Source organism: Bradyrhizobium lablabi (genome assembly GCF_018131005.1).
GTDB lineage: Bacteria > Pseudomonadota > Alphaproteobacteria > Rhizobiales > Xanthobacteraceae > Bradyrhizobium > Bradyrhizobium lablabi_D.
On record NZ_JAFCJK010000003.1, the window covers coordinates 220,618 to 332,238 of the forward strand.

Annotated in this window: 108 protein-coding genes, 1 tRNA gene, 3 pseudogenes and 1 riboswitch (1 of these 113 only partly in view); of the genes and pseudogenes, 67 read left to right on the top strand and 45 right to left on the bottom strand. The window is 63.4% G+C overall.

Annotation, left to right across the window (positions count from 1 at the left end):
* Window positions 1-24 precede the first annotated feature (24 nt).
* Together JQ553_RS10935 and JQ553_RS10940 are read left to right on the top strand one after the other, a co-directional pair.
* The gene (locus tag JQ553_RS10935; RefSeq protein ID WP_212499948.1) at window positions 25-1,620 is read left to right on the top strand and encodes a 4-hydroxyphenylacetate 3-hydroxylase N-terminal domain-containing protein; all 1,596 of its coding nucleotides are present in this window, start codon (window positions 25-27) and stop codon (window positions 1,618-1,620) included.
* A gap of 7 nt (window positions 1,621-1,627) precedes the next feature.
* A complete protein-coding gene (locus JQ553_RS10940) occupies window positions 1,628-2,113 on the top strand; it encodes a flavin reductase family protein (protein ID WP_212499949.1) in 486 nt (161 codons plus the stop codon).
* A 107-nt stretch (window positions 2,114-2,220) separates the two neighbouring features.
* Here the strand turns inward: JQ553_RS10940 and JQ553_RS10945 are convergent, their stop codons facing one another.
* Window positions 2,221-3,468 (bottom strand): vanadium-dependent haloperoxidase, encoded by a 1,248-nt coding sequence (locus tag JQ553_RS10945; RefSeq protein ID WP_249144157.1) that lies wholly within the window; start codon window positions 3,466-3,468, stop codon window positions 2,221-2,223.
* Between the two features lie 196 nt (window positions 3,469-3,664).
* On the opposite strand from JQ553_RS10945, the gene JQ553_RS10950 reads away from it, so the two are divergent.
* Complete coding sequence (locus JQ553_RS10950; protein WP_212499951.1) at window positions 3,665-5,179, top strand: helix-turn-helix domain-containing protein; 1,515 nt, start codon at window positions 3,665-3,667, stop codon at window positions 5,177-5,179.
* On the opposite strand, the gene JQ553_RS10955 is transcribed toward JQ553_RS10950, so the two are convergent.
* Window positions 5,176-6,360 (bottom strand): radical SAM protein, encoded by a 1,185-nt coding sequence (locus JQ553_RS10955; protein WP_212499952.1) that lies wholly within the window; start codon window positions 6,358-6,360, stop codon window positions 5,176-5,178. The two genes, JQ553_RS10950 and JQ553_RS10955, sit on opposite strands and share 4 nt — an antisense overlap.
* Before the next feature lie 224 nt (window positions 6,361-6,584).
* Between JQ553_RS10955 and JQ553_RS10960 the strand changes: the two genes are divergently transcribed.
* From JQ553_RS10960 to JQ553_RS10970, 3 genes are all read left to right on the top strand, one after another.
* Window positions 6,585-6,953 (top strand): hypothetical protein, encoded by a 369-nt coding sequence (locus JQ553_RS10960; protein WP_212499953.1) that lies wholly within the window; start codon window positions 6,585-6,587, stop codon window positions 6,951-6,953.
* Between the two features lie 102 nt (window positions 6,954-7,055).
* The gene (locus tag JQ553_RS34395) at window positions 7,056-7,637 is read left to right on the top strand and encodes a hypothetical protein (protein ID WP_249144159.1); all 582 of its coding nucleotides are present in this window, start codon (window positions 7,056-7,058) and stop codon (window positions 7,635-7,637) included.
* Window positions 7,638-7,870: 233 nt separating this feature from the next.
* Window positions 7,871-8,650: a response regulator transcription factor gene (locus tag JQ553_RS10970; RefSeq protein WP_212499954.1), complete on the top strand. Its 780-nt coding sequence runs from the start codon at window positions 7,871-7,873 to the stop codon at window positions 8,648-8,650.
* Between the two features lie 99 nt (window positions 8,651-8,749).
* Here JQ553_RS10970 and JQ553_RS10975 read toward each other — a convergent pair whose 3' ends face one another.
* From JQ553_RS10975 to JQ553_RS11005, 7 genes are all read right to left on the bottom strand, one after another.
* Window positions 8,750-10,105: an HlyD family type I secretion periplasmic adaptor subunit gene (locus JQ553_RS10975; RefSeq protein ID WP_249144161.1), complete on the bottom strand. Its 1,356-nt coding sequence runs from the start codon at window positions 10,103-10,105 to the stop codon at window positions 8,750-8,752.
* Window positions 10,106-10,185: 80 nt separating this feature from the next.
* Window positions 10,186-11,967: a type I secretion system permease/ATPase gene (locus JQ553_RS10980; protein WP_212499956.1), complete on the bottom strand. Its 1,782-nt coding sequence runs from the start codon at window positions 11,965-11,967 to the stop codon at window positions 10,186-10,188.
* Window positions 11,968-12,108: 141 nt separating this feature from the next.
* Window positions 12,109-12,564, bottom strand: a complete 456-nt coding sequence (locus JQ553_RS10985) for a hypothetical protein (RefSeq protein ID WP_212499957.1) — start codon at window positions 12,562-12,564, stop codon at window positions 12,109-12,111.
* Window positions 12,565-12,810: 246 nt separating this feature from the next.
* Complete coding sequence (locus tag JQ553_RS10990; RefSeq protein WP_249144162.1) at window positions 12,811-13,881, bottom strand: hypothetical protein; 1,071 nt, start codon at window positions 13,879-13,881, stop codon at window positions 12,811-12,813.
* Between the two features lie 613 nt (window positions 13,882-14,494).
* A complete protein-coding gene (locus JQ553_RS10995) occupies window positions 14,495-15,112 on the bottom strand; it encodes a LysE family translocator (RefSeq protein WP_212499959.1) in 618 nt (205 codons plus the stop codon).
* A 211-nt stretch (window positions 15,113-15,323) separates the two neighbouring features.
* Window positions 15,324-15,863: a hypothetical protein gene (locus JQ553_RS11000; protein ID WP_212499960.1), complete on the bottom strand. Its 540-nt coding sequence runs from the start codon at window positions 15,861-15,863 to the stop codon at window positions 15,324-15,326.
* A gap of 7 nt (window positions 15,864-15,870) precedes the next feature.
* On the bottom strand, window positions 15,871-17,313 hold the full coding sequence (locus tag JQ553_RS11005; protein WP_212499961.1) for an LVIVD repeat-containing protein: 1,443 nt from the start codon (window positions 17,311-17,313) through the stop codon (window positions 15,871-15,873).
* 130 nt (window positions 17,314-17,443) lie between these two features.
* Between JQ553_RS11005 and JQ553_RS11010 the strand changes: the two genes are divergently transcribed.
* The 5 genes from JQ553_RS11010 to JQ553_RS11030 all read left to right on the top strand — a co-directional run bounded on the left by JQ553_RS11010 (window position 17,444) and on the right by JQ553_RS11030 (window position 20,918).
* The gene (locus tag JQ553_RS11010; protein WP_212499962.1) at window positions 17,444-18,673 is read left to right on the top strand and encodes an alpha-hydroxy acid oxidase; all 1,230 of its coding nucleotides are present in this window, start codon (window positions 17,444-17,446) and stop codon (window positions 18,671-18,673) included.
* Window positions 18,674-18,759: 86 nt separating this feature from the next.
* Entirely contained in the window at window positions 18,760-19,074 is a 315-nt protein-coding gene (locus JQ553_RS11015) for a helix-turn-helix transcriptional regulator (RefSeq protein WP_212499963.1), read from the top strand.
* Window positions 19,067-19,534, top strand: coding sequence for an SRPBCC family protein (locus tag JQ553_RS11020; RefSeq protein ID WP_212499964.1), 468 nt, complete (start codon window positions 19,067-19,069; stop codon window positions 19,532-19,534). Before JQ553_RS11015 ends, JQ553_RS11020 begins: the two co-directional genes overlap by 8 nt.
* Before the next feature lie 32 nt (window positions 19,535-19,566).
* Window positions 19,567-20,082 carry an SRPBCC family protein gene (locus JQ553_RS11025; protein ID WP_212500361.1) on the top strand — a complete coding sequence of 172 codons (516 nt, stop codon included), beginning with the start codon at window positions 19,567-19,569 and terminating at the stop codon, window positions 20,080-20,082.
* A gap of 263 nt (window positions 20,083-20,345) precedes the next feature.
* Complete coding sequence (locus tag JQ553_RS11030) at window positions 20,346-20,918, top strand: Fic family protein (protein ID WP_212499965.1); 573 nt, start codon at window positions 20,346-20,348, stop codon at window positions 20,916-20,918.
* Window positions 20,919-20,982: 64 nt separating this feature from the next.
* Here JQ553_RS11030 and JQ553_RS11035 read toward each other — a convergent pair whose 3' ends face one another.
* On the bottom strand, window positions 20,983-22,593 hold the full coding sequence (locus JQ553_RS11035; RefSeq protein WP_212499966.1) for an acyl-CoA synthetase: 1,611 nt from the start codon (window positions 22,591-22,593) through the stop codon (window positions 20,983-20,985).
* Window positions 22,594-22,753: 160 nt separating this feature from the next.
* On the opposite strand from JQ553_RS11035, the gene JQ553_RS11040 reads away from it, so the two are divergent.
* Window positions 22,754-23,698, top strand: coding sequence for an MBL fold metallo-hydrolase (locus JQ553_RS11040; RefSeq protein ID WP_212499967.1), 945 nt, complete (start codon window positions 22,754-22,756; stop codon window positions 23,696-23,698).
* A gap of 38 nt (window positions 23,699-23,736) precedes the next feature.
* On the opposite strand, the gene JQ553_RS11045 is transcribed toward JQ553_RS11040, so the two are convergent.
* Window positions 23,737-24,192, bottom strand: coding sequence for a GatB/YqeY domain-containing protein (locus tag JQ553_RS11045; protein ID WP_212499968.1), 456 nt, complete (start codon window positions 24,190-24,192; stop codon window positions 23,737-23,739).
* A 57-nt stretch (window positions 24,193-24,249) separates the two neighbouring features.
* The gene (locus JQ553_RS11050; RefSeq protein WP_212499969.1) at window positions 24,250-24,951 is read right to left on the bottom strand and encodes an alpha/beta fold hydrolase; all 702 of its coding nucleotides are present in this window, start codon (window positions 24,949-24,951) and stop codon (window positions 24,250-24,252) included.
* 160 nt (window positions 24,952-25,111) lie between these two features.
* On the opposite strand from JQ553_RS11050, the gene carA reads away from it, so the two are divergent.
* From carA to JQ553_RS11070, 4 genes are all read left to right on the top strand, one after another.
* On the top strand, window positions 25,112-26,305 hold the full coding sequence (gene carA, locus JQ553_RS11055; protein WP_212499970.1) for a glutamine-hydrolyzing carbamoyl-phosphate synthase small subunit: 1,194 nt from the start codon (window positions 25,112-25,114) through the stop codon (window positions 26,303-26,305).
* Window positions 26,306-26,326: 21 nt separating this feature from the next.
* The gene (locus JQ553_RS11060) at window positions 26,327-26,842 is read left to right on the top strand and encodes a PaaI family thioesterase (protein ID WP_212499971.1); all 516 of its coding nucleotides are present in this window, start codon (window positions 26,327-26,329) and stop codon (window positions 26,840-26,842) included.
* A gap of 69 nt (window positions 26,843-26,911) precedes the next feature.
* Complete coding sequence (locus JQ553_RS11065) at window positions 26,912-27,439, top strand: hypothetical protein (RefSeq protein WP_212499972.1); 528 nt, start codon at window positions 26,912-26,914, stop codon at window positions 27,437-27,439.
* 430 nt (window positions 27,440-27,869) lie between these two features.
* Window positions 27,870-29,333: a DUF1254 domain-containing protein gene (locus JQ553_RS11070; RefSeq protein ID WP_212499973.1), complete on the top strand. Its 1,464-nt coding sequence runs from the start codon at window positions 27,870-27,872 to the stop codon at window positions 29,331-29,333.
* A gap of 250 nt (window positions 29,334-29,583) precedes the next feature.
* Here JQ553_RS11070 and JQ553_RS11075 read toward each other — a convergent pair whose 3' ends face one another.
* The 6 genes and pseudogenes from JQ553_RS11075 to JQ553_RS11100 form a co-directional block, all read right to left on the bottom strand.
* Complete coding sequence (locus tag JQ553_RS11075) at window positions 29,584-31,365, bottom strand: adenylate/guanylate cyclase domain-containing protein (RefSeq protein WP_212499974.1); 1,782 nt, start codon at window positions 31,363-31,365, stop codon at window positions 29,584-29,586.
* A gap of 216 nt (window positions 31,366-31,581) precedes the next feature.
* A complete protein-coding gene (locus tag JQ553_RS11080) occupies window positions 31,582-32,172 on the bottom strand; it encodes a ferric reductase-like transmembrane domain-containing protein (RefSeq protein ID WP_312015121.1) in 591 nt (196 codons plus the stop codon).
* Window positions 32,173-32,231: 59 nt separating this feature from the next.
* On the bottom strand, window positions 32,232-32,720 hold the full coding sequence (locus tag JQ553_RS11085) for a Twin-arginine translocation pathway signal (RefSeq protein ID WP_212499976.1): 489 nt from the start codon (window positions 32,718-32,720) through the stop codon (window positions 32,232-32,234).
* A gap of 462 nt (window positions 32,721-33,182) precedes the next feature.
* Window positions 33,183-34,358, bottom strand: a pseudogene (locus JQ553_RS11090) (TAXI family TRAP transporter solute-binding subunit); the annotation flags it as partial.
* Window positions 34,342-34,839, bottom strand: coding sequence for a hypothetical protein (locus tag JQ553_RS11095; RefSeq protein ID WP_312015122.1), 498 nt, complete (start codon window positions 34,837-34,839; stop codon window positions 34,342-34,344). The pseudogene JQ553_RS11090 and the gene JQ553_RS11095, both read right to left, overlap by 17 nt.
* 878 nt (window positions 34,840-35,717) lie before the next feature.
* Complete coding sequence (locus JQ553_RS11100) at window positions 35,718-36,245, bottom strand: Dps family protein (RefSeq protein WP_212499977.1); 528 nt, start codon at window positions 36,243-36,245, stop codon at window positions 35,718-35,720.
* Between the two features lie 122 nt (window positions 36,246-36,367).
* Between JQ553_RS11100 and JQ553_RS11105 the strand changes: the two genes are divergently transcribed.
* The 5 genes from JQ553_RS11105 (at window position 36,368) to JQ553_RS11125 (ending at window position 42,265) form a co-directional block, all read left to right on the top strand.
* Window positions 36,368-37,057 (top strand): class I SAM-dependent methyltransferase, encoded by a 690-nt coding sequence (locus tag JQ553_RS11105; RefSeq protein ID WP_212499978.1) that lies wholly within the window; start codon window positions 36,368-36,370, stop codon window positions 37,055-37,057.
* Between the two features lie 75 nt (window positions 37,058-37,132).
* Window positions 37,133-37,209: transfer RNA gene (locus tag JQ553_RS11110), tRNA-His, on the top strand.
* A gap of 246 nt (window positions 37,210-37,455) precedes the next feature.
* A complete protein-coding gene (gene carB / locus JQ553_RS11115; RefSeq protein ID WP_212499979.1) occupies window positions 37,456-40,920 on the top strand; it encodes a carbamoyl-phosphate synthase large subunit in 3,465 nt (1,154 codons plus the stop codon).
* 197 nt (window positions 40,921-41,117) lie between these two features.
* On the top strand, window positions 41,118-41,591 hold the full coding sequence (gene greA, locus JQ553_RS11120) for a transcription elongation factor GreA (RefSeq protein ID WP_212499980.1): 474 nt from the start codon (window positions 41,118-41,120) through the stop codon (window positions 41,589-41,591).
* A gap of 272 nt (window positions 41,592-41,863) precedes the next feature.
* Window positions 41,864-42,265 (top strand): DoxX family protein, encoded by a 402-nt coding sequence (locus tag JQ553_RS11125; RefSeq protein ID WP_212499981.1) that lies wholly within the window; start codon window positions 41,864-41,866, stop codon window positions 42,263-42,265.
* Between the two features lie 54 nt (window positions 42,266-42,319).
* On the opposite strand, the gene JQ553_RS11130 is transcribed toward JQ553_RS11125, so the two are convergent.
* A complete protein-coding gene (locus tag JQ553_RS11130) occupies window positions 42,320-42,799 on the bottom strand; it encodes an Lrp/AsnC family transcriptional regulator (RefSeq protein WP_212499982.1) in 480 nt (159 codons plus the stop codon).
* Window positions 42,800-43,079: 280 nt separating this feature from the next.
* On the opposite strand from JQ553_RS11130, the gene trxB reads away from it, so the two are divergent.
* The 3 genes from trxB (at window position 43,080) to JQ553_RS11145 (ending at window position 46,425) form a co-directional block, all read left to right on the top strand.
* Window positions 43,080-44,045: a thioredoxin-disulfide reductase gene (gene trxB / locus JQ553_RS11135; protein ID WP_212499983.1), complete on the top strand. Its 966-nt coding sequence runs from the start codon at window positions 43,080-43,082 to the stop codon at window positions 44,043-44,045.
* 2 nt (window positions 44,046-44,047) lie between these two features.
* A complete protein-coding gene (locus tag JQ553_RS11140; RefSeq protein WP_212499984.1) occupies window positions 44,048-44,971 on the top strand; it encodes a LysR family transcriptional regulator in 924 nt (307 codons plus the stop codon).
* A 494-nt stretch (window positions 44,972-45,465) separates the two neighbouring features.
* Window positions 45,466-46,425 carry a 4-hydroxy-tetrahydrodipicolinate synthase gene (locus JQ553_RS11145; RefSeq protein WP_212499985.1) on the top strand — a complete coding sequence of 320 codons (960 nt, stop codon included), beginning with the start codon at window positions 45,466-45,468 and terminating at the stop codon, window positions 46,423-46,425.
* Here JQ553_RS11145 and JQ553_RS11150 read toward each other — a convergent pair.
* The gene (locus JQ553_RS11150; RefSeq protein WP_312015123.1) at window positions 46,422-48,812 is read right to left on the bottom strand and encodes a heavy metal translocating P-type ATPase; all 2,391 of its coding nucleotides are present in this window, start codon (window positions 48,810-48,812) and stop codon (window positions 46,422-46,424) included. The genes JQ553_RS11145 and JQ553_RS11150 overlap by 4 nt on opposite strands.
* A gap of 53 nt (window positions 48,813-48,865) precedes the next feature.
* Here JQ553_RS11150 and JQ553_RS11155 point away from each other — a divergent pair, with 53 nt between their 5' ends.
* Window positions 48,866-49,141, top strand: a complete 276-nt coding sequence (locus tag JQ553_RS11155; RefSeq protein ID WP_212499986.1) for a metal-sensitive transcriptional regulator — start codon at window positions 48,866-48,868, stop codon at window positions 49,139-49,141.
* 84 nt (window positions 49,142-49,225) lie between these two features.
* Here JQ553_RS11155 and ychF read toward each other — a convergent pair whose 3' ends face one another.
* The 4 genes from ychF to JQ553_RS11175 form a co-directional block, all read right to left on the bottom strand.
* A complete protein-coding gene (gene ychF, locus JQ553_RS11160; RefSeq protein WP_212499987.1) occupies window positions 49,226-50,323 on the bottom strand; it encodes a redox-regulated ATPase YchF in 1,098 nt (365 codons plus the stop codon).
* A 34-nt stretch (window positions 50,324-50,357) separates the two neighbouring features.
* Window positions 50,358-50,963 carry an aminoacyl-tRNA hydrolase gene (pth, locus tag JQ553_RS11165; protein ID WP_212499988.1) on the bottom strand — a complete coding sequence of 202 codons (606 nt, stop codon included), beginning with the start codon at window positions 50,961-50,963 and terminating at the stop codon, window positions 50,358-50,360.
* A gap of 58 nt (window positions 50,964-51,021) precedes the next feature.
* Window positions 51,022-51,753 (bottom strand): 50S ribosomal protein L25/general stress protein Ctc, encoded by a 732-nt coding sequence (locus JQ553_RS11170; protein ID WP_212499989.1) that lies wholly within the window; start codon window positions 51,751-51,753, stop codon window positions 51,022-51,024.
* Window positions 51,754-51,979: 226 nt separating this feature from the next.
* Window positions 51,980-52,249: an accessory factor UbiK family protein gene (locus JQ553_RS11175; protein WP_212499990.1), complete on the bottom strand. Its 270-nt coding sequence runs from the start codon at window positions 52,247-52,249 to the stop codon at window positions 51,980-51,982.
* Between the two features lie 170 nt (window positions 52,250-52,419).
* Here JQ553_RS11175 and JQ553_RS11180 point away from each other — a divergent pair, with 170 nt between their 5' ends.
* From JQ553_RS11180 to JQ553_RS11205, 6 genes are all read left to right on the top strand, one after another.
* Entirely contained in the window at window positions 52,420-53,151 is a 732-nt protein-coding gene (locus JQ553_RS11180) for a dienelactone hydrolase family protein (protein ID WP_212499991.1), read from the top strand.
* 152 nt (window positions 53,152-53,303) lie between these two features.
* Window positions 53,304-54,158, top strand: coding sequence for a prolipoprotein diacylglyceryl transferase (lgt, locus tag JQ553_RS11185; protein ID WP_212499992.1), 855 nt, complete (start codon window positions 53,304-53,306; stop codon window positions 54,156-54,158).
* A gap of 56 nt (window positions 54,159-54,214) precedes the next feature.
* The gene (locus JQ553_RS11190; RefSeq protein WP_212500364.1) at window positions 54,215-55,276 is read left to right on the top strand and encodes a class I SAM-dependent methyltransferase; all 1,062 of its coding nucleotides are present in this window, start codon (window positions 54,215-54,217) and stop codon (window positions 55,274-55,276) included.
* The gene (pgeF, locus tag JQ553_RS11195) at window positions 55,273-56,040 is read left to right on the top strand and encodes a peptidoglycan editing factor PgeF (RefSeq protein WP_212499993.1); all 768 of its coding nucleotides are present in this window, start codon (window positions 55,273-55,275) and stop codon (window positions 56,038-56,040) included. The genes JQ553_RS11190 and pgeF overlap by 4 nt, the downstream gene beginning before the upstream one ends.
* A gap of 165 nt (window positions 56,041-56,205) precedes the next feature.
* Window positions 56,206-56,826 (top strand): hypothetical protein, encoded by a 621-nt coding sequence (locus JQ553_RS11200; RefSeq protein WP_212499994.1) that lies wholly within the window; start codon window positions 56,206-56,208, stop codon window positions 56,824-56,826.
* A gap of 166 nt (window positions 56,827-56,992) precedes the next feature.
* Complete coding sequence (locus JQ553_RS11205) at window positions 56,993-57,946, top strand: ribose-phosphate pyrophosphokinase (protein WP_212499995.1); 954 nt, start codon at window positions 56,993-56,995, stop codon at window positions 57,944-57,946.
* 165 nt (window positions 57,947-58,111) lie between these two features.
* On the opposite strand, the gene JQ553_RS11210 is transcribed toward JQ553_RS11205, so the two are convergent.
* Complete coding sequence (locus tag JQ553_RS11210) at window positions 58,112-58,918, bottom strand: SDR family NAD(P)-dependent oxidoreductase (protein WP_212499996.1); 807 nt, start codon at window positions 58,916-58,918, stop codon at window positions 58,112-58,114.
* Between the two features lie 201 nt (window positions 58,919-59,119).
* The gene (locus JQ553_RS11215) at window positions 59,120-59,686 is read right to left on the bottom strand and encodes a 6,7-dimethyl-8-ribityllumazine synthase (protein WP_212499997.1); all 567 of its coding nucleotides are present in this window, start codon (window positions 59,684-59,686) and stop codon (window positions 59,120-59,122) included.
* Between the two features lie 77 nt (window positions 59,687-59,763).
* Window positions 59,764-59,914: riboswitch (FMN riboswitch) on the bottom strand.
* Between the two features lie 524 nt (window positions 59,915-60,438).
* Here JQ553_RS11215 and JQ553_RS11220 point away from each other — a divergent pair.
* Complete coding sequence (locus JQ553_RS11220) at window positions 60,439-60,939, top strand: YbjN domain-containing protein (protein WP_212499998.1); 501 nt, start codon at window positions 60,439-60,441, stop codon at window positions 60,937-60,939.
* A gap of 189 nt (window positions 60,940-61,128) precedes the next feature.
* Window positions 61,129-61,959 (top strand): pyrroline-5-carboxylate reductase, encoded by an 831-nt coding sequence (proC, locus tag JQ553_RS11225; protein ID WP_312015124.1) that lies wholly within the window; start codon window positions 61,129-61,131, stop codon window positions 61,957-61,959.
* Window positions 61,960-62,103: 144 nt separating this feature from the next.
* On the opposite strand, the gene JQ553_RS11230 is transcribed toward proC, so the two are convergent.
* The 4 genes from JQ553_RS11230 to JQ553_RS11245 all read right to left on the bottom strand — a co-directional run bounded on the left by JQ553_RS11230 (window position 62,104) and on the right by JQ553_RS11245 (window position 65,909).
* Complete coding sequence (locus JQ553_RS11230) at window positions 62,104-62,499, bottom strand: thioesterase family protein (protein WP_212500000.1); 396 nt, start codon at window positions 62,497-62,499, stop codon at window positions 62,104-62,106.
* Window positions 62,500-62,654: 155 nt separating this feature from the next.
* On the bottom strand, window positions 62,655-62,858 hold the full coding sequence (locus JQ553_RS11235) for a tautomerase family protein (protein ID WP_212500001.1): 204 nt from the start codon (window positions 62,856-62,858) through the stop codon (window positions 62,655-62,657).
* Between the two features lie 113 nt (window positions 62,859-62,971).
* Complete coding sequence (gene hisS / locus JQ553_RS11240; protein WP_212500002.1) at window positions 62,972-64,564, bottom strand: histidine--tRNA ligase; 1,593 nt, start codon at window positions 64,562-64,564, stop codon at window positions 62,972-62,974.
* Between the two features lie 265 nt (window positions 64,565-64,829).
* Complete coding sequence (locus tag JQ553_RS11245; RefSeq protein WP_212500003.1) at window positions 64,830-65,909, bottom strand: branched-chain amino acid aminotransferase; 1,080 nt, start codon at window positions 65,907-65,909, stop codon at window positions 64,830-64,832.
* Here JQ553_RS11245 and JQ553_RS11250 point away from each other — a divergent pair.
* Genes JQ553_RS11250 through JQ553_RS11265 form a run of 4 tightly spaced genes read left to right on the top strand, consistent with a single transcriptional unit; the run spans window position 65,890 to window position 68,899 of the window.
* The gene (locus JQ553_RS11250; protein WP_212500004.1) at window positions 65,890-66,189 is read left to right on the top strand and encodes a hypothetical protein; all 300 of its coding nucleotides are present in this window, start codon (window positions 65,890-65,892) and stop codon (window positions 66,187-66,189) included. The two genes, JQ553_RS11245 and JQ553_RS11250, sit on opposite strands and share 20 nt — an antisense overlap.
* Window positions 66,190-66,227: 38 nt before the next feature.
* Window positions 66,228-66,779, top strand: a complete 552-nt coding sequence (locus tag JQ553_RS11255; RefSeq protein WP_212500005.1) for a MarR family winged helix-turn-helix transcriptional regulator — start codon at window positions 66,228-66,230, stop codon at window positions 66,777-66,779.
* Window positions 66,780-66,799: 20 nt separating this feature from the next.
* Window positions 66,800-67,504 (top strand): response regulator transcription factor, encoded by a 705-nt coding sequence (locus JQ553_RS11260; protein WP_249144222.1) that lies wholly within the window; start codon window positions 66,800-66,802, stop codon window positions 67,502-67,504.
* A gap of 9 nt (window positions 67,505-67,513) precedes the next feature.
* The gene (locus JQ553_RS11265; protein ID WP_212500007.1) at window positions 67,514-68,899 is read left to right on the top strand and encodes an ATP-binding protein; all 1,386 of its coding nucleotides are present in this window, start codon (window positions 67,514-67,516) and stop codon (window positions 68,897-68,899) included.
* 32 nt (window positions 68,900-68,931) lie between these two features.
* On the opposite strand, the gene JQ553_RS11270 is transcribed toward JQ553_RS11265, so the two are convergent.
* Both JQ553_RS11270 and JQ553_RS11275 read right to left on the bottom strand, forming a co-directional pair.
* Window positions 68,932-69,468, bottom strand: a complete 537-nt coding sequence (locus JQ553_RS11270) for a DUF3617 family protein (protein ID WP_212500008.1) — start codon at window positions 69,466-69,468, stop codon at window positions 68,932-68,934.
* A gap of 43 nt (window positions 69,469-69,511) precedes the next feature.
* Window positions 69,512-69,802 carry a hypothetical protein gene (locus JQ553_RS11275; protein WP_212500009.1) on the bottom strand — a complete coding sequence of 97 codons (291 nt, stop codon included), beginning with the start codon at window positions 69,800-69,802 and terminating at the stop codon, window positions 69,512-69,514.
* A 166-nt stretch (window positions 69,803-69,968) separates the two neighbouring features.
* Between JQ553_RS11275 and JQ553_RS11280 the strand changes: the two genes are divergently transcribed.
* The 4 genes from JQ553_RS11280 to JQ553_RS11295 all read left to right on the top strand — a co-directional run bounded on the left by JQ553_RS11280 (window position 69,969) and on the right by JQ553_RS11295 (window position 72,817).
* Complete coding sequence (locus JQ553_RS11280; RefSeq protein ID WP_212500010.1) at window positions 69,969-70,433, top strand: hypothetical protein; 465 nt, start codon at window positions 69,969-69,971, stop codon at window positions 70,431-70,433.
* A gap of 117 nt (window positions 70,434-70,550) precedes the next feature.
* Entirely contained in the window at window positions 70,551-71,240 is a 690-nt protein-coding gene (locus JQ553_RS11285; RefSeq protein ID WP_212500011.1) for a ribonuclease T2 family protein, read from the top strand.
* Window positions 71,241-71,480: 240 nt separating this feature from the next.
* Window positions 71,481-72,341, top strand: a complete 861-nt coding sequence (locus JQ553_RS11290; RefSeq protein ID WP_212500012.1) for a 23S rRNA (adenine(2030)-N(6))-methyltransferase RlmJ — start codon at window positions 71,481-71,483, stop codon at window positions 72,339-72,341.
* 260 nt (window positions 72,342-72,601) lie between these two features.
* Window positions 72,602-72,817, top strand: coding sequence for a cold-shock protein (locus JQ553_RS11295; RefSeq protein WP_066502379.1), 216 nt, complete (start codon window positions 72,602-72,604; stop codon window positions 72,815-72,817).
* A gap of 307 nt (window positions 72,818-73,124) precedes the next feature.
* Here the strand turns inward: JQ553_RS11295 and JQ553_RS11300 are convergent, their stop codons facing one another.
* A complete protein-coding gene (locus JQ553_RS11300) occupies window positions 73,125-73,748 on the bottom strand; it encodes an outer membrane protein (protein WP_212500013.1) in 624 nt (207 codons plus the stop codon).
* Window positions 73,749-74,009: 261 nt separating this feature from the next.
* On the opposite strand from JQ553_RS11300, the gene uvrC reads away from it, so the two are divergent.
* The 7 genes from uvrC (at window position 74,010) to JQ553_RS11335 (ending at window position 81,081) form a co-directional block, all read left to right on the top strand.
* Window positions 74,010-76,088, top strand: a complete 2,079-nt coding sequence (uvrC, locus tag JQ553_RS11305) for an excinuclease ABC subunit UvrC (protein WP_212500014.1) — start codon at window positions 74,010-74,012, stop codon at window positions 76,086-76,088.
* Between the two features lie 91 nt (window positions 76,089-76,179).
* The gene (gene pgsA / locus JQ553_RS11310; RefSeq protein ID WP_212500015.1) at window positions 76,180-76,794 is read left to right on the top strand and encodes a CDP-diacylglycerol--glycerol-3-phosphate 3-phosphatidyltransferase; all 615 of its coding nucleotides are present in this window, start codon (window positions 76,180-76,182) and stop codon (window positions 76,792-76,794) included.
* Window positions 76,791-77,042, top strand: coding sequence for a molybdopterin converting factor subunit 1 (moaD, locus tag JQ553_RS11315; protein WP_212500016.1), 252 nt, complete (start codon window positions 76,791-76,793; stop codon window positions 77,040-77,042). The genes pgsA and moaD overlap by 4 nt, the downstream gene beginning before the upstream one ends.
* Before the next feature lie 165 nt (window positions 77,043-77,207).
* Window positions 77,208-77,675 carry a molybdenum cofactor biosynthesis protein MoaE gene (locus JQ553_RS11320; RefSeq protein ID WP_212500017.1) on the top strand — a complete coding sequence of 156 codons (468 nt, stop codon included), beginning with the start codon at window positions 77,208-77,210 and terminating at the stop codon, window positions 77,673-77,675.
* A complete protein-coding gene (gene prmB / locus JQ553_RS11325; protein WP_212500018.1) occupies window positions 77,675-78,634 on the top strand; it encodes a 50S ribosomal protein L3 N(5)-glutamine methyltransferase in 960 nt (319 codons plus the stop codon). The genes JQ553_RS11320 and prmB overlap by 1 nt, the downstream gene beginning before the upstream one ends.
* A 128-nt stretch (window positions 78,635-78,762) precedes the next feature.
* On the top strand, window positions 78,763-80,211 hold the full coding sequence (locus JQ553_RS11330; RefSeq protein ID WP_212500019.1) for an EAL domain-containing protein: 1,449 nt from the start codon (window positions 78,763-78,765) through the stop codon (window positions 80,209-80,211).
* 15 nt (window positions 80,212-80,226) lie between these two features.
* Window positions 80,227-81,081: a TIGR01459 family HAD-type hydrolase gene (locus tag JQ553_RS11335; RefSeq protein WP_212500020.1), complete on the top strand. Its 855-nt coding sequence runs from the start codon at window positions 80,227-80,229 to the stop codon at window positions 81,079-81,081.
* A gap of 74 nt (window positions 81,082-81,155) precedes the next feature.
* Here JQ553_RS11335 and JQ553_RS11340 read toward each other — a convergent pair whose 3' ends face one another.
* The gene (locus JQ553_RS11340) at window positions 81,156-81,551 is read right to left on the bottom strand and encodes a response regulator (RefSeq protein WP_016844467.1); all 396 of its coding nucleotides are present in this window, start codon (window positions 81,549-81,551) and stop codon (window positions 81,156-81,158) included.
* A gap of 224 nt (window positions 81,552-81,775) precedes the next feature.
* Between JQ553_RS11340 and JQ553_RS11345 the strand changes: the two genes are divergently transcribed.
* The 8 genes from JQ553_RS11345 (at window position 81,776) to arfB (ending at window position 91,287) form a co-directional block, all read left to right on the top strand.
* Complete coding sequence (locus JQ553_RS11345) at window positions 81,776-82,747, top strand: bifunctional riboflavin kinase/FAD synthetase (protein ID WP_212500021.1); 972 nt, start codon at window positions 81,776-81,778, stop codon at window positions 82,745-82,747.
* On the top strand, window positions 82,744-83,295 hold the full coding sequence (locus JQ553_RS11350) for a sugar O-acetyltransferase (RefSeq protein ID WP_212500022.1): 552 nt from the start codon (window positions 82,744-82,746) through the stop codon (window positions 83,293-83,295). The genes JQ553_RS11345 and JQ553_RS11350 overlap by 4 nt, the downstream gene beginning before the upstream one ends.
* A 214-nt stretch (window positions 83,296-83,509) precedes the next feature.
* On the top strand, window positions 83,510-86,509 hold the full coding sequence (gene ileS / locus JQ553_RS11355) for an isoleucine--tRNA ligase (protein WP_212500023.1): 3,000 nt from the start codon (window positions 83,510-83,512) through the stop codon (window positions 86,507-86,509).
* Entirely contained in the window at window positions 86,506-87,003 is a 498-nt protein-coding gene (gene lspA, locus JQ553_RS11360) for a signal peptidase II (RefSeq protein ID WP_212500024.1), read from the top strand. Before ileS ends, lspA begins: the two co-directional genes overlap by 4 nt.
* A gap of 102 nt (window positions 87,004-87,105) precedes the next feature.
* Entirely contained in the window at window positions 87,106-87,831 is a 726-nt protein-coding gene (locus tag JQ553_RS11365) for a hypothetical protein (protein ID WP_212500025.1), read from the top strand.
* 154 nt (window positions 87,832-87,985) lie between these two features.
* A complete protein-coding gene (locus JQ553_RS11370; RefSeq protein WP_212500026.1) occupies window positions 87,986-89,377 on the top strand; it encodes a pitrilysin family protein in 1,392 nt (463 codons plus the stop codon).
* Window positions 89,374-90,741, top strand: a complete 1,368-nt coding sequence (locus JQ553_RS11375) for a pitrilysin family protein (RefSeq protein WP_312015125.1) — start codon at window positions 89,374-89,376, stop codon at window positions 90,739-90,741. Before JQ553_RS11370 ends, JQ553_RS11375 begins: the two co-directional genes overlap by 4 nt.
* A 126-nt stretch (window positions 90,742-90,867) precedes the next feature.
* Complete coding sequence (gene arfB / locus JQ553_RS11380) at window positions 90,868-91,287, top strand: alternative ribosome rescue aminoacyl-tRNA hydrolase ArfB (protein WP_212500028.1); 420 nt, start codon at window positions 90,868-90,870, stop codon at window positions 91,285-91,287.
* 50 nt (window positions 91,288-91,337) lie between these two features.
* On the opposite strand, the gene JQ553_RS11385 is transcribed toward arfB, so the two are convergent.
* Window positions 91,338-91,628, bottom strand: a complete 291-nt coding sequence (locus JQ553_RS11385) for a hypothetical protein (RefSeq protein ID WP_212500029.1) — start codon at window positions 91,626-91,628, stop codon at window positions 91,338-91,340.
* Window positions 91,629-92,043: 415 nt separating this feature from the next.
* On the opposite strand from JQ553_RS11385, the gene JQ553_RS11390 reads away from it, so the two are divergent.
* The 4 genes from JQ553_RS11390 to JQ553_RS11405 are packed head-to-tail and all read left to right on the top strand — an operon-like array spanning window position 92,044 to window position 94,957.
* On the top strand, window positions 92,044-92,379 hold the full coding sequence (locus JQ553_RS11390) for a c-type cytochrome (RefSeq protein WP_212500365.1): 336 nt from the start codon (window positions 92,044-92,046) through the stop codon (window positions 92,377-92,379).
* Entirely contained in the window at window positions 92,380-92,775 is a 396-nt protein-coding gene (locus tag JQ553_RS11395; RefSeq protein WP_212500030.1) for a VOC family protein, read from the top strand.
* 33 nt (window positions 92,776-92,808) lie between these two features.
* Entirely contained in the window at window positions 92,809-93,357 is a 549-nt protein-coding gene (locus tag JQ553_RS11400; RefSeq protein ID WP_212500031.1) for a gluconate 2-dehydrogenase subunit 3 family protein, read from the top strand.
* Between the two features lie 31 nt (window positions 93,358-93,388).
* Complete coding sequence (locus tag JQ553_RS11405) at window positions 93,389-94,957, top strand: GMC family oxidoreductase (RefSeq protein ID WP_212500032.1); 1,569 nt, start codon at window positions 93,389-93,391, stop codon at window positions 94,955-94,957.
* A 74-nt stretch (window positions 94,958-95,031) separates the two neighbouring features.
* On the opposite strand, the gene JQ553_RS11410 is transcribed toward JQ553_RS11405, so the two are convergent.
* A complete protein-coding gene (locus tag JQ553_RS11410; protein ID WP_212500033.1) occupies window positions 95,032-95,355 on the bottom strand; it encodes a ribbon-helix-helix domain-containing protein in 324 nt (107 codons plus the stop codon).
* 230 nt (window positions 95,356-95,585) lie between these two features.
* On the opposite strand from JQ553_RS11410, the gene mutL reads away from it, so the two are divergent.
* Window positions 95,586-97,397, top strand: coding sequence for a DNA mismatch repair endonuclease MutL (gene mutL / locus JQ553_RS11415; protein WP_212500366.1), 1,812 nt, complete (start codon window positions 95,586-95,588; stop codon window positions 97,395-97,397).
* A 42-nt stretch (window positions 97,398-97,439) separates the two neighbouring features.
* Here mutL and rsmD read toward each other — a convergent pair whose 3' ends face one another.
* Window positions 97,440-97,994 (bottom strand): 16S rRNA (guanine(966)-N(2))-methyltransferase RsmD, encoded by a 555-nt coding sequence (gene rsmD / locus JQ553_RS11420; protein ID WP_212500034.1) that lies wholly within the window; start codon window positions 97,992-97,994, stop codon window positions 97,440-97,442.
* A 6-nt stretch (window positions 97,995-98,000) separates the two neighbouring features.
* Complete coding sequence (locus tag JQ553_RS11425) at window positions 98,001-99,995, bottom strand: pseudouridine synthase (protein ID WP_212500035.1); 1,995 nt, start codon at window positions 99,993-99,995, stop codon at window positions 98,001-98,003.
* A 140-nt stretch (window positions 99,996-100,135) separates the two neighbouring features.
* Here JQ553_RS11425 and JQ553_RS11430 point away from each other — a divergent pair, with 140 nt between their 5' ends.
* A complete protein-coding gene (locus JQ553_RS11430) occupies window positions 100,136-100,582 on the top strand; it encodes a nucleoside deaminase (protein ID WP_212500036.1) in 447 nt (148 codons plus the stop codon).
* 140 nt (window positions 100,583-100,722) lie between these two features.
* Here JQ553_RS11430 and JQ553_RS11435 read toward each other — a convergent pair whose 3' ends face one another.
* From JQ553_RS11435 to JQ553_RS11450, 4 genes and pseudogenes are all read right to left on the bottom strand, one after another.
* Window positions 100,723-101,628 carry an alpha/beta fold hydrolase gene (locus JQ553_RS11435; RefSeq protein WP_212500037.1) on the bottom strand — a complete coding sequence of 302 codons (906 nt, stop codon included), beginning with the start codon at window positions 101,626-101,628 and terminating at the stop codon, window positions 100,723-100,725.
* Between the two features lie 105 nt (window positions 101,629-101,733).
* Window positions 101,734-103,014 (bottom strand): phosphoribosylamine--glycine ligase, encoded by a 1,281-nt coding sequence (gene purD, locus JQ553_RS11440; protein ID WP_212500038.1) that lies wholly within the window; start codon window positions 103,012-103,014, stop codon window positions 101,734-101,736.
* Between the two features lie 111 nt (window positions 103,015-103,125).
* Complete coding sequence (locus tag JQ553_RS11445; protein ID WP_212500039.1) at window positions 103,126-103,425, bottom strand: transcriptional regulator; 300 nt, start codon at window positions 103,423-103,425, stop codon at window positions 103,126-103,128.
* A 4-nt stretch (window positions 103,426-103,429) separates the two neighbouring features.
* Window positions 103,430-103,585, bottom strand: a pseudogene (locus JQ553_RS11450) (hypothetical protein); the annotation flags it as partial.
* Window positions 103,586-103,750: 165 nt separating this feature from the next.
* Here JQ553_RS11450 and xseA point away from each other — a divergent pair.
* Entirely contained in the window at window positions 103,751-105,361 is a 1,611-nt protein-coding gene (gene xseA / locus JQ553_RS11455; protein WP_212500041.1) for an exodeoxyribonuclease VII large subunit, read from the top strand.
* A gap of 47 nt (window positions 105,362-105,408) precedes the next feature.
* Here xseA and JQ553_RS11460 read toward each other — a convergent pair whose 3' ends face one another.
* The 3 genes from JQ553_RS11460 to petA all read right to left on the bottom strand — a co-directional run bounded on the left by JQ553_RS11460 (window position 105,409) and on the right by petA (window position 108,972).
* Window positions 105,409-106,083: a dienelactone hydrolase family protein gene (locus JQ553_RS11460; RefSeq protein ID WP_212500042.1), complete on the bottom strand. Its 675-nt coding sequence runs from the start codon at window positions 106,081-106,083 to the stop codon at window positions 105,409-105,411.
* Window positions 106,084-106,296: 213 nt separating this feature from the next.
* A complete protein-coding gene (locus JQ553_RS11465) occupies window positions 106,297-108,369 on the bottom strand; it encodes a cytochrome c1 (protein ID WP_212500043.1) in 2,073 nt (690 codons plus the stop codon).
* Window positions 108,370-108,441: 72 nt separating this feature from the next.
* Window positions 108,442-108,972 (bottom strand): ubiquinol-cytochrome c reductase iron-sulfur subunit, encoded by a 531-nt coding sequence (gene petA, locus JQ553_RS11470; protein ID WP_212500044.1) that lies wholly within the window; start codon window positions 108,970-108,972, stop codon window positions 108,442-108,444.
* A gap of 276 nt (window positions 108,973-109,248) precedes the next feature.
* On the opposite strand from petA, the pseudogene JQ553_RS11475 reads away from it, so the two are divergent.
* The 4 genes and pseudogenes from JQ553_RS11475 to hemF form a co-directional block, all read left to right on the top strand.
* A pseudogene (locus JQ553_RS11475) lies at window positions 109,249-109,703 on the top strand (tRNA (cytidine(34)-2'-O)-methyltransferase).
* A gap of 9 nt (window positions 109,704-109,712) precedes the next feature.
* Window positions 109,713-110,345, top strand: coding sequence for a 7-carboxy-7-deazaguanine synthase (gene queE, locus JQ553_RS11480; protein ID WP_212500045.1), 633 nt, complete (start codon window positions 109,713-109,715; stop codon window positions 110,343-110,345).
* 31 nt (window positions 110,346-110,376) lie between these two features.
* Window positions 110,377-110,742, top strand: coding sequence for a 6-carboxytetrahydropterin synthase (locus tag JQ553_RS11485; RefSeq protein ID WP_212500046.1), 366 nt, complete (start codon window positions 110,377-110,379; stop codon window positions 110,740-110,742).
* Between the two features lie 103 nt (window positions 110,743-110,845).
* On the top strand, window positions 110,846-111,621 hold the 5' portion of the coding sequence (gene hemF / locus JQ553_RS11490; RefSeq protein WP_212500047.1) for an oxygen-dependent coproporphyrinogen oxidase. The gene runs 112 nt beyond the window's last position; 776 of the gene's 888 nt are visible here — the first part of the coding sequence; it begins with the start codon at window positions 110,846-110,848; the stop codon falls past the right edge of the window.

Below are 111,621 nucleotides of genomic sequence, written 5' to 3' on the forward strand. Positions count from 1 at the left end.
GAACATTGAGCGGAGGTCACGCTAATGGCAGGCAAGGCGCAGGCGAACGCAGCGGCGGCGATCCCGCCGGAGCACACGGGCAACGTCAAGGTCACGCGCCCGCAGACCGGCGCCGAATATCTGGACTCGCTGCGCGACGATCGCGCCGTCTACATCTATGGTGAGCGGGTCAAGGACGTCACCACGCACCCCGCCTTCCGGAACACCGCGCGCATGGTCGCCCGCCTCTACGACGCGCTCCATGACGAGAAGCGCAAGGACAGGCTGCTGCTGCCGACCGAGACCGGCAATGGCGGCGTGACGCACGCCTTCTTCAAGGCACCGAAAAACGTGGACGAGATGATCGCCGGCCGCGACGCGATCGCCGAATGGGCCAGGATCACCTACGGCTGGATGGGCCGAGCACCGGACTACAAGGCCGCGTTCCTCGCAACGCTGGGAGCGAACTCCGACTTCTACGAGCCATATCAGGAGAATGCGAAGCGCTGGTACAAGTTCAGCCAGGAGCGCGTGCCCTTCATCAACCACGCAATCATCCACCCGCCGGTCGATCGCGACCGTCCGCCAAACGAAGTCGCCGACGTCTGCTGCCATGTCGAGAAGGAGACCGACGCCGGCATCATCGTGTCGGGCGCGAAGGTGGTCGCGACCGGATCGGTGCTGACCAACTACACCTTCGTCGCCCATCACGGCTTGATTCCGCTACAGGACAAGAAGTTCGCGGTTGTGTTCATGGTGCCGACCAATGCGCCCGGCGTGAAATTCATCTGCCGCACGTCCTACGAGATGAGTGCGAGCGTGATGGGCAGCCCGTTCGACTATCCGATCTCGAGCCGGCTGGACGAGAACGACGCCGTGTTCATTCTCGACAAGGTGCTGGTGCCCTGGGAGAACGTCTTCGTCTATGGCGACATCGAGAAGGCGAATAACTTCTTCCCGCGCACCGGCTTCCTGCCGCGCTTCGTCGTGCACGGCTGCACCCGCCTTGCCGTCAAGCTCGACTTCATCAGCGGGCTGTTGCTGAAGGCGACGGAAGCGGCCGGCACCAAGGATTATCGCGGCGTGCAGGCCAATGTCGGCGAGGTCATCGCCTGGCGCAATTTGTTCTGGAGCCTGTCGGATGCGATGGTCCGCGATCCAAGGCCGTGGATCGGCGACTACAAGCTGCCCAACATGGATCCCGGAAACGCCTACCAGATCATCGCCACCATGGCCTACACCAAGGTAAAATACCTGATCGAGCAAACGGTCGCCTCAGGCCTGATCTACCTCAACAGCCATTCCAGCGACTTCAAGAACGGCGAGATCCGCCCCTATCTCGATCGCTATCTGCGCGGTTCCAACGGCTACAAGGCCGAGGAACGCGTCAAGCTGCTCAAACTGCTGTGGGACTGCATCGGCAGCGAATTCGGCGGGCGCCATGAGCTCTACGAGATCAACTATGGCGGTTCGACCGAAGAGATCCGACGTTACTGCCTGTTCGGCGCGCAGGCCTCCGGCAATGCCGACCGCTTCAAGGGCTTTGCCGAGGACTGCATGGCAGAATACGACCTCGACGGCTGGAAGGTGCCTGATCTCACCGACCCCGGCGAGCTGAGCTATCACATGATGCGGAAGTGACGAACAGATGCGCGACGCCTCGATCGATCCCAAGCGTTTCCGGTCGGTCATGGGGACCTTTCCGACCGGGGTCGCGGTCATCGCGACCGAATGGGACGGCGAGCTGTTCGGCGCCACCATCAACTCGCTGACGTCGGTGTCGCTTCAGCCGTGCATGTTGCTGGTCTGCACGAGCGAAGGCAGCGCGACGGGAGCGGCCATCCGAAAGCGGGGTCTGTTCTCGGTCAACATTCTCGGCGCGCATCAATCGGATCTGTCAGCGCGCTTCACGGGAACGCAGAAAAGCCGGTTCGAGGATCTCGCCCTCGCCTTCAGCGTCGAAGGTCTGCCGCTGTTGCGGGGCGCCGCAGCCCAGATGTGCTGCCGCGTCACCACGGTGCACAAGGCGGGTGACCACGAAATCGTCCTGGGTGAGGTCATATCGGGCGACGAGATGGCGTGCAGCCCGCTGGTCTTTCACAAGGGCGCATACGGACGCTTTCAGCGCGCCTGAAGACCACCACCTGAAACTTCATTTCTGTTTTTCGCTCCGAGCAGGTGGCGAGATTGAGCATCTCAACGCCCTCGCCTGGGCGCGCATCGTCGATCGTGCAGCGATGCTCAACGTCCGCCGGAGGCGACGGCCCGTGACGTGGTTGGCTGCATGACGTTCTGCACGACGTACTCACCGATCTGGCGGCCCATGGCGGTGCCCACGGCGGCCGAGGAGCGATAGTGGAAACCGGCCCAGACGCGGGCGTTCGATACCTCCTCACAAAGCGCGTCCAGATCGGTGAAGCGATGGGTGACGCCCGGCGCCGCCGTGCTGGTCATCGCGACCTCGGGGATCGTCCTGGAGCCGAGCACACCTTCGAGCACCGCAGCCCCCGCAGCTGCATTGATGCAATGCGCGCACGGATATTCCGGGTGCATCGGCGTGTTATCGATCGGCTGCCACGTCGCATCTCGCTTGTTCGTGGCATTCTCCTCGATGTCGCCGTTACGGATCGCGGTGATCGGCCGCCAGAATTCGTAGTGGTACTTGGCATCAAATACTGCAACGTAGGCGTCCGTCAGCGCGACGGAGTAGAGCGCCATCAACCGGGCGCTGTCGAGGATATCCATCTTCTGCGCGAGGATAAGCTGGCGCGGGATCTGGTGATAGGCTGCTGGTCCCACCGCCAGCCAGAAGCGCGCGGTCTCGGTCTGCTGCGGCGAGCGCAAGGCGCTGGTCTTGCTGCCATAGGCCTTGATCTCGTTGTAGTCGGCAGCCCATTCCTTGCTGTCGAGAGCAGGAGGCGGGCCTGGACGGAACTGCGACTGACTTGCCAATGCAAATGGCCTCATATTCGGCCACACGGAGGCCACGGCCGCCGGCGTCGGGACCCAGACCCCCGGCTTGGTCTTCGGCCGATACGCGTCGGGTGCCGTCGCCCCATCGGTCACTCGTGCCTGCAAGATTGCTGCGGCGACCGCTTCGCCGAGCCTGACGCCTTCCGTCTTCGCTGTGCTGTCCGCAATCGTTGCGAGATACTTACCCACCGCGGCTTTGATGTCGCTTGCGGCCTCAGGATGCAGCCCGGTGAGCACGGCCGCGGCGGCAGCCGCAGCGGCGGCTTCCTGCGAGGTTTCGGGGGCCGAGTCCTGCTTGAACAGATATGGTTGATAACGCCGCCCAATGGCGTTGACCGCGTCGAACATGGCGACATTGACCATGGCCGCCTCACGCTGGCTCAGCGGCGCCGGTACCGCCGGAGCTATGATAGCCACCGCCTTGGCATCCCAATCGGCGATGACGTTGGCCGATGCCGATGCGATCGGGCACGCGAGCGCAACACCGAGCAGAAGTTTGCGAAGGATTGCCGACATCATGTCCTCCCGGAAGCCCAGAGAGGTACGCGCCGCGCCCGGCGCCGCGATAGCTCTCGAGCATAGCTTGACCTCCGGAACCTGCAGAGCAGGTGCTGGCCCGGCAATCCGAAAGGCGCCCCGATTATCCACTTTGCGCCCCGATCGGCCTCCACTTTGTTCCCCAATCGACCTATGATCACGCCGGAGGCGCATCATGGGCCCTCAACTCCTTCCGCGCGGACTGAAGAAAGCGATCGAATTGCTCGAGGCTGAACCCGCTTATCCGTGGCGGGTTGGCGAACTGGCAGCGCTGTCCGGAATCGCGCCGCGCACGCTGGAAAAACACTTCCACCATTTCCTCGGCCAAGCGCCGCTGGCCTTTTTGCATGACCTCCGGTTTGACCGAGCGCGCCAAGAACTGCTGCGCAGCGCACAACACCCAAGCGTCACCGAGATCGCAACACGTCACGGCTTCACTCATCTCGGCCGCTTCGCGACCCACTACCGACGTCGCTATGGAGAGAGCCCGTCGGCGACGCTGCGGAGGTCGCAGCGGGCCAACGCGGCTTCAACGTCCCAATTGCCGATACTGGGGCCCAGGCTGGAGAGGCCGACCATCGCCGTTCTTCCTTTCGACGTCATCAGTCCGAACGCCAATGCCGCAACAGCCTTCGCCGATGAGATCGCCGTTGCGCTCTGGCGCCTGCACTGGCTCCACGTCGTTGCGACACCGAATGCGCGCTATCGATTGCATGGCAGAGTGCGCGAGGACGCGCATGGCGGCGCGCGGGTCACCGTGCGGCTGCTCGATGTCATGACTCGCCACTATCTATGGGCGGCAGTATGGGAAACCGATATGCGCGATCCCATCAGTTTCGAAGAGCGCGTTGCGCAGGGCGTGGTGCGCGCAATTCAGCCGGCACTGCGCGACGCCGAAGTCGATCGTGCGGCGCATCTCGAACGCGGCGACCTCACCGCATGGGAGCTGACCATGCGTGCGCTCCCGTGCGTAACCGCTGTCGACGCCGCGGCCGAAGGCATGGCGCTCGAATTGCTCGACGAGGCGATGGAGCGCGCCCCGCACGATCCGCTGCCGATTGCGACGGCCGCCTGGTGCCGCGGGCTGCGCGCCGGCCACCACTTCACGGCACGGCCTGAAGCGGAGAAAGCCGCGGCACGCGCTTTGGCCGCTCGTGCGGCAAAGCTCAATACCGGGGACGCGCTGGCAGAGACCATGCTGGCGGCCGGCTATACGCTGGCGCACGACCTCACATCGGCTGCGGTCCATGCAGACCGGGCACTTGCGCTTGATGGCGGTTCGGCCTGGGCGTGGGGCCGAAGCGCGTGGGTCAAGGCGTATCGTGGCCGCGCGAGCGAAGCGCTGGAGGAGTTCCAAATCGCGCGTGCCCTTGCTCCAGCAGATCCGCTGAGCTTTCTCTGGTCGGTTGGCATTGCCTCGACCAAATTCCAGAATGGGCGTTACGATGAATCGATCGGGTGGTTTCAGCGCGCAAAGGCCGAAAACCCCGCCAGCACCTGGACCAATCGTTTTCTCGCCGCGACCTATGTGTTGGCGGGACACGCCGACGAAGGTCGTCTCGCACTGACGACCTTCATGCGCGACTATCCGGGGCTAACCATCAGCGACGTGCGCTCCAGCCTGCCGTGGAACGCTTCTTATCTCGACCGAACCAGCGAAGGTCTTGAACAGGCCGGGATGCCTCCTTAACGCTCCCCAATGAGCGCGTCGCGAACCTTAACGCGTTGCCCGCCTGGCCTGCTGACATAAAGATGGCCCTCCAGGGTGGATTGCATGTTCTCCATCATCGAATAGAGATCGTCGCAATATACCGAAGGATTGTCGTAACCGTTTTCCTTGGAAAAGCGATGCGGAAGATATCCTCCGCCGCAGGCGTTCATGAATTTGCACTGCCGGCACTTCTCGCAAAGATTGATCGAAGCATCGCGCGCCGCTTTCCAGCGAGGCTCGTTCCTGACCTCGTCGATCTCATGATCGAAGATGTTGAATTTGGTCTGCGTGAAGCCGTCGCCGGCGATCCGCAGCACGTCATGGGCCTCCACCGTGCCGTCGGTCATCACGGTGCAAAGTTCGATGGGCTTATGGCCTACGCCCTCGGTCGGTGCATTGTTGCCAAGCAGGGCGGTGATCATGTCGGTAATAATGCGGATATTGACGGTCGGCGCCGCGCGGTTTGCCGCCAGCCACGAACTGAACAGTCCATTGTAGAACGACGCAATGGATGGCGGCGTCTCATCCACCGTCGCATCGGGAATCATGATGTCATAGTAGGAGATTCCACATGCAGCGAAAAACTCGACATACTGCTCCGGAGGATAAGCGGGATTGCAGACAGCCAAGGCACTCACGCCGATGTCGCGTGATACCAGCATGCGGGCAGCGCGTTCGACCGCAGCGTGGGTGCCCGTACCCTGAAACGTGCGACGGTGAATGTCGTGAATATGCGCCGGTCCATCGAGACTGATCGCAACCGAAATGTTGCGCGTCTCGAAGCAATCCAGCCATTCGTCGTCGATCAGCACGCCGTTCGTCGTGACCGAGATTGGTATGTCGCAGCCCGTTCGGGACGAAATGCCCTCGCAGGCCTCGGCAAAACGATGGAAATTCTCAACGCCCCACAGCAAGGGCTCGCCGCCATGCAGAACGATGGGAAAATCGATGAGCGAGAATTTGGCGACGTGTTGCTCGATGCGCTGCAACAATTGATGCAGCACATCGGCGCTCATCAGCTTGGGCTTATCGTAGACGGTCGCGTCGCGAAACCAGTAGCAATAGGAGCAATCAATGTTGCATCGCGTCGCCACCTTGACCAATAGCTGCGTGATCGGCTGATCATGGAAGGCGACAGTATCTGAAACGTCGACCAACATGCCGATACCGCTGTGCGCGTCAGGAAACTGCGACTAGCCTAGTATCCTCGAACAAAGCCACCTCTGCGGAATGCGCCCCCCGGGTAGTATCCGCCTCTGCGGAATGCACCCGCGCCGGGATAGTATCCGCCTCTGCGAAAGCCACCTGCGGCCGGCCCCCTGACAAAACCCCCTCGCCTGAAATAAACTTGGTTAACAACAGGTTGGTCGGGAGCAACTGCGGGTTGATCGGAAACGGCTTCTTCCTTTGGATCCTGTCCGCGCAGATCGTTCAGCAATGCATCGATGCCTGGATGATCGCTCTGAACTATTGCGTCCGGCCCGTGCAGTTGCAGGAGGCTCGCCAAAACCTTCAGCGTCGTAATCGCCATGGTCGTGCTCCTCTTCGCGATGCAGTTCAGGATCGAACGAAAGGCCGGTATTTATCTCCGGACGAGCAGCAGACAGTATATACGTTTTCTATTGCAGCGGAAATGTGGTGGAGCCGAAGTGTCGCATCGCTCAAGAACTGCGATCATTGGCTCGGCATCGTCACCCTCCGGTGGCTACGAGCAACGCTGCGAGCGTCTGCCCAGCAAATAACCTGTGTTTAATGGGCGTTTAACGCTTTTGCGCAACAGATAGGTTACCAGCGCGAAAGTACGTCATTAGTCATCAGTGATCTGCGGAACTCCGCCCCCGAGGAGGGGAATCGGATGGGATTGCTATTTATCGGCGCGCTGACCGGAATCCTGATCAGCCTTGGCTGGCTCGCGCCGTCGCAGGGGTATTATCAAAGCTGTGCTGCGCAACCTTGTTTCGACAAGGATGGCGGCGCCCGATCATGGGCGCAGCAGCCGACGGCCTTGGCGCCACCTCCTGCGGCCGCCAAGGCGATGTCTGCAACTCCGGAAAAATCCGGCGAGAGTTCATCTTCGAAGAAGCGCGCTCGGGTCGATGTCGCCAAGGCGGCGCCCGCGCGGACGAAGACCAGCACCGCTGCATCCGATGGCGCCGCGGAAACATCAGACGCCGTCATGAACAAGGCAAAAGCCGCGATCGCAGCAAAGCTGGAGGATCCTGCCTCCGCGGAATTCAGCGACATGAAGCGCGCGATGAGAAAGAACGTGTTCGGGCGTCCCGTGGATACGATTTGCGGGCGCGTCAGGGGAAGGACCGCGTCAGGTGAAGACACCGAACAAAGACCGTTTCTCTATCTTGTGAAGGAGGATGATTCTTATCTCGTCGACGGCAAGACGACTTCGGCGACGATCGCGTATCGAAATATCTGCAATTAGGGAATGCCTCGAGCGTTGTGGCGGCGGACCAAAACGCCGCACGCGCGCCCGAACGATTTGAGCGGAAAGAACTTCCAGGCGTCAGTCGATCCCGCAAATGGGCTCGGCTGGAATATTGGCGCCGCCGGTGCTCGTGACGATGCGTCCAGGATGAAGCCGCAGCGCGAGTTTGAACTGGGTAATACAGATCAAATGTGACTGCAGGAAAATTCCTTTGCATTTTCGAGGACATCATGGACGACATAACCAATTCCACAAAGCGGCTCAGTGGAACGTTCCATTTGCCGACCCTGGTGATCGTCGAGCCGCTTGCATTGTTTCGCACATGCATTCTGGACATCCTGAGGCGGGAATTCGACGCGTTCGAAATACTCGATATAGCGACGGTCCAAAGCCTGGACTGCGCGTCAGCGCACGTTGTGCGCCTGGTGGTGCTCAGTATCGCGGATAAGCCCATCGATGACCCGACCGTCGATGACGATCTCGCCGCAATTGCGGAGTGCTGTCCCGGCGCCTCGATTGCAATCCTGTCGAACCGCGATGATGAATCCACCGCGTTGGCCGCGATGCAGCGGGGTGTGCGCGGCTTCCTCCCCACCTCGATTCCGATCGAGCTGGCGGTGGCTGGCCTGCGGCTGGTTCTCGTCGGCGGCGTCTACAGGCCGCTGCCGGCCGTCGGATGGGGCAAGATGTCAGGTCTTGAATCCCCCTACACGCGCGGTCTTGCGACCGCCTATCCGGCGAATGACGGCAGAGCCGCCGCCGACAGGAACGTGGCCGAGTTCACGCCTCGCGAGCAACAGGTGCTGGCCGAATTGGAGCTTGGCCTGTCCAACAAGCTGATTGCCGCCCGGCTCAACCTGTCGGAAAACACCGTCAAGATGCACATTCAGCATATCATGCGAAAATGTGCCGCACATAATCGCACCGAAGCGGTGCTCCGGTGGAGGGGCCGATTGCTGACGCATCATCGCGAGATCGTGCCGGCGGCAGTTTCAATTCCGGAGAGTTAGAACAGGTTCTGATGTAGTCAGGACCTGCTCCAGATTCTTGTTATGATGCGTTTTCTTCACGAGAACCGGCGTCCACTTCGCTCGAAAACGCAATAGAGGTCAATCCTCGCGGAACGCACTGCGGAAGCTATCGAGCAGTGGCCTCAGCGCGTAGAGCGCGACGGTGCCGCGCCCCGTCGTGATGAACACCTGAACGGGCATGCCTGGAATGATCTGGACGTCATTTGCTGCGAGCTGAGTGTCGTCGACGCGAATTTTTGTCGCGTAATATGGCTGGTCGGTCCGCTTGTCGAGGAGCCGGTCGGCGGATACGTGCACCACGGTGCCCTTCAGGCGCGGCACGCGACGCTGGTTGTACGGTATCAGATGCACCTCGGCATTGAGGCCGGGATGAACCACATCGATGTCCTCGGGCCGCAGCCGCGCGGTCACGATGAGGCGGTCTTGCCGGGGCACCAGGTCCATCAGCGGAGAACCTGCCCCGATGACGCCGCCGGGCGTATGAATTCGCAAGTCGGTTATCACGCCGTCCTCGGGTGCCTTGACCTCGGTTCGGGACAGTTGATCCCTGGCCGCCAGCAGACGCTCGCGAAGCTGCAGCATCTGGTTCTGCGCCTCGCGCAGCGACTGAGCAATCTCGTTCTGCCTTTCGCTCTCGAGCTTGAACAATGTCGCCCGCGACTCGCTGATGACCTGCCCGGCGCGAGAGATCTGCGCAGCGATCTCGCCGCGGCGACCCTCGACGTCGACCATCTCGCGCTGCAGGCTCAGAAGGCGCGGCCGCCGCTCGAGCCCCTTGCTGACGAGGGTTGCGACCATGTCGAGCTCCTCCCGGACGATGTCGATGCGCTGCCCGGCGGAACTCTCCTGCGCCTTGAGACCTTCGATTTCCTTCTCGACCTGAAGCCTCCGCTCTCGAATGACCGCTAGCTGCGACCGATAGACCTGCCACCGCGCATCAAAAATGGTCTGCTGCGCCGACAGCGCAGCAGCAGCCGGCGCATGCTCCCTGCCGTCCTGCTCCAACACACCTGGCAATGCAATCTTCTCACGTCCCTGCTGCTCGGCCTGAAGCCGCGCCGCACGGGCCGCCGCATCCCACAGCTGCGCCTGAAGGCTTTGCACCTCGGCGCCGGCTCGCGTGTCATCCAGCGCGACCAGCGTCTGCCCGCTCCGCACGACATCGCCATCCGAAACCAGGATCTTCCTCACGATACCGCCTTCCAGATGCTGGATCGTCTTGCGGCTCGACTCCGATTCCACAGCGCCGGAAGCGATCGCCGCGCTCTCCAGAGATGCGAAGCTCGACCATGTGCCAAGCCCGATGACGAAGCAAAGCACCAGCAGATTGCCGGCAAGCGTGACGCCGCGGAGTCTCGCGCGCGGCGAGACCTGCGTGGGAGTCGAGAGCCAAGGATATTCGAGGGGCTCGAAATCGTCGATTGAGGTGATCATGACTCCGAACGGCCGGCCGGCGGGAGCGGCGCTTGCGGGCGAGCGCATGTTTTGGAGCCGGATCGTGGGAAGTTTCCAGATCATGGCGAACCCGGCCGTGCTGTCGCCTCGGTGGTCGGGGACGCTCCAGGCGGGACCTGCGCTGCGACCTGGGGCCGGCTCAGATGCTGCTCAAAGATCTCCTCGCTTTCGCCGAACGCGACGACGGCCCCGCCCTCCATGATGGCGAGCTTGTCGGTGGCCGCGAGAAGGCCCATCCGGTGGGTGACGACGACCACGGTGACGTTGGCGAGCTTCATTTGCTCGATCGCGTCCAGAAGCACCCGCTCGCCCGCGTAGTCGAGGCTGGCGTTCGGCTCGTCGAGAACGATGAGGCGCGGATTGTCAAAGAAGGCTCGGGCAAGGCCGAGGCGCTGCCGGTATCCGCGCGAGAGGGCATTTTCGCCGCTGGGGAGCGCAGTGTCATAGCCCCGCGGAAGCTGCATGATCGTCTCATGAATTCCGACGAGCTTGGCCGCTTCGACGACCTTGCGCCGATCGGCATTGCCAAGCCTTGCGATGACTTCGTTGATCGTTTCGCCGAACAGGTTGATGTCCTGGGGAAGATACCCGAGATGGCGGCAACTTCGTCCCTCGCGAAGCTGCGAGACGTCGGTATTGTCGAGCAGAACGCGGCCAAGAGTTGGCGGGGAGACCCCGGCGATCACCTCCCCAAGCAACGATTTGCCCGACCCTGAGGAACCGATAATGCCAAGGCATTCCCCGGGGGCGAGACTGAACGAGACGCCCTTCAGCAGAAGATGATCAGTCCCCGAAAGCCTGACAGCAACATTTTCGAGGACGAGCCCGCTCCTCGCCTGCTGCGGCGAACCATTTGCGTCCTCTCTCGGGGCCGGGAATGCCGCAAGGAGCGCACCGAGCCGTTGACAGGCACTCACGGCGCCTGCGAGCGATTTCCAGCTCGCGATCGCACCTTCGACCGGCGCGAGCGCCCGGCTGAACATCAGCGTCGCGGCAAAGATGATCGCCGGGCTCTTTCCGTGATCAAGCACGAGCCACGCCGCCGCGCCCATGATCAGGACCTGCGACAGCGCGCGAACGGGCTTGGTAGCCAGCATGACGATCTCGCTCCAGCGGAGCGCCACATCGTGTTCTCTGTGTGCCTCCTGCACGTCATGGTGGATCATGCGCGCCGCGTTATCGAACATCCCCATGGCGCGGATCAGGTGAACGTTGCCAGCCGCAGCCGCGAGGCGGCCATAACTTCTGGACAGCGCGGCGCCGGATTTGAGCAGCGCGTCTTCCGTGAGCACGTCTCCGGCAAGCGTGAGAGCGAACAGAACAGCGACGCTGCAGGCCCCCACCACGCCAAGCAATGGATGGATGAGAAACAGCACGCCGAGGAACAAGGGTGCCCAGAGCGCATCGAACAGCATCGGGCATGCGCCGGACTCGACGAACTGGCGCACAACGGTGAGATCCCGATAAGCATCCGTCGCCCGCATCCGATCGTTGCGAAACGCGGATTCGAGGCTCGCCGAAAGCACGTGGGGGCGGAGCCGCTGTTCGAGCCATGTGCCAAGACGGCCCAGCACGGCGCGCCGCAACGCGTCGAGCACGCCGCCGACCACAACAGCGACCGCGACGATAAGCGTGAGCATCAGCAGCGTGTCGCCGCTACGGCTCGACAGCACACGATCGTAGATCTGAAGAAGGTAGATGGGGGGCGCAAAGAGCAGAAGGTTGTAGCTGCAGCTATACGCAAACACGAGCCCGATCGGGCCCGCGCACGCCCACAGCGCGGCGTCCAGCGGCGTCCGCACCGGCGGCAGGACAGGTAATCGGAGGGGCGGCATCAGCATTGTCGTCACCGCCAGAGCTGGAGGTCCGATCCGCTTTCTCGACCCGTCGATCCGGTCTTGCGATGGATCGACGGGTCATTGCGGTAACTCCAGGACCAGCGGCACTCGCCGCCGGCCACCGCAAGATGAACGAGCCGTGGATCAGATGTCGACGTCGAAACTTACGTCTCCACCCAATGCGAGATTGCCATGCCCGCCATTGCCGCCGATCCCGGCAGCCGCCTCCTGGTGCATGTCCGCCCAGAACTTGTTTGTCTGAGTGGCGTCCGTATTGGCGTAGACCTTGGAGGTATCGTATCCGCTGTACGATTTCTGATTGCCGTTCGATTCGGCGTCTCCACCATGGGCCTTCGAAAACACTGAGGCTTTCGCGTTTGCACCGCCGGCGTCCCAGTCCGCCGTCTGTTTGACGTAATCGCCAGTCTTGACGTCCACGTGCGCACCGTCCGCCTTGTTGTAGGGGTCAAAGTTGATGGTCGGCTTGTTGACGATGTCACCCGAGGAACTTCCGTTACCGCCATTTCCGGCGCTTTGACCGCCAGTGTCCAACGATTTGATTGCGATGACGTCGGAAACTTTGGTGAATCCCTTTGACATTTCGGCCTCCGTGCTCTGTTTGCTTCCTGCAACATTCCATCTCCGCGAGGGACGACGGATGCGCGCGGACTCTGCTCCTCGGCTGCTCACACGGGATAGATGCCAAATCGGATGCCATTCGGTTGGGTGTATGTCTGCAGGCTAGGAATTCAGAAGCGAGCAAATCGAAGGCCTGACTCTCTCAATCCAGTGCGCTACGCACTCGGATTTGCCGCTTCGCCACAGGAGAAGCAGGCGAGACCACGCCTATCCGATCAAATGAAGATCCGACAATAGATGCGAAACAACGTCGCCGCCCATTGCGAGATTGCCATGGCCGCCATTGCCACCGATACCGGCCATCTGGACCGCGCTTTGATCGATATGCACGTTGTTGGTCTGATCTGCCTCGGCCGTCGCGTTGAATCCGGCGATTGCAATGTTGACGGGAGCATAGATTACGACGCCGACGTCGGAGAGACTGCCCGCAAAGTGTCCGCCGCCACCGTTGCCAGCGCCGTTTGAACCGGTCGCGATCGTATCGGAGCCGCCCCAAAAGCCCTGCGAGAGCAGGCTACCGCCGCCCATCGCAACGTTTCCATTCCCGCCATGCCCCCCGATGCCGGCGATCTGAAGCGCGGATTGATCCAGATCCACGTTGTTGATCTGGAGCGCGTGGCTATTGGAATTATAGCCCGCGACTGAAATGTTGATCGGGTCGTACAGCGCCACCGGCGTATGGACGAGTTCTCCATGGAAGGCGCCGTCTCCGCCATTACCGGCTTGATTAGCACCCGTTTGAATCAGGTCCGAGACGCTTCCGCCGTTGCCCGATGCCCAACTGGGGTCGAGCGTGATGACGCTGCCGCCGACGGCCGCATTGCCATTTCCGCCATCGCCGCCGATGCCTGCGATCTGTGTGGCCGATTGATCGATCTCGACCTCATTCAACTGATTTGCATGCGCGGTGCCACCGTGGCCGGCTATCGCTATGTTGATCGGGTGGTAGATCACGACTGGAGCATCCAGCAACGTGCCGAAGAACGAGCCATTGCCGCCGTCGCCGGCGCTGTTGCCGCCACTCGTGATCAGATCGGCGCCTGAGGAAGCCGCCGTGATGCTGCCGCCGGATGCGACGTTGCCGTTACCGCCGTTCCCTCCGATTCCGGCCGTCTGAATGGCGGATTGATCGACGTTCAGGTCGTTCGTCTGGTCGGCCAGGGCGACCGAACCGTATCCCACAGACACCGCGATGTTGACCGGTGCATAGATCAGCAGCGAGGCGTGAATGATGCCGCCGTAGAAAGAGCCGTCTCCGCCGTTGCCGGCGGTGTTCATCCCGCTCTCGACTGCGGTGGCGCCAATCCCGGAAGGGGATGAGCCGGATGCGGGCTCGGTGACTGTTGAAGCCGGACTCGGCACATCATGTTTGCTGGCGCTGCCGCTCGCGTTGTCACCCCATGTGGCGGCATGATCGGACTGACCTGGGCCGGAGGCAGGGGCCGGGACATATACGCTCGCGAAGTGCGCAGCAGGCCCCGCCGACACGTCGGGGCTGCCGGCCGGGACTCCGCCATGATACGCGTCAGTCGTGATGTGGAGCCAAGGGCCGCGCGGAACCGAAGCAGGTCCGTCATCGCCATCGAATCCATCATGGCGGTACGAGGCATGCAGCCGGATTCCGTCCGACACCTGCGAAAAATCCATTGGTCGCCTCCCTCATCGCAATCGCTTTGCGCAATCGGACGGGTCGAGGGAGACTGTCATCCCAGGACAGTCAAAAGCCCAGTCGTCAGTTCGGATGTAACGCGCGGGGTGGGCGCCGTCACATCGGCTATACCCATTCGGGTGCGGCTACAGCCCTTATGAGTTGCGTGAGCGCAAGTGAATCGGCGCGGGAAAGCTCCATCATCGGGATACAGCGGCGCTTGGACGCACCACTCCCGCGCCTTTACCGCGCTCTGGTCAACGCCAGCCAGATCCCGCCACCGATCATGAAGCCGCCGGAAATACGCGACATCAGCCGCGTCCGCTGCTTGGAAAAGAATTTGCGGGCGCGTCCGGCGAGCAGCGCATAGATCGCGTCCGTCATGACAGCGGTCACCATGAAGGTCGCGCCGAGCAGCGCCACTTGCGGAAAGTGGGGTTTGCTCATGTCCATGAACTGCGGGATGAAGGCGCCGAAGAACACCAGCACCTTCGGATTCGACAGCAGCACCAGAAAGCCCTGCAGGAAGAAGCCGCCGCGCGGCGGCGGAGGCGGATCGTCGGTGTTGATGCCCTCCACCGGCGAACGGATCAGCTTGATGCCGAGCCAGACCAGATAGGCGGCGCCGGCAAAGCGCACCCAGTCGAACCAGTAGCCCATGGTCGCCATCAGCGAGGTCAGGCCGACCGCGACGATCCCGATCACGATCGCCAATCCGGCCTGCGCGCCCAGCACGTTGGTGAGCGCGGCGCGCGTGCCGTGCCGCAGGCCGTTGGCAATGACCAGCGTGACGATCGGACCGGGCAACAGCGCGAGCGCAATGCAGGCGGCGACAAAGGCGAGATAGGCATGCAGGGACATCGGGGAACTCGTTGAAAAAATTGACGCTCAATTATGCACGTTGGATGTTGAAGAGGAAGCCGTTCTTGCTCATGGCCGTCATACCCGCGCGAAAGCGGGGCATCCGGTAGGCCGCGGCTCGTCCATGCAACATCATATCATGGTCTCTGGATACTGGATCACCCGCCTTCGCGGGTGACGACAACTGATTGGCTGCGGCAAGGTTGCGACCTCATTGCGCATCCAGCGCGGACCTGATGAATCGCTTTGCCTCTTGCGACCCCAGGAAGGTCAACGCCGCGTGCCGCACGCGTGTCACATCGCCTCTGGCCTGGGCAGATGCAACGAGGAGGTCGCAGCGGCGCGACACGGCAATGCCGATCGCAGTGCGGTTACCGCCGGGCATCTCGACGTCGTACGCCCTGATGCGTCCTGTCATTTCTGCCACGCGCACGACATCCCCGGCCCTCACCGGCACAAACCGTGGGCTGATCAGGTCGACGTCAGCGACGCGGTCGACCTCGTCGTCATCGGCGACGCCGGTGGTACAATTGCAAAAGCCGAGCTTGGCCCGAACATAGACCTCGACATCGTCGCCGCAATCCGCCGCCCCGCAGCGAAAGGCGCGGCCGGCGGGCCAGCCGTCGCGCGGGAACGGCCAGGCGATCTCCTGCCAGCCGCGCGAGCGCGGGACGATCATCTCATAGGCTGCGACTGCTGAGATGCCGCCGAGCAGGACGAGAGCAGCAACCATGACTCGCCACGCGCGCATCCATTCCTCACGGCAGGCCAGCGACCGCGCGCGCCTCGCCGGTCAGCTCGAGGATGTGCAGGCCGGTATTGGCGCGATCGACCGCGTAAATGTAGCCGCGCTCGTCGGTCTCGACATTGTTGGTCTGGATCGCGACCTTGCAACGGTCCTTGCCGTCGATGGTCACGCAGCGCTTGTCGGTCGCCGACGTGATCGCCGGGATGAAGTAACCCACCTCCTTGGGGTGATAGGGATCGCGGATGTCGAGCGCGCGGACGCCGGCATTGAAGAAGGCGATGAAGGCCATCTTCTTGTAGTAGACCGGCGCCATGCTCTCGTTCGACGAATGCGAGCCGAAGCGGCCGCCGCGTGCACAGAACGACCCGCTCGCCTCAGGCACTGTGTAGCTCGAGATCATCATCGGCCGCGTCTCGGTGGTGACGTCGGCGAACCACACCATCTGCCGCGCCTCGCCGCATTCGTTGAGGATCGCCTCATCGACAATCATGACAATGTCGCGCGTGCTGCCATCCTTGTCGTGCGAAAATTCCGCAATCGGCATGCTTGGCATCGGAAACACGGTATGCGCGCCATTGAGCGCCGACAGCGGCATACGGGCGATTTCCGGCAGCTTGAGGTTCTCAGGCGTCGGCTCCTTTGGCCCGTTGATAAGCTTGTCGCGATCGACGATTTGCAGGAAGCCGCCCTTATTGGTGCCGTAGCCGAAATAGACGCGATTGCCCTTTGGCCCGGTCGAGATCGGGCCGTGCAGTTCGGTCGGCACCGCACCGGTCGAACCCGGCTCCTGCCCGGGCAGGCCGAAATCCCTGATCTTCACAGGATGCGCGGGATCGGAGAGATCGTAGACCTGCGTCATGCGCCGCGTGCGCCAGTCCGGCGCGCCCGAGACGAGGAAGGCGATCCCGGTGTCGCATTCCCACCAGCTCTTGTGCGTGTCCTTCAAGCCGCCGATTCGCGTGATCAGCACGGGATTGGCGGGATCGGCGACATTCCAGATCTCGTGCGCCTCGCCGCCGAAGGTGCGCAGCATGTAGACCGCGCTGCGATCGCCCTTCGGCAAATTCTTGCCGTCACAGATGCGCACCATCTGCGCTCCCCCCGATTCGTATTTGCCCTCCTGCCCCGGAATGTGCCGCAGGTATTTCGGATGCGCGGGATCGGTGACATCGACAATCGAGGTGCCGTTCGGCTCGGCCTTGCCGGTCATCGGATTGACGGGATCGGGAATGTCGTCAGTGCCGCCGTGGTGACCGATATAGGCGATCCAGCTGTTACCCTGATGATGGATGGTCGGCTGATAGGCGCTGCGCGCCTGCAGGTCGTTGGCGCCGACCAGCTTCATGTTGGACGCTTCGGGCGGAGCGCCGACGGCTTGCTGCTCTGCAGCAACGGCGGAGGATGCGATCAGGAAAATCGAGAGATATGCGGCGAGTCTGACGTAACCGGCCATGCCGTTTCACCCCAAATGCTTTTGAAAACCAATCTTCGTTGGCTGTTGACGAAAGATACCATAGCGGAGCGCGGTGCGATTGCACTACGCTCGGACGATTGGACTGGTCTCTTCTTTTTGCGGAGGAGCAATGTTGTCTCGTCATACTCAATTCATGAGCCGCCGCCATCTGTTGCAATTCATTGCCGCAAGCCCGTTCGTCGCGCGAAACGCTTTTGCGGAGGGCCTGCGCCCTTCCGATCCGATGGAATGGGCGCCACGCGATCTCGACAAATTGATCGACAATCCGAAGCAGGCGCTCGATGTGTTCGACTTCGAGCCCGTCATGAAGAAGAACGTTCCACCAGCGCATTTCGGCTATATGGCGACCGGCGTCGACGACGAGGTAACCTTGCGCTCCAATCGTGAAGGCTTTCGCAAGATCGAGTTGCGGCCGCGGCGGCTGGTCGATGTCAGCAAGATCGACATGAGCGCGGAGATCCTTGGCGTTACATATGATACGCCGATCGTGTTAGCCCCGACCGGGAGCAACCGCGCCTTCCATCCCGACGGCGAGACCGCAGTGGCCAAGGCCGCAAAAACTGGCAACCACCTGCAGATCCTCTCGACCGTCGCTACAACGTCGATCGAGGACGCGATCGCCGCGCGCGGCGCACCCGTCTGGTTTCAGCTCTACACCACGCAGCGCTGGGAGGTCGCCGAGAGCATGGTGAAGCGGGCGGAAGCAGCCGGCGCGCCCGCGATCGTGCTGACGCTCGACGTACGATCGCCGGCGAAATGGGAAACCTTCGTCAGGCTGCGTCGCACCGACACCAGAGACTGCGGCAGCTGCCATGGCCTCAACGACTATCTGTCGCGCAAGCCCAATTTCACCGGGATCGATCTCGGCGGCGTCAGCAGCACCATCGTCACCAATTTGACATGGGAGCGGATCAAGCGGCTGCGCGAGATGGTGAAAGGCAGGCTTGTGCTCAAGGGAATCCTCGCAGCCGAAGATGCCAAGCTTGCCGCCGACATCGGCGTCGACGCCATCGTGGTGTCGAACCACGGCGGGCGCGTGGAAGACGGCGTCAGCGCCACGATCGACGTGCTGCCTGAAATCGTTGCAGCGGTCGGCGACGGCATGCCCGTGATGGTCGACAGCGGCTTCCGCCGTGGCAGCGACATCGTCAAGGCACTGGCGCTCGGCGCGCAGGCGGTGTGCATCGGCCGCCCATATCTTTGGGGACTGGGCGCCTTTGGCCAGGCGGGTGTCGAACGCGTGCTCGAAATGCTGCGCTTCGAGACGCGCAACGCAATGCAGCAGCTCGGCGCACCGTCGCTGAAGGACCTGACGCCGGCGATGGTGCGCCGCGTCTGAGTTTCGCCGCTCAAAATCGGCCCGCCCGGACGCAGCTGAAAACGCTCGCTTGACATGCAACCATTTGGTTGCCTATTATTCAGACCATGGATGAAGTCTTCAAAGCGCTCGCAGACGCTTCGCGGCGAACGCTGCTGGACCGGCTTCACACCAAGAACGGACAGACGCTCAATGAACTCTGCGACGGCCTCGACATGACGCGTCAGGCCGTGACGAAGCACCTTGTCATTCTCGAAGAAGCCAATCTCGTCACGACCTACAAGCACGGCCGCGAAAAGCTGCACTACCTCAACCCGGTTCCGATCCATCAGATCGGCGAACGGTGGATCAGGAAGTTCGAGCGCGGGAAACTTACCGCGCTCAGCGAATTGAAAAGACAACTGGAGAAGCGTGATGAGTAAGCCAGAATTCGTCTACGTCACCTACATCGAGACCACGCCGGAGAAGCTGTGGGACGCGCTGACCAGGAGCGAGTTCACCCGGCAGTACTGGTTCGACACTGAGGTCAGGTCCGACTGGAAGATGGGTTCGCCCTTTGCACTCGTGATGGGCGGCAAGACCACTGACACCGGCGAGATCCTCGAGGCCGACCGGCCGCGGCGCCTCGCCTACACTTTCAGGCACGAGCTCAACGAGGAGATGCGCAAGGAAGGGGCGACGAAGGTCACATTCACGCTCAAGCCTTACGATAATCTCGTCAAGCTGACCGTCACGCATGAGGGTTTTGCCGTGGGCAGCAAACTGCTCGACGGTATCTCCAAGGGTTGGCCGGCCATCCTGTCCGGACTCAAGAGCCTGCTCGAGACCGGCAAGGTGTTCGCGATCCCGCCTGTCGCGCTCGGGATCGAAGGTTTCGAGTGACAATGAAGATCTATCGAAGGGTACGTGCGGACATGAACATCGAAAAGTTCAAACCAGCGATCGTTTACACGATCTATATCGCCTCGCCCCCCGAGAAGGTGTGGCAGGCGCTGACCGATGCCGAGTTCAGCCGGAAGTATTTTTCCGGCAATGCCGTCGAAGTCGATCTCAAGGTCGGCGGCACATTCATCGTGCGCACGCCTGACGGCGCGGTGCACATCTCGGGCGAGGTGATCGAGTGCGATCCGCTGAAGCGGCTGACCGTCACCTTCAACGTCAACTGGCCGGCGCTGATCGAAAGGCTCGGGCCGACGCTCGTCACCTACGAAATCGAGCCCGCCGGCGCCGGCGTGAAGCTGACGCTGCTGCAATCGCATGACCGCCCGATCAGCGACGACATCCTGTCCGGCGGCCGCACCGGCTGGCCCGCGATCCTCTCCAGCCTCAAGAGCCTGCTGGAAACGGGACAGGCCATGGTGATCCCGATGAAGCCGCCTGAGCGCATGCTGGCGGCGCTGAAGGAATTGGGGATCGCGATGCCGACATGAGCCCCGATCACGGCGGACGTGCGTCGCAAGACCGACTGTGCTATTGTTTGGTATGGCTAAGAAGAACACCGAATCCAAGAGTAGCAAGACCGGTAGATTTGTCGTTGGCCGCGCCGCATTTGCAAAGATCAGTGCGGTAGAGGGTGTCCACTTGACCGCTCCTATGAAGAAGCGCGCCGACGACGCCCGAGCCAAAGGCCTCTCGGCGAGCGAGTATCGCGATGCTATCATTCGCAGCCATCGGAAGGACTGAGCGGCTGCGAATGTACGATGCGGTCGAAGATCCCTATACCTATGAGAACTCGACCGTCCTGATGAACAAGCTTGGCCTGCAAAGCCAGGCCGAACTAGACGCCTTCGAGACAGAAATCTCCAGCGCTCGTGCCGAGGAGCCGCTGCCCGATGGAACTCTGGATTTCGCACATTACAAGGCGATCCATCATCACCTATTCCAGGACGTCTACGAGTGGGCTGGGCAGGTCCGTACGGTCCGGATATCGAAGGGTGGCAATCCGTTTTGCTTTCCGGAGAATATTGAAGGTCAGGCCGCCAAATTGTTTGATGACCTGAAAATGGACAATTACTTGCGAAGGCTCGACACTGCGCGCTTCTCTATTAAGGCTGCGCACTTTCTGGCCGAGCTAAATGCAATTCATGCATTTCGCGAGGGCAACGGCCGGTCACAGCTCACGTTTTTCGCGTTGCTGGCTGATCGTGCCGCACATCCTCTCAATCTCGACAGACTGGAGCCGAAGGCGATGCTGGCTGCCATGATCGCGAGCTTCAATGGCGACGAGCATGCGCTGTCCGAGGTAATCGAAGGGCTTGTGGACTGACGGACCCGCAAGTGCCGGGTCTCTCCTTTCGCGGGCGGACGCCCCAACGACCGCGGAGAGAAACCTACCCCAGCGCCCTCAACTCACGCCGCAGCACCTTGCCCGTCGCAGTCATTGGCAGGCTTTCCGCGAATTGCACGACGCGCGGGTATTCGTGGGCCGCGAGCTGCACCTTCACGAACTCCTGAATCTCGCGCGCCAGCGCGTCGTTCGGGGAATAGCCCGGGCGCAGCACGATCCAGGCCTTGATCGACTCGGTGCGGATCGGATCGGGGATTCCGACCACGGCCGACATCGCGACCGCCGGATGCTTCATCAGCGTGTGCTCGATCTCGGAGGGGCCGACGCGGTAGCCGGCCGTGGTGATGACGTCGTCCTCGCGGCTGACGTACCAGAAATAGCCGTCCTCGTCCTGCACGCCGAGATCGCCGGTGAGCAGGAATTCGCCGACATATTTCCTGGCGGTGGCGTCTGGATTGCGCCAGTATTCGATCATGGTGCAGGGGCATGGCTGGCGGACGCCGATGATGCCGCGGGTGCCCGGCGGGAGCTCCTCGCCCTTGTCGTTGACGATGCGGACGTCGAAACCGGGCGTGGCGCGTCCCATCGATCCGGGACGGATCGGAAACAGGTTCGAATTGCTGCCGATCACGAGGTTGCATTCGGTCTGACCGAACACTTCATGCGCATCGACGCCGAAAGTGTCACGGACCCAGCCGAGCAGCTCGCCACCGAGAGATTCGCCGCCGGTGAAGATGCTGCGCAGCTTGACGCCGGAATTTTTCACGTTGGCCTGCCGCATCAGCTTCAGCGCGGTCGGCGGCAGGAAGACGTTGCGGATGCCGAGCTCGGCCATCATCTGCATCGCCGCCTGCGGCTCGAACTTGCGCGCGCGGTGACCGACCATCGGGATGCCGTGATACCAGAACGTGAACAGGCCGTTGATGAGGCCGCCGATCCAGGCCCAATCCGCCGGCGTCCACATCAGGTCGCCGGGTCTTGGCAGGAAATTGTGGCACATCTCGACATTGGGCAAATGGCCGAGCACCACGCGATGCGCGTGCAGCGCGCCCTTCGGATTTCCCGTCGTGCCCGAAGTGTAGATAATCAGGGCGGGATCGTCGGCCGAAGTGTCGACGGTCGCGAATTCAGCCGGGGCCGATCTGACCGCACCCCAGAACGGCTTTGCGCCGGCAGGCATGCGCTCGCCGACGACATAGACGTCCTTCAGGTCAGGCAGGCGATTGCGGATCTTCGCGATCTTCTCCCAGCCGGCCTCGTCGGTGACGATCGCCTTGGCCGCGGAGTTCGACAGGCGGAATTCGAGCGCGTCCTCGCCGAACAGCGCGAACAGCGGGATCGAGACCATCGCCGAGCGGAAGGCCGCGAGATGCGCGACCGGCAGTTCGAGGGACTGCAACAGGAACACCGCGACGCGGTCACCGCGCACGAGACCATCGGCTTTCAATACATTGGCGAAACGGCGTGAGGCTTCCGCGACCTCGTCGAATGTGGTGTGTGTCGTGCCGCCGTCTTCATCGACATAGACCAGCGCGAGCCTGCCCGTGCCGTCGGCGTGGCGATCGCAGCAAGCGGTCGCGATGTTGAACCGCGCAGGGATATCCCAGCGGAAATCGCGGTAGAGTTCGTCGTAAGTGGATGCTTCAGTCAGCATGGTTGCCAGCAAGGTTGGAAATCTGAAACCGGACTCTACCCTAACCAGGGATTTTTCGAGAAACGCTTTGCGGTGGCCTCTCGTTCAGCTATCCCTTTCGATCCAAGGCAAATCTCTGCGGAACGGCGGAAAGAACAAGGATCGCAATGGGGACTGTTTCATGCAGCGAATGACGCGCCGCAACATCCTTCACGCCGGTGCGACGCTGGCCGCGGCCGCTCCGTTTCAAGGTGCGTGGGCCGCCGAGGAGGCCGCAAAGCCGAAATCGCGCTTGATCCTGCTTGGCACCGCCGGCGGGCCCACGCCGAAGCCCAATCGCGCGGCTCCCGCGCAGGTCATCGTCGTCAACAACACGTCCTATGTCATCGACTGCGGCAATGGCGTCGCCCGCCAGATTATCCTGGCGAAACTCAAGCTGGCGTCAATCCGCGCCGTTTTCCTGACGCATCAGCATTCCGATCACAACGCCGACTACGGCAATCTGCTGCTGCTCGCCTGGGCGACCGATCTCGCCAGGCGCGTCGACACCTACGGTCCGCCGCCACTGGCGGAGATGACCCGGCAATTTCTCGCCCTCAACGACTATGACATTCGCACCCGCATGGCTGACGAGGGGCGCCCGGCGCTCAAGGACCTGATCATTCCGCACGAGATCACCGCCGATGGCATGGTCATGCAGGACGACAACGTCAAGGTCACCGCAGCACTGGTCGAACATCCGCCGGTCGAACCGGCTTTCGCCTACCGCTTCGATTGCCCCGACCGTTCGATCGTGATCTCGGGCGACACCAGGCCCTCGCAAAATCTCGTCAAGCTCGCGCAAGGCGCCGACATTCTGGTCCACGAAGTCATGCACCTGCCATCACTCGACCAGTTGATCGCGACCGAGCCGAACGCCAAGACGTTGCGCGAACACCTGCTGGCGAGCCACACCACGACCGAACAAGTCGGCCGCATCGCCACCGAAGCGGGGGTGAAGACGCTGGTGCTGTCGCACTTCGTCCCCGGCGGCTATCCCTTCCTCAAAGACGAGGTTTGGTTCGACGCGGTGCGGCCCCACTTTTCCGGAAATCTTGTGGTCGGTCACGACCTGCTGGAGCTCTAGACATCCACCGGCGCAAGACCGCTTGCCGCGCTCTTGGACTAGCCGGCGAGCGCGGATTTCACAATCCCGCTGGCCTTGCCGAAATCCATCTGGCCCGCGTATTTCGCCTTCAGCGCTGATATCACCTTGCCCATGTCCTTGATGCCGCTCGCGCCGGTCTCTGTGATGATCGCGGAGATCGCAGCCTTCACTTCGTCATCGGACATTTGCTTGGGAAGGTAGGCGGAGATCACCGCAATCTCCTCGCGCTCCTGGGCGGCGAGCTCGGCGCGGCCGCCCTTGTCGTAGAGCTCGACCGATTCCTGGCGCTGCTTGATCATCTTCTGCAAGACGCTCAGCAGATCACCATCGGAAAGCGGCGGCTTGCCCTGCCCGCGCGCCTCGATATCTGCATTCTTGATGGTCGAATTGACCATGCGCAGCGTGGAGAGCTTTCGCTCATCCTTGGCCTTCATGGCCTCCTTGACCGCATTGTTGATGTCGTCGCGCAGCATCATTGCATCCTTAAACTGGCAATCCTCTCATGTAGGCGGTTCGCTCAGGCAGAACAACTAGTTCCGCAGCCATGCCACCAGCGCGTCTGCGCAGGCCTGCGGCTGTTCCGGCTGCGGCAGGTGACCGCAATTTGGCAGGATCGCAAGCTTTGCGCCGGGAATTCCATCGGCCATCTCCGATGACAATATGTTCGGGATGGTGTGGTCCTCGTCGCCGGTCAGGACCAGCGTCGGGCACTTGATCCAGGCGAGCATGGGCCGCGAGTCCGGCCGGCTGATCACCGCGGTCTGCTGGCGGATGAAGGCCTCGACGCCGACGTCCTCGCCCATGTCATGGACGAGCTGACGCAGGCTCGCATCCTCGCGCCGCGACGGATGCACGAAGCCCAGAAAGAGCTCATCGAGCACGCCGCGATAGTCGCCGCCTCTCGCACGCTCCACCATGCCGCGGCGGCGCGCGGTCGCCTCCGGCGTATCCGGCCGGGCCTGAGTGTTGATCAGCGCCAGTTTCGCCACCCGCTCGGGCGCCTGGCGCATGATCTCGAATGCGATGTAGCCGCCCATCGAGTGGCCGGCGAGCGCGAAACGGGGCGGCGCCTCGGCAAGGATGCGGCGCGCGATCGTGCCCATATTGTCGTCGCGAATGTGGTTCGCGACCGTGACAGGCCCGAACCGCCACAGCGCCGGCATCACCGGCGCATAGATTCGGGGCGACGAGACGAGTCCCGGAACGAGGAGGATCGGCATCGTATTGTCCATGCAGGGCTCCCGAACCGGGTCATTTTCGGCAAGCAAACGGCCTGCGCGCGGAACTTTAGATTAAGAGGCCGTTCCGGCCTGTCAAATCGGTTGCCCGGTCGTGTGGATCGGCGCCCTTTCGCTTTGACGCCGCAGAGTGCGGCGACTATTTAAAGCGCTCATGACAACATCCGACAACGCTCCCGCCTGGCCGGACCACAAGCCGACCGCGCTCCTCGTGCTCGCCGATGGCACCGTTCTGGAAGGTTTTGGCCTCGGCGCGGAAGGCCACGCCGTAGGCGAGGTCTGCTTCAATACCGCGATGACCGGCTATGAGGAGATCCTCACCGATCCCTCCTATGCCGGACAGATCATCACTTTTACGTTCCCGCATATCGGCAATGTCGGCACCAACGACGAAGACATCGAGACGGTGAACATGGCCGCGACGCCGGGCGCGCGCGGCGTGATCCTGCGTTCGGCGATCACAGATCCCTCGAACTACCGCGCCACCCGCCACCTCGACCAGTGGTTGAAGGCGCGCGGCATCATCGGCCTCTCCGGCATCGACACCCGCGCGCTGACCGCGCTGATCCGCACCAAGGGCATGCCGAATGCCGTCATCGCGCATTCGCGAAAGGGCGAATTCGACCTGCACGGGCTGAAGGAAGAGGCGCGCGAATGGCCGGGCCTCGAGGGCATGGACCTGGTGCCGATGGTGACATCAGGCCAGCGCTTCACCTGGGACGAGACCCCGTGGGCCTGGCAGCAGGGCTTTGGCCGGCAGACGGCGCCGGAATTCAACGTGGTCGCGATCGACTACGGCATCAAGCGCAACATCCTGCGCCTGCTCGCCGGCGTCGGCTGCAAGATCACCGTCGTGCCGGCGACGACCTCGGCCGAGGACATCCTCGCGATGAATCCCGACGGCGTGTTCCTGTCGAACGGCCCCGGCGATCCCGCCGCGACCGGCAAATATGCCGTACCCGTGATCCAGAAGGTGATCGAGTCGGGCACGCCGACTTTCGGCATCTGCCTCGGTCACCAGATGCTCGGGCTCGCCGTCGGCGCCAAGACCATGAAGATGCATCAGGGCCATCACGGCGCCAACCATCCGGTCAAGGACGAGACCACCGGCAAGGTCGAGATCACCTCGATGAACCACGGCTTTGCCGTGGATCAGGCGACCCTGCCTGATGGCGCGACACAGACCCATGTCTCGCTGTTCGACGGCTCCAATTGCGGCATCGCGCTCGAGGGCAAGCCGGTGTTCTCGGTGCAGTACCACCCCGAGGCGTCACCCGGCCCGCGCGACTCGCACTATCTGTTCCAGCGCTTTGCCGATCTGATGCGGCAGAAGAAGAGCGCCGCGTAAATCGCCCCTTCAGAGGATTCCATGGCTGACAGCGCCGGTGCAAACGTCGAATATGGCGTGTCCTCGATTGAGGTGATGGCGTCGATGCCGGGGCTCGACTTCGTGCGCGCGATCTTCGACCGCCGCCTGCCGGAGCCGCCGATCATGCAGACGGTCGAGCCGTTCGACTGCACGGCCGAGCCCGGCGTCGTGGTGATCCACAGCGTACCGGCGCTTCGCCACTACAACCCGATCGGCTCGGTGCATGGCGGCTACGCCGCGATTCTGCTCGATTCGGCGATGGGGCTTGCGGTGCAGACCATGTTACCCGAGGGAATCGGCTACACCACGCTGGAGTTCAAGATTTCCTTCATCCGCGGCATGGGCAAGGACACCGGCAAGATCCGCACCGAGGGCCGCACACTCAATGTCGGCCGCCGCGCCGCGACCGCCGAAGCACGCATCACCGACGACAAGGGCCGGTTAATCGCGCACGCGACCACGACCTGCCTGGTGTTCGAGCTGCCCAAAGCTGGACTGCCCAACACGACGGCCTGAGACTGGAACGTGAGGCCCTGACAGCGGGTTGATCCGCGCGTAGTCTTCTGATCACGCGCGGAGGAAACCATGTCCGTTGTCAAAGCCGGGATCGAGCCGCTCGCCATCGTCTTTGGGGATGACGGGCTCGTGCCCAATAATCCAGTGCCATTCCTGGTCTACAAGGCCGCGGTCGATGTCGGCGGCGAACACCCCGAGGAGACCATCGAGCGCCTGTTCGACCGCAATGGCTGGGGCGCGATGTGGCGGAACGGCGTCTACGATTTTCTGCACTACCACGCGACCGTGCATGAGGTGCTGGGCGTTGCCCGTGGCGGCGCGCGCGTTCAGTTCGGCGGCGAGCGTGGACGCGCGCTCGAGATCTCCGCCGGCGACGTCGCGATTCTGCCCGCAGGCACCGGCCATCAGCGCCTGTCGTCGAGCGACGATTTCTGCGTGATCGGCGCCTATCCGCCGGGGCCGCCGATGGATCTTGTGCGGCCGACACGCGAAAGCCATGCGAAAGCGTTGAAGACAATTCCGCTGGTGGCCATTCCGAACACTGATCCCGTGATGGGTGCGAACGGACCGCTGGTGCGACTGTGGAAGCGATCCTGATTGATCAGGACGAATTGCGACCATTTGCCCCGTCGCGTCAGCCGCCGCTGCGACCGCCTCGTCGCTGGAGAAAGCGCGTTCTGTAAAAAGCGAAATAATGTTGATGGCGATCACGCCGTCGGCATTAACGCCATACCGCTCGGCAAGCCGCACCGACATAAATCGAGGACATGACGCCGCGACACGCCAATGTCCCTGGTTGGCCGTGATGATCCATTCGTGCTAGTTTGGTGCTGCTGCAGGCGGCCGAATGCTGTTCGATAATCGGCTGTACAAGATATTTCCAACGATCTGTTTTGACAAAGCAAGCGCGGCGCGCGGCGTTTGATGCAGCCGATGCGGCATGTCCACTTGCACACCCGGCGCGGCGCGGCGGGAAAGGATTTCAAGCCACCACACCACAGCCCCATTACATGAGGAGAATTTCGATATGTTTCGAGGAATTCTGGCGCTGACATTGTCTCTCTGTCTCGGCGCCGCCGCGTCGCCTGCAGCTCGGGCCCAAGCGGCGCAGGCCATCACCGAGCAGGAGGCGCACGCGATCGCAGTCGACGCCTACATCTATTTCTATTCGCTGCTGTCGATGGAGGTGACCCGCAAGCAATTCACCAACGTCGAGCCCGGCAAGGAATTCGGCAAGGGCCCGATGAACATGTTCGTCAATGTGCCCGAATATCCGCCGGCCAATTTCAAAGGCGTGGTGCGCTCCAACTTCGACACGTTGTACTCCATCGCATGGCTCGACATGACGAAGGAGCCCGTCGTCGTATCGGCGCCGGATACCAATGGACGCTACTATCTGCTGCCGATGCTCGACATGTGGACCGACGTCTTCGCATCGCCGGGCTGGCGAACCACCGGCACCAAGGCCGGGACGTTTCTGATTACCCCGCCGGGCTGGCGGCCGGATTTGCGCGACAGGTTTGCGGAAGAGTTCAAGCTTCCGAAGGATACCCAGCGGATCGACGCGCCGACGCCCTATGTCTGGGTAATCGGCCGCACCAAGACCGACGGTCCACCGGATTACGATGCCGTCCATAAGATCCAGGCCGGCTACAAGGTCAGCCTGCTATCCGAATATGGCAAGACGCCCAAGCCAATTGAATTCAAGCCGGACCCAAGCGTCGACATGAAGACGCCACCAAAGGTCCAGGTGGATACGATGACAGCGGGCGTGTATTTCGCCAATGCCGCCGAGTTGCTGAAGCTTCACCCGCCGCACATCACCGACCAGCCGATCATCGCGCAGATGAAAAGGATCGGCATCGAGCCCGGCAAGAGCTTTGATATCGGCAAGCTCGATCCGGTCGTGCAGCGGGCGCTTGAGACCGCCCCGCAGGACGGACAGAAACTGATGGCCTGGAAGGTGCCGACGCTGGCGCGGGTCGTCAATGGCTGGTCGATGAACACCGACACGATGGGTGTTTACGGCAACTACTATCTGAAGCGAGCCATCGTCGCGCAGCTGGGGTTGGGCGCCAACCTGCCCGAGGATGCCATCTATCCGCTCAATCTCGGCGACGAAACCGGCAAGCCGCTCGACGGCGCGAGCAAATACACCATCACGTTCGAGAAGGGCGCGGCGCCGCCGGTCAATGCATTCTGGTCGATCACCCTTTACGATCAGGAAGGCTTCCAGGTCGGCAACGTCTTGAACCGTTTTGCCGTCAGCAGCTGGATGCCGTTCAAATACAATGCCGACGGGTCGCTCGATCTTTACTTCCAGAACGAAAGCCCAGGCAAGGACATGGAAGCCAACTGGCTTCCGGCGCCGAAGGGAGCCTTCAACCTGACCATGCGTCTCTACAGTCCGAAGTCCGATGCGCTGACCGGCAAATGGAATCCGCCGCCAATCGTGAAGTCGCAAACAGCGGCGAGTTTCTCGGCACAGTAGAAGCTGAACAGCACCTGCTGTGCACTCTTGGCGAAAAAGACGGCGCGGCTGCAATCCGCGCCGGTACTACTGCAGTTGCGCTTGATGGAGAAGAAACGTGAACTGATGCGCCGGGCGGATGTCGATGCGTTAGTCGACGGCATTGGCCCCTTTCGGACAAGCCGAATGCGTCGAGCAATGTCCCGGTTCGAGGGTAAAGCGGAAAACATTGCTCGTACTGAGTTTTTCTCAGTTTGACCTAACTCGGACATCAGCCCTCAGGCACCCCGGCCAACCGCATGTCTTCAATCGCACGGTCGCGCCAGGCAAGGAAGGTCGGATTGTCGCTCCGTGCATACGTGGCATCACGAAAGCGACGAATGGTGAAGCTCGGATCGAGCGCGAGTCCCGCTTGCACTGCGGCTCGCGCTTCGTCCAGCTCCCCGAGCCGCACCAGCACAGCCGCGAGAGGGAAATGCGCGGCGGAATAATTTCGGTTTGCGTCAAGGCCTCGGCGCAGCCAGACGACTGCTTCGGCATCGGCACCGAGCTGCGCCTTGGCAAGGCCAACCCATACCAGCCATCGATGGGCGATAGTGTCGCGAGGAGAAAGGCGGAATGCCTCGTTGATGTGAGGTTCGGTTTCTGCGCCTCGACCAAGTAAAAACTTGGCGACGCCGATGAGAGCGTGAGCGCCGGCCAAATTGCGATCCAGCGCCAGTGCCCGCTCGCATTGAGCGATGCCTTGAGCCACCCGTTTCGTAAATATTTGCACGAGGCCCAGATACACGTGCGCCAAAGCGTGGTTCGGCGCGAGCGATAGCGCTTTGGTTAAAGTCGCCTCGGCCGAGATGAACCGCGCTGAATAGTCGTCGGTCATAAGGGCGGCTCCGAGTACGGCATCGACCCGCGCCAAACCGACCATAACCTCGATATTTCCCGGATCGAGCGCCATGGCCTGCTCGAAAAAGCCGCGCGCTTGTACCATATAATCGGGGGTCAGCCCCTTGTTAAACCAAGCCCTACCTCGGAACACCAAGTCCATCGCGTCTGGATGCGGTGAACGCTCCGCTCGCCGGGCCTCGGCGGCAACGAGCTCGGCATTTAATGAGTTGGCGAGCCTCGATACGATTTCGTCCTGCATGTCAAAGAGGTCGGCAACGGGCTTGTCAAAACGCTCCGCCCAGAGGTGGTTGCCGGTTTCGGCATCGACCAGTTGCACGTTGACCCGAAGGAGGTTGCCACCACGTTGCACCGACCCTTCGAGCACGTAGCGGACGTTCAACTCGCGTCCGAGCCTCACTACGTCGACCGCCTTACCTTTGAAGGTGAACGCGGTGTTGCGCGCAATCACGAACGCGCCATTGATCCGCGACAAGTCGGTGGTCAGGCTCTCTGTCACGCCATCGACGAAGTAGTCTTGTTCGGGATTGCCTCCGATGTTTGCGAACGGCAAAACAACGATGGACAACCGGGGAGTTGATGATGGCAGCGAAGCAGCTCGGTCGGTTTTCGCGTTCGGGCTAACGGCATAGGCCCGCACCGGGTCGTCGATGTTCTTGAGGTTCTGCTCACCCAGATCGGCGAACTCAACGCCGACCTTGCCTCGGACTTGATCGTAGGCAGCAGACGAGATGCAGATGCCGCCCGGTTCTGCGATGCTTTCAAGCCGCGCAGCAATGTTAACTCCGTCGCCGAAGATGTCGTGGGGTTCAACGATTACGTCACCAATATTGACGCCCACGCGGAATACAATGCGTCTCTCTTCCACGACACCGGTTGTAAGCTCGCTAACACGCGCTTGGAACTGCACCGCAGCTCGGATGGCTTCGACCGCGCTCGGAAACTCCGCCAAAAACCCGTCGCCGGTGTTCTTCACGACACGGCCGCCGTGTTCGGCAATTACCGGGGCGACGGCGTCGGTCAGGAGCGCGGCCAGTTTGGCATGGGTCGCCTCTTCGTCATTGTGCATCAACCGCGAGTAGCCAGCTACGTCGGCGGCCAATATCGCCGACAACCTCCGCTCGACCCGGACTGGCCGCTCCTGCACCATGGCCCACGATCCAACCTAGATGCGATTGTACGACAGATCAGATGGGATGCCCACTAAGGCTGATGTCGCATATTGGCCCAATGCGACGTGCGGTCCGACTGTAGATGGTCCGCTTATCGCGGTGGACCGGAAGTGACCGGCCGACCTCCCGAACGGCACTTTTGACCCAACTCGAATACGTGTCTGAAGCTTCTTACCGCTGACAATTCTTCCTGGTTACTGTCGCACGATGCTCTCTCCGCGCGACGTCGGTCGCTTTCTCCACACCCGCAAGTCAGCCATGACTTTTATGGTCGCGCCGAGGACCAGTGCACAAAGGGCCGCCTTCGATACCGTCTCCATCGTCCCCTCGACCAGCATGCAATGGACCACACTGCCTGCGACGATAACCACCGCGAGCGGCATATGAACCACGCGCCAGGTTCGCGCTCGCAGTCCCAATCGCCGGCGGAGTGCAGCCAATATCGCGACGGCGAAGATGGCCCACATGGCGGTCACACCCCAGGGGGAGAACGGCGTCGGCGATGAAAAGGAAAGAGCGTCAATCATGTCCGGCGGACTGGTGATCCAGAGCCCCCCGACGTGGACCACGAGCGCCACGACCAGCGCGCCTCCGATCCAGTGATGTGCACGCCGTCCGCGATAAGCCGAAAGCCCGGGCAAGTATCCGCCGATCAGCAGGGGCTGGACGAGCACAAGACCCAGTGCGATCATCCCCGCGAATCCCGCCAGGATGTAGACCGGACCGCGCCACGCGAGCAGTGGGCTCGCCGCCGCAGCGGCGATCGGCACGCAGATGGCGGCCACAAGGGCGGCCCAGATCAGGGGCGCCCGAGCCGATCTCTTCCCTTTTGATTCCAACTCGGTCAGGCCGGCTGAAGGACGAAATGCGCCTCCAGGCTGGTATCCTTTGCGCTCCGCATCACCGGCCGCAGAAAGACGGTTTTGAATTCACCGCTGTCATAGGCGAGGTGTCCGTGCGGTTGGCCAAAGATGGGTATGATCTGGGGCATCTCGAGGCGGAACGCCCCGTTCTTGTCGGTGAGCGTCGCCCCATGACTCTGTGGCTCCTGCTCCTGCCCCTCGGTCGTGTGCGCCCAAATCTGGATGCGCTGCCCGGCGAGCGGAGCCCCGTCGCCTGCCCGGCGCACGGTGCCACTCATCCAGAAGCCACCCTTGCCGATCCGATCCACGATCGGCGCGCCCTTGCGGTAGTTGTTCGCCCCGCCCGACATCGTTTCAGTCGGTGCAAGGCCTTCCGCGCGGGCCGGCAACAGCAGTCCGGCAGCCCCGGTTGCCAGGACGGAGCCGCCAGCGGCGAGAAGGTAGCGACGATTGAGCAGGACGGCGGTCATGTAAATTCCTCCCTGGCAGATCGTGCAGTTTGGTCCGAAGGTACAACAACAAGCGCGAGGTGCCCAGTTGAGGCAGGCGAAGAGCGCGATAGGTCACAATAACAGAGTTGTGAACGGATGTGCCGGCCGCTCAACCGGCGTCGTTGACGAAGCTTCCTCGGGAGCATCCGATGCCGCTACTGGCTGGGTGCGCTGTCATTGCAGCCGATATGAAGTGCCCGCCGAGCCGCCATTGCCTGGTGTCGGGATGCCCTGCGTGGGGCTGGGGAACGGGTTCCACCAGGCTTCCTCGCCCGGTCGGCCGCAGGGGTTTGCACCGGCGCGGTCGCCGCGCTGACCGTACTGCTCGCATTGAGCCACCGCACCTTGCCGGTTTGAGGCGTCGAGCGCCCGTCTTGCGGTGTGTGATCTGCGGGCGTGGCGGCGTGGATGATCTCGGTCTCGGACCTTCTTGGAGTCCACCTGCGGGTCCACCTCCGCCCGCGCGTTCCTCGTCTCCTCCCAGGCCTGAAATTGCCGGAACAGTGCTTCCTTGTCGGCCTCCGATTGGATGTTGGCGACGGCTGGGTTGTCTTGCAGGAATGCCTCAAAGCGTTGTCGCCTCGCCGGTTCGATGCCGTGCTTGTCGAGCCATTGCTGTGCAAGCGGCAGGCGATTCCAGCCGGCGAGCGGTGCCGACAGGGAAACCTCCTTCCACTTCGGATGAAACGGCGGATTCTGCAAAGCCGCGAATTTCGTGAAGAAGGCGTCCACGAACAGGGCAAGCTTGCGGCTGCGTTCAGTGTTGGGTGCCCAATTGTACGCGGCAAGCACCGCCGGCACTGCGATTGTGTCCACCGTCTCCCCCTTGGGAATCAGATTCGGATAGTCCTCTGTGGTCAGCCTCGCAGGCAGATAATCGTTCTGCAGGGACTTCGAATAGTCCACTGCAGCGAGATGAAAGCGGCCGTCATTTTTGAAGGTGGCAACCGACACGTACGGCTTGCCGCCAACCACGATGACGGCGTCGACCTCGCCCTTCTTCAGTTTCTCCATTGCGACTCTTTGCTCGATATAGACCAGGTTCGCCTTGATCCCGAGCCGTTCGAAAACTGTCAGTGCAGTCACAAACGTGCCGCCATTGGGCAGGTCGACGCTCACCGTCTTGCCTTCGAGATCCTGCAGATTCTTGATGGCCTTTGGTGCGATGACCTGCATCTCCTCGTTGTAGAGCTTGGTCACATAGGTGAACTGTTTCTTGATGCCATTGGCGAAGCCCTTCTTCTCCAGATAGTCGAGCGTGTCGGCGCGGACGATGCCGAGATCGACGCCCTTCAGGAAAAGGGTATCGGCGATGCCCTGCACCGAACCCCGACCGATGATCGGCAGGATGCGCAGATTGCCGTTGTCGTCGAGCACGGAAGCAAGGTCGGCGCCGAACTGGACATAGGTGCCGCCGATCGTGCCGGTCAGCAGAGTGACCGTATTGGCGTTCATCGCCTTCTTGGTCGAGGCCGAGCCGAATTTGAAGACCGCCTTCAGGCTGTCGCTGACCCTGGCCGGGTCATAGTCGGCCTCTTCAGCATGAGCCGCAACGCCGAAGGCCATCATCGTCGCGGCAAACAACATTCTAAATGGCATACTAAGGTGCTGACGCATGGCATCCTCGCGATGGAATATTCTGAAGTTGCATGAGCCGTTGTCGCGCGTCCGCCGAGCCAAGGCCGGCGGCCCTGCAGTACCAGTCGCGGGCCGTCTCCGGGTCGGGTGCGATGCTTCGCACATCGCGCACTCCGAGCACGGCCGGATCGTAGGTCAGTGCCAGCAGGAAAGCCGCAGCTGCGTCCTGCGCATTGGCGGCCCGTTCGAGCAGCAATCGCGCCGAGACGATGTCGCCGAGGGCCAGCAGGCGCTTCGCCCGCGTCACCAGCGCTGCCAACGTTTCGGTATCGAGCGTTCTCGATGGTGCAGCGGCTTCAATCCCTGGAGGGGCGGTCGGGACGGCCTGCATCGCCGATTGACCCGTGGTTGCGCCGCCCACGGATGCCGCCCTTGCCTTGTCGATAAGGACGCCGGTCGCATCGCAATTAAATATCGCGACCAGGATCGCGAATGCTGAAACAGAAACCGTTCGCTCCATCGCGTTTCGCACTCCCCTCTCTCTGGCAACGACGGGGAGCCCTTGGCGCTAAAACGCCGGGGCCATCAACACACAAAAGTGCGACCTGGCACATGCACATAACCTTACCGACCGTTGATCGTTCCCACGCAGACGGCCCGACGGCGGCTCGTTCGCAGCCGCAAAAACGGCGCCGCTGTTCAAAAAGTACACCGCACGTGTTTGGAATGCGGTAGGTGACCGTGGCGCTACACCTGATCTTTGCCATCGCGTGACGACAGGATGCGTGCGCGTTCTCGCCGGGAATTGCGGATCACTGATTTGCCCGACGCGGCAAGCCCCTACGCGCAAAATATTCCGCTTCGCGTTTGACCCAAATCAGCAGTCTAATCCGTCCGTCTCACCCGAATGAGGGGCGGCTCGCGATCGTCACGAACGTTGCGGTGAGATGCGGTGGACGCCGATTGCGTGACTGACGAGCACGCGTGAGGCGGACGGTGAAGTCGTGTGGTCCTGACGCCCCAGTGGCTGGTGTTAAGTCCGCGAGAGGCCAACGCTTCTTGCTGATGACGGTGGCAACAAAGCCCGGTCTCACCGAGGAGATCACGTATAAGCCGTAAACCATCGCGCAGGGAAAGCCGGGTCGTTTCCGGTTTCACCTGTGGTCCTACCCCGGTGCTTTTTGTTGCACCGGGCCCATGGGTGCAATCGGCACCCGGCTTTCCCTGCGCCCTCTGTCAAGGCGGGGCGAGAAGTAAGGCAGACCTCGGGTGCAGCACATCGCGGGAACGCGGACGTATGGCTCGTTCATTGCAAAACGAAGCGACTTGTCCGCCATGGCGTTGGCGAAGGCGGGAGCAATCCATCGCTCCGCAAGGATGGATTGCTGCGTCGCTGCGCTACGCCGCGTTGCTGCCTTCCTGACGGCTTGCCTCGAACAGGAACCAGGTGCGGCGCTCGGTTTCGTCGATGAAGGTCTCGAGCAGGCCGGCGGTGCCGGAATCCTCATGATCGTCGGCAAGCTTGTGCGCCTTGCGCATCGCGGCCGCCATGTGCTTGTTGTCATCCATCAATTCGCGCAGCATCTCGCGCGGCGGGACGTAGTCCTCGTCATTGTCCTTGATGGTCTGATGCTTGGCGATCTGGCCGATCGACTTCAGCGTCGCGCCGCCGAGCTTGCGCACCCGCTCGGCAAGCTGATCGGTGGTGGCGAAGATGGCGTCCGACTGCTCGTCCAGCATCAGATGATAGTCGTGGAAGTGGCGGCCGCTGACGTGCCAATGGAAATTCTTGGTCTTCAGGTAGAGCGCGAAGGCATCCGCCAGAAGCGTGTTGAGCGAGGCCGAGATCTGCTCCACCGCAGCTTTCGGCAGATCGCTCGGCGTATCGAGATCGGGGGAAATTTTGTCTGACTTGGCTTTGCTCACGTCGAACCTTCCTGTTAGGAACCCGGATATCGGCGCGATTGAACATCAAGCGCCAAACCGCTAACGCATCACGCACCCGCCAGTTCCTGCGCCAGGAACCATTCTGCCGGACCCCGAACGCGATGGATGAATGGATCGATTATTACGATTCCACGCACACGATCTATGTGAGCAGGCTGCACCGCGACCTGCACTTTGAGGCCATCGCGCGCGACATCATCGGCTATATCACCTCGCCTGATGCCGTGGTGCTGGATTACGCTTGCGGCGAGGCGCTCTCGGCGGCAAAGGTCGCCAATGCCTGCGCCAAGCTCTATCTGGCCGAGCCCGCGCCCGGCGTGCGCGGCCGGCTGATCGCACGCTTCGCGCCCGACACCAATATCCGCGTGCGCTCGCTCGACGATCTCAAGAAGATGGACGCGAACTCGGTCGACCTCGTCGTGATGAACTCGGTTGCGCAATACATGACGCCGGAGGAGCTTGACTCTGCCTTCGGCGTGATCCACCGGCTCTTGAGGCCGTCGGGCCGCTTCGTGCTTGGCGACGTCCTGCGGCCCGAGGTCGGCATGATCAGGGACGTCCTGGCGTTGCTGCGCTTCGCGGCACGCCACGGCTTCCTGCGCGATGCCCTGATCGGGTTGATCAGCACCGCGCTCTCCGATTACCGGCAACTGCGCACCAGGATCGGCCTGCAGCGCTACGGCGAGGGCGAGATGATCGCGAAACTTCGCGGCGCCGGCTTCAGCGCGACGCGTGCCCCCCGCAACATCGGGCACAATCCGTGGCGAATGACATTCGTTGCGCAGCACTGAACGTGACCGTGTGGCAGTTAGGGTTAATCAGAGGGAAGTGTGGCCGAGGCTGAAATAGTCGGCGATGATCCGCTCGGCCCGGTGGCGGAAAGCGTCGACGCGGGAGCGGTGCATCGCTCTTTATCCTGGTTCAAATCCAGGCCGGGCCTCCAGCCTTCGCCTGCTTCGCGGGCCTCGGCCCGGCAAGCCGGCCGGTCCCGGCCGGAAGGGCCAGGGCGAGCCGGCTCATTCGCCGGATTTCCCACAAAAACGGGGTCGATCGGCCTCCTTTGGGGGTTTCGCGGGTGCGGAAACTGGTCTAAAGACCACCCGCGCGCGAGAAATCGCGCTTCTAGGCTCGAGGGACGCGCAGGACGCGCGCCCTTTTTTTGTGCCTAAATTCCTGTCCGCGAGAGCTGATGCCCAAAAGAACCGACATCTCCACCATTCTTATCATCGGCGCCGGTCCCATCGTGATCGGCCAGGCCTGCGAATTCGACTATTCCGGCACGCAGGCCTGCAAGACGCTGAAGGAAGAGGGGTATCGGATCGTCCTCGTCAATTCCAACCCGGCGACGATCATGACCGACCCGGAGCTGGCGGACGCGACCTATATCGAGCCGATCACGCCTGAAATCGTGGCCAAGATTATCGAAAAAGAGCGCCACGTCGTCCCCGGCGGCTTCGCGCTCTTGCCGACGATGGGCGGGCAGACTGCGCTGAACTGCGCGCTGTCGCTGCGCAAGCACGGCACATTGGAAAAGTTCGACGTCGAGATGATCGGCGCCACCGCCGACGCCATCGACAAGGCCGAAGACCGCCAGCTGTTCCGCAATGCGATGGAGAAGATCGGCCTGCAGACGCCGAAATCGCGGCTCGCCAACGCCTCGGTGCTGAAGAAGGCCGATCGCGACAAATATCTCGCCGATCGCGCCAAGCTGTCCGGCGCTGGACTGGACGAATTCGAGCGGAACTGGGATGCGGGCGAGAACGAGCGGAGGAAGCGCTACCAGCAGCAGGCGTTTGCCGAAGCGCTGATGGCATTGTCCGACATCGGCCTGCCCGCGATCATCCGCCCCTCCTTCACGCTCGGCGGCACCGGCGGCGGCATCGCCTACAACAAGGAGGAATATCTCGACATCATCGAGCGTGGCCTTGACGCGTCGCCGACCAACGAGGTGTTGATCGAGGAATCCGTTCTCGGCTGGAAAGAGTACGAGATGGAGGTGGTGCGCGACAGGAAGGACAATTGCATCATCATCTGCTCGATCGAGAACGTCGATCCGATGGGCGTGCACACCGGCGATTCCATCACGGTGGCGCCGGCGCTGACCCTGACCGACAAGGAATACCAGATCATGCGCGACGCATCGATTGCGGTGCTGCGCGAGATCGGCGTGGAAACCGGCGGCTCCAACGTGCAGTTCGGCATCAATCCGGACGACGGTCGCATGGTCGTGATCGAGATGAATCCGCGCGTTTCGCGCTCCTCTGCGCTGGCATCGAAAGCCACCGGTTTCCCGATCGCCAAGGTGGCGGCCAAGCTCGCGATCGGCTACACGCTCGACGAGATCGCCAACGACATCACCGGTGGCGCCACGCCGGCATCGTTCGAGCCGACCATCGACTACGTCGTGACGAAGATCCCGCGCTTCGCGTTCGAGAAGTTCCCTGGCGCCTCCCCCACGCTGACTACCTCGATGAAGTCGGTCGGCGAGGTCATGGCGATCGGCCGCACCTTCCAGGAGAGCCTGCAGAAGGCCTTGCGCGGCCTCGAGACCGGGCTCACCGGGCTGGACGAGATCGAGATCGAGGGCCTCGGCCGCGGCGACGACAAGAACGCGATCCGCGCAGCGTTGGGCACGCCGACGCCGAATCGCCTGCTCCAGGTCGCACAAGCGATGCGGCTCGGCTGGTCCAATGAGGAGATCTTCAACTCCTGCAAGATCGACAAGTGGTTCCTCGCCGAGATGCGGGGCATCGTCGAGATGGAAGCAAGGGTGCGCGCCAACGGCCTGCCGCCTAATGGCACAGGCATGCGCATGCTGAAGGCGATGGGTTTTTCCGATGCGCGGCTTGCGGTGCTGACCGAAACCACCGAGGCCGAGGTCACGACGAAGCGCCACGCGCTCGGCGTCCGCCCGGTGTACAAGCGCATCGACACCTGCGCCGCGGAGTTCGCCTCGCCGACCGCCTACATGTATTCAACCTATGAGGGCCCGTTCGCCGGCAGCCTCGCCGACGAAAGCGAGCCGTCGGACCGCAAGAAGGTCATCATCCTCGGCGGCGGACCGAACCGCATCGGCCAGGGCATCGAGTTCGACTATTGCTGCTGCCACGCCTGCTTCGCACTCGGCGATGCCGGCTACGAGGCCATCATGGTCAACTGCAATCCGGAGACGGTGTCGACCGACTATGACACCGCCGACCGCCTCTATTTCGAGCCGCTCACATCCGAAGATGTGCTGGAGATCGTTGCGACCGAGCGCAAGAACGGAACGTTGCACGGCGTGATCGTGCAGTTCGGCGGCCAGACGCCGCTGAAGCTCGCGCGCGCGCTCGAAGCCGCAGACGTGCCGATCCTCGGCACTTCGCCCGACGCGATCGACCTCGCCGAGGACCGTGACCGCTTCAAGCGCATCCTCGACAAGCTCCGCCTCAAGCAGCCGAAGAACGGCATCGCCTATTCGGTCGAGCAGGCACGCCTGGTGGCCGCCGATCTCGGCCTGCCACTGGTGGTGCGTCCGTCCTACGTGCTCGGGGGGCGCGCGATGCAGATCATCCGCGAGGAGACGCAGCTCAATGATTATCTGCTCGGGACGTTGCCCGAGCTTGTGCCTGCCGACGTCAAGGCGCGCTACCCCAACGACAAGACCGGGCAGATCAACACGGTGCTCGGCAAGAATCCGCTGCTGTTCGATCGCTACCTGTCCGATGCGACCGAAGTCGACGTCGACTGCCTCTCAGACGGCAAGGACGTCTTTATCGTCGGCATCATGGAGCATATCGAGGAAGCCGGCATTCACTCGGGCGACTCCGCCTGCTCCCTACCGCCCCATTCGCTGGATACCGACATGATCGAGGAGCTCGAGCGCCAGACGCGAGAACTCGCGCTCGGACTCGACGTGATCGGCCTGATGAACGTGCAATATGCGATCAAGGACGGCGAGATCTACGTGCTCGAGGTCAATCCGCGTGCATCTCGCACCGTGCCGTTCGTCGCCAAGGTGATCGGCATGCCGGTCGCCAAGATTGCCGCGCGCATCATGGCCGGCGAGAAGCTTGCCGACTTCAAGCTGAAGAAGAAAAAGCTCGGCCATGTCGGCGTCAAGGAATCGGTATTCCCGTTCGCGCGCTTCCCCGGCGTCGACACCGTGCTCGGACCGGAGATGCGCTCGACCGGCGAAGTGATGGGCATCGACCGCTCGTTCGAGGTGGCATTCGCGAAGAGCCAGCTTGGCGGTGGCACGCGTGTGCCGCGTCAAGGCACCGTGTTCGTCTCGGTGCGCGGCGATGACAAGATTCGGATCTCCGACGCCGTGCGGCTGCTGCACTCCCTCGGCTTCAAGGTGATGGCAACATCAGGCACCCAGCGCTACCTCGTGGATCACGGCGTGCCGGCCGACAAGGTAAACAAAGTCTTGGAAGGACGTCCGCACATCGTCGATGCCATCACCAATGGCGACGTCCAGCTTGTCTTCAACACCACCGAAGGCCCGCAGGCATTGGCCGACAGCCGCTCGCTGCGGCGGGCTGCCCTCTTGCATAAAGTGCCATATTACACCACTCTTTCCGGCGCGGTGGCGGCCGCGCAGGGGATCCGTGCCTACCGGGACGGGGACCTTGAGGTCCGCACGCTTCAGAGTTACTTTTCCGAAAGCTGACCGCATCCGGGCCAAATCAGGCCACGAAACGGTCAGCAATTAGCCGAATGGCTGGAACTCACCGCGCGATTGGATGTTGTCACGGCCCTTAGCGGGGCCGAAAGTCAGTGGGCTTCAGGGCTTTCCAGCCCTGCTCCTGCGTTAGATGAACTGGATACTCGTGCACGTCAAACCGCGCACGATAAAGGACGAAGATGATGGAAAAGGTTCCGATGACTGCGGTCGGCTATGCCGCGCTGACGGACGAGTTGAAGCATCGCCAATCAGTGGATCGTCCGCGCATCATCGAACACATCGCGGAGGCGCGCTCGCATGGCGATCTCTCGGAGAATGCCGAGTATCACGCCGCCAAGGAAGAGCAGTCGCACAACGAAGGTCGCATCGCAGAGCTCGAGGACAAGCTCGCGCGCGCCGATGTGATCGACATCTCCAAGCTCTCCGGCGACACCATCAAGTTCGGCGCGACCGTGACGCTGGTCGACGAGGATACCGAAAAGAAGGCGGTGTGGCAGATCGTCGGCGAGGTCGAAGCCGACGCCAAGAAGGGGCGCATTTCCATCACCTCGCCGCTTGCGCGCGCGCTGATCGGCAAGACGAAGGGCACGACCGTGGAGGTGATGGCACCTGGCGGCGCCAAGGCCTACGAGATCACCAAGGTCGAGTGGCGATAGATTTCGCCTCTGCTGCAGGGTGAAAAGAGCCGCGTCTTGCACGCGGCTTTTTGCTGCGCGCACGGCATTGTGAGTGGAAAACTGCGACAGGAAATCGCCGCAGAAAGCGATTTGATTATCAGATATAATCATATCTGCGCGTTCGTCGGACAGCCGTGCAGCGAGGAATGATTTCGCTCACAAGGTGTTGACATCGTACCGGGGCGACAGACACCGTATTGCGCTGCGTCGCGCACAACGCACCAGCGCGGGCAAACAGGGGGTAAATGACAATGGACCAGGTTTTCTCCAAGTTTCAACCGGTGGTGCTGAGCCTGTTCAGGTTCATCACCGGACTGCTGTTGTTTCAGTACGGCGTCGCGAAGATCTTCAAATTTCCGGCGATGCCGTACTTCGCCAACGTCCCCCCGCTGATCATGACCGCGGGTGCGATTGAACTCGTCCTCGGCGCGTTATTGATGATCGGCCTGCTGTCGCGGCCCGTCGCCTTCATCCTGTCGGGTGAAATGGCTTTCGCCTACTTCCTGGGCCATATGTTCAAGAACCCGGCCGAGCCGGTGTTTCTGCCGCTGCTCAATGGCGGCACCGCGGCGATTCTGTTCTGCTTCGCCTGTCTCTATCTCTCGACCTCTGGACCGGGCCCGATCAGCGTCGACGAGATGCGAAAGAAGTAGCGGCCGCTCTTACCGCGTCATCGCGAGGAGCGGCCGGCAAAGGAGTCCGGTCGCTCACCCCGCCGCCTTGATAGCCAGCGGCACCGCAGCCTCGTATTTCGAATTGTGCAGCACCAGCGAGGTCCTGACATTGCGCACATGCGGCGCCGCGGTGAGGTGCGTGACGAAATCCTGGAACGTCGCCATATCGGGCGCCACACATTTGAGGATGAAATCGACTTCGCCCGACAGCATCCAGCATTCGCGCACCAGCGGCTCCGCGCGGACGAAATTCTCGAAGGCACGAAGATCGGCATCGGCCTGGCTCGATAGATGCACCGCGGCGAATACCGTTACATCGAAGCCGAGCCGGCGCGGATCGAGCAGGCCGCGGTAGCCCTGGATGTAACCTTCCTCCTCCAACGTCCTGACCCGGCGCAGACAGGGGGGCGGCGAGATCCCGACGCGCTTGGCCAGTTCCACATTGGTGATTCGGCCGTCGGCCTGGATTTCGGCAAGAATTTTGAGGTCGATCTCGTCAAGGTTCTTCGACACGCGGCTACATTTCCTTAGGGCTTGGAAGGCTCGGCAAGGTCTGCCGATGGTTCATAGCGCAGGCGAGCCGTGATGCGCAATTTTATTGCGCGTGCAGTGCACGATTTCGCGACCTTTAACTGCAGTTCCGGGGAAAAATCGCGGCCATGGATTGCAATTCTTGCATAGCTACCCAGATATCATAAACTGGGATTTGACACTTTTAGCGCCGCCGCGACCCGTTTGCGGGCGCTTTCCGCACAAGTCCTCAACAAAGTCCCCAAAACAAAGGGATCCGCCGATGCCCGCGCCTGCCCATGCCAAGATCGTCATCATCGGGTCCGGCCCAGCCGGTTACACCGCGGCGATCTACGCAGCGCGCGCGATGCTGGAGCCGGTATTGATCCAAGGCATCCAGCCTGGCGGACAGCTCACCATCACGACCGATGTAGAGAACTATCCGGGCTTCGCCGACGTGATCCAGGGCCCTTGGCTGATGGAGCAAATGGAGAAACAGGCCGCCCATGTCGGCACCAAGATCATCACCGACCACGTCAACAAGCTCGAACTCGGCCAGCGGCCGTTCCGCCTGACTTGCGACAGCGGCGACGTCTATCTCGCCGATACCGTGGTGCTCGCCACCGGGGCACAGGCGCGCTGGCTCGGTTTGCCGTCGGAAGAGGAATTCAAGGGCTTCGGCGTTTCGGCCTGCGCGACCTGCGACGGCTTCTTCTATCGCAACAAGGAGGTCGTGGTGGTCGGCGGCGGTAACACCGCGGTCGAGGAAGCGCTGTTCCTTACCAATTTCGCATCCCGGGTGACCATCGTGCACCGCCGCGATCATTTCCGCGCTGAGCGCATCCTGCAGGATCGCCTGTTCAAGCACCCCAAGATCAAGGTGGTCTGGGATTCGGTCGTTGACGAAATCCGCGGGAGTAAGAACCCCAGCAAGGTCACCCATGTAAGGCTGAAGAACGTCAAGACCGGCACACTGACGGACGTACCGACGGACGGCATCTTTGTCGCGATCGGGCACGCGCCGGCGACCGATCTCGTCAAGGGGCAGATCAAGCTGAAAACTTCGGGTTATGTCGAGGTGGCGCCGAATTCGACCGCGACCTCGGTTCCCGGCCTGTTTGCGGCCGGCGACGTGGCGGATGAGACCTATCGCCAGGCGGTTACGGCCGCCGGCCTCGGCTGCATGGCGGCACTCGAGGCGGAGCGTTTCCTGGCTCTTCGCGCGAGCGATCGCGCAGCGGCGGAATAATCATGGCACGATCTCGCGACGGATTTACTGATATGGATTGGGACAAGCTGAAGGTCTTTCACGCTGCGGCGGAAGCGGGCAGTTTCACGCATGCCGGCGAGCAGCTTGGGCTTTCACAATCGGCGGTCTCCCGCCAGGTCAGCGCGCTGGAGCAGGAGCTTGCGGTGTCGCTGTTCCACCGCCACGCGCGCGGACTGATCCTCACCGAACAAGGCGACCTGCTGTTCCGCACCGCGCATGACGTGTTCATGCAATTGCAGGCAGCGCGTGCCAAGCTCACCGACAGCCGTGAGCGGCCGAGCGGCGACCTCAAGATCACCACGCCACCTGCGCTCGGCATCAACTGGCTGATCCCACGGCTCGATGAGTTCACCGCGCTTTATCCGGACATCCGGATCTCGCTGATCGTGACCGACGAGGATCTCGACCTGTCGATGCGCGAGGCCGATGTCGCAATCCGCACCCGCAAGCCGACGCAGCCCGATCTGATCCAGAGAAAGCTGTTCTCGATCGGATTCCATGCTTATTGCTCGCCGGAATACATCAAGCGCTTCGGTACGCCGCGGACGCTCGACGATCTCGACTCGCACCGCATCATCATGCTCGGCGACTCCCAGGTGCCGCCGCACTTGCAGAACCGCAGTTGGCTGATCGATGCCGGCCGCAACGGCTCCGGTCCGCGCGAACCCTACTTCAAGGTTAACAACATCCTTGGACTGGTGCGTGCCTGTCAGCAGGGCCTCGGCATCGCCGCGCTGCCGGATTATCTGGTCGAAGAGAACAACCGTCTGGTGCAGTTGTTCGGCGAGTCCGACTCGATCGCCCTCGACACCTACTTCGTCTATCCTGAAGAGTTGAAGACAGTAGCGCGTGTGCAGGTGTTCCGCGACTTCGTCGTCAGCAAGGCTCAGCGCTGGCCCTCTTGACGCGAGGCGCTTATGCGCGCTTGGCGTAACTGCCTCGAGACGCCCCCAAATCTCCGCATGTCTGACATGCGGCTCGGACGGTTGCTGCATGGCGACGATGGGGATCATAGTGCTTACACGCTGAGCGGTCGCGTCGCGCATATGTCCCCCTCCTCCAGCGGCGCGGAAGTTCAGTAATCCCTCTTGGAAGGTGATTGTGTCGGCCTCACGTGGCCAATACCTTAAGCCGGGCTCTTATGGGCCCGGCTTTTTTTCGCCTGCACGTGACGGTGGTCTTTGCTGACATTGACAACGACAGCGCACCGCAGCATCATCAGCACATGATCACGATTTCGTGCGCAGGCCTCTCGTCGAAAAAAGCTCCCTGCCCGGGGGCACGAGATCGCGCGCGATAAGATCATTCTCGCAATTTGACGATCCCGAAACCCCGCCCGCCCGGACGGGGTTTTTTGTTGGGTCCCGTCTCCGGCCTGCTTTCCCCAAGGAGATGAAACATGACCAACCTACGAGACCAATTGCAGGGCCTGTGGTTGCCGCTGATCACGCCCTTCCACGATGGCGATCTCGACGAGCCCTCACTGCGCCGCCTTACGCGGCACTACGCAAGCAGCCCTGTTGAAGGCCTCGTACTCGGCGCCACCTCCGGCGAGGGCATGTCACTTTGCATGAAGGAGCTGGAACGGCTGGTGAGCGTGGTGCGGGGCGAAGTCGCTGCAAGCTGCCGCAACTTGCCACTCTGCCTCGGACTGTCGGGAGCCAGCACCAATATGATGAAGGACCTGCTGGACGAAACGGCTGACTGGCCAATCGACGGCTATTTGATCGCGAGCCCCTACTACACCCGCCCGTCACAGCGCGGGCTCTTGCAACACTTCATGGCGCTTGCCGATCACGCTGCCTGGCCGATCGTGCTCTACAACATCCCCTACCGCAGCGCCGTGAACCTGACCAACGAGACGCTACTCGCACTCGCCGCGCATCCCAATATCGTCGGCATGAAGGATTGCTGCGCCGACCGCGCGCAGTCGATCGATTTTATCGACCGGCGGCCGGCCGGCTTCCGCGTGCTCACCGGCGAGGACGCGCAAGCCTTCGATGCACTGTCCGACGGCGCCGACGGCGCGATCCTGCTGTCGGCACATTTGGAAACAGAAACCTTCGCCGCGATCCGGACGCTGTTGCAGCAAGGCAATCGCGAAGCCGCGCTGGCCGCATGGCGGAGCGTCGCCGGACTGACCAAGCTGTTGTTCGCCGAACCGAGCCCGGCGCCAGCCAAGCATTGGCTGTGGCGGCAGGGGCTGATCGAGAGTCCCGAAGTCCGGTTGCCGATGGTCGAGGTGAGTGCGGATCTCGCCACCTGGCTCGATGCCGAGATCGAGTGTCGCGCGCCACGCGTGCTTAGGACGGCCCGTACTCTCTCCCCGTTCTCGCGGGGAGAGGCGACAGGAGCCTAATCCAGCTTCGCGCGCGCGAGCCGCAGGGCGTTGCCGATGACGCTGACCGAGGACAGCGCCATCGCGGCGGCGGCGATGATCGGCGACAGCAGAATGCCGAACAACGGATACAGCACACCGGCCGCGATCGGCACGCCGGCGGCGTTGTAGACGAAGGCAAACGCCAGATTCTGGCGGATGTTGCGCATTGTCTTGACCGACAACCGCCGTGCGCGGACCAGGCCCATCAGATCGCCGGTCAGGAGCGTGACACCAGCGCTCTCGATTGCGACATCGGTGCCACCGCCCATGGCGATGCCGACATCGGCAGCCGCCAGCGCCGGGGCGTCATTGACGCCATCACCCGCCATCGCGACGATGCGGCCTTCGCTGCGAAGCCACTGAACCACCTCGCTCTTGCGCTCCGGCAGCACGCCGGCCTCGACCTCGTCGATACCAAGCGCCCGCGCCACCGCACGCGCCGTCGTCACATTGTCGCCGGTCAACATCACGATGCGCAGACCGTCGGCGCGCAACGCCTGCAGTGCTTCCATCGCCGACGGTTTGACCGGATCGGCGATCGCGATCACCCCGGCGATGCGGCCGTCGACAGCGATGTAGATCGCGGTGGCACCATTCTTGCGCGCAGCCTCGGCGGCCGGGTCCAGCACGATCGTTGCAACCTTCAGCTCACCCATCAGCATGGCATTGCCGAGCGCTACCTGCCTGCCATCGACCTTGCCGGCCGCACCCTTGCCGGAGGGGGAGGCGAAGCCAGAGACCGCGACGGGCGTGAGCTTGCGCTCCCTGGCGGCAGCGAGGATCGCCTGCGCCAGCGGATGCTCGCTGCCCTGCTCGACGCTGGCCGCAAGGCGCAGCAGCGCGTTTTCGTCGAAACCTTCGGCCGGCATGATGCGCGTCACCTTCGGCTTGCCCTCGGTGAGCGTGCCGGTCTTGTCGATCACCAGCGTGTCGACCGCTTCCATCCGCTCCAGCGCCTCGGCGTCGCGGACCAGGATGCCGGAATGCGCGCCGCGACCGACGCCGACCATGATCGACATCGGCGTTGCAAGTCCGAGCGCACAGGGGCAGGCAATGATCAGCACCGTGACCGCGGCGACCAGCGCAAAGGTCAGGCGCGGCTCCGGCCCGAAGGCGGCCCAGGCTATAAAGGCGAGCACGGCGGCGGCGATCACCGCCGGCACGAACCAGCCGGCGACGCGGTCGGCGAGCCGCTGGATCGGCGCGCGCGAGCGCTGCGCCTTGGCAACCATATCGACGATCCGCGCCAGCATGGTGTCGCGGCCGATCTTCTCCGCGCGCATCACGAGGCCGCCGCTCCGGTTGACGGTGCCACCGATGACGCTGGCGCCCTCGTCTTTCGACACCGGCATCGATTCGCCGGTGACCATGGTTTCATCGATTACTGCGTGGCCCTCGATGACGACGCCGTCGACCGGAATCTTCTCGCCGGGCCGCACGCGCAGGCGATCGCCGACCTTGATCGCATCGATCGCAACGTCCTCGTCGCCGTGGTCGGTGATGCGCCGCGCGGTCTTGGGCGCGAGGCCCAGCAGGGCGCGGATCGCGCCCGAGGTCTGGGCGCGTGCGCGCAATTCCAGCACCTGGCCTAGCAGCACCAGCACGGTGATGACGGCCGCCGCCTCGAAATACACTGCAACCGCGCCATGCGTGTCGCGGAAGGCTGATGGGAACAGACCCGGCGCCAGCGTGGCGACGACGCTGTAGACGTAGGCGACCCCGGTACCCATCGCGATCAGCGTGAACATGTTGAGATTGCGTGTGACCAGCGACTGCCAGCCGCGCACGAACAGCGGCGCGCCGGCCCACAGCACGACCGGCGTCCCCAGCACCAATGAGATCCAGTTCGACCAGTTCTGCGGCACCAGATGCATCAGGCCAAGATGGCTGCCCATCTCGAGCCCGAAGACCGGCAGCGTCAGCCAGAACGCAATCCAGAAGCGCCTGGTCATGTCGATCAGTTCTGGATCGGGTCCGTCGTCGAGCGAGACCTGCTCGGGCTCGAGCGCCATGCCGCAGATCGGGCAATTGCCGGGGCCGACCTGCCGCACCTCCGGATGCATCGGGCAAGTGTAGATCGTGCCGGCCGGCATCGGCGGCTCGGGCTGACGCGGCTTGAGATACTTTCCCGGCTCGGCCTCGAACCGCTCGCGGCAGCGTTCGCTGCAGAAAAAATAGACCTCGCCCTTATGGCTGACGCGATGCTTGGCGGTCGCCGGATTGACCTTCATGCCGCACACCGGATCGATCGCAAGTGTCGACTCCGCGGCCCCCGCGCCGTGATCGTGCTTGCCGCTGCAGCAGGACTGCGCGGCCGCACCGCGATGATGATCGGCGTGCGAATGGTTGTGCTCTGCCTGTGCCACGAAACTGTTCCAGACCTCTTGAACCATATACCCCATGGGGGTATATGAGGGCTATGCGCGAAGAGATCAAGACATCCTGCTTAAAACGGCTCAAGCGGGTCGAAGGGCAGATCCGCGGCCTCGCCGGCATGGTCGAGGACGATCGCTATTGCATCGACGTGGTGACGCAGATCGCTGCGGCGCGCGCGGCGCTGCGCCGCGTCGAGGAGGAGATCCTGCGCGATCACGTCGCCCATTGCGTGGAGCATGCGATCTCGGCCGGCGACAAGGCCGACCAGCGGCGCAAGATCGCCGAGTTGATGGATGTGATCGGTCGCGCGGATCGCTGATGCGATGGTTTCGGTTAAACCGGCCTTTCCGCAGGCCGGCATCACCCCTCCCGCCTGCTTGCGGGAGAGGCGGCGCGCAATGCCTCAAGTGTTGAAGCGGAAATGCATGACGTCGCCGTCGGCGACGACATAGTCCTTGCCCTCGAGCCGCAACTTGCCGGCATCGCGTGCCCCGGCTTCGCCATTGCCTGCGATGTAATCGTCATAGGCGATGGTCTCGGCGCGAATAAAACCCTTCTCGAAATCGGTGTGGATCACGCCGGCCGCGGCCGGGGCCTTGGTGCCACGGTCAATGGTCCAGGCGCGCGCTTCCTTCGGACCGACGGTGAAATAGGTGATGAGATCGAGCAGCTGGTAGCCGGCGCGGATCAGGCGGTCGAGTCCGGCCTCCTCCAGGCCCAACGTCTCGAGAAAATCGGCGCGCTCCTCGCGCGACAACGTTGCGATCTCGGATTCGATCTTGGCGGAGATGACCACCGCCACCGCGCCCTCTTCTTTCGCACGCTCGAACACCGCCTTGGAGAAATTGTTGCCGTCCCTGGCGGAGGCTTCCTCGACGTTGCAGACGTAAAGCACCGGCTTTGACGTCAGGAGGCCCAGCATGCGGAACGCGCGTTCCTCCTCAGGCTTGCGCTCCAGCGCGCGCGCCGGCTTGCCGTCGCGCAACAGCACCAGCGCGCGGTTGACGAGATCAAGCTGCTCCTTGGCTTCCTTGTCGTTGCCCTTGGCCTTCTTCGAGAGATTGTCGACGCGCTTTTCCAGGCTGTCGAGATCGGCGAGCATCAGTTCGGTCTCGATGGTCTCGATATCGGCGAGCGGCGCGATCTTGCCCTCGACATGGGTGATGTCGGAATCCTCGAAGCAGCGCACCACATGCGCGATGGCGTCGACCTCGCGGATATTGGCGAGGAACTGGTTGCCGAGACCTTCGCCCTTCGAGGCGCCGCGGACAAGGCCCGCAATGTCTACGAAGGTCAACCGGGTCGGGATGATCTGCGCGGACTTCGCGATCGCAGACAGTTTCTCCAGCCGCGGATCGGGCACCGCGACCTCACCGACGTTCGGCTCGATCGTGCAGAACGGATAGTTCGCCGCCTGCGCGGCAGCCGTCTCCGTCAGCGCATTGAACAGCGTCGATTTGCCGACATTAGGCAGCCCGACGATCCCGCATTTGAATCCCATAGTCCGTCCCGAAATCCGTTAGAGAAGCGCCGCCTCACGCGGTGTCGTTCTCATCCTTGTCGAAAAATCCCTTGGCCTGCATCACCAGATGCACCTTGTTGGCGAACGAGGCGTCATGACCTGTCGCCAGCAGGCCGGCATTGTCGGCGACGGCATGACACAACGCCTCCACCCACGGCCGGTCGCTCTTGGCGAAGTCCGACAACACGTGGCTGTGCACGAGCTCCTTGACGCCGGGATGACCGATGCCGAGCCGCACCCGGCGATAGTCGTTGCCGATATGAGCGGAGATCGAGCGCAACCCGTTGTGACCAGCGATCCCACCGCCAACCTTCACCCGCAGTTTCGCCGGTGGCAGTTCGAGCTCATCCTGGAACACGGTGACATCGCCGGCCGCAAGCCTGTAGAAGTTCGCCGCCTCCTGCACCGCACGCCCGGACTCGTTCATGAAAGTGGTCGGCTTCAAGAGCACGACCTTCTCACGGTCGAGCACGCCCTCGCAGGCCTCGCCCTGAAAGCGACGGCGCCATGATGCGAAACCATGACGCCGTGCAATTTCATCGACCGCCAGGTACCCGATATTGTGCCGGTTGCTGGCGTATTTCGCACCGGGATTACCGAGACCAACAAAGAGGCGCATGGCGCGGCATCCCGTGTCAGCGCGCGATCAACGGATGATCGCGCGCCGACCTGATCGGTTACTTCTTCTTGTCGCCACCGCCGGCAGGCGCCTTGGTGCCCGCGGCCGGAGCCGCAGCGCCCGCAGCCGGAGCGGCGGCAGGAGCGGGAGCCGCCGCAGCACCCGGGGCCGGCGCAGCGGTCGCGCCGGCGGCCGCCGCAGCCGCGGCCCTCTGTTCTTCCGCGTAACCGGACGGCGGCACGATGGTGACCAGCGTTGCGTCCTCGCGCGTCAGCGACTTCACGCCCTTCGGCAGCTTGATCTCGGAGAGATGCAGCGAGTAGCTGATCTCGAGCCCGCCGACGTCGGCCTCGATATATTGCGGAATGTTGTCAACCGAGCACTCGAGCTCGAGCGCGTGGGTGACGATGTTGACCGTTCCACCGCGCTTGACGCCCGGCGCCATTTCCGCGTTCACGACGTGCAGCGGCACGCTGACGCGGATGGTTGCGCCTTCCCCAAGCCGCATGAAGTCGACATGGAGCGGGAAATCCTTCACCGCATCGAGGTGGAAGTCGCGCGGAATCACGCGGTGCTTCTTGCCCTCGAGATCGATGTCATAAATCGTGGTCAGGAACCGGCCGGCGAGGATGCGCTGGCGCAGTTCGCGATCGTCAACCGAGATGGTCAACGGGGGCTGGTTGTTGCCGTAGATCACTCCGGGAACTCTCCCGGCGCGACGCTCTGCCCGGGCGGCCCCCTTGCCGCTCTTCGGACGCGCGGTCGCCTTCAATTCCATGACGGTTGCCATAGCCTTAAGTCCTTGTATTTAAAAAGTTAAAGGCCGCAGCGCGGCCCATGCTCAGATCCACGGCAAGCCTCCAGGGGTGCGGGGGCCGCGGATGTGGCGGGCTTTTAGCCCCAAAGGGACAAAATGACAAGGAAATGAAGGGATTTTTCTCAACGTTACCCCAGCCTCGCCACTCGCTCACACCCCTCCCCTGGAGGGGACCCACCCAGGGAAATCCATGCACGCCTTAGCCCGCAGTGCCCGGTGCGATGCCGAGCTTGGCCTCCAGAGCAATAATCCGCGCTTTGAGCACTTCGTTCTCCTCACGCGCCAAGCGCGCCATGTCCTTGACCGCGTCGAACTCCTCGCGCTTGACCACGTCGAGGTCGCGCAAGATGCGTTCTGCCTGGTTGCGCATGACCTGATCGACCTCGCGCTTGACGCCCTGGGCTGCACCCGCGGCATCGTTCATCAGACGGCCGATCTCGTCGAAAAACCGATTGCTGGTCTGGGTCATCTTGAAAACTCCGCGTTCACTGGATGGCAACGGAGACAATGGCGATCCGCGCGAGGCGGTTCAAGTCCGCGCCGTATGGCTGGCCCTCTCCGGCTCGCCTTGTCATGCTCCGGTTTCCTTGCAATCGTATTGAACACACAACAGAAATCGCACAAGGCGAGCAGAGAGTCATGATCGAGCACACGGTCGATATCGAAACCAAGGACGGCAAGACCACAACCTTCGTCGCGCACCCGGAGCGCGGCGGACCGTTTCCCGTCATCATCTTCTACATGGATGCGCCGGCGATCCGCGAGGAGCTGCGCGACATGGTACGCCGGCTCGGCACCTCGGGCTATTACGTGATGCTACCCAATATGTATTACCGCGCCGGCGTGATGGAGCTCGGCCCGATCAATCCCGATCCTGAATCGCCGGAGCGCAAGCGCATGTTCGCGCTGATGAGCTCGCTCAGCATCCCGCTCGTGATGGAGGATACCAAGGCGCTGCTCGCGTATGCCGAGACGCAACGGGCCGCGAACACGAAGATCGTCGGCACCGTGGGCTACTGCATGAGCGGGCGCTATGCGGTCAACGCCGCGACGCACTTCTCCGATCGCGTCAAGGCCGCCGCCTCGATCTACGGCACGCATCTGGCGACCGACCAGCCCGACAGCCCGCATCTTGCCGCACAGAAGACCAAGGCCGAACTCTATTTCGCCTGCGCCGAGACCGACGTCTATGCACCCGCCGAAATCATCGAGAAGGTGAAGGTGGGCATGAAGGGATCGAACAACGAGGTGGAGATCTATCCCGGTACGCATCACGGCTTTGCGTTCCCCAAGCGCCCGGTCTATGACCGCGACGCCGCCGAACGCCACTGGGAGCGGCTGCTCGCCCTCTATCGCCGCAACCTCGTCTAGAGCGACGAGATCAGGATCATCGCGCTTCACACGAGCCCCATCATGACGGTCGCCCTGCCCATGTATCGCGAGATGGGGTTCACCAAGGCCTATGACGCGCCGCCGATCCACGGCGTGCCCTACGCCGTCTACACGAAAGTGCTCTGATCCCGATGCCGTTCCTCCTGATCGACTTTCCGATCTTCGATCCCGTCGCGCTCTCGCTCGGGCCGATCGCGATCCGCTGGTATGCGCTGGCCTATATCGGCGGCATCGTGCTGGGGTGGATCTATGCCCGCTCGCTGATCAAAAAGGAACGGCTCTGGGGCGGGCCGGCGCCGATCACGCTGCCGCAGCTCGACGATTTCATCCTCTGGGTGACGATCGGCATCATCGTCGGCGGCCGCACCGGCTACGTGCTGTTCTACAACCTTCCCTTCTTCATTGCGCATCCGGCCGAGATCTTCGAATTGTGGAAGGGCGGCATGTCGTTCCATGGCGGTTTCCTCGGCTGCGTCGCCGCGGTGATGCTGTTCGCTCGGCGCAACAACATCTCGATCCTGTCGCTGGGCGACATCACCACCGCGGTCGGTCCGATCGGGCTGTTTCTCGGACGCCTCGCCAACTTCATCAACAGCGAGTTGTGGGGCCGTCCCGCCGACCCAAGCCTGCCTTGGGCCATGATCTTCCCCAATGGCGGGCCGCTGCCGCGCCACCCGAGCCAGCTCTACGAGGCCGGCCTCGAGGGCATTCTGCTGTTTACGGTGCTCGCCATAATGATCCGGATGGGCGCTCTGAGGCGGCCGGGCCTGATTCTCGGCAGCTTCATCGCCCTCTACGGCTTTGCCCGAATAACCGGTGAATTTTTCAGGGAGCCCGACCCGCAGCTGGGATTCCTGTGGGGCGGACTAACCATGGGCATGCTGCTGTCGGTGCCAATGATTATGGTTGGCGCTATCATCATTGCCGCTGCCGTCCGCCGCAAGACGGCCGGGCCGATGCCGAGTTCAATTCAAGGAAGACTGTGAGCGAAACTTCCCCGCTGCTGGACGAGATCAGGAAGCTGATCAGATCGTCCGGACCGATGCCGGTCTGGCGTTACATGGAATTGTGCCTGACGGATCCACAGTACGGCTACTACGTCTCGCGCGACCCACTCGGGCGCGAGGGCGATTTCACCACGGCGCCGGAAGTCAGCCAGATGTTCGGCGAATTGCTCGGGCTGTGGAGCGCGTCGATCTGGAGAGCAATCGAGTCGCCTTCGATACTGCGGCTGGTCGAGCTCGGGCCCGGACGCGGCACCATGATGGCGGATGCGCTGCGTGCGCTGCGTGTGCTGCCGCCGCTCTACCAGTCGCTCAGCATCCATCTCGTCGAGGTCAACCCGGTGCTGCGAGAGAAGCAGCGCGAGACGCTGTCGGGGGCGCCCAACATTGCCTGGCACGAGACGATCGACGACGTGCCCGAAGGGCCGGCGGTCATCCTCGCCAACGAATATTTCGACGTGTTGCCGGTCCACCAGATGGTTCGTCGCGAGACCGGCTGGCACGAACGCACGGTCGGGATGGACGCCAACGGCCGGCTGTATTTTGCCGCCGCGCCCGAGCCGACGCCGCGTTTTGAGGTGCTGCTGCCGCCCCTGGTGCGCGCCGCCCCCTTGGGCGCGGTGTTCGAATGGCGGCCCGACACCGAGATCATGAAGCTCGCCACGCGGGTGCGCGATCAGGACGGTGCGGCGCTGATCGTCGACTACGGCCATCTCCGCAGCGACGTCGGCGACACCTTCCAGGCAATCGCGCGCCACAGCTACTCCGATCCATTGCAGAATCCCGGAGAGGCCGACGTGACCGCCCATGTGGATTTCCAGGCGCTGGCGCGGGCCGCCGAAGACGTCGGCGCGCGGGTCCACGGACCGGTGACGCAGGGCGATTTCCTCAAGCGCCTCGGCGTCGAGGCCCGCGCCGCCGGCCTGATGGCCAAGGCGACGCACGAAGTCTCGGCCGACATCGCCGACGCGCTGAAGCGCCTGACCGACTCCGGCCGCGGCGGCATGGGCTCGATGTTCAAGGCAATGGCAGTCTCCGATCCGCGCATCACCTCGATCGCGGGATTGAGCGACCGGCCTGACGGGTATGAGCAGTCATGACTTTGGGATCACCGCTGCTATCGGCCATTCCGGGCCTGCGCCACGCTTTCTTCTCACGCGAGGGCGGAGTGTCCGAGGGCGTCTATGCCGGCCTCAATGGCGGTCTCGGCTCGAACGACGACCCGGCCAAGGTCGCTGAAAACCGGCGACGCATGGCCGAGCAGCTCGGCGTGCCGCTCGGGCATCTCCTCAGCGTCCATCAGATCCATTCGCCTGACGTCGTGGTCGCCACCGCCCCCTGGGACGGCGGCCCGCGCCCGAAGGCGGACGCGCTGGTGACGGCGACCGAAGGGCTCGCACTCTCGGTGACGGCCGCCGACTGCGGGCCGATCCTGCTCGTCGACCCCAATGCGCGCGTGATCGGTGCGGCACACGCCGGCTGGAAGGGGGCGCTGACCGGCGTGCTGGAATCAACCATCGACGCGATGGAGAAACTCGGCGCCGACCGCGGCGGCATCGTCGCGGCGATCGGCCCGCTGATCCGCCAGGAGTCCTACGAGGTCGGCAGCGAGTTCGTCGAGCGTTTCATCGAGGCCGACGCCGAGAACGGCGTTTTCTTCATTCCCGGCGAGCGCCGTGGCCACGCGATGTTCGATCTCGCCGGCTTCATCCGCATGCGGCTGGAGAACGCCGGCGTATTGATGATCGACGATCTCGGCATCGACACCTATTCCGACGAGCGCTTCTACAGCTACCGCCGTTCCGTGCATCGCAAGGAGGCCGATTACGGCCGTGGTGTTCACGCGATCGCCTTGGAAGGCTGAGCCGGACCTCAGGCTCGATTCCACGGCCCGACGGAAAGTCAGATGATTGCGGGCATCGTGAGCAAAGGAATTCGATCCTGTCCCCGGCCGCGTTGGCCAGATTGGCGCGTGCTGTGCCCTTGCTGCCCTAGACGTTAACCCGTTTTAACGATATCGCAGGGCGCAATGAGGGAAGCGTCAGAAAACCGGTTTCAAACCGGGACAATCGCGCGCGCCGGGATCGCGGCTGCGATGCTGGCGCTCGCCTGCGTGCTCGGCGGCTGTGCCGCCGGCAGTGGCGCGGCGAATAACTCCTACGCGATGGCGGGGGCCGTTGGCGGCAGCACTGTTACCTTCGAGTCGATCGATGGTCCACCGCCCCAGGTGTTCGACCGCATGGTGAGTGTGCTCGACAGCGAGTCCAAGCTGCGCAGTCTCTCGATCGTGTCACGCGAAAGCAGCGCGGCCTATCGCGTCCGCAGCTATCTGTCAGCGCAGGTCGTGCGCGGCCGTACCGTGATCTCGTGGGTGTGGGACGTCTACGACAGCAATCAGCAGCGCGCGCTGCGGCTCTCCGGCGAGGAGCCGGCCGGCAAGGCCGGACGCGACGCATGGGCGGCCGCCGACGATCTGATCCTGCGCAAGATTGCGCAAGCGGGCCTCAGCGGCCTGTCCGGCATGATCAATGGCGGCCCGGCTCAAGCCCCCGCGTCAGCCCCGGCACCGGACCGCAGCGGTCCCGCGGTCGCAAGTAGCCCGACAATTGAGGCGACCGAGACGGTGGCGCTCGGATACTCCGCCAACTAAGCCCCGCGCTATCCCGGATCGTGACCAATTTGATCGGGAAAAATAGGCTGACGGGTTGCCAGCCGAGGTGCCGGCCTGATATTCCCTCGCCCATTGAAAACCCGCCGGTTCTGTAGGACTTGAGATGCTGAACGTCGTATCCAGCAAGGCGCGGGGGGAAGCATCGATGTCGGCAAAGAACGGTTCAATCAAGCTCGTCGCCGGCAACTCCAATCCTGCGCTGGCGCAGGATATCGCCAAGGGGCTCGGCATCGAACTGACCAAAGCCGTGGTGCGGCGGTTCGCCGACATGGAGATCTTCGTCGAGATTCAGGAGAACATCCGCGGATCGGACATGTTCATCCTGCAGTCGACGTCGTATCCGGCGAACGACCACCTGATGGAGCTCTTGATCATCACCGACGCACTGCGCCGTGCTTCCGCGCGCCGCATCACCGCGGTGGTGCCCTATTTCGGCTATGCAAGGCAGGACCGGAAGGCCGGTTCGCGCACGCCGATCTCGGCCAAGCTCGTCGCCAATTTGATCTCGCGCGCCGGCGTCGACCGCGTCATGACGCTCGACCTGCATGCCGGCCAGATCCAGGGCTTCTTCGATATCCCGACCGACAACCTCTTCGCGGCGCCGTTGATGGTGCGCGACATCCGCGAACGTTTCGACCTCGCCAAGGTGATGGTGGTGTCGCCCGACGTCGGCGGCGTGGCGCGTGCGCGCGGGCTTGCCAAGCGCATCAACACCCCACTCGCGATCGTCGACAAGCGCCGCGAGCGCCCCGGTGAATCCGAGGTGATGAACGTGATCGGCGAGGTCGCGGGCTACACCTGCATCCTGGTCGACGACATCGTCGATTCCGGCGGCACGCTGGTGAACGCGGCCGAGGCGCTGATCGCCCACGGCGCCAAGGAAGTCTCGGCCTACATCACCCATGGCGTGCTGTCGGGCGGGGCCGCTGCGCGCATCGCCTCGTCGCGGCTGAAGGAACTTGTCATTACCGACTCGATCCAGCCGACGGAAGCAGTGTCGAAGGCGCCGAACATCCGCACGATCTCGATTGCCGGTCTGATCGCCGAAGCGATCGGCCGCACCGCGGCGGAAGAGTCGGTGTCGAGCCTGTTCGATTAAGTCGACCTGTCCGCGGCGTCGTCCCTGCGCAAGCAGGACCCGTAACCACAGGGCTCCATCGGTGAGTGCAACTGTGGCCACAGCCTTTTGCAACAACAGGCATTGGTGGTTATGGGTCGTCCCGGCTCCAGGCCGGGACGACAGAGAACATGTTGCACCTGTTCTTCAGAACCCCGGCCGCGGGACGTGGCTCATCAGCGTCCGTACATAGCCGCCGTCGACGATGATCTCCTCGCCGTTCACATAGGATGAGCGGTCGCTCGCCAGGAACAGGATCGCATCCGCCATGTCCTGCGGCGCGCCGATCCGGCGCATCGGCACCACGGCGGTGCGCCGCTCGGTGACCCCTGGCGTGTCGTAGAACGCCTGGCTCATCGGCGTGACCACGAGGCCTGGGCTCACGACATTGCTGCGGATGCCGTGCGGACCCCATTCGGCCGCGATTTGCTGCGACAGCATGATGACGCCCGCCTTGCTGACGCTGTAGGCGCCGCTCTGCCCCTGCGCGTTGCTGCCGGCAATCGAGGCGACGTGGACTATGCTGCCGCGGTCACCTCTTCGCATCTGGCGACCGAACGCCTGCGCGCAGATGAAGTAGCCGGTGAGGTTGACCGCGAGCACCGCGTTCCATTCGGCGAGCGAGAGCGTATCGAGCCCGCCGGGGCGCAACACCGCCGCAGTGTTGACGAGAATGCCGCATGGACCGAGTGCGCTTTCGATTTTGCCGGCGGCCGCCGCAACGCTCTCCGCGCTCGTCGTGTCGCAGCCGGCAATCAGATGATTGTCGCCGCATTCGCGGAGCTTTTCGCGCGTGCCTTCAAGCCCGCGCTCGTCACGATCAATCACGGCCACTTTGGCGCCGGCGCGCGCAAGGCTGACAGCCGTGGCGCGGCCGATGCCGCCCCCTCCGCCCGTGACAACAGCAATCCGGCCTGACAGGTCGAGCCAGTCCGAGGAATGTCGATCGTTCATCGTCGCGCCTCCCGTTCTCTTGGTTTATGCCGAGAGCATAGCCGAAAGCACGGCGCACGTGTGCGATCCCGGCGCGCATGCCGGAATCGCTCTCGTGCTGGCCATGACTATTTCGCGCGCAGCGAAAGCCGGTTCGCGTGACGAAAGCACGTCATGAGAATCCAGAGCTTCGGCCCTGATCCAATCAGAACCGAAAAGGCTCTAACCGACGATCCCCGCTGCAACCTGACCGCGCAGGCGTTCCAGGCTCAGCAACGTCTTGGCGCAAGCTTCCGCAACCTCGACGCCTTTGATGGCAAAGTGCCTGCGAAAGAAGTCGTAATGCACCTCGGTCTCGTGGAATTGCTGCGGCGTCAGCACCGCGGAGAACACCGGCACTTCGGTGCGCAATTGCACGTCCATCAGCGCCTTGATCACGGTGTCGGCGACGAACTCGTGTCGGTAGATGCCGCCATCGACCACCAGACCCGCGGCAACGATTGCGGTGTAGCGCCGCGTCTTGGCCAGGATCTGCGCATGCAGAGGGATCTCGAACGAGCCCGGCACCTCGAACACGTCGATATTGGTGATGTGGCGGGCCTCGATCTCCTTCAGAAACGCGATCCTGCATTCCTCCACCACGTCGCGGTGCCACGACGACTGCACGAATGCGACACGCTGGGGCTTTGCGAAGCGCGGATGCTCCACCGCCGGTGGACGATTTGGCGTTTCGGGAGTGACTTCGGGTTGGGAGGTTTGGACGTCTTGGTCTTGCAACATCTGATTCATGGGTTTCCTCTTTCAGGACCAGAATCAGGGCACACGGACAACGACATTGGCCCGCGCGAAAACGCGAAGGCCGCCGCAACCGTTCTCTTTCATCCGGACTGTAACCGTCGGCTTCGGAATTGCACCGAATCTGCTGACCCTTCCTCGACTTCGCGACGAAGGCGCTCGCGGGCTTGGGTTTGCACCCTTACCGCCGGTGGGGATTTCCACCCCGCCCTGAGAACGCGAGCATTTGCTGGCAAAGTGGGAACCGGTTTGCCGTAGAAAATGCTCGAACTATTTAAGCGACGCGTATCCTGATCGCAAAACCGGCACCCACTTTTGCGGAATACGCGCTGGCCCGCCCGGGATGGGCGCACCTGACGGCAAATATGACCAAACGGCGACAGCCGGGCAAGGACCTTTGGCATGGCGAAATGTCATGGTGCCATGAGCGGCAAACGAATCTCCCGTGGCGCCACTGCCGCAGAGTCGACAAAAAGTTAACAATCCGTTTCGCTGCCAATTCCGATTCCGATTTGTTCTCAAATTCATAGGTGTGGCGCGATGAACTGTGGACGAGCCACGCTTTGGCTGTGGACGGACTCGGCGTGCGGTTGCGCAGATTCCGCAAATCACATCACTTCATCCGCGTCAGGTCCAGGGCATCCGGAAGCCCGATGAGGAACTGCACTCGGCCACGACGCAGTCTGTCGCGCGTGCCGGCTTCCGTGTGCGTATCAACAGTTCATAAGAACAAGGGCCGAGACGGCATGTCCCTCCTCGAAAGCATCATCGACTCCCGGAACAACCCGCTTGCGGTGGTCGAGGATATCGCCACCGACAACAACTGGGCGTTCGAGCGTTCAGGCGATGACGAAGTGACGATCGTCTCCAAGGGCGACTGGATCGATTATCAGCTCTCCTTCACGTGGATGGGCGAGATCGAGGCGCTGCATCTCGCCTGCGCCTTCGACATGAAGATTCCGCAGGCGCGCCGCGCCGAAGTGCAGCGGCTCGTTGCCGCGATCAACGAACAATTGTGGGTCGGCCATTTCGACCTGTGGACTCACACCGGCATGATCATGCACCGCCAGGCGCTGGTGCTCCCCGGCGGCCTTTCCGCGTCTGCCGCGCAGTGCGAGAGCATGGTGGTCAACGCGATCCACGCTTGCGAGCGCTATTATCCCGCGTTCCAATTCGTGGTTTGGGCCGGCAAGTCGGCGGCAGAGGCGATGAGCGCCGCAATGTTTGATACCGAGGGCGAGGCGTAAGAGCAATTCGCTCCGGCGGCTCAACGACCCCACTGCCGTCCGGCGGAGGCCTGGACCCTTTTTCGCGGCGTCATGGTTCTCGCAAGCTGCTTGTGGCCCCCTCCCCACTTCACTAAAACCGCCTGTGGTTACGGGTCCGGCCCCCTGCGCAATTGCGCACCTGGCCGGACGACAGTGGCGGTGACACCGGTGAACACATCCAGCGACACACTGACGAACACGAGCGGCACCATCGCGCTGGCGGGCGCGGGCAAGATGGGCGGCGCCATGCTGACCGGCTGGCTTGCGCAGGGACTTGCGCCCGAACGCGTCGTCGTGATCGAGCCGCATCCCTCCGCCGAGATCACGGCACTTGCCGCCCAGGGCGTCCGCCTCAATGCCTTGGCGAAAGAGAGCGGAGCGGTCGATACACTTGTCGTCGCGGTGAAGCCGCAATCGTTCCGCGAGGCGGGTGCGGCGCTGAAGGAGTTTGTCGGACCATCGACGCTCGTGGTCTCGATCATGGCCGGCACGACGATATCAGCGCTCGAAGAGGTCTGCGGCGGCATGGTGGTGCGCGCGATGCCGAACACGCCGGCGGCGATCGGCCGCGGCATCACGGTCGCAGTGCCGGCGAAGACAGTCAGCGCCGCGCAACGCGCCACCGCGGATGCACTGCTGCGCGCGACCGGCCTCGTCGAATGGGTCGACGACGAAAGCCTGATGGACGCGGTGACCGCGGTCTCCGGCTCCGGCCCCGCCTATGTGTTCCTGCTCGCCGAGGAGCTCGCCCGCGCCGGCGTCGCGGCTGGCCTCCCCGAGGCGCTCGCCACGACGCTCGCGCGCGCGACGGTCGCAGGCTCGGGCGAATTGCTGCATCGGTCGGACCAGCCGTCCGCGAGCTTGCGTCAGAACGTGACCTCGCCAGGCGGGACGACGGCCGCGGCACTGGAAGTGCTGATGGCAAAGGACGGGCTGCAGCCGCTGATGATCCGCGCGATCGCCGCGGCGACCAAGCGATCGAAGGAGTTGGCGAAGTAGCCGGCTCTTGCCCATCCCGTCAGCCTGAGGTGCTCGCGGAGCGAGCCTCGAAGGGTGCACGGCCTGTGGCCCATCCTTCGAGGCGCGCGAGGGCGCACCTCGGGATAACGGTGGAGCAAGCGGCAAGGTCAAGTCAGCAATCGGCTACACGGCGCCGAGGCGCTTGTTGAAGCGCTCGACATTGATCAAGCCGCGGGCGTGGCGGCCTTCGCCGAGCTTGCGCGTGCCTTCATAGGCCGCGACCTCGAAGCGGATGATACGGCGCTCGACCGCGATCACCCTTGCCGTGGTCCGCACAGTGGCGCCGACGAGGGCTGCGGCGAGATGACGGATGTCGACCTCGGTCCCGACCGTAACCCAGCCCGGCTGCAACGCGCCGCGAATGGCATCGCCCGACGCTATCTCCATTTCCAGGATCATCATCGGCGTCGCATACACCATCGGCATGCCGTGCACGAAATGCCCGACCGTGCGCTCCGCCGGCACGACGAGCATCCGCTCGGCGCTCATGCCGACCTTGATGGCGTCGCGTGCGTCCATGGTGCCTCGGAAAGACTCTCGTCCCGCCTTGAGCCGGGACCCACAACCACTGAAGCCGGTTCTGCGAAAGCTGGAGTCCCGGCGAGCGCTAACAACCGAGATTGGTGGCTATGGGTCCCTGCATCCGCAGTGCATCCGCAGGGACGACGGAACAACTACTTGGTTTGCGCCGCCTTGCGCTCGACGAAGGTCTTGCCGCCCTTCATCTTGTGATGCAGCGGCGCCTCGTTGATCTGGATTACGACGGCTTCGGCGTCGACGCCGAGGTTTTTCACCAGCGCCTGGGTGATGTCGCGCATCATGCCGACCTTCTGCTCCTCGGTGCGGCCGGCGGCCATGCTGATGGTGATCTCGGGCATCTTGCTCTCCCTCTGCTGTCGCAACCCGGCTTGTCCCGGTCCTCGCGTTCGTCGTCATCAAACAAGACGCGGATATCAGGCACAAGGCCGGCTGTGGCGTCAGAAGCGAATGGCTATCCCCACTTAACGTCATGACGCGCCAGCACCTCGCGCACCTTGGCGACGAGTTCGGCTTCGGCGCAGGAGAACTGCGCGGGACGCGTCTCGCGCCACTCCTGGTTCGACGCGATCGCGGCTGCCGCCTTCGCGCCCTCGATCAGGTCCTTGATCTGCACCTCGCCGCGCGCCCTTTCATCGGACCCCTGGATGATCACGCAAGGCGAGTTGCGGCGATCGGCATATTTGAGCTGGTTGCCCATGTTCCTGGGATTGCCGAGATAGAGCTCGGCGCGGATGTTCGCGTTGCGCAATTGCGCGACCACCTTCTGGTAGTCGGGGATGCGATCGCGATCGAACACGGTGACGACCACGGGGCCGAATTCGGGGCGCGTGTCGAGCTTGCCGAGCATCGTGAGCGCGGCCTGCAGGCGCGACACGCCGATCGAAAATCCTGTCGCCGGCACCGGCTCGCCGCGGAAACGCGAGACGAGCCCATCGTAACGGCCCCCGCCGCCGACCGAGCCGAAGCGCACGGGGCGTCCCTTCTCGTCCTTGGTGTCGAGCAGGAGTTCGACCTCGTAGACCGGGCCGGTGTAATATTCGAGGCCGCGGACAACAGAGGGATCGATGATGACCTGGCTGTGATAGCCTGCCGCATCGACGAGGCGCGCGATCTCCACCAACTCATCCAGACCTTCGAGCGCGTTTTTTGAATCGTGGAAGGTGTCGCGCAGCGCGTCCGCGATCCGCCGCGCGACGTCGTATTCGTTTTCCTTGTGGTCTGGATCGCCGGCGAGCCTTTGCTGCACGCTGGCATCGCCAGCATAGGCCAGCAGCGGTCCCCGCACGCTGGCGCGCGCGTTCACAAAAGTTTCGATCTTGGCGATCTCCGCCGGCTCGAGGCCGGCGCCCTTGGTGAAGTCCCCGCTCTCATCCTTGCGGCCAGGGCCAAGCAGCTCGCGCACACCCTGCTCGCCGAGCCGGTCAAGCTTGTCGATCGCGCGAAGCACCGTGAGCCTTCGACCGGCATTCTCGTCGCCGCCGATTCCGATGCTCTCCATCACGCCATCAAGCACCTTGCGGTTGTTGACCTTCACCACGTACGAGCCGCGAGGGATGCCAAGCTCCTCCATCGTGTCCGCCGCCATCATGCACATCTCGGCATCCGCCGCTGGCGAGCCAGAGCCGACGGTGTCAGCATCGAATTGCATGAACTGACGGAATCGGCCGGGGCCGGGCTTCTCGTTGCGGAATACATAGCCGAAGCGATAGGAGCGATAGGGCTTTGGCAACGAATCGAAGTTTTCGGCGACATAACGCGCGAGCGGCGCGGTGAGGTCGTAGCGCAGCGAGATCCACTGCTCGTCGTCATCCTGGAACGAGAACACGCCTTCGTTGGGACGGTCCTGGTCGGGCAGAAACTTGCCGAGCGCATCGGTGTACTCCATCGCCGGCGTCTCCACCGGCTCGAAGCCGTAGCGCTCATAGACCTCGCGGATCTTCTCGACCATCTGGCGCGTGGCTGCGATCGCGGCAGGACCACGGTCCTCCAGCCCGCGCGGCAGACGCGCCTTCAATTTTTGCGTTTTTTTGGGTTTATCGGCCATGGGCGCCCAAGTTTGTCAGTCATGCTGACTGTCAACATAACGCCGGGTTACCAGTCGAGGCCGCGCCGGGCAAGGCTGGGCTTCCCTTAACCTCGCCCCGCTCTTCGCGGGGAGAGGTCAAAATTCGCGCCAGCGAATTTCGGGTGAGGGGACTCTCCGCGTGCTCGAGTCTCTCGAATTTGTGTTGACGGCCCCTCACCCCACCCTCTCCCCGCAAAGAGCGGGGCGAGGGAGGAGAGAGCGCGCTGTATGCCGCGCCCGCCGGTCAAAACACCTTTCTGATCCAGTTGTGCGGGTCGTTCGTCCGACCGTACTGGATGTCGACCAACTGCTTGCGCAGTCCCATGGCGACGGGCCCGGCCGCACCGCCACTGATTTGAAAATCGCCGTTCGCCGAACACACCTTGCCGATCGGCGAGATGACGGCCGCTGTGCCGCAGGCAAAAGCCTCCTTCAGCCTTCCGCTGGCGGCATCGCTGCGCCACTGGTCGATCGTATAGGGCTCCTCGCGCACGCGGGTGCCGGAATCCTTTGCAAGCTCGATGATCGAATCGCGGGTGATGCCCGGTAAGATCGTGCCCAGCGGCGGCGTCAGCAGCGAGCCGTCGTCGAAGACGAAGAAGACATTCATGCCGCCGAGTTCCTCGACGTAGCGGCGCTCGACCGCATCCAGGAAAACGACCTGATCGCAGCCGTGCTCGATCGCCTCGGCCTGCGCGCGCAGGCTCGCGGCGTAATTGCCGCCGCATTTGACGGCGCCGGTGCCGCCGATCGCGGCGCGCGTATAGTTCTCCGACACCCAGATCGACACTGGCGCAGGTCCGCCCTTGAAGTACGAGCCGACCGGCGAGGCGATGACGGCGAAGATGTATTCCGATGACGGTTTTACGCCGAGGAAGACCTCGCTCGCGATCATGAAGGGCCGCAGGTAGAGACTGCCCTCGCCGCCTGGAATCCAGGCGCGATCGATGCGGACGAGTTGCTCGACCCCGTCGATGAACACGGGTTCCGGCAGCGGCGCCATGGCCATGCGCTCCGCCGAATTCCGGAAGCGCCGTGCGTTGGCGTCGGGGCGGAACAGATTCACGCCGCCGTCGTCGCGCTTGTAGGCCTTGAGTCCCTCGAAAATCTCCTGTGCGTAGTGCAGGACGGCTCCGGCAGGGTCGAGCGGGAAATTCGCGCGGGTTTCGACGCGCGCCCCATGCCAACCACTCGCCTGATTGTAGCGGACGATCGCCATGTGATCGGTGAAGATCCGGCCGAAGCCCGGGTCCACGAGCCTTGCCGCACGCTCCTTCTCTTGAGTCGGATGCGCCGCAGGCTGGATGTCGAATTTCAAATTCATTCCCTTGCTTTCCGCTGTCGAAGGCCGGCGCAATTCCAGCACCGGCCTGTTTTCTTCCGACCTGCTGCCGGACCTCACCACTACCAGCCTGGCGGCCGGTTTCCGTTACCAACATGCCGTTGAGGACATGCTTTTGCGGAATGCTGAAGTCCAGTATGTTTGGCGATATGCCGCTCGACAATCGCACGGTAGTCCAAATTGCGGCGCAAACCGCCGTCACGAGCATCATCAGGCCGTTTCAGACGCTGTCTCAGGCATACGACTTAATGTTTCGTCGTGACAGTCAGTTTTGTAACATTGAACCCAAGATACGTCAATATGACTGACATAAATTTCTCGAACATGGCTGCCAAGCCCGATTCGCAGGGAAGCGACCATCCGTCTCCCACCACCGGCGGGCGCGAATTGCGCTGGGATGTCATCGAACTCCTGTTCTTCGCCTACCGGGATTTTGTCGGCGACGCCGACCATGAATTGGAAGCCTTCGGTTTCGGGCGCGCCCACCACCGGGTGATCCACTTCGTCACCCGCTATCCCGGGCTGAAGGTCGCCGACCTGCTCGACGTGCTGCGAATCACCAAACAGTCGCTCGGGCGTGTGCTGAAACAGCTGCTCGACGAAGGCTACATCGTGCAGAAGACCGGTAACAACGATCGCCGGCAGCGCCTGCTCTACGCCACGCCCAAGGGCGAGGCGCTGGTGGCGAAGCTTGCAGGACTGCAAACTGACCGCATCAACCGCGCGGTAGCCGACATCGATCCGGCCGGCGTCGAGACCGTGCGCCAGTTCTTGCGCGCCATGATCGACCGCGACGATCCCGACAAGGTGCTCGAGACAATCTTCGGCGGCGGCAGAAAGACGAGGGAGTGACCGTGGCGCAGGTTGCAACCATGGTGCGACCGCCGCTCCAGCCGGCCGACGATGCACCGCATCTGCTCCTGGTCGACGACGATCGCCGCATCCGCGACCTGTTGTCGCGCTTTCTCTCCAGCGAGGGTTATCGCGTCACGACGGCGATGAGCGCCAGCGACGCCCGCAGCAAGCTGCAGGGGCTGCATTTCGATCTCCTCATCCTCGACGTGATGATGCCCGGCGAGAACGGCTTCGATCTCGCCCGCTTCATCCGCACCTCCTCCTCGGTGCCGATCATCATGCTGACGGCACGCCATGAGGCGGAGGCCCGCATCGAGGGCCTGCAGATCGGCGCCGACGATTACGTCGCAAAGCCGTTCGAGCCGCGCGAGCTGGTCCTGCGCATCGGCAACATCCTCAAGCGCACCGCTCCGCCGCAGGTCACGGCCGTCGAGCAGATCGCATTCGGTCCCTACATCTTCCATCTCGAACGCAGCGAGCTGCGCCAGGGCGAGGAGATCGTCCACCTCACCGACCGTGAGCGCGAGATGCTGCGCATCCTCGCGAGCACCCCCGGCGAGACCGTGCCACGGGCAGCACTGACCAGCGGCGGCACCGTCAACGAGCGCGCCGTCGACGTGCAGATCAACCGGCTGCGGCGCAAGATCGAGCGCGATCCCGCCAATCCGTTGTTCCTGCAGGCCGTGCGCGGCATCGGCTATCGGCTGGTAGCCGCGCCTTAAGTCGCCGTCATGAGCACGCTTGACACCGGCCTGACCCTGATCCGCAACGCCTCGCGCCGCGTCTCGCGAGCGAATGGCCGGATGGGCAACGCGTTCAAGGGCTGGATGCCGACCGGCCTCTATGCTCGCGCGCTTCTGATCATGATCGTGCCGATGGTCATTCTGCAGACTGTGGTCGCCTTCGTGTTCATGGAGCGGCACTGGAACACGGTGACGCGGCGCCTCTCGGCCGCGGTGGTTCAGGACATCGCCGCGCTGATCGACGTCTACAAGAGCTACCCGCAGGACAAGGACCGCGCGCAGCTCCGCCGCATCGGCCAGCGGCTGCAGCTCGTGGTCGACTTCCTCCCCATGGGCGACATGCCGCCGCCCGGTCCGAAACCGTTCTTCTCTCTGCTCGACCAGGCGCTGTCGGTGCAGCTCGGCCGCCAGATCAACCGTCCGTTCTGGATCGACACCGTCGGCAAATCCAATCTGGTCGAGATCCGAGTGCAGCTCGATGACGCCGTGATGCGGATCTTCGCCCAGCGCAGCGCTGCCTACGCCTCCAATTCGGAGATCTTCATCTTCTGGATGCTCGGCACCTCGACGATCCTTCTGATCGTCGCCGTACTGTTCCTGCGCAACCAGATCAAGCCGATCCTGAGACTCGCCGACGCCGCGGAGAGCTTCGGCAAGGGCCGTGAGGCGCCCAACTTCCGGCCGCGCGGCGCCCGCGAGGTGCGGCGGGCGGCGCAGGCGTTTTTGGAGATGAAGGCGCGCGTCGAGCGCTCGATCGAGCAGCGCACCGCGATGCTCGCTGGCGTCTCGCATGACCTGCGCACCATCCTGACCCGCTTCAAGCTCGAGCTGGCCCTGCTTGGCGAAGGTCCCGAGATCGACGCGATGCGCAAGGACGTCGACGAGATGTCGATGATGCTGGAGGACTATCTCGCCTTCGCGCGTGGTGATTCCGGTGAAATCGCGCAGCCGACCGACATGGCGAAGGCGCTGGAGGAATTGAGCAACGACGCCGAACGTCACGGCCATACCCCCACGGTGACGTTCCACGGCCTGCCCGTCGTCACCGTAAAGCCGGCCTCGTTCAAGCGCTGTCTCGCCAATCTCGTCTCCAACGCAGCGCGCCACGCCAACTCGATCTCCATCACCGGTCATCGCGACCACCGTTATCTCACCGTGACCGTCGACGACGACGGGCCGGGCATTCCGGTCGAGATGCGCGAGGAAGTTTTCAAGCCCTTCCTTCGGCTCGATGATGCACGCAATCAAGATGAGGGCGGCACGGGGCTCGGGCTTGCGATCGCCCGCGACATCGCCCGCTCGCATGGCGGCGACATCACGCTCGGCGATAGTCCGATGGGTGGCTTGCGGGCGGCGGTACGAGTGCCGGTGTGACTCTCCCTCTCTCCGCTCGTGCGGGAGGAAGCCTACTTCTGCAGCTTGGGGATCAATCCCTTCAGCTTTTCCATGTCCTTGACGTTCATCTTCATGCCGCCGGACATGATGATGTCGCCGGGCTTCTGGTCGCTCTTGCAGGCGCCGAGCCACTTCGCCTCGATGGTCGTTGTGGTGTCGCGCCGCGCGCCGGACGCGCCGCCCTCGGAATGCGAGGTGGTCTTGACCGTATAGGCGGAGTTGAAGTCGCCGGTGATCTCGGCATGCGAGGTCACCGTGACGCCGGCCGCGCCGCAGACACTGTCGCTGACATAGCCGGTCGCAGTCTTCTGGATGTCCTGCTTGGAACAGACTTCCTTCGCCATCGGCGAGGCCGCCGTGCTCATCTCCTTGTCGGTGGTCTCGTCGGTGCAATGCTGCATGGTCATTTCCGGCATCGACGAGCCGGTCCTGACCATCTTCATCTCCCATAGGCCCGCCTTGCGGAGCGGAAGGTCGACCGCGCCGGCGGCGGTGGCCGACAGCAGTAGGCAAGCAGCCGAACCAAGCAACGCAAGCTGCCGCGTCATGCGAGGGCTCCCGGCTAATCTGTCGTAGGCGTCGAAAGTACTGTCAGTAGAGCGTCTGCAGCGGCCGTTGGGCTGCGCCGTAGGGCACCCAGCGGCAGGCGAATGAGAGGTAACCGCCCGGATAGAGCTGAACCGCCAGGAATTTCACCACCTTGCCATAGGCGGCGCAATGATCGACGGCGAGCTGGCGCGCATCGGTCTGGGTCGCCAGCGAGTAGGCGATGATGCCTCCGGTGTCATTGCCTTTGAACGGCGGCACCCAATCGGCCCGCGCCGGCGCAACGGACAGTATTCCGCAGACGGCAACCAGGCACGCAGCCAATTTCCTTCGCATCGCAGACTCCATTTCGCCTAGACTAAACATAAAGGGCGTCGACGGCCGTGAAAAGCGTGAGCCGGCGGCTGGAAGTGGAGTTCTTTGCAGGTGTTGCCGCGCTGCACTTGACCTTGCCGGGGCTTCGCGGCACCGTCTGGCGCATTCGACTATCGGGTGGATTCCCATGCGCAAGCTGTTCATTTTCCCCAGGACGCTCGGCCTCGGTGCCGCAGTCGTGCTCGGCCTGCTGGCATTCGGGGAGACCGCCCAGGCCGCCAATCCGTTCGAACTGAATTTCTGGCTGTCGGGTCCGCGCTATGACGGCCTGGTGGCCGAGTGCGAGAAGGCGTTGCCGACCATCACCTCGCAGTTCCAGGAGAAGGAAAGCGGCTTCTGGAATTCTCCGCTGGTCATCACCGGCTATAGTCGGATCCATGAGATCGCATTCCGTCCCTGGCAGTCGGACAATATTCCGCGGCGTTATTGCGTGGCCGAGGCGATGCTGAGCGACGGCAAGGCGCGCTCGGTGCATTACTCGATCCTCGAGGACGGCGGCTTCTCCGGTTTCGGCCAGGGGGTCGAGTGGTGCGTCACAGGTCTCGACCGCAACTGGGCCTACAACCCATCATGCAGAGCCGCGCGGCCCTGACCTTCTGCTGAAGCGAGCGACGCCTCACGGCTCACCCTATTTTGGGCCGACGCGTTTTGTTCTTGAAATGTTCCGGTTCCCTGCTAGGCTTGGCGAGGTCGAGTAAGGGAGCGTTTAATGCCGCGATTGGTCACCATTTCCCGATATTTGATGTCGATTGCCGCCTTGGTCCTGCTTGGCGCAGGCGGGGCGTCGGCACAGGACCGGCGGCAGAACACGCCGGGCGAGTTCGACTTCTATGTGCTGTCGTTGTCCTGGTCGCCTTCCTTTTGCGAGACAGCGAGCGAACGCGGCAATAACGGCCGCGGCACGCAGGTCCAGTGTGGCGGGCGGCCGTACGCCTTCGTGGTGCACGGCCTGTGGCCACAATATGAACGCGGCTTCCCGGAATATTGCCAACGGCCCTCGCCGCGGCTGGACCGCAACATCGTGTCCTCGATGCTGGACCTGATGCCGGCTCGGGGGTTGATCTTCAACGAATGGGACAAGCACGGCACCTGCTCCGGTCTGGGTGCGCGGGCCTATTTCGAGAGCATTCGCAGAGCCCGCGCCGCGGTCAAAATCCCCGAGGAATTCCTGCAATTGTCGGAGCCGAAGACGATCGCGCCTGAGGAGCTGGAGAATGCCTTCATCAAGGCCAATCCGGGGTTGAGCAATTCGGCGATATCGGTGACCTGCGACAGCAGACGTCTCAGCGAGGTGCGGATCTGTCTCAGCAAGGACCTGCAATTCCGCTCCTGCGAGGAGATCGACCGTCGCGCCTGCCGCCGCGAACAGGTGCTGATGCCGCCGATTCGCGGCGGCTAGAGCATGATCCGGAAAAGTGCGTTGCAGTTTTCCCTCGCGACAAACGCGTAGCGTTTGCGCGGAGATCACGCTCAAGCAAGGACATGAGATCATGATGCGATTCGATCTAATCGCATGATGATCCAGGAGCCGCTTTCCTTCATTGCAAAGACGTGTCGGTGCGAAGACCGCGCCCCCTCATCCCAACGAGCCATGCCGGAGACGTCGCTGCGCGCGCAATGACGTGGTAACTGCTATCTCATGAATTATCGTCACGCCTTTCACGCCGGCGGTTTCGCCGACGTCATCAAGCATATCGTGCTCGTGCGCATGCTCACCTATCTGCAGGAGAAGCAGGCGCCGTTTCGCGTCATCGACACCCATGCCGGCGCCGGGCTCTACGACTTGACATCGAGCGAGGCGCAGCGCGGCGGCGAATGGCTGACCGGCATTGCACGGCTGATGCAGGCGCGCTTCTCAGACAAAGCGCTGCCGCTGGTCACGTCCTATCTCGACATTATCAGAGCGTTCAATCCCGGCGGCGGCCTCAGGGCCTATCCCGGCTCGCCGTTGATCGCGCGCGCTCTCCTGCGGCCGCAGGATCGGCTTACCGCCTGCGAGGTCGAGCCAGCCGCACGCAAGCACTTGATCGATGCGCTGCGTCGCGACGCGCAGGCGCGCGTCGTCGATCTTGACGGATGGACCGCGTTGCCGGCCTTCGTGCCGCCGAACGAGCGACGTGGCCTCGTGCTGATCGATCCGCCGTTCGAGGCCAAGGACGAGTTCGAGCGTCTGGCCGACGGTTTTGCGAGCGCATTCGAAAAATGGCCAACCGGCGCTTACCTGATGTGGTACCCCGTAAAATCACGGCGTACCACCGACGAGTTAGCCCGCAAGGTTGTTGCTGGGGCTGCGAACAGCAAACCGCCCGGCAAGTGCTTGCGTTTGGAATTCAGTGTCGCCCCACAGGAAGCGGGCGGCGGGCTCGTTTCCACCGGGCTTTTGATCGTCAATCCGCCATGGAAGCTGGCAGGCGAGTTGAAGATCGTCCTGCCCGAACTCGAGAAGCCGCTCGGCCAGGGTGGCGCCGCAAGGTTCAGACTCGAGATGCCGAAGCGGTAAGCGTACCTCCCACTGAAAAGTGCGATTGAGGCGTAGGCAAGCCGCGCGGAACCGTATTATGCTCATCCTGTGATGACTGGCTTTACGTTCCGCTTCCGCGAATGGTTGCGGCGGAGTGACAAGGCCGAAATAAGATCCAGGCAGACCGGTGGCGTGAGCATCGGCCTGCTCAGGTGGCCAAGCTTCCGACAAGCGAATGTCGGTCAACTGCTACGCGGCGTGCGCGCAGCAGTGGAGCAATGCGGGGGAGGAGTTTCCCGATGGCCATGACTGGGACGGTCAAATTCTTTAACGGAGAGCGGGGCTATGGCTTCATCAAGCCCGATGACGGCGGTCGCGATGTGTTCGTTCACATCACGGCCGTCGAACGGGCGGGATTGAAGGATTTGACTGAAGGACAGCGCATTACATTCGAGGTCGAACCGGACAAGAAGGGCAAAGGCCCCAAGGCGGTCAACCTGGTGGTTTCGTCGTGAGTGCCTGAGCCTGAATCGTGATGCGATTGGTTTGGACCGCATCATGAGATCGGACTCGGGGTAAGCGCGGAATGACGTTTTGCGTGTGAGTTGATTGCCGGGCGCGACGACGGCGCGTGCTCGCTGTGGATTGCCTGCATGATGTGGCCGCTGCTCTGGCGGACTCCACACGGTGGTGATTGCGCGACTTGCGGACCGTGGACTTTGCGACAGGCATTCCGGGCGGACGTCAGCGCATGCTCCATCGGAGAAAAAATCCCGGCCGCGGGGTCGCGACCGGGAGTCGGTGGTCGACGTTTTCTCGTTCTTAGAAGTGATAGTTGACGCCGGCGCGGATCAGGCTGAACGCGTAGCCGTTCGGTGCTCCCGTGACCACGAAGTTGCTGTTGGCGATATCGACGTAGAGGTATTCGATTTTGGCGCTCCAGTTCGGGGCAAAGCCCATTTCGGCGCCGCCGCCGACCGTCCACCCCGCATTGGTGTGCGATTCCGACAGGCCGAAGGTCTCGCCGCGCAGCTCGCCGAATGCGAGACCACCGGTCGCGTAGAACAGGACATTGTTGAAGGCATAGCCGGCGCGGCCGCGCACGGTGCCGAACCAGGGGTTGGAAAACTTCCACGGCGCGAAAGTGTCGTCGGCAGCCGTTGCCTGGATGTCGCCCTCGATGCCGAACACCCACGGCCCGTTCTGGAAATTGTATCCGACCTGGACCCCGCCGGCGAAACCGGACGGCTTGGTCGGATTGTTGTCGACCGACCCCCAAGTGTAGCCAACATTCCCGCCGAGATACGGACCGGCCCAGCTATAGGCATTGAGCGGCTGGTAGACGGTGTAGGGCGCTTGCGAGCCATAATTGACGTCGGCCGAAGCCGCCGACGTGGTCCAGGCTCCGACGATCAAGCCCAGCACACGCAAAACCAACCGGGTCATCGGTACGCTCCACCACGCAACTGCCGCGACCCGCCGGCGAAAGGCCGGCATGGTTACGGATATCCACTTTTTTCGTTGGGATTTATCGAGAGTTTTAAGTTAAGGGCCTGTTAAGGCGGGTTACCGCCCGCCCATCAATCTTAACAATGCGTTGCGCTGCCTGGCGTGCGTTCCGTGTTCTGTAACCCCCTGCAATTGGGGCAGATTTCCCTGTGGCGGTGGTTCTGGCGCCGGCGCGCCCCAGCGCTTAATTTAGGCCACATGGTTCACGATTCTCGAAGCCAACCGACGCCGCCGGCCCGAAAGGCACGGAGCGGTCCGAACTCCGTCGCCCCACAGGACGACCTCGTGCTCGATACGGGCGACGTTGATCCTGAGACCTCTGCGGCCGACGAGGACGACGAGGCCCGCCTGCCCGACGTCCCGGACGACGCCGGCGAGGCGATTGCCGAGGGCCCGCTCGCGGTCGGGCACGCTGCGATCGAGAACGCGGTCCGCCTCGCGCCCACCTCGCCTGGCGTCTACAGGATGCTCAACAGCGCTAACGACGTGCTCTATGTCGGCAAGGCAAAGAACATCCGTAAACGGCTGTCGTCTTATGCGCGCGTGAATGCGCCACAGCCGGCCCGTATCCTGCGCATGATCGCGGCGACCACCAGCGTCGAGATCGTTTCGACCGCGACCGAAACCGAGGCGTTGCTGCTGGAAGCCAATCTGATCAAGCAACTCCGGCCGCGCTTCAACGTTCAATTGCGCGATGACAAGTCGTTTCCTTACATCCTTATCACCGGCGACCATTGGGCGCCTCAGATCCTCAAGCATCGCGGCGCGCAAACCCGGCCTGGCCGATACTTCGGACCGTTCGCCTCCGCGGGCGCCGTCAACCGCACCATTACGGCGCTGCAGCGCGCGTTCCTGATCCGCTCCTGCACCGACGGCTTCTTCGAAAGCCGCACGCGACCCTGCCTGCTCTACCAGATCAAACGTTGCGCGGGCCCCTGCACACGCGAAATCGATTTCACGGGCTATACCGAACTGGTGCGCGAGGCGACCGAATTCCTCTCCGGCCGCAGCCACGCCGTGAAGGAACTGCTCGCCGCCGAGATGGAGAAGGCGTCAGGCGAACTCGAGTTCGAGACCGCTGCGCTCTACCGCGACCGCCTCGCAGCGCTGTCGGCGATCCAGTCGCAGCAGGGCATCAACCCGCGCACAGTGGAAGAGGCCGACGTGTTCGCGATCCACCAGGAAGGCGGCTACTCCTGCGTCGAGGTCTTCTTCTTCCGCACCGGCCAGAACTGGGGCAACCGCGCCTATTTCCCGCGCGCGGAGAAGACGTTCACCCCCGAGGAAGTGCTGTCCTCGTTCCTCGCGCAATTCTACGACGACAAGCCGCCGCCGAAGCTGATCCTGCTCTCGCATGAGATCGAGGAGAGCGGGCTGCTCGCCGACGCGCTGTCGGTCAAGGCGGGACGCAAGGTAGAGGTGTCCGCACCCAGGCGCGGAGAGAAGAAGGAGCTGATCAGCCACGCGCTCACTAACGCGCGCGAAGCGCTTGGCCGCAGGCTTGCCGATACCGCGACCCAAGGCCGGTTGCTCGAGGGGATGGTCACGACCCTCGGCCTGCCGCACACGCCGAAGCGTATCGAAGTCTACGACAACAGCCACATCCAGGGCACCAATGCGGTTGGCGCGATGATCGTGGCGGGCCCGGACGGCTTCGTAAAGAACCAGTACCGCAAGTTCAACATCAAGTCCGAAGGGCTGACGCCCGGCGACGATTACGCGATGATGCGCGAGGTGTTGGAGCGGCGCTTCAAGCGGCTCTTGAAGTCCGCCGAGGGCGACGACGCCGCCAGGATCAAGGCGGACGACGATTCGTTCCCGCAATGGCCCGATCTCGTGATCATCGACGGCGGCCGCGGGCAACTGAATGCCGCGCGGGAGATCTTCGAGGTCCTCGGCCTGACCCAGGTCACGCTGATGGCGGTTGCCAAAGGGCCGGATCGCGACGCCGGCCGCGAAACGCTGTTCATGCCGGACCGCGAGGCCATCAAACTCGAGCCGCGCGATCCCGTGCTCTATTTCATCCAGCGGCTGCGCGACGAGGCGCATCGTTTCGTGATCGGCTCGCACCGCAAGCTGCGCAAAAAGGACATCCGCGAGGCCGGACTGCAGGAAATTCCGGGCATCGGCCCCTCACGCAAGCGGGCCTTGCTGCGCCATTTCGGAACGCTGAAGGAGATCGAGCGGGCCTCGATTGCCGATCTCGGCAAGGTTCCCGGCGTGAGCGCCGAGAGTGCCCGAAAGATTTTCGAGTTTTTCCACGCCCAGCCGGGTTAAAGGGAGGCAAGAGTCCCACGGGCGTCGCCTGTGACGAATCGTGTGGGTACGCACTGTTGACCTTCCGGCTTTAGCGGTATTGGTAGGACGAATGAACATCGCCACGACCAGGGGACAGCCCAAGACTATGTCCCTTCCGAATATTCTGACCTATGCACGCATCGCCGCCATCCCGGTGGTGATCGGCTGCGTCTACTGGCAGTCAATCCTGGACGGGCCGCTATGGCTGCGCTGGGTGGCACTGACCGTGTTCATCGCGGCCGGGGTGACCGACTATCTCGACGGTTACTACGCCCGGATGTGGGACCAGCAATCGGCCTTCGGCCGGATGCTCGATCCAATCGCCGACAAGCTCCTCGTCGCGTCGTGCCTGCTGATGCTGGCGGCCGACAACAGCATCCATGGCTGGACGCTGTGGGCGGCGATCGTGATCCTGTGCCGCGAGATCCTGGTCTCGGGCCTGCGCGAATATCTGGCCGGACTGCGCGTCAGCGTTCCCGTCACCAAGCTGGCGAAGTGGAAGACAACGGTCCAACTCGTGGCAATCGGCTTCCTGATTGCCGGCGAAGCCGGCGAGCAGATCATTCCGGCGACCACGCTGATCGGCATCGTGCTGTTGTGGATGTCGGCGATCTTCACGATCTACACCGGATGGGATTATTTCCGCGCCGGCATCCATCACCTCATCAAGGAGGATGAGGCATGAGGGTGAAGTATTTTGCCTGGGTCCGCGAGCGTATCGGCAAGGCGGAAGAGACCCTCGAACCGCCGGCCGAGGTACGCACTGTCGATGACCTGATCGGCTGGCTCGCCGCGCGCGGCGAGACCTATGCCCATGCCTTCGAGAAGCCGAAGGTGATCCGCGCCGCGATCGACCACGCGCATGTGAAGCCGGACGCAATGATTGCGGGTGCCCGCGAGATCGCGTTCTTCCCGCCAATGACCGGCGGCTAAAGCATGATCCGGAAAAGTGCGCAGCGGTTTTCCGAAAGATCATGCGCAAACAACAAGCTATAGCGCGATGATGATTCATCCTGATCTGATCGCGCTTCAGCTTGCGTTTTCAGGCGTAGCGGCTACCGGTTCGCCTGGAGAAACGTGTCGGACAAACGAGACCGCATGACCGTCGCTGCAACCATCCGCATCCAGGACGCCGACTTCGACGTCGCGCAGGAGATCGCGGCGCTGACGAAGGGCCGCACCGATATCGGCGCGGTCGTCAGCTTCACCGGCATCTGCCGCGGCAGCGAGAAGGGCGAACCAATCGCAGCGCTGACGCTCGAACACTATCCGGAAATGGCGGAAGCCGAGATCCGCCGCCATGCCGACGAGGCGCTGTCGCGCTGGCCGCTGCAGGGGCTCGCCGTCATCCATCGCTTCGGCCGGATCGCGCCGGGCGAGAACATCGTGCTGGTCGTGACCGCCTCGCCGCACCGGCGGGCCGCGTTCGAGGCCGCCGAATTTCTGATGGACTACCTCAAGACCAACGCGCCGTTCTGGAAGCGCGAGGAAGGCGTGCACGGCACCGGCTGGATCGAGGCCAGCGATCACGATGACGCAGCAGCCGCGCGCTGGACCAAGTCCTGATGGCCAAGCGCAGCAAAGTGCCGGCGAAGGGCCGTCCCGCCGCGCCCAAGCCGCCGAAGGTCCCGCCCGGCGAGCTCCAAACGTTGTTCGATTTCGTCCGCTACGCTGTCAGCCGCTTCAACGCGGCGAGCCTCGTATTCGCGCACGGCACCACCGATCCGATGGCCGAGGCCGCCTTCCTCGTCTGCGAGACGCTGCATCTGCATCCCGATCAGTTCGAGGCATTCGCGGCCGCGCGCGTCACGGCCGCGGAGGGTAAGCAGCTCCTCGAGCTGATCGAGCGCCGCATCGCGACGCGCAAGCCGGCCGCCTATCTCGTCAACAAGGTCTACATGCGCGGCCTACCGTTCTATGTCGACGAGCGCACCATCGTGCCGCGTTCCTTCATCGGCGAAGTGCTCGATTCGCATTTCGGCGACGGCGATGAGGGCACCTCGCTGATCGGCGATCCCGAGAACGTTACGGGCGTGCTCGACCTCTGCACCGGTTCCGGCTGCCTCGCGATCCTGGCATGCCGCACCTTTCCCAATGCCCCGATCGACGCGGTTGACATTTCAAAGGATGCGCTCGACGTCGCCGCGCGCAACGTCGCCGACTACGGCCTCGAGGGCCGCATGACGCTGCACCGCGGCGACCTGTTCAAGCCGCTCGGCGACAAACGCTACGACCTCATCATCTCCAATCCGCCGTATGTCGATGCCGAGGGCATGGCATCGCTCCCCCGCGAGTGCCGCGCCGAGCCAAAACTAGCCTTCGACGGCGGCGCTGATGGACTGGACGTCGTGCGCCGCATCCTCGATGAGGCGAAACAGCATCTCACGCCTCATGGCGGGCTGCTTTGCGAGATCGGCCGCGGCCGCGACAATCTGGAGGCCTCCTATCCGAGCCTGCCGCTGCTCTGGCTGGATACCGAGGATTCCGAGGGCGAAGTATTCTGGATCGCGGCGGGCGATCTCTGATCCGAAGCCGCCGGCAAGACGGCGGCGGCGCGAAAATCGTGTTCAGTTCCAGCCGGTTCCGAAGATCACGCGCCCGTCGAATCAACAATGATGCTAAGGTCAGCGCACTTGGGGACGCCGCGCACGACATGATTCGCATCTCGACGATCTTCATCGCCATCTGCATGGTGCTGGTCGCAGCCTCACTGGGTTTCGTCCTGTATTCGGTCGCGGGGATCAGCGGGTCGGAATCCGCGATCGTGGCTCTGACCGCCCTGACCTTCATGATCCTCTACAACGCCGTCACGATGCGGCTGCGTGACCGCACCGACGTTGGCGGCCAGATCGCGGACCTGTCGCGCGGCACCGCCGACCTCGCCCGCCAGGTAGCCGAATTCGGCCGTCGGCTCGCCGCAGTTGAAGGGCGCGTGGTATCAGCCAATTCCACCGGCGCCGATCGCATGCAGGCCCTGGCCGGCGAGATCAACGAACTTGGCGTGCTGGTGAATCAGCTCGCCGCCTCCGTCGCCAGCCATGAGGACATGCTGGCGGCAGGCGCGGCGGCCGCTCCTCCGTCTGCGGTCGGCCGGCGGGCTGAACCGCCACGGGACGAACCGTTGCCATTTGTCGCCCCTTTGCCGGAGGTCGGCACGACACCCCAACTGGCGCCCGGGCCTGTTGCCGCCGAGCCCGCCGCGGTCGCGCGCGGCGAAAGCCAACTGCTTGGCGCGGTAAAGAACGCGATCGAGGACAACCGCCTCGACATCTACCTACAGCCGATGGTGACGCTGCCGCAGCGCAAGGTGCGCTACTACGAGGCGGTGACGCGGCTGCGCGACGAGCGGGACCAGATTTTGGCCGCCGATGACTTCATCGGAATCGCCGAGGCCGGCGGCTTGATCGGCCGCATCGACCACATGGTGATGCTGCGGTGTGTCCAGGTGCTGCGCCGCCTGATGGTGCGCAACAAGGATGTCGGCGTGTTCTGCAACGTCTCCGCGGCGACGCTCGCGACATCAGCCAATTTTACCCAGTGCCTGGATTTCCTCGAGGCCAACCGTGCGCTGGCGCCCTCCTTCGTGCTCGAATTCAAGCAGGCCACCTTCCGCAATCTGGGCCCGACCGAGAGCGAAAATCTGGCCGCGCTATCGCAGCGCGGCTACCACTTCTCGATCGACCATGTCACCGATCTCCGCCTCGAGCCGCGCGAGCTTGCGGACCGCGGCGTCCGCTTCATCAAGGTGCCGGCGGCGCTGCTGCTCGACCCGAAGCAGAGCTCCGCCTCCGATATCCATCCCTCCGACCTTTCCGACCTGCTCGGCCGTTACGGCATCGACCTGATCGCCGAAAAGATCGAAGGCGAGCGCGCGGTGGTCGACCTGCTCGACTACGACGTACGGTTCGGCCAGGGCTTCCTGTTCGCGCCGCCGCGACCGTTGCGGCCGGAAGGCGCATCTGCTACCGCCGGGGCCCCGCAGACCAAGCCGCAGGACCCCAATGGCGCCAGCAATTCAACTCTCGTCTCCGCCTCCGCCACGGAGCCGGCGCGTGCAACGGGTAATGCCGCGCTGGCGCGCCGCGCCGTCGGCCCGGGCTAGCGGGTCAGCGTCGTCATGACATCGCTGCGCTTCGTCGAGCGGCTGCGCGACCTCGTCGGAGGTGTCGAGGTCGTACTGTCCGACATTTGGGGCGTCGTGCATAACGGGCTCGAATCCTTCCCCGAAGCCTGCGCGGCGCTGCACAACTTCCGCCAGCAGGGCGGCACCGTCATCCTGATCACAAATGCGCCGCGACCGGCCGATTCCGTGCAGCGACAGTTGCGCAAGCTCGGCGTCGCGGACGAGACCTGTGACGCGATCGTCTCGTCCGGCGACCTCACGCGTCACTTCGTTTCCGATCATCCTGGGCAGAAGATCCTCTGGGTCGGCCCCGAGCGCGACGGCTCGATTCACCGCGGCCTCGACGCCGTGCTGGTCCCGCTGGAGCAGGCGGACTACATCATCTGCACGGGACTGTTCGACGACGAGACCGAATCCGCGGAAGACTACCGCGATATGCTGTTGAAAGCGCGCGAGCGCAAGCTGACGCTGGTCTGCGCCAATCCCGACATCGTGGTCGAGCGCGGCGACCGCCTGATCTATTGCGCCGGCGCAATCGCCGAACTCTATCGCGAGCTTGGCGGCGAAGTGATCTTCTACGGCAAGCCGCACCGGCCGATCTATGAACGCGCCATGGCGTTGGCCGCCAAGCGGCGCGGACACGCCGTTGAGCCGAGCCGCGTGCTCGCGATCGGCGATTCCGTGCGCACCGATCTCGCCGGCGCTCACGGCTTCGGCATCGACTGCCTGTTCATCACCCGCGGCATCCACTCCGAGCAATTCGAGGGTATCGACCAGCTCGACCAGGGCTCGGTGAAGGAATTGTTCGGCCACCCGCCCCGCGCATTGATGCGCGAGCTGCGCTGGTAGTTGCCGCGCGCGATGCCGTCATGCCCGGGCTGTTGACCGGTATGACAAAAATTATCACCGAAGCGGTGAGCGCCTTACGCGGTCGCCATGTCGGGGAACACCGCCTCGATCTTCGTCTTCAGCGTGGCGGCGTTGAAGGGCTTGACGATGTAATTGTTCACGCCGGCCTTTTTGGCGGCGATCACGTTCTCGGTCTTGGATTCCGCCGTGATCATGATGAAAGGCGTGGTCGCGAGGTTGGGATCGGCGCGGACTTCCTTGAGCAGGTCGTAGCCGGTCATCGGCTCCATATTCCAGTCGGAAATCACGAGGCCATACTTCTTGCCGCGCATCTTGTTCAGCGCCGCCGAACCGTCGGAGGCATCGTCGATATTCTCGAAGCCGAGTTGCTTAAGAAGATTCCGGATGATGCGGATCATGGTGCTGTAGTCATCAACCACCAGAACCGGCATGGACAAATCAACCGCCATCTTCACTCCCCCACGCGACGCTAACGCAACCACGACAGACAGGCCTGCGCGGCCCGCAGTTTTCACGGAAGCTCTATCAGCCGGCGTTAAACAGCGCGTTAACCCGCAGAATTCGGATTGTTATCGATTTGATGCGAATTCCGACCGCTTGACTCCCGAGGCGCGAGCAAGTCACGGTCCGTCGGCAAGAGATCATGCTTGAGAATCCTTGAAGAATCCCGGAAATGACCACAGGCTTTACCGTTATCCGCGACGATACCCCTGCCGCCGCTATCCCGAAGGGAGCCGTTGTCGCGATGGGCAATTTCGACGGTGTCCACCTCGGTCACCGCGCCGTGATCGGAGCGGCCCTGCAAATGGGCAAGGCCCATGGCAAGCCGGCGCTCGCGGTGACTTTCGAGCCGCATCCACGCAGCTTCTTCAGCCCGAACAGCCCGCAATTCCGCCTCACCGACGAGACCAACAAGCTGCGCCTCCTGGCTGCGACGGGGCTCGCCGGCGCCGTGGTGATGACCTTCGACAAGGCGCGCGCCGGCACCACCGCGCAAGATTTCATTCACCACGACCTGGTCGGACGGCTCGGCATCAGCGGGATCGCGGTCGGCTACGACTTCCATTTCGGCAAGGGCCGCGTCGGCTCGCCGAGCCTTCTGGTCAGCGAGGCGCCGCGGCTCGGGATCGAGGTCGACGTGCAGGCCCATGTCGATATCGAGGAGCGTCCGGTGTCCTCCAGCGCGATCCGCATGGCGCTTGCCGAAGGTCACATCGCCGACGCCACCGCCATGCTGGGCGGGCCGTGGTTCATCACCGGCGAGGTGATCCACGGCGAGAAGCGCGGGCGCGATCTCGGCTATCCCACCGCCAATATCCGCCTCGACAGGCATTGCGGCTTGAAGCATGGAATCTATGCGGTGCGGGTCGGGCGCGGATCCAAACGGATCGACGGTGTCGCAAGCTTTGGCCGCCGCCCGACCTTCGACAACGGCGCGCCGTTGCTCGAAGTCTTCCTGTTCGACTTCACGGGCGACCTCTACGGCTCGGTGCTCGACGTCGCCTTCATCGCCTTCATCCGCGACGAGCTGAAATTCAGCAGCATCGATGCGCTGATCCGCCAGATGGACGACGATAGCGCCAAGGCACGTGCGGCCTTGGCTGCAGCACCGGACGCGTTCCCGAAGCTCGGAGCGATTGGTTGAACAAGACCGAGAAACAGAAAATGCTCGCTGGTGAGCTCTATCGTCCGGACCAGGAACTCGCCGCCGATCACACCGCCGCAGAACAATGGATGATGCGCTACAACGCATCATCGGCCTCCCACGCACACGAACTGCACGCGCTGCTCTGCGAACGCTTCCGTCGGGTCGGCAACGATTCGGTGATCCGCGCGCCGTTTTTCTGCGACTACGGCTACAACATCAGTCTCGGCGACGGCGTGTTCCTCAATTTCAATTGCGTGATCCTTGACGTCGTCGAGGTGACGATCGGCGACCGCACCCAGATCGGTCCCGCCGTGCAGATCTATACCGCCGATCATCCGCGTGACGCCGAGACACGGCGCGCCGGACTGGAATTTGGCCGTCCGATACGGATCGGCAACGACGTCTGGATCGGCGGTGGTGCCATCATCCTGCCCGGCGTTACCATTGGTGACGGTGCAGTCATCGGCGCCGGCAGCGTGGTGACGCGAGACGTGGCGCCACATGCGACCGTGACGGGAAATCCGGCCCGGCCACGCTTGGGCTGACGGCGTCCGGAGTCCCGATTTCGCGGAAAACCGGAGGCTTTGCGATTTCACTTTCGGCTGCTATGGAAGGCGCCCATGTTCGTGCGGCGCAACATCAATATTAGCGGCCCGGCTTCCGACTGAGCCTTTAGGCTCGGCGCAAGACCGGGATTTCGTCGTTTGCACCCGCGATTGATCGCGTTTCCGCGCCCTTCTGAGCCAGATCAGAGCCCTTATGTCCGATATGCCGCAAAAGACCGACGCCAGAGACTATTCCAAGACCCTCTATCTGCCGCAGACCGACTTCCCGATGCGCGCCGGCCTGCCGCAGCGCGAGCCGGAGATTCTCAAATATTGGAACGACATCGGCCTCTACGAGAAGCTGCGCCAGTCCGCCCGGGGCCGTGCCAAATTCGTGCTGCATGACGGCCCGCCCTACGCCAACGGCAACATCCATATCGGGCACGCGCTGAACAAGATCCTCAAGGACGTCGTCACCAAGAGCCAGCAAATGCTCGGCTTCGATTCCAATTACGTCCCGGGCTGGGACTGTCACGGCCTGCCGATCGAATGGAAGATCGAGGAGGAGAACTACCGGTCCAAGGGCAAGCCGAAACCCGATTTCCGCGACTCCGCCGCGATGGTCGCGTTCCGCAAGGAATGCCGCGCCTACGCAACGTACTGGATCAACGTGCAGCGCGAGGAGTTCAGACGGCTCGGCATCATCGGTGACTGGGACCACCCCTACGAGACGATGAGCTATCCTGCCGAAGCGCAGATCGCGCGCGAGCTGATGAAGTTCGCCGCCAACGGCACGCTGTATCGCGGCTCCAAGCCGGTGATGTGGAGCGTGGTCGAGAAGACCGCGCTTGCGGAAGCCGAGGTCGAATACGAGGACTATACCTCGGACATGGTGTGGGTGAAATTCCCGGTCACCTCGCCGGCGCACGGCGCGCTCGCCAATGCCTCTGTCGTGATCTGGACCACCACGCCCTGGACGCTGCCGGGCAACCGCGCCATCTCGTTCTCGCCGAGGATCGCCTACGGCCTCTACAAGGTCACCGAGGCACCCGCCGACAACTGGACCAGGGCGGGCGATTTGCTGATCCTCGCCGACGCCCTGGCGGAAGGCGTGTTCAAACAGGCGCGCGTCACGGCCTACGAGAAGGTGCGCGACATTCCAGGCGATACGCTGGACGCGGTGGAATGCGCCCATCCGTTGAAGGGCTTCTCCGGCGGCTATGAATTCACCGTGCCGCTGCTCGCCGGCGAGCATGTCACCGACGATGCCGGTACCGGCTTTGTGCATACGGCGCCGAGCCACGGCCGCGAAGACTTCGACGTCTGGACGGCCAACACGCGCGAACTCGAGGCGCGCGGCATCAACACGACGATCCCCTACACGGTCGACGAGAACGGCGCCTTCACCGCACAGGCCCCCGGCTTCACCGGCAAGCGCGTGCTCAACGACAAGGGCGAAAAGGGCGATGCCAACGAGGCCGTGATCAAGGCCCTGGTCGAGGCCGGCAAGCTGCTGGCGCGCGGGCGCCTCAAGCATCAATACCCGCATTCCTGGCGCTCCAAGAAGCCGGTGATCTTCCGCAACACGCCGCAATGGTTCATCGCGATGGACAAGGACATCGCCGAGAACGGCCATGCAAGGAAGGGCGACACGCTGCGCGCCCGCGCGCTGCGCGCGATCTCGGTGACGCAGTGGGTCCCGCCGGCGGGCCAGAACCGCATCAACGGCATGATCGCCAACCGCCCCGACTGGGTGATCTCGCGCCAGCGCGCATGGGGCGTGCCGATCGCCGTGTTCGTGCGCGAGAAAGGCGACGGCTCCGCCGAGATCCTGCAGGACGAGGTCATCAATCAGCGCATCACCGAGGCCTTCATGGAGGAAGGCGCCGACGCCTGGTACAAGGACGGCGCCCGCGAACGCTTCCTCGGGGCCCGCGCGACGGAAGACTGGAAGAAGGTCGACGACATCTGCGACGTCTGGTTCGATTCCGGCTCGACGCATGCGTTCGTGCTGGAAGACCGGCAGAACTTTCCGCAATTGGGCAACATCGTCCGCAAGGTCGACGGCGGCGACGACACTGTGATGTATCTCGAAGGGAGCGACCAGCATCGCGGCTGGTTCCACTCCTCGCTGCTGGAGAGCTGCGGCACGCGGGGTCGGGCTCCTTACGACATCGTGCTCACCCACGGCTTCACGCTCGACGAGAACGGCCGCAAGATGTCGAAATCGCTCGGCAACACCGTCGAGCCGCAGAAGGTGATCAAGGATTCCGGAGCGGACATCCTGCGGCTGTGGGTCTGCGCCACCGACTATGCCGACGACCAGCGCATCGGCCCCGAGATTCTCAAGAACACGATCGAGACCTATCGCAAGCTGCGCAACTCTATCCGCTGGATGCTCGGTACGCTGCACCATTTCAAGCCGACCGAGAAGATCGCTTATGCCGACATGCCGGAGCTGGAGCGGCTGATGCTGCATGGGCTGGCTGGTCAGGCGGAAAACATCCGCAAGGCCTATGCCGAGTTCGACTACAAGACCGTGGTCGCAAGCCTCTCCGCCTTCATGAACACAGAGTTGTCGGCGTTCTACTTCGACATCCGCAAGGACACGCTCTATTGCGATCCGCCGTCCTCGGTGGCACGCAAGGCGGCGCTGACCACGATCGACCTGCTGTGCGACGCGATCCTGAAGTGGTTCGCGCCGATCCTGAGTTTCACCGCCGACGAGGCCTGGCGGATGTACCGGCCGAACACCGAGCCGTCGGTGCACCTGACTCTGTTCCCCGAAGGCCTCGAGCAATTCCGCGACGACAAGCTCGCGGCGAAATGGGATGTTATCCGCGACGTGCGCCGTGTCGTCACCGGCGCGCTCGAGCTCGAACGCGCTGCCAAGAACATCGGTTCGTCGCTGGAGGCCTCGCCGCTGGTCTATGTCACGGAACCGAAGATCTTCGCGACGTTGTTCGACGTCGATCTCGCTGAGGTCTGCATCACCTCGAATGCGATGGCAACCAATGAGGCGCCGCCAGCGAACGCGTTCAGGCTGAACGACGTGCCCGGCGTCGCCGTGGTGGTGGAGAGGGCGATCGGAGCAAAGTGCGCGCGCTCGTGGAAGATCCTACCCACCATCGGCGAGGACCCCGAATATCCTGACGTCTCGCCGCGCGACGCGCAGGCGCTGCGCGAGTGGAAGGCGCTGGGGGTCACGGCTTGACCTCTCCGCTCCGCGCCGGCGTGATCGCGGCCATCGCGACATTGATCATTGATCAGGCCAGCAAGCTCTGGCTGCTCAACGTGTTCGATATCGCCCGTCGCGGCGCGGTTCGGGTGACGCCGTTCTTCGACCTTGTGCTGGCCTGGAACCCGGGCATCAGCTTTGGCTGGTTCCAGAGCGAGAGCCCGGCGGCCCAGCTCGCCCTGGTGGTGGTCAAAGCGGTTGCAGTCATCGTGCTGGCGATCTGGATGGCGCGATCCCGGACCTGGATTGCCACGGTAGCGCTTGGGCTGATCATTGGCGGCGCCATCGGCAACGGCATCGACCGATTCGCTTACGGAGCCGTGGTCGATTTTGCCCTGTTTCATGTCGAGATCGCGGGAAATACCTATAATTGGTATGTCTTTAACCTCGCCGATGCAGCGATCGTTGCCGGTGTTGCAGCCCTCCTGTATGATTCCTTCCTGGGGGTACCCGCCGTAAAAGCGCCCTGATCCCGACCGATACGAGCCGGGCGGCGGTCGCGTGGCTGCAGGCGGCGGAATTGCGCCTATGCCTGTGATCGCTTTGCCGAAATTTGAGATGGGAATCGCGCTATGCGCCACACCGAAGCCCGCGGTTATCTGATCGAAACCTCCCGGCCGACCCTGCTGCGCGGCCTGCGCCTGGCCGTGGTGGCCGCCGGGATCGGCCTGGTCATGGTGGCGGGCGCCGCGCGTGCCGGCGATGATGACGACGATGACGACGGCATGACCTTCGAAGAGAGGCTCATCGACAACCTCATGACCGGTCTCGGCGCCAAGAGCATGGCGAACAAGGGCATCGACTACCGCGAGCGCTCGCCCCTGGTGGTGCCGCCGAAGATCGACCTGCCTCCGCCGGCCTCCGCCGCGCAAGCGAACGCGCCGAACTGGCCGAAGGACCCTGACGTGGCCAAGCGCAAGGCGGCGATCGAGGCACGCAAGAAGGAAAAGAAGAAGGAGCAGTGGGAGGCGGCTCAGCCGCTTACGCGCCAGGAAATCGAGATTGGCAGGAAGCAGGCGACCGCTACCGATAAAAAGGATCCAATCGAGCCGGGCGTGACCAAAAATCCGTCGCTAAGCCCGGCCGAGCTCGGCTATACCGGCGGCCTGCTCGGTATGTTCAAGGGAAACAGCAGCGAGTCCACCCAGTTCAAGGGTGAACCGAACCGCGAATCCCTGACTGAGCCACCTCCGGGCTACCAGACGCCCTCACCGAACTTTGCCTACGGCACGGGGCCACAGAAGCCGATCGTGAACCAGGGCCAGTACGACGTGCAGAGCGGCAAGGAGATGAAATAGCCGCTTTGACGGACATCGCCAGCCGCTCAACCTTGCGATCATTTAATCCCGGAAGGCACCCGCCTCCCATCTTCGTGATGTCCGGCGTGAGCGACGCCGCGTATGATCCCGGGCTTTCGTGCCCCGGCGACAATGCCGGGCTCCCAAAAGGATCATGATGCCCTCACGTCGATCAACTGCCCTGTTCATTGCCGCGCTCGTCTCCACGATCTCGCTGTCCGGCAGCAGCCTTAGCGCCCAGACCACCGTCACGTCAGAGCGCCCCGCGAGCTTCACCCTCGGCAATGGCCTGCAGGTCGTGGTGATCCCCGATCACCGCACGCCGGTGGTTACCCAGATGATCTGGTACAAGGTCGGTTCTGCAGACGAGACGCCGGGCAAATCCGGGCTCGCCCATTTCCTCGAGCATCTGATGTTCAAGGGAACGACCAGGCACCCGGCCGGCGAGTTCTCGCAGACCGTGCTGCGGGTCGGCGGCAACGAGAACGCCTTCACCTCCGTCGACTACACGGGCTACTTCCAGCGCGTGCCGCGCGAGCAGCTTGCCACCATGATGGAGTTCGAGGCCGACCGCATGACCGGTCTCATCCTCAAGGATGAAAACGTCCTTCCCGAGCGCGACGTCGTGCTCGAGGAGTTCAACATGCGCGTCGCCAACAACCCGGATGCACGGCTGACCGAGCAGATCATGGCCGCGCTCTATCTCAACCATCCCTATGGCCGGCCAGTGATCGGCTGGCGCCAGGAGATCGAAAAGCTCGACCGCGAGGATGCGCTTGCCTTCTACCGCCGCTTCTACGCCCCGAACAACGCGATCCTGATCGTCGCCGGCGACGTCGACGCCAAGGATGTCCGCCCGCTGGCGGAAAAGAATTTCGGCGCGATCCCCGCGCAGCCCGCGATCCCCGAAAAGCGGATCCGGCCGCAGGAGCCGACGCCGGCGGCGCCGCGTACCGTCACCCTGTCCGATCCGCGCGTCGAGCAGCCTGGCCTGCGCCGCTATTACCTGGTGCCCTCGGCCTCGACCGCGGCGGCCGGCGAGAGCACGGCGCTCGACGTGCTCGCGCAACTGATGGGCGGCGGCGCCAACTCCTATCTGTACCGCGCGCTGGTGATCGAACGCGGGCTCGCGATCAGCGCCGGTGCCGGCTACCAGGGCACCGCGCTCGACCCGTCGCAATTCTCGATCTCGGTGACGCCGAAGCCCGGCGTCGAGTTCGCACAGATCGAGGAGGCGGTCGACAAGGTGATCGCCGATATCGCGCAGAATCCGGCCCGCGCCGAGGACCTCGAGCGGGTCAAGACCCAACTCATCGCAGAGGCGATCTACGCCCAGGACAATCAGGCAACGCTGGCGCGCTGGTATGGCGGCGCGCTGACTACGGGGCTCAGCGTCGACGACATCAGGAGCTGGCCGGAGCGCATCCGCGCCGTCACCGCCGAGCAGGTACGTGACGCCGCGGCAAAATGGCTCGACAAGAAGCGGTCGGTGACCGGCTATCTGATCAAGGATTCTGCGTCGAAACGCGAGGAGAAGCGCTCGTGAACTATTCCCTCACCCGCCGCGCGGCACTGATCGGCGGCGCCTGCGCCACGCTGCTGGCACTCTCGTCCGCGCCCTCGCAGGCTGCAGCCAAGATCCAGCGCCTGGTGTCGCCCGGCGGCATCGAAGCGTGGTTCGTGCAGGATTCGACCGTGCCGCTGATCGCGATGGAATATGCCTTCGGAGGCGGCGCAAGCCAGGATCCGGCGGGCAAGCCCGGCGTCGCCAACATGGTCGCCGACCTGCTCGACGAAGGCTCCGGCGACCTCGATTCCAAAACCTTCCACGAGCGGCTCGATCGCCGCGCCATCGAGCTCAGCTTCCAGGTGACGCGCGATCATTTCCGCGGCTCGCTCCGCATGCTCAAGGACAACAAGGACGAGGCCTACGACCTGCTGCGCATGGCGTTGACCTCGGCGCGGTTCGAGCCAACTGATGTCGAGCGTATTCGCGCCCAGTTGATCTCGACCCTGCGCCGCGACTCGACCAATCCGTCCGCGCTTGCCGGCCGCAAGTTCCTTGAACTTGCCTTCGCCGATCATCCCTATGGCAAGCCGTCAAACGGTACGCTCGAGAGCGTGCCGAAGATCGAGATCGCCGACCTGAAGGATTACGTCAGCCGCGTCATCGCCAGGGACACGTTGCGCATCGCTGTGGTCGGCGACATCGATCCTGACACTCTCGGCAAGCTGCTCGACAAGACCTTTGGCAGGCTGCCGGCCAAGGCCGAACTGACGCCGGTTTCCGATGTGGTCGCGACCACGCCGCCGCAGCGCGCGTTCATCCCGCTCGACGTGCCGCAGACGGTCGTGACCTTCGGCGGCCCTGGCATCCGCCGGCACGATCCGGATTTCATGGCGGCCTATGTGGTGAACCACATTCTCGGCGGCGGCGGGCTGTCGTCGCGGCTCTACAAGGAAGTCCGCGAGAAGCGTGGCCTTGCCTATTCGGTCTATCAGGCGCTGCTCTGGATGGAGCATTCGGCGCTGTTCATCGGCAACACCGGCACCCGCGCCGATCGCGCCGGCGAGACCGTCGATGCGATCGGAAAGGAGGTGCGCCGCATCGCCGAGGACGGTCCGACCCAGACCGAGCTCGACGAGGCGAAGTCTTATTTGAAGGGTTCGCAGATGCTGGCGCTCGACACCTCCTCCAAGCTCGCCCAGGCGATGCTGCAATACCAGGTCGACAAGCTGCCGATCGACTATATCGAAAAGCGCAACGCCATCGTCGACGCGGTGACGCTGGAGGATGCCAAGCGGGTTGCGAAAAAACTGTGGGGCGACGGTCTGCTCACCGTGATCGTCGGCCGCGCGCCACAGGCCGCCGCCCAGCCCGCCGCCGCGGCACCATCAGCGAACAACTGAACGAGCCATCCGTAGCACCGCCAAGCGGCATCTCTCCGTTCGCGGAGAGGGCCGCCAAAGCTCGCGCAAGCGCCTGCTCGCCAAACCGGCTATGGTGGACGGCGATTCCCACTTCCCGGTGACGCCATGCTGCGGCTTGCTCGCGACCTCTCCATCGACGAGAACGACATCGAGATCGGCTTCGTCCGCGCGTCGGGTCCTGGCGGGCAGAACGTCAACAAGCTTGCAACCGCTGCCCAGCTGCGCTTCGACACGCGCAGGATCGCGCTGCCGGAGGATGCCGCGGCGCGGCTGGTGCGACTCGCCGGCCAGCGCATGACCAAGGACGGCGTGATCGTGATCCATGCCCAGCGCTTCCGCACCCAGGAGCGCAACCGTGCCGACGCCATCGACCGCCTGCTCGAACTGTTGCGCGAGGCGCTGGTGCGGCCGACGCCGCGACGGCCGACCCGGCCGACGCTCGGCTCCAAGCAGCGCCGGCTCGACGGCAAGAAGCGCCGCGGCGACGTCAAGGCGCGCCGCGGCACCCGCGGTTTCGACGAGTGAGATCGACGTTCCGGGTGCGGCGTGAAGCACGCATCCGGAACAAGCATCGATTAACGTTTGCCGCCGGACTCGGTGCCGGTTGCTTTCGGCGTCGCGTGGCCCGCGCCGACCGTAGCCTTTGTGCCCGCCTTGGCGTTGACGCCACCCTTTTGCGTCGCCGCGTTCGGCTGCGCTTCGAACTCCTCATCGCCGCTGCCTGACATCGATCCCGGCGCGGTCATCGGTCTGCCCTGTGCGCCGCCGCGCATCTTGGTGTCAGGTGAAGCGCCTTGGGCGAGAACAGGGCTGGCCAGCGCGGCCGAGACGGCAAATGCGAGCACGGTGGTTTTCGCAAACTTCATCCATTTCTCCTGGATAGTGAATCACGATGGGGGTCCGGCGCCGGTGCGCGCCGTTTGCTGCGCCGACCCAGCCCATCGCACGAGACTGAACTTGCGCAAACGGCGCACGGTCCATGCAAGCTGCGCCGTGTGTTCATCATGCAGGGATTTCGCGGAGATTTTGCGAAATTGTCGTCCGCATATGCGGCAACACAGGTTCCACTCGCGAGAGGATCTCCTGCGGCGCACCCGGCGTTCCGGCTCCTATTCGCGGGGTCAGCACCCGCTTTTGTTCTGCACTGAAACAGCCCGCTACTACCACGGCCAGTTTTGACCGCCCTACAGTCTCTGCACGCCAACGGTGATGTATATGACAGAGCTGCGCGCAGGGTGGACGATCGGGCTGGGATTTTGCAGCGCGATGCTTGCAGTGCAAATGGCCGGTGCGCAAATGCCGCTGCCCGCGGCCAAGCCGCCTGACGGCGCGACGCTGTTCAAGCAGCAATGCGCGACCTGCCACACGACCAACACGTCCGATCCCGTCCGGCAAGGGCCGTCGCTCTACAAGATCGTCGGCAAGTCCGCAGGCAAGGGCGATGGTTTCAAATATTCCGCCGCGCTGGCTAGGGCCGACTTCGTCTGGGATGACGCCAAGCTCGATGCCTGGCTCGCCAATCCGCAAGAGTTGGTCCCCGGCGCGGTGATGGCCTACCGACAGGCCAAGCCCGACACCCGCGCCTTGATCATCGCCTTCCTGAAGGAGCTGAACTGAATGGCAAAACCCGTTCATTCGATGATCCGCGTGTTCGACGAGGCCAAATCGCTCGACTTCTACAAGCGCGCCTTCGGCCTCAATGTTGCCGATCACCTGAAATTCCCCGATTTCGCGCTGATCTATCTGCGTCACCCCTCCTCGCCCTTCGAGGTGGAGCTCACGGTCAATTTCGATCGCAAGGAGCCCTACGCGCTCGGCGACGGCTACGGCCATCTCGCCGTCGTCGTCGATGACGTCGATGGCGAGCACGCGCGCTTCGAGAAGGAGAAGCTGTCGCCCGGACCGCTGCGCGATTTCAAGCATGACGGCAAGACGCTGGCGCGCTTCTTCTTCGTCACCGATCCCGATGGCTACAAGATCGAGGTAATCCAGCGCGGCGGGCGCTTCGGTTAGTCGCAATGAACAAACAATCCACGGAGGAACCCCATGAGAGAAGTTGATCGTCGCAGTAAATATGATCGCCGCGTCTTCCTGAAGGGCGCGGCCACCACCGTGCCGGCGGTTGCGATCGCGGCCACCACGGGGCTCGGAGTCACCGACGCCTGGGCCGACGACGCGACCACGCTGACACCGGCCACGCTGAAGACGCTGTTGAAGATGTCGCGCGACATCTATCCGCACGATTTCCTCGGCGACAGCTACTACATCGCCGCGGTCAAGCCGTGGGATGACAAGGCCGCGAAGGATCCGGCGGTCAAATCCCTGATCAATGACGGCGTTGCGAGGCTCGACCAGGAGGCCAACGAGCGCCACAAGGTGCCATATGTCGAAGTCGCCTGGGAGAACGATCGCGTCGTGCTGCTGCAACGGATCGAACCGAGCGCCTTCTTCCAGAAGATCCGCGGCGATCTCGTCGTCTCGCTCTACAACAACAAGGAGGTCTGGCCGAGATTCGGCTACGAGGGCTCCTCCGCCGAGCATGGCGGCTACATCAAGCGCGGCTTCGCCGACATCGACTGGCTGCCTAAGGCCTAGGCGTCACGCAACGAACGGTCAGGAGGAAACCATGGCAAAATTCGATCTGAATGACAGCGGCGTTGTCGTGATCGTCGGCTCCGGCGCCGGCGGCGGAACGCTCGGCAATGAATTGGCGCAGAAGGGGGTCAAAGTCGTGATCCTGGAAGCCGGCGCGCGCATCGAGAACCAGGATTTCATCAACGACGAATGGGAAAGCTTCAGCCAACTCGCCTGGTCGGACATGCGCACCACGTCGGGAAGCTGGCGCGTGGCAAAGGACTTTCCAAGCATTCCGGCCTGGATCGTGAAGGCGGTCGGTGGCTCGACCACGCATTGGGCCGGCGCATCGCTGCGATTCCACGAACACGAATTCAAGATCAAGTCGGCCTACGGCAACATTCCCGGCGCCAATCTGCTGGATTGGCCGATCACGCTCTCCGAAATGGAGCCGTATTACGCCAAGGCCGAGGACAAGATGGGCGTCACCCGAACCAACGGCATTCCAGGGCTGCCCGGCAACAACAACTTCAAGGTGATGGAGGCCGGTGCGAGGAAGCTCGGCTACAAGGAAGTCCATACCGGACGGATGGCGATCAACAGCGAGCCGCGCGACGGCCGGGGATCCTGCCAGCAGATCGGCTTCTGCTTCCAGGGCTGCAAGTCCGGCGCCAAATGGTCGACGCTCTACACCGAGATTCCGAAAGGCGAGGCCACCGGCAATCTCGAAGTGCGCCCCAATAGCATGGTGATCAAGATCGAGCACGATCAGTCTGGCAAGGTGACCGGCGTGGTCTATGCCGATGCGACCGGCGCGATGCAGCGGCAAAAGGCGCGCGTGGTGGCGGTCGCCGGCAACTCGATCGAGAGCCCGCGGCTGTTGCTCAATAGCGCCTCCAACATGTTCCCGGACGGCCTTGCCAACTCATCCGGCCAGGTCGGGCGCAACTATATGCGGCACATGACCGGCAGCGTGTATGCGACCTTCGAGAAATCGGTGCACATGTATCGCGGCACAACCATGGCCGGCATCATCAGCGATGAGGCAAAGAACAATCCAAAGCGCGGCTTCGTCGGCGGTTACGAGATGGAGACGCTGTCGCTCGGCCTGCCGTTCATGGCGGCGTTCCTCAATCCCGGTGCATGGGGACGATCCTTCACGTCCGCGATGGAGGGCTATCCGCGGATGGCCGGCATGTGGCTGGTTGGCGAGGACATGCCGCAGGAGACCAACCGCATCACGCTGGACCCCACCGTCAAGGACAAGTTCGGCATGGCTGTCGCGAGCGTGCATTTCGACGATCATCCGAACGATGTCGCGATGCGCACGCACGCCTATAAGCAAGGGGCCGCCGTCTACGAGGCGGTCGGCGCCACCGTGACATACCCGACGCCGCCCTACCCGAGCACCCACAATCTCGGCACCAACCGGATGAGCGAGAAGCCGAAAGATGGCGTGGTCAACAAGTTCGGCCAGACCCACGATGTCAAGAACCTGTTCATCTCGGACGGCAGCCAGTTCACGTCGGGCGCGGCCTGCAACCCGACGCTGACGATCGTGTCGCTGGCGATCCGGCAGGCCGATCACATCGCCGGCGCGATGCAGCGCAAGGAGATCTAGTTTCTCTCAAAACACCAGCGGCCCTGTCCACCCCGGACAGGGCCGCCGTTTGATTGCGCGGTTAAAGCTCACGTCTACTCGGCCGCGTCGAGGATCGCCCCTGCGTCGCCATGATAATCCGCGACTGTGGCCGGTGCGGCCGCCCGTGACCGATAGATCAGGCAGGAGCAGCGCAAGAGCGAGGCAAAATTGTTCACCTCGCCGTGGTGGTCGAGCACTTCGTTGTGCAACGTGGTGAGGAACTTGGCGAGCGTCATGCCCTCTTTCGCCGCGATCTCGTCCAGCGTGTCCCAGAACGCCATTTCCAGCCGGATCGAGGTGCAATGGCCGTCGATCCGAAGCGATCGGGTCTGCGATTCGTAGTCGCGTTGCGGCTGGTGCGCGAACAAATGGCACATGGCGATCCTCCGGTCTGATTTATAATTTTTCTAAACGATATACCGGCGCGTGCGGCCTCACAATCGCCACGTGGCGGCTCGCGAGCCCGAACCCGAAGTCGAGCATCTTCAACGCGATAGGCCGGCTTCATCCCCAGCAGATGCCGGCATTTGCACCCACCCCATGCATTTGCGTCCGCAGCCCCCTAGAATGGAGCCGATCCTCGAATCTCCTCATGAACGCCGGTCCTATGCCCGTCCGCCAGCTTCCCGAACAGGTCGTCAACCGCATCGCCGCCGGCGAGGTGGTCGAACGTCCCGCAAGCGTGGTCAAGGAACTCGTGGAGAATTCGATCGACGCCGGCGCCAGCCGGATCGACATCTTCACCGATGGCGGCGGGCGGCGCCGGATCGGTATCACCGACGACGGCGGTGGCATGACGCGCGGCGATCTTGCGCTCGCGGTCGACCGCCATGCGACCTCCAAACTCGACGACGAAGACCTGCTGCGCATCAGGACGCTCGGGTTCCGCGGCGAAGCGTTGCCCTCGATCGGCGCGGTCGCAAAGCTCGGCATCACCACGCGCCACGCCGGCGAGCCGCACGCCTGGTCGCTATCGGTCGAGGGCGGCGCGAAATCACAGATCATGCCGGCCGCGCTCGGTCAGGGTACGCGTGTCGAGGTCAACGACCTCTTCTACGCGACGCCGGCGCGGCTGAAATTCCTCAAGACCGACCGCACCGAGGCCGAGGCGATCCGCGAGGTGGTACGGCGCCTTGCGATGGCGCGCCCCGACATCGCCTTCACGCTGGCGGGCGAAGAACGGGCGCAGGTGACGTGGGCCGCCGCCTTGCCCGGCGCCGCCGGCCGCCTGACGAGGCTCGGCGACATCCTCGGCGCCGACTTCCGCGGCAGCGCCGTTGAAGTCCGCGCGGAACGCGACGGCGTCATCGTGGAAGGCTTTGCCGCCGCGCCCTCGCTGACCCGCGCCAACGCACTCGGGCAATATCTGTTCGTCAACGGACGCCCGGTACGCGACAAACTGATCCTCGGCGCGGTGCGCGCGGCCTATTCCGACTACCTGCCGCGCGACCGCCATCCCGTCGTTGCGCTGTTTGTGAGCTGCGAGCCCGAGACCGTGGACGCCAATGTGCATCCGGCCAAAACCGAGGTGCGCTTCCGCAATGCGGGCCTTGTGCGTGCTTTGATCGTTCACGCGCTGAAGGACGGACTTGCGCGCGAAGGCAGGCGCACTGCGGCCAATGCCGATGGTGCAGCGCTACAGGCGTTCCGCCCCGCCTTCGCGCCGCCGCGTCCGGGCAATTGGGATTGGCGCAGCTCGCCATCGTTCCCAGTCAGCCCGATGCGGTCGTTCGAGGGGGCGACGGCGGCCTTCGCCGAGCCAGGGCAGGCTGCATTCGATGTCGGTGCGCCGGCTGCCGATGTGCGCTTCGAAGCAGAGTCAGCCCCCGATTTACTCGACCGTCCATTGGGGGCCGCGCGCACCCAGATCCACGAGACCTACATCGTCTCGCAGACACGCAATGGGCTCATCCTCGTGGACCAGCACGCGGCCCACGAGCGCATCGTTTACGAGAAGCTGAAGTCCTCGCTTGCCAGAAACGGTGTGCAGCGGCAAATCCTGCTGATCCCTGACATCGTCGAGCTTGACGAGGCAATTGTCGAAAAGCTGCTCGATCGCGTCGAGGAGTTGGCATCCTTCGGACTCGCGATTGAATCCTTCGGTCCCGGCGCGGTTGCGGTGCGCGAGACGCCCTCGCTGCTCGGCAAGATCAATGCCGCGGGCCTGTTGCGCGATCTCGCCGAGCACATGGCGGAATGGGACGAGGCGCTGCCGCTCGAGCGCCGCCTGATGCATGTCGCGGCCACCATGGCCTGCCACGGCTCGGTCCGCGCCGGAAGGCGTCTGAAGCCGGAAGAGATGAACGCGCTGTTGCGCGAGATGGAAGACACGCCCAACTCCGGTCAGTGCAACCACGGCCGCCCGACCTATGTGGAATTGAAGCTGTCGGATATCGAGAAGCTGTTCGGGCGAAGGTAACCACCCCACGCGGGGGTGATGACAGCCTCGTATGAGACGATGTTACGTCCTTCGCAGAAACACGAACTCCGTGTCGTCATACGCGCGCCGCTCAAGTTCCTCAAAACCGTCGGGCGCCGCGAACGCTGCGGCCTTCGCCTCCTCCACCACCACGAGCGCACCAGCCGTGAGCCAATCGCCATCGCGGAGCGAAGCGAGTGCCTTGTCGGCCAACCCCTTGCCATAGGGCGGATCGAGGAACGCCAGCGAGAACGGTTCCACCGGATGCGCAGGTCCGAGATCGGTGGCGTCGCGGCGATAAACCTTGGTCACGCCGCCGAGCCCGAGTGACTCCACATTGTTGCGCAACAGCGCGCGGGCTTCCGCACCATTGTCGACGAACAGCGTGAATTTGGCCCCGCGCGACACCGCCTCGATGCCGAGCGCGCCGGTGCCGGCGAAGAGATCGAGCACGCGCGCATCTGCGATCGGGTCGTCATAGGCGTGGATGAGGATGTTGAAGACGGACTCGCGCAAGCGATCGGCGGTCGGTCGGATCTCGCGTGACTGCGGCGACGCGAGATTACGGCCTCTCAATCGCCCCCCAACGACACGCATCGACGGTTACTCGTCGCGCGGCTTGAGATCGCGCTTGCCGTGATAGCCGCGCTTGACGCGACGGGGCGGACCGTAGCCATTGGCTTCGTCCTCGTTACGGGCGCGCGCCTCCTCGCTGCCGGTGCGTTGCACCAGCACGCGGCGGCCCTTGCGGTCATTGATCAACGCGCTCTTGCCCGCCGGCTTGAACGACTTCTTGCCGCGCCGGCCATCGCCGCCCTCATCCGCCTCACGCTGTTCCGGCGGAGCGAAGTCGGCGCCCGCAAGCTTTGCGACCTTCTCCCCAAGCTGCTCGCGCAGCACCCGCGTCTTGACCTCCTCAACCTGGCCCTCCTCAAGCTCGCCGAGCTGGAACGGCCCGTAGGACACCCGGATCAGCCGATTCACTTCGAGGCCGAGATGCGCCATCACGTTGCGGACCTCGCGGTTCTTGCCCTCGCGGATCGCGAACACGACCCAGACATTGGCGCTCTGGTCGCGCTCCAGCGCCGCCTCGATCGGCCCATATTTGACGCCATCGACCTCGACGCCCTTCTTCAATTGGTCGAGTTGCGCCTGCGTGACATCGCCATGCGCGCGCACGCGATAGCGCCGCAGCCAGCCAGTGTCCGGAAGCTCCAGCGTGCGTGCCAGCCCACCGTCATTGGTGAGCAGCAGCAGCCCTTCGGTGTTGAAATCGAGCCGACCGATCGAGATCAGCCGCGGCAAGCCTTCCGGCAGATTGTCGAACACCGTCGGCCGCCCTTCGGGATCGGCATGCGTCGTCATCAGCCCGCGCGGCTTGTGATACAGGAACAGCCGGGTGCGCTCACGCGGCGGCAACGGCTTGCCGTCGACCGCAACCACGTCGTTCTCGGTGATGTCGAGCGCCGGCGAATTGATCACGCGGCCGTTCACGGTGACCCGGCCCTGCGTCACAATCTCCTCGGCGTCGCGCCGCGAGGCAAGGCCGGAGCGCGCCAGCACTTTTGCGATCCGCTCGCCGGATTTCTTCGGCTTCGGCTCGGGGCGCGCACGCTTGTCGTCGTAGGAGCGCTCGCGATAGGCGCCGCGCCCGCCGAACGCCGGACGCTTCGCAAAGATCTTGCTGTCGTCCTCGTTGTCCCGACGCGGACGGTCGGAAAAGCGGCCTTCGCTGCGCGGATGCTCCTGCCAGTCCGTGCGCCCCTCGGGCCGCTCGCGCCGGCGGTTGTCTCGATCGCCGGATTCACCGTCGCGATCCCATCGCGGCCGGCTGAATTTCGGGCGGTCGCGGAACGGACGGTCGCCCTGGGCGCGATCCTCGCGGCCGCGCGAGAACCGTGGCCGTTCACCGTCGCCGCGATCGTCGCGCGGCTTGCCAACGCGCTTTTGCCAGGGCTTCCGCTCGCCGCGGTCACGACCTTCGAATTCGCGGTCGCGTCCACGGTCGTCGCGCTTGAAGCGCGGACGGTCGCCTAAATGACGGCGCGGTGCGTCGCCGTCCTCGCGGCGGCGGAACGGGCGCCCCTCTGACTTGTCGCCGAATGAACGCTTGTCGCGATCACCGCGCGAGAACTTTCTGTCCTCGAATTTGCGCTCGGCGCGGTCGGCCCGAGGCGCGTAGGGACGTTTCTCGCGGTCGCGATCACCATGGGGACGCTTGTCACCGAACTTCCTGTCGGAGAACTTCCCTGCGGGACGTGCGTCATCCCGATCCCCCCTACGCTCTCCACGCGGCCTGAAGGAACGCTTCTCCCCCTCGTCGCGGCCGCGATCGTCGCGCTTGAAGCGCGGACGGTCGCCGAAATCGCGGCGCGGCGCATCGCCGTCCTCGCGGCGGCGGAACGGACGGCCCTCGCGGTCGCCGCCAGACGAGCGCTTGTCGCGGTCGCCCTTGTCGCCAAAGCCGCGCTTGGCGAACTTCTTCTCAGGCCCGCGGGCAACGCCGGAGCGGCCCTTGCCGCCGGCGCGGCCATGGCCGCCGCCGGCTCGATCACGCCGGCCGCGGGAATCGTTGTTTTTGTCGCTGTCGCGGGGCATGAATGATCTCGCTGGACGTTCAATTGGGTGCAAGTGTAACCGGCCGTACGCGACCTGTTGGCGGCGCGTTTGACGCAAAACCGGCATCCACTTTTGCTGAAGGCGAAGCTACTAGCAGGTTTCTTCCGATGATACGAGGCATGTCAGCCCCATCTTTCATGGATTTGGCCCTGGAAACCGCCGAAAGTGCCGGAAAAGCGGGCGAAGTTCCGATCGGATGCGTGATTGTGCGGGACTACGAGGTAATCGCCAAGGCCGGCAACCGCACGCTGACCGATCGAGACCCGACGGCGCATGCGGAAATCCTTGCGATCCGGCAGGCGGCCGAAGCGATCGGCACCGAGCGGCTGGTCGATTGCGACCTCTACGTCACGCTGGAGCCTTGCACCATGTGCGCCGGGGCGATCTCGTTTGCCCGCATCCGCAGGCTCTATTACGGCGCCGCCGACCCCAAGGGCGGCGCGGTCGAATCCGGCGTGCGGTTCTTCGCGCAGCCGACCTGTCACCACGTGCCGGAGCTCTATGGCGCGGTCGGCGAGACCGAGGCGGCGACGCTGCTGAAGGACTTTTTCAAGGCGCGGCGGTAGCGATCCGCAGATGAAATATCGACCCGTCATCCTGTGAGGAGGCGCGATAGCGCCGTCTCGAAGGGCGACGGCCACCAGCTGGGCCGAGCATCCTTCGAGACGCGCTACGCGCTCCTCAGGATGACGGTGCAAGAGCCGAGTTACGCCGCCAGGAAAAACTCCCGCAACAGCTTCGCCGTCGCATCCGGGTTTTCCTCGGTCAAGAAATGCCCGGAATCGACCGGCGCGCCGCTTACATTGGTGGCCCACTTCTTCCAGGTATCGAGCGGCGTTGTCGCGGCGCTCGCTACGCCGGCATCACCCCACAGCGCCAGCATCGGGATCGTGATCTTCTTGCCGGCGTCGAAATCGGCCTTGTCGATCTCATAGTCGGCATACGCGCCGGCGCGGTAGTCCTCGCACATCGCATGCACGCGCGAGGGATCGCGGAACGGGGCGATGTAATGCTCCAGCGCACGCGGATCAATGGCATCGAGCGTCTTGCTCTTGGTCTGGCTCGCCATCTTCTCCTTCAGGAAGAACTCTCCGTGACCCGAGATCAGCGTTTCCGGCAGCGGATAAGGCTGCGCCAGAAATGCCCAATGGTAGATCTTCAACGCGGAAACCCGGTTCAGCCGCTGCCAGTAGTCATAGGTCGGCGCGATATCGAGCACGGCGAGCTTCGACAGCCTGCCGGGATGGTCAAGCGCCAGCCGATACGACACGCGTCCGCCGCGATCGTGACCAGCGAGCGCGAAATGCACATGACCGAGGCGCTGCATGACCTCGATCATGGTCTTCGCCATCGCCCGCTTGGTATATGGCGTGTGGTCCTTGTCGCTGTTGGGCATGTCGGACCAGCCGTAGCCTGGCAGATCGGCAATGATCAGCTTGAATTTGTCGTCGAGCTTCGGCGCGACGGCATGCCACATCACATGCGTCGATGAGAATCCATGGAGCAACAAAAGTGGCGGCCCCTTGCCGCCGACGCGGGCGAAGATGCGGCCCTGCGAGGTGTTGATCCATTCGGAGGCATAGCCGGGGAAAAGATCGGCGAGATCAGGCATCAGTCGCTCCTTCGCTCGCGCGGCACATGCTGCATCAGCCTTTCTGCCGCCGGCGCGAACCGACTTATGCCATCGACCATGGCAAGCCATCAAGGCAAGGAGAACTCAGCGGCCCAGTTCCGTCTCCACCGCCTGCCAGGCGATGTCGCGGCGGCAGAAGCCCTCAGGCCATTTGATGCGATCGACCGCCTGATAGGCGCGCTCTTTGGCTTCCGTGACCGTCCTGCCCATCGCGCAGACGTTCAAGACGCGGCCGCCATTGGCGAGGATCGCGCCGTCCTTCAAAATCGTGCCGGCGTGGAATATCTCGACGCCCTCGATCGTCGCGGCGTCGTCGAGCCCATCGATCCGCGTACCCTTGATGTAGTCGCCGGGATAGCCTTTTGCGGCCATCACAACCGTCAGCGCCGGCTCGGGATACCAGCGCAAATCGAAATTCTTCAGTTGCCCGTCACAGGCGGCGAGCAATGCCGGCACGATGTCCGACATCATCCGAAGCATCAGCACCTGGCATTCGGGGTCGCCGAAGCGGACATTGTACTCGAACAGTTTCGGACCTTGCGCGGTCAGCATCACCCCGGCGTAGAGCACACCCTTGAACGGGGTTCCGCGGTTCTTCATCCCGGCAACCGTCGGCAGGACGATCCGCGTCATGATCTGGTCGTGCACTTCAGCCGTCACAAACGGCGTCGGCGAATAGGCGCCCATGCCGCCGGTGTTCGGCCCCTCATCGTGATCGAACGCGCGCTTGTGGTCCTGTGCTGTGGCCAGCGGGATCGCGGTCCCGCCGTCACAGAGCGCGAAGAAGCTGATCTCGCGGCCCGTTAGGTACTCCTCGATCACGACCTCGGCGCCGGCAGCGCCGAACGCGCCGTCGAACATCATGGCAATTGCAGCCTCGGCCTCAGGCAGCGTCTTCGCCACCACGACACCCTTGCCGGCCGCAAGCCCGTCGGCTTTGACCACGATCGGCGCACCCTGCGCACGGACATACGCGAGCGCATCCTTCGCGTTGTCGAAGCGGCGATAGGTGCCAGTCGGTATGTTGAACTCGTTGCAGAGGTCCTTTGTAAATCCCTTGGAGCCCTCGAGTTGCGCGGCTTTCTTGCTCGGCCCGAACGCCTTGATGCCGGCAGCCGCGAGATCATCGACAATGCCTGCGGCCAGCGGCGTCTCCGGCCCGACCACCACCAAATCCACCGCGCAGCGCTTGCAGAACTCGATCACAGCCGCATGGTCGGCGACATTGAGCGCGACGCATTCGGCCTCACGCGCCATCCCGGCATTTCCCGGCGCGCACCAGAGTTTCGTCACCAGCGGAGACGCTGCGATCTTCCACGCCAGAGCATGTTCGCGGCCGCCGGAGCCGAGCAGGAGGATGTTCATTCGAGAGGGCTCAAAGCAGATGTAAGACCCGTGTCGGTCGCACGAATCTCACTTCGGCTGCAAGGGGCGATAACGCCGATTCCCCTGTCATTCCGGGCCACATGGGCCGAGCTAAGCCTGCCTGCCCGCGATGATCTCCTGCAACGTTGCGACATGGCGGGCGAAAGCGCCACGGCCCGCTGCGGTCGCAGTCACGGTGGTCTGCGGCTTTTTGCCGACGAAGGCTTTCTCGACGGAGACGTAGCCGGCCTTGGAGAGCGTCTCGATATGGGCGCCGAGATTGCCGTCGGTGGCACCTGTCAGCTTCTTCAGCCGCGCGAATTCAAGCCCGGTCGAGACCGGCAGTGCATTGAGCGCCGCCATGATCCGCAGCCGCAGCGGCTGGTGGATGATCTCGTCGAGTTCGGCCATCGCTTCAGATCCGGCGCATCCAGAAGCCCCCGAGCACAAGCCCGCCGCCATGGACCACCGCCATCCACAGCAGGAACGCGGCTCCGGCGTAGTAGTAATGGATCAATGTCACGATGAAGGCGAAGCCGAACCAAACGCCGGCAATCGCATAGAACAGCATGCCAGGGCGAGGTTGTGGGTCAATGGCCAGCCCTGCTCATCTCCTGCGATCGATATAAAGTACTCTGTATAACAGAGTACGTGGACAAACAAGCCCCGCGGATTGGCGATGGCGGCCAAAGTCCCTACCTTGGTTTGGAGTTCAACTCAGCCGAATCACTTGGAAATGACTGCAGCGCAGAATCTCGTCAACGCGCCTGAATTCACCGTCTCGGAACTCTCCTCCGCGCTGAAGCGGACAGTGGAGGATCGGTTCGGCCACGTCCGCGTGCGTGGCGAGATCTCCGGCTTCCGCGGTCCGCATTCCTCCGGTCACTGTTATTTTGCGCTGAAGGACGACAGCGCCAAGATCGAGGCTGTCATCTGGAAGTTCGCCCACGCGCGGATGCGATTCAAGCCGCAGGAAGGGCTTGAGGTCATCGCGACGGGCAAGCTCACGACCTATCCGAACTCGTCGAAATACCAGATCGTCATCGAGTCGCTCGAGCCCGCCGGGGTCGGCGCATTGATGGCGCTGATGGAGGAGCGCAAGAAGAAACTCGCGGCGGAGGGCCTGTTCGACGAGGCACGCAAGCAGCTTTTGCCCTGGCTGCCCGAAGTGATCGGTGTCGTAACCTCGCCAACCGGCGCGGTGATCCGCGACATCCTGCATCGGCTTGAGGACCGCTTCCCCCGCCGTGTGCTGGTCTGGCCGGTGAAGGTGCAGGGGGAAGGCTCGGCCGAGCAGGTTGCGGCCGCGATCCGCGGCTTCAACGCGCTGCCCGATGGCGGACGGATTCCGCGGCCTGATCTGCTCATCGTCGCGCGTGGCGGCGGATCACTGGAGGACCTCTGGTCATTCAACGAGGAGACCGTGGTCCGCGCCGCGGCCGACAGCCATATCCCGCTGATCTCGGCGGTCGGGCACGAGACCGACATCACGTTGATCGATTTCGCCGCCGACAGGCGCGCGCCGACCCCGACGGCGGCCGCCGAAATGGCTGTGCCGGTGCGCAGCGAATTGTTCGTCGAGGTCGCAGCGCTCAGCCGCCGCACGATGGTGTGCTGGCAACGGAGTCAGGAGGCCCGCCGCAACGAGTTGCGCGCGGCCGCCCGCGCGCTACCCGCCGCGAGCGAACTGCTCGCGATCCCGCGGCAGCGGCTCGATCATCTCGGCGCGGCGCTGCCGCGCGGGCTGAAGGCAAATACGCATGCGCATTTCCGCCGCTTCGCCACAAGCAGCGCGCGGCTGACGCTCGGAGTGCTGCACGGCCAGGTGACCCACGCGCGGCAACGGCTGACCGTCTCCAGTGAACGCATCTCGCTGTCGGCACGCTCGTTGTTGCGAAGCCGCCGCGAGCGTTTTGCCGGGCTTGGGATCCGGCTCAAGGCCTCGAGGCTCGCCAACGCGAAGGCGCAACGCAGCGCGATCGCGCGCGACCTTGAACGCACCCACCGCCTTGCCGAGCGCGCCCGCCGCGCGCTTGTGACCGCGATGCAGCGGCTTGAGGCGCGTGTCGTCCATAGCGGACAGTTGCTGTCGGCGTTGTCCTATCGCGGCGTGCTCGCGCGCGGCTTTGCGCTGGTGCGCGATGAACGCGGCCATGCGGTTCACTCCGCTGCGGCGATTGGACCCGGCGTCAACCTTTCGATCGAATTCGCCGACGGCCGCATCGCAGCCACCACCGACGCCGATCGTTCGTGGGCAATAGCAAGCGAGTCTAAAGCGCCGCGTGAGGCCAAGCCAGCGGCACCGAAGCGCACCACGAAACCGGTCGATCAAGGCACCCTGTTCTAATCGAGGATGCTAGCGCGAGATCGGGTCGGATTGTCATCGCGCCTTAGCTACCCGAGATGCTTCCTGAAAAACTCCGTTGCCCTGCCCCAGGCGAGTTCGGCGGCATGGCGGTCGTGCACGGATTGGCGCTGCTCATTGACGAAGGCATGTTCGGCGTCATAGCGGAACAGTTCGAGCGACTTGCCGGCGGCCTTCATTGCCTTCTCGAAGCCGTCGACCAACTCCGGCGTGCACCAGTCGTCCTTGTTGGCGAAATGGGCCTGCAACGGAATGCGGACGTCAGCCGGCTTGGCGGCCTGCTCCGGGGGGATGCCGTAGAACACCACGCCTGCGGTCAATTCCGGCACGTGCACTGCGCCGATGATGGTGACCGCGCCGCCGAGGCAGAAACCCGTCAACCCGACCTTCGCGCCGTTCCTGGCGAGATATTGGGCCGCGCCGCGCACGGTCTGTGTGGTGGCGTCCATGAAGTCCAGCGAGTTCATCTCTTTGCCGGCGGCGTCGGTGTCGTGATAGGGCACGACCTTGCCCTTGTAGAGATCCGGCGCCAGCGCATCAAAACCGGCCAGCGCGAAGCGGTCACACAGGCCCCTGATCTGGTCCGACAGACCCCACCACTCCTGGATCACGACGACTCCAGGCGCATTGCCGCGCGCGGCGTTCGCGAGATAACCGTTGGCTTCCTTGCCGTCCGGACGCTTGAAGCCGATGCTGGTACCCATGAGTTCCTCCGCGATGATTTGCCGGCCGATTGGCCGGCATTTTGTCTGCACTCAGTGACGGACGCAATCACTTCGCCGGGCGCTCGCGCACTCGTCATTTCAGCGCCAGCGCGGCGCGTTTGTCGACGGGACGCGGTTTTCCATGTTCCGATCAGGTCCCAACAAAAAAGCCCCCGCAGGGGCTTTCTTCAATTTCGCGACACGAGGCCTGTTTCAGTGCGCGTCGGCCCAGACCTTCTTCTTGGTGAAGTACATCAGGATCGCGAAGATGATCAGGAACACGAAGACCTGCATGCCGATCCGCTTGCGGGCCTCCATGTGCGGCTCGGCAGCCCACATCAGGAAGGTCGTGACGTCGTGGGCGTACTGCGCAACGGTGGTAGGCGAACCGTCGTCATAGGTCACCTGACCGTCGCTCAGCGGCTTCGGCATCTTGATCGCGTGGCCGGGGAAGTACGTGTTGTAGTACGAGCCCTCGGGAATCGTGATACCGGCCGGCGTCTTCTCCTCGAACCCCCGCAGGATCGCCGAGACGTAATCCGGCCCCTGCTCCTGGTACTGGGTAAAGAAGTCGAAGACAAACTGTGGGAAGCCGCGCTTGTAGGAGCGTGCTTTCGTTATCAGCGAGAGATCGGGCGGCGCCGCTCCGCCATTAGCCACGCGCGCGGCCTGCTCGTTCGGGAACGGTGACGGGAAATAGTCCGCCGGGCGGCCCGGCCGCTCGAACATCTCGCCCTGATCGTTCGGACCGTCCTTGATCTTGTACTCGGATGCGAACGCCGCCGCCTGCGCCGGCGAATAGCCGGGACCGCCCGGATCGGCGAGGTTACGGAACGCGATCAAGGACAGGCCGTGGCAAGCGGAGCAGACTTCCTTGTAGACCTTCAGGCCGCGCTGCAGCGAGCCGCGGTCATACATGCCGAAAGGGCCAGAGAACGACCATTTCTGCGCCGGCGGCGCGTTACCCCCCTCCTCGGCCCTGGCGGTCTGGGTGCTGCCGGCGAACAGGCCGCCGGCCACCACGAATGCAAGTGCGATCGAGGCTGCAGTCGCGATCTTGCCTCTGCTCCGTGACAAGACATCGTCGGCGATCGAGTTCGGCACGGGCCGCGGCGTCTCGATTCGGGCGAGCAGCGGCAGCACGATCAGGAAGTAGGCGAAGTAGCAGACCGTGAGGATGCGGCCGGCGATCACATAGACGCCTTCCGGCGGCTGCGAGCCGAGATAGCCGAGCAGGATGCAAACGACCACGAAGATCCAGAAGAACTGCTTGGCCAGCGGGCGATATTTCGACGAACGGGTCTTCGCGTTGTCGAGCCAGGGCAGGAACGCCAGGATGATGATCGCGCCGAACATGCACACCACACCGGCGAGCTTGTTCGGAATCGACCGCAGGATCGCGTAGAACGGCAGGTAGTACCATTCGGGCACGATGTGCGCCGGCGTGACGCCCGGGTTTGCCGGGATGTAGTTGTCGGCGTCGCCGAGATAGTTCGGCATGTAGAAGATGAACCAGGAATAGAAGATCAGGAAGCAGGTCACGCCGAACATGTCCTTTATCGTCGCATGCGGCGTGAACGGCACCGAGTCCTTTTCCGTCTTGATGTCGACGCCGGCCGGATTGTTCTGGCCCGCGACGTGTAGTGCCCAGACGTGCAGCACCACCACGCCGGCGATCACGAACGGCAGCAGATAGTGCAGCGAGAAGAAGCGATTCAGCGTCGGGTTGCCGACGGCAAAGCCGCCCCACAGCCAGGTCACGATGGTTTCGCCCAAATAGGGCACGGCGGAGAACAGGTTGGTGATGACAGTGGCGCCCCAGAAGCTCATCTGGCCCCACGGCAGCACGTAGCCCATGAAGCCGGTCGCCATCATCAGGAGGTAGATGATGACGCCGAGGATCCACAGCACCTCGCGCGGCTCCTTGTACGACCCGTAATAGAGGCCGCGGAACATGTGGATGTAAACTGCGAAGAAGAACATCGACGCGCCGCAGGCGTGCATATTGCGCAACAGCCAGCCATAATTGACGTTGCGGACGATGAGTTCGACCGATTGGAAGGCGAGATCGGCATGCGGCGTGTAATGCATCGCAAGGATCACGCCGGTCAGTATCTGTACCGCCAGCATCATCGAGAGGATGGCGCCGAAGGTCCACCAATAGTTGAGGTTACGCGGTGTCGGATAGGCCACGAACGAGGAATGGACCAGGCCAAAGATCGGAAGGCGCCGTTCGATCCACTTCAAGGCGGGGTTGGTCGGTTGAAAATCGGATGGTCCGCTCATTGATGCGATCCTGAGGAAGAAAAACGACGCGATGGGTCCAAGTCGAGGCAGAGGTCCCGGGAGGGCCGGGACTTAGCCAATCTGGATTTTGGTGTCGGACACGAACTGATATGGCGGCACCACCAGGTTGGCGGGCGCGGGTCCCTGACGGATACGGCCGGAGGAGTCGTATTGGGAGCCGTGGCAGGGACAGAAGAAGCCGTCGTAATTGCCCTCATGCGCGATCGGGATACAGCCGAGATGGGTGCAGATGCCGATCACGACCAGCCACTGATCGTGGCCGGGCTTGACGCGGGCCGAGTCGGGCTGCGGGTCGGGCAGGCTCGAGAGCGGCACGTTCTGGGCCTCCTCGATCTGCTTTTTGGTGCGGTGGCTGATGTAGATCGGCTTGCCGCGCCAGAAGACCTTGATGTCCTGGCCCTCGCCGATCGGCGTCAGATCGACCTCGATCGGCGCGCCGGCTGCGATCGTCGCGGCATCCGGATTCATCTGGGCGACCAGCGGCCAGACGGTCGCGGCTGCGCCAACAGCGGCCGCGGCTCCGGTTGCAACATAGAGGAAATCACGGCGTGTCGGATGGTCCGCCGAAGACGCTGTCGTCACGATTCCAAGCCCTTTCCTATCCGCAGCCGGTGGAACCGCCCCGGAAACGCGGAGCGCGCCCGGGAAAGGCTGCCGGCGCCCGCGACCCCCGCGGCGGCAGAAAACCGCCATTCCGCCACCCCAAACGGCGGAACAGCACTCCAGAATCGTTCTATTGGCACCCTTGCCGGACGAGCGCAAGCCCGCTATCGGCTCGCAAGCGTGCAATGCACGAAATCCGCGTCAGGCGATGTTTTATTGAGACAATTCCGTCCTGATCTCACAGGCCGCCACACCATGCAGATCGCGCTGTTTCAGCCAGATATCCCCCAGAACACAGGGACGATTCTGCGGCTCTGCGCCTGCCTGGGTGTTGCCGTCCATATTATCGAGCCGGCAGGCTTCGAAACCTCCGATCGGCATTTCCGCCGGGCGGGCATGGACTATCTGATCATGTCAGGCTAACGCGTCACGACTCATGGTCAAAATTCGAAGAATGGCGTAACGAGACGGGCTGTCGGCTGATCCTGTTCACGACCAAGGCGGCGACATCCTATCTTGATTTCCGCTATGCCGCCTCCGATGTGCTGCTGTTCGGGCGCGAGACCGCCGGCGTGACCGATGCGGTCGTGGCGGCCGCGGATGCGCGGCTGGTGATCCCGATCAAGCGATCCCTGCGCTCGCTCAATGTGGCGGTCACCGTGGCCATGGCAGTCGGCGAGGCGCTGCGCCAGACCGGTTCGGCAATCTGAAGGTGTGCAATGAGCTACGCGATCAAGGAGATCTTTCTGACGCTGCAGGGCGAAGGCGCACAAGCGGGCCGCGCCTCGGTGTTCTGCCGCTTCGCCGGCTGCAATCTGTGGACCGGGCGTGAGCAGGATCGTGCCGGTGCCATCTGTCAGTTCTGTGACACCGACTTCGTCGGCACCGACGGCACGCTGGGTGGCCGCTACGCGACGGCCGACGAACTCGCCGACACCATCGCCGCGCAATGGACCGGCGACGACACCAACCGCTACGTCGTGCTGACTGGCGGCGAACCGCTGCTGCAGGTCGACGCCCCCCTGATCGCGGCGCTGCACGACAGGGGCTTTGCGATCGCTGTCGAGACCAACGGGACCGTCGAGGTGCCCGACGGGCTCGACTGGATCTGCGTCAGCCCGAAGGCCGGCGCCGACCTCGTGGTCCGAAAGGGACATGAGCTCAAGCTGGTCTACCCCCAGGCACAGGCGACGCCAGAAGATTTCGCGGACCTCTCGTTCGAGCGCTTCTCGCTGCAGCCGATGGACAGTCCCGACGTGATCGAAAACACCGCGCGCGCAGTCGACTACTGCCTCAAGCATCCGCAATGGCGGCTCAGCCTGCAAACGCACAAGACACTCGGCATCAGGTAATTGGCATCAACAGAACTGGATTGTTGGAGAGATGTGGGAACTGACGAAATCGTTCCGCTTCGAGGCGGCACATGCGCTGTCCGGAACAACTTTTGGCGCCGCGAGCGAGGAGATTCACGGCCACTCCTTCCGGGCCGAAGTGACCGTGCGCGGCACGCCCGACCCGAAAACCGGAATGGTCATCGATCTCGGCCTCCTCGAACGCAGCATGGCGGAGGTGCAGAAGGCCCTCGACCACAAGCTTCTGAACAAGATCGAGGCGCTCGGGCCGCCGACGCTGGAAAACCTCTCGCGCTTCATCTGGGAGCGGCTGCAACACACGGGCCGACTGACCCGCGTCAGCGTGCACCGTGACAGCTACAGCGAGAGCTGCACCTATTATGGGCCGCAGGGCTAGATTTCATAACCGTCATTTCGAGGCGAAGCGACGAAGCAATCCGTTCTTTCCCTTGGCGCTATGCCTGCCTCGCGATGACGGAGAACAACCTCAGGAATTCTTTATGGATATCTCCATCATCGAGGATCGCAAGGCGCGGGCACGAAGCTGGTTCGAGTCATTGCGCAACGACATCTGCGCGGCCCTCGAACGGCTCGAGGACAACGCGCCCACCTCCCTCTATCCCGGCAGCGCCGGCCGTTTCGTGCGCACGCCCTGGGACCGCACCGACCACAGCGGCAAGCCAGGCGGCGGCGGCGTGATGTCGATGATGCACGGCCGGCTGTTCGAGAAGGTCGGCGTGCACTGCTCGACCGTGCACGGCGAATTCGCCCCCGAGTTCCGTGCGCAAATTCCGGGTGCCGCCGACGATCCGCGCTTTTGGGCCTCTGGCATTTCGCTGATCGCCCATTTGCACAATCCGAATGTGCCGGCGGTGCATATGAACACTCGTTTCGTCGTCACCACAAAGGCCTGGTTCGGTGGCGGCGCCGACCTGACGCCGCTGTTGAACCGGCGGCGCACGCAGGAGGATCCCGACACAATCGCGTTCCATGCCGCGATGAAGCACGCCTGCAGCGGGCCGAACAGTGTCGCCGACTACGACAAATACAAAAAATGGTGCGACGAATATTTCTATCTGCCGCACCGGCAAGAGGCGCGAGGCATCGGCGGCATCTTCTACGATTGGCATGACAGCGGCGACTGGGAGGCCGACCTCGTCTTCACCCAGGATGTCGGCCGCGCCTTTCTGAAAGTCTATCCCGAGCTGGTGCGGCGCAATTTCAGGACGCCGTGGACGGCCGAAGATCGCGACGAGCAATTGGTGCGGCGCGGCCG

What these genes read in the sequence shown, in the direction of transcription:
- JQ553_RS11170 (WP_212499989.1), bottom strand. Translation starts at nt 51,753, where the DNA reads ATGGCAACCGTCATGGAATTGAAGGCGACCGCGCGTCCGAAGAGCGGC.
- trxB (WP_212499983.1), top strand. Translation starts at nt 43,080, where the DNA reads ATGCCCGCGCCTGCCCATGCCAAGATCGTCATCATCGGGTCCGGCCCA.
- JQ553_RS11430 (WP_212500036.1), top strand. Translation starts at nt 100,136, where the DNA reads ATGTCAGCCCCATCTTTCATGGATTTGGCCCTGGAAACCGCCGAAAGT.
- JQ553_RS11280 (WP_212500010.1), top strand. Translation starts at nt 69,969, where the DNA reads ATGCGCAAGCTGTTCATTTTCCCCAGGACGCTCGGCCTCGGTGCCGCA.
- hisS (WP_212500002.1), bottom strand. Translation starts at nt 64,564, where the DNA reads ATGGCCGATAAACCCAAAAAAACGCAAAAATTGAAGGCGCGTCTGCCG.
- JQ553_RS11075 (WP_212499974.1), bottom strand. Translation starts at nt 31,365, where the DNA reads ATGGTGCAGGAGCGGCCAGTCCGGGTCGAGCGGAGGTTGTCGGCGATA.
- queE (WP_212500045.1), top strand. Translation starts at nt 109,713, where the DNA reads ATGAGCTACGCGATCAAGGAGATCTTTCTGACGCTGCAGGGCGAAGGC.
- rsmD (WP_212500034.1), bottom strand. Translation starts at nt 97,994, where the DNA reads ATGCGTGTCGTTGGGGGGCGATTGAGAGGCCGTAATCTCGCGTCGCCG.
- JQ553_RS11345 (WP_212500021.1), top strand. Translation starts at nt 81,776, where the DNA reads ATGACCACAGGCTTTACCGTTATCCGCGACGATACCCCTGCCGCCGCT.
- JQ553_RS11105 (WP_212499978.1), top strand. Translation starts at nt 36,368, where the DNA reads ATGGATGAATGGATCGATTATTACGATTCCACGCACACGATCTATGTG.
- JQ553_RS11230 (WP_212500000.1), bottom strand. Translation starts at nt 62,499, where the DNA reads ATGGACGCACGCGACGCCATCAAGGTCGGCATGAGCGCCGAGCGGATG.
- JQ553_RS11395 (WP_212500030.1), top strand. Translation starts at nt 92,380, where the DNA reads ATGGCAAAACCCGTTCATTCGATGATCCGCGTGTTCGACGAGGCCAAA.
- JQ553_RS10950 (WP_212499951.1), top strand. Translation starts at nt 3,665, where the DNA reads ATGGGCCCTCAACTCCTTCCGCGCGGACTGAAGAAAGCGATCGAATTG.
- JQ553_RS11400 (WP_212500031.1), top strand. Translation starts at nt 92,809, where the DNA reads ATGAGAGAAGTTGATCGTCGCAGTAAATATGATCGCCGCGTCTTCCTG.
- JQ553_RS11465 (WP_212500043.1), bottom strand. Translation starts at nt 108,369, where the DNA reads ATGAGCGGACCATCCGATTTTCAACCGACCAACCCCGCCTTGAAGTGG.
- JQ553_RS11250 (WP_212500004.1), top strand. Translation starts at nt 65,890, where the DNA reads ATGTCGAATTTCAAATTCATTCCCTTGCTTTCCGCTGTCGAAGGCCGG.
- JQ553_RS11095 (WP_312015122.1), bottom strand. Translation starts at nt 34,839, where the DNA reads ATGGAGCGAACGGTTTCTGTTTCAGCATTCGCGATCCTGGTCGCGATA.
- JQ553_RS11275 (WP_212500009.1), bottom strand. Translation starts at nt 69,802, where the DNA reads ATGCGAAGGAAATTGGCTGCGTGCCTGGTTGCCGTCTGCGGAATACTG.
- lgt (WP_212499992.1), top strand. Translation starts at nt 53,304, where the DNA reads ATGCCGTTCCTCCTGATCGACTTTCCGATCTTCGATCCCGTCGCGCTC.
- JQ553_RS11140 (WP_212499984.1), top strand. Translation starts at nt 44,048, where the DNA reads ATGGCACGATCTCGCGACGGATTTACTGATATGGATTGGGACAAGCTG.
- JQ553_RS11320 (WP_212500017.1), top strand. Translation starts at nt 77,208, where the DNA reads ATGACCGTCGCTGCAACCATCCGCATCCAGGACGCCGACTTCGACGTC.
- JQ553_RS11340 (WP_016844467.1), bottom strand. Translation starts at nt 81,551, where the DNA reads ATGGCGGTTGATTTGTCCATGCCGGTTCTGGTGGTTGATGACTACAGC.
- JQ553_RS10955 (WP_212499952.1), bottom strand. Translation starts at nt 6,360, where the DNA reads ATGTTGGTCGACGTTTCAGATACTGTCGCCTTCCATGATCAGCCGATC.
- JQ553_RS11175 (WP_212499990.1), bottom strand. Translation starts at nt 52,249, where the DNA reads ATGACCCAGACCAGCAATCGGTTTTTCGACGAGATCGGCCGTCTGATG.
- JQ553_RS11255 (WP_212500005.1), top strand. Translation starts at nt 66,228, where the DNA reads ATGACTGACATAAATTTCTCGAACATGGCTGCCAAGCCCGATTCGCAG.
- mutL (WP_212500366.1), top strand. Translation starts at nt 95,586, where the DNA reads ATGCCCGTCCGCCAGCTTCCCGAACAGGTCGTCAACCGCATCGCCGCC.
- JQ553_RS11435 (WP_212500037.1), bottom strand. Translation starts at nt 101,628, where the DNA reads ATGCCTGATCTCGCCGATCTTTTCCCCGGCTATGCCTCCGAATGGATC.
- JQ553_RS11460 (WP_212500042.1), bottom strand. Translation starts at nt 106,083, where the DNA reads ATGGGTACCAGCATCGGCTTCAAGCGTCCGGACGGCAAGGAAGCCAAC.
- JQ553_RS10970 (WP_212499954.1), top strand. Translation starts at nt 7,871, where the DNA reads ATGGACGACATAACCAATTCCACAAAGCGGCTCAGTGGAACGTTCCAT.
- JQ553_RS11425 (WP_212500035.1), bottom strand. Translation starts at nt 99,995, where the DNA reads ATGCCCCGCGACAGCGACAAAAACAACGATTCCCGCGGCCGGCGTGAT.
- JQ553_RS11235 (WP_212500001.1), bottom strand. Translation starts at nt 62,858, where the DNA reads ATGCCCGAGATCACCATCAGCATGGCCGCCGGCCGCACCGAGGAGCAG.
- arfB (WP_212500028.1), top strand. Translation starts at nt 90,868, where the DNA reads ATGCTGCGGCTTGCTCGCGACCTCTCCATCGACGAGAACGACATCGAG.
- JQ553_RS11220 (WP_212499998.1), top strand. Translation starts at nt 60,439, where the DNA reads ATGTCCCTCCTCGAAAGCATCATCGACTCCCGGAACAACCCGCTTGCG.
- JQ553_RS11485 (WP_212500046.1), top strand. Translation starts at nt 110,377, where the DNA reads ATGTGGGAACTGACGAAATCGTTCCGCTTCGAGGCGGCACATGCGCTG.
- JQ553_RS11040 (WP_212499967.1), top strand. Translation starts at nt 22,754, where the DNA reads ATGCAGCGAATGACGCGCCGCAACATCCTTCACGCCGGTGCGACGCTG.
- JQ553_RS11405 (WP_212500032.1), top strand. Translation starts at nt 93,389, where the DNA reads ATGGCAAAATTCGATCTGAATGACAGCGGCGTTGTCGTGATCGTCGGC.
- JQ553_RS11000 (WP_212499960.1), bottom strand. Translation starts at nt 15,863, where the DNA reads ATGCGCGCGTGGCGAGTCATGGTTGCTGCTCTCGTCCTGCTCGGCGGC.
- JQ553_RS11370 (WP_212500026.1), top strand. Translation starts at nt 87,986, where the DNA reads ATGATGCCCTCACGTCGATCAACTGCCCTGTTCATTGCCGCGCTCGTC.
- prmB (WP_212500018.1), top strand. Translation starts at nt 77,675, where the DNA reads ATGGCCAAGCGCAGCAAAGTGCCGGCGAAGGGCCGTCCCGCCGCGCCC.
- JQ553_RS11335 (WP_212500020.1), top strand. Translation starts at nt 80,227, where the DNA reads ATGACATCGCTGCGCTTCGTCGAGCGGCTGCGCGACCTCGTCGGAGGT.
- JQ553_RS11300 (WP_212500013.1), bottom strand. Translation starts at nt 73,748, where the DNA reads ATGACCCGGTTGGTTTTGCGTGTGCTGGGCTTGATCGTCGGAGCCTGG.
- ychF (WP_212499987.1), bottom strand. Translation starts at nt 50,323, where the DNA reads ATGGGATTCAAATGCGGGATCGTCGGGCTGCCTAATGTCGGCAAATCG.
- JQ553_RS11410 (WP_212500033.1), bottom strand. Translation starts at nt 95,355, where the DNA reads ATGTGCCATTTGTTCGCGCACCAGCCGCAACGCGACTACGAATCGCAG.
- JQ553_RS10940 (WP_212499949.1), top strand. Translation starts at nt 1,628, where the DNA reads ATGCGCGACGCCTCGATCGATCCCAAGCGTTTCCGGTCGGTCATGGGG.
- JQ553_RS11005 (WP_212499961.1), bottom strand. Translation starts at nt 17,313, where the DNA reads ATGGCCGGTTACGTCAGACTCGCCGCATATCTCTCGATTTTCCTGATC.
- JQ553_RS11260 (WP_249144222.1), top strand. Translation starts at nt 66,800, where the DNA reads ATGGTGCGACCGCCGCTCCAGCCGGCCGACGATGCACCGCATCTGCTC.
- JQ553_RS10980 (WP_212499956.1), bottom strand. Translation starts at nt 11,967, where the DNA reads ATGCTGATGCCGCCCCTCCGATTACCTGTCCTGCCGCCGGTGCGGACG.
- JQ553_RS11030 (WP_212499965.1), top strand. Translation starts at nt 20,346, where the DNA reads ATGTACGATGCGGTCGAAGATCCCTATACCTATGAGAACTCGACCGTC.
- JQ553_RS11065 (WP_212499972.1), top strand. Translation starts at nt 26,912, where the DNA reads ATGTCCGTTGTCAAAGCCGGGATCGAGCCGCTCGCCATCGTCTTTGGG.
- JQ553_RS11085 (WP_212499976.1), bottom strand. Translation starts at nt 32,720, where the DNA reads ATGACCGCCGTCCTGCTCAATCGTCGCTACCTTCTCGCCGCTGGCGGC.
- JQ553_RS11045 (WP_212499968.1), bottom strand. Translation starts at nt 24,192, where the DNA reads ATGCTGCGCGACGACATCAACAATGCGGTCAAGGAGGCCATGAAGGCC.
- JQ553_RS11245 (WP_212500003.1), bottom strand. Translation starts at nt 65,909, where the DNA reads ATGAATTTGAAATTCGACATCCAGCCTGCGGCGCATCCGACTCAAGAG.
- JQ553_RS11020 (WP_212499964.1), top strand. Translation starts at nt 19,067, where the DNA reads ATGAGTAAGCCAGAATTCGTCTACGTCACCTACATCGAGACCACGCCG.
- JQ553_RS10945 (WP_249144157.1), bottom strand. Translation starts at nt 3,468, where the DNA reads ATGTCGGCAATCCTTCGCAAACTTCTGCTCGGTGTTGCGCTCGCGTGC.
- JQ553_RS11295 (WP_066502379.1), top strand. Translation starts at nt 72,602, where the DNA reads ATGGCCATGACTGGGACGGTCAAATTCTTTAACGGAGAGCGGGGCTAT.
- JQ553_RS10975 (WP_249144161.1), bottom strand. Translation starts at nt 10,105, where the DNA reads ATGATCACCTCAATCGACGATTTCGAGCCCCTCGAATATCCTTGGCTC.
- JQ553_RS11190 (WP_212500364.1), top strand. Translation starts at nt 54,215, where the DNA reads ATGCCGGTCTGGCGTTACATGGAATTGTGCCTGACGGATCCACAGTAC.
- carA (WP_212499970.1), top strand. Translation starts at nt 25,112, where the DNA reads ATGACAACATCCGACAACGCTCCCGCCTGGCCGGACCACAAGCCGACC.
- JQ553_RS11060 (WP_212499971.1), top strand. Translation starts at nt 26,327, where the DNA reads ATGGCTGACAGCGCCGGTGCAAACGTCGAATATGGCGTGTCCTCGATT.
- JQ553_RS11155 (WP_212499986.1), top strand. Translation starts at nt 48,866, where the DNA reads ATGCGCGAAGAGATCAAGACATCCTGCTTAAAACGGCTCAAGCGGGTC.
- JQ553_RS11035 (WP_212499966.1), bottom strand. Translation starts at nt 22,593, where the DNA reads ATGCTGACTGAAGCATCCACTTACGACGAACTCTACCGCGATTTCCGC.
- JQ553_RS11010 (WP_212499962.1), top strand. Translation starts at nt 17,444, where the DNA reads ATGTTGTCTCGTCATACTCAATTCATGAGCCGCCGCCATCTGTTGCAA.
- JQ553_RS11270 (WP_212500008.1), bottom strand. Translation starts at nt 69,468, where the DNA reads ATGACGCGGCAGCTTGCGTTGCTTGGTTCGGCTGCTTGCCTACTGCTG.
- JQ553_RS11290 (WP_212500012.1), top strand. Translation starts at nt 71,481, where the DNA reads ATGAATTATCGTCACGCCTTTCACGCCGGCGGTTTCGCCGACGTCATC.
- uvrC (WP_212500014.1), top strand. Translation starts at nt 74,010, where the DNA reads ATGGTTCACGATTCTCGAAGCCAACCGACGCCGCCGGCCCGAAAGGCA.
- JQ553_RS11025 (WP_212500361.1), top strand. Translation starts at nt 19,567, where the DNA reads ATGAACATCGAAAAGTTCAAACCAGCGATCGTTTACACGATCTATATC.
- JQ553_RS11210 (WP_212499996.1), bottom strand. Translation starts at nt 58,918, where the DNA reads ATGAACGATCGACATTCCTCGGACTGGCTCGACCTGTCAGGCCGGATT.
- ileS (WP_212500023.1), top strand. Translation starts at nt 83,510, where the DNA reads ATGTCCGATATGCCGCAAAAGACCGACGCCAGAGACTATTCCAAGACC.
- JQ553_RS11205 (WP_212499995.1), top strand. Translation starts at nt 56,993, where the DNA reads ATGTCGGCAAAGAACGGTTCAATCAAGCTCGTCGCCGGCAACTCCAAT.
- JQ553_RS11145 (WP_212499985.1), top strand. Translation starts at nt 45,466, where the DNA reads ATGACCAACCTACGAGACCAATTGCAGGGCCTGTGGTTGCCGCTGATC.
- JQ553_RS11330 (WP_212500019.1), top strand. Translation starts at nt 78,763, where the DNA reads ATGATTCGCATCTCGACGATCTTCATCGCCATCTGCATGGTGCTGGTC.
- carB (WP_212499979.1), top strand. Translation starts at nt 37,456, where the DNA reads ATGCCCAAAAGAACCGACATCTCCACCATTCTTATCATCGGCGCCGGT.
- pth (WP_212499988.1), bottom strand. Translation starts at nt 50,963, where the DNA reads ATGCGCCTCTTTGTTGGTCTCGGTAATCCCGGTGCGAAATACGCCAGC.
- JQ553_RS10990 (WP_249144162.1), bottom strand. Translation starts at nt 13,881, where the DNA reads ATGAACACCGCCGGCAACGGCGGAGACGGCTCTTTCTACGGCGGCATC.
- JQ553_RS11050 (WP_212499969.1), bottom strand. Translation starts at nt 24,951, where the DNA reads ATGGACAATACGATGCCGATCCTCCTCGTTCCGGGACTCGTCTCGTCG.
- JQ553_RS11285 (WP_212500011.1), top strand. Translation starts at nt 70,551, where the DNA reads ATGCCGCGATTGGTCACCATTTCCCGATATTTGATGTCGATTGCCGCC.
- JQ553_RS10935 (WP_212499948.1), top strand. Translation starts at nt 25, where the DNA reads ATGGCAGGCAAGGCGCAGGCGAACGCAGCGGCGGCGATCCCGCCGGAG.
- JQ553_RS11445 (WP_212500039.1), bottom strand. Translation starts at nt 103,425, where the DNA reads ATGGCCGAACTCGACGAGATCATCCACCAGCCGCTGCGGCTGCGGATC.
- xseA (WP_212500041.1), top strand. Translation starts at nt 103,751, where the DNA reads ATGACTGCAGCGCAGAATCTCGTCAACGCGCCTGAATTCACCGTCTCG.
- JQ553_RS11180 (WP_212499991.1), top strand. Translation starts at nt 52,420, where the DNA reads ATGATCGAGCACACGGTCGATATCGAAACCAAGGACGGCAAGACCACA.
- JQ553_RS11015 (WP_212499963.1), top strand. Translation starts at nt 18,760, where the DNA reads ATGGATGAAGTCTTCAAAGCGCTCGCAGACGCTTCGCGGCGAACGCTG.
- pgeF (WP_212499993.1), top strand. Translation starts at nt 55,273, where the DNA reads ATGACTTTGGGATCACCGCTGCTATCGGCCATTCCGGGCCTGCGCCAC.
- JQ553_RS34395 (WP_249144159.1), top strand. Translation starts at nt 7,056, where the DNA reads ATGGGATTGCTATTTATCGGCGCGCTGACCGGAATCCTGATCAGCCTT.
- greA (WP_212499980.1), top strand. Translation starts at nt 41,118, where the DNA reads ATGGAAAAGGTTCCGATGACTGCGGTCGGCTATGCCGCGCTGACGGAC.
- moaD (WP_212500016.1), top strand. Translation starts at nt 76,791, where the DNA reads ATGAGGGTGAAGTATTTTGCCTGGGTCCGCGAGCGTATCGGCAAGGCG.
- JQ553_RS11200 (WP_212499994.1), top strand. Translation starts at nt 56,206, where the DNA reads ATGAGGGAAGCGTCAGAAAACCGGTTTCAAACCGGGACAATCGCGCGC.
- JQ553_RS10985 (WP_212499957.1), bottom strand. Translation starts at nt 12,564, where the DNA reads ATGTCAAAGGGATTCACCAAAGTTTCCGACGTCATCGCAATCAAATCG.
- JQ553_RS11385 (WP_212500029.1), bottom strand. Translation starts at nt 91,628, where the DNA reads ATGAAGTTTGCGAAAACCACCGTGCTCGCATTTGCCGTCTCGGCCGCG.
- JQ553_RS11365 (WP_212500025.1), top strand. Translation starts at nt 87,106, where the DNA reads ATGCGCCACACCGAAGCCCGCGGTTATCTGATCGAAACCTCCCGGCCG.
- JQ553_RS11070 (WP_212499973.1), top strand. Translation starts at nt 27,870, where the DNA reads ATGTTTCGAGGAATTCTGGCGCTGACATTGTCTCTCTGTCTCGGCGCC.
- JQ553_RS10995 (WP_212499959.1), bottom strand. Translation starts at nt 15,112, where the DNA reads ATGTCCCTGCATGCCTATCTCGCCTTTGTCGCCGCCTGCATTGCGCTC.
- JQ553_RS11265 (WP_212500007.1), top strand. Translation starts at nt 67,514, where the DNA reads ATGAGCACGCTTGACACCGGCCTGACCCTGATCCGCAACGCCTCGCGC.
- JQ553_RS11215 (WP_212499997.1), bottom strand. Translation starts at nt 59,686, where the DNA reads ATGAATCAGATGTTGCAAGACCAAGACGTCCAAACCTCCCAACCCGAA.
- JQ553_RS11390 (WP_212500365.1), top strand. Translation starts at nt 92,044, where the DNA reads ATGGCCGGTGCGCAAATGCCGCTGCCCGCGGCCAAGCCGCCTGACGGC.
- JQ553_RS11125 (WP_212499981.1), top strand. Translation starts at nt 41,864, where the DNA reads ATGGACCAGGTTTTCTCCAAGTTTCAACCGGTGGTGCTGAGCCTGTTC.
- pgsA (WP_212500015.1), top strand. Translation starts at nt 76,180, where the DNA reads ATGAACATCGCCACGACCAGGGGACAGCCCAAGACTATGTCCCTTCCG.
- purD (WP_212500038.1), bottom strand. Translation starts at nt 103,014, where the DNA reads ATGAACATCCTCCTGCTCGGCTCCGGCGGCCGCGAACATGCTCTGGCG.